This is a genomic window from Sphingobium sp. KKT206 (assembly GCF_055640555.1).
Window position 1 is genome coordinate 57,672 of record NZ_CM145764.1, and the last position, 115,343, is coordinate 173,014.

The following is a 115,343-nucleotide window of genomic DNA, read 5'->3' on the forward strand; positions in this document are numbered from 1 at the left end:
GGTGACTTTCCAGCTCTGGATCGCTGGGGTGGTAGCATCGTTCATCCTCCCGCCTTTAGAGCAGGAGGGGAGGGAGGGGAAGCGTTTGGCAGCCGATGCCTCAGCATCGGCGTCATCCTGACGAAAGTCAGGATCCATTGGCTCTATTTATGCGCCTGCCATGAATGGAGCGCGCATGGATGCTGACTTTCGTCATCCTGACGAACCAACATGGAGTGTCAGGCGACCTGCCGTCCAAAGTCGGTCGAGGCGTGGCGCAGGCTGGCGAGCTTGCCCTCGACGCTGACGAAGCCGCGTTCGAGCTGGTCGATCTCCGACGCGACGACTTCGGTGTCCTGGCGGATCGCCGAGATGGTGGTCGACATGGAATCGGCGGCCAGCGCGGTTTCATCGACGGCGGCGGTGATCATGGTGACGGTCTGCGCCTGCGCGTCCATGGCATGGCGGATGCGTTCGGCGCTGGCCTGCACTTCGCCCACCGTGTCGCGGATGCGCTCATTGGTTTCCACCGACTGGCGGGTCGAGGCCTGGATGTCGGCGATCTTCCCCGCAATCTCGTCGGTCGCCCGCGCGGTCTGGTTGGCCAGGCTTTTGACTTCCTGCGCCACCACAGCAAAGCCGCGCCCGGCGTCGCCCGCACGGGCGGCTTCGATCGTGGCGTTGAGCGCCAGCAAATTGGTTTGCCCGGCAATGTCGCGGATGAGGCCCAGGATCGATTCGATCGACTTGGCATGGTCCGACAGGGTGGCGGACATGGTGACGGCATCACCCGATTGCTTGGCGGCGCGCTGGGCCACGTCGGCTGCGCCCTCGACTTCGGTGCGGGCATCGTCGATCGCGCGGATCAGGCCAGCGGAGGTGCGGGCGGCTTCGCGCATCGCGAGCGCAGACTGTTCGGCGGCAGCGGCGACTTCCGACGCCTTGCCCAGCATGCCCCGCGTGGCGGCGGACGCATCCTTGGCCTGTTCGCGCAGCGATTCGCCCAGCCGCGTGGCACCATCCAGTTCGCCCATGATCCGCTGTTCGAACAGGGTGCCATAGCGCTGCCGTTCGGCGCGCTGAACTTCGGCCTGATCGGACGATAGCACATTGCTCATGAAGCCGGCATCGAACATGCCGATTTCCAGGATCGTGGCCATCAACCGGCGCAGGCGTGCATCATCGTCACGGCACCGTTCCCACAGCAAATTCATGATCGTGTCGTTGGCCTTGCCGACCGCAACCAGCACGGCGCGCACCGGCACGCCATGTTTGCGGGCATGGCGCACGCAGTCGGCGGCAGAGCGCGTCCAGCGCGCCTCCCGGAAATGCATCAGCTTATGGGCGGCATAGACACGCGATTCGGCCCGGATCTTGTCGATCACCGACTGAGCCAGCCGATCGATCAACCCGGTTTCGCGCATATAGCTGTCGAAAAATGCCGCCGCGACCTGATCGATGTCCGGCTCGATCAACAGGCCGATTTCTTTTGCGTTACGGGCAATCGTGCCGTCGGGGTCAATGCCCGCCACATAGTCGGAGGCGGTTTCGGCGGGAGAAACGAAGGACGACATGGCTGGACGGCCCCTGTTGGTGGGATGAGCGATAATCTAAGCCTGTCCTAGCGCGCTTTGGTTAATCACTTCTTATGATCAAGCGCGGTCCAGCCCGGCACGGACATTGGGGCACCCATGCCCGGCGCGGCTTGCCCTCCTGTGCGTTCGCTCCTAAGGGAACGGGATCAAGGAATATAGCAGGGACAAGGGTAGATATGGCGCGATCCAACAGCCGGCCGCTCTCGCCGCATTTGACCATCTGGAAATGGGGACCGGCCATGACCGTCTCCATCATCCATCGCGTGACCGGCAACGGTCTTGCGACGGCCGGTGCGCTGGGCCTCATCTGGTGGCTGATGGCCGCCGCGACCGGGCCGGAAGCCTATGCGACCTTCGTCGCCTGCGCCACCTCGCCGATCGGCTATCTGGTGATGATCGGCCTCAGCTGGTTCTTCTTCCAGCATCTTTTCTCCGGTCTGCGCCATTTCGTGCTGGATCTGGGCGCGGGATATGAACTGCGCAGCAACAAGAGCTGGTCGATCGCGACCTTCGCGGCGTCGCTGGCCGTGACCGCCCTGCTGTGGCTCTATATCTTCGGAAAGGGTTTCTGATGGGCAACGGAACGGGTATCGGCCGCGTTCGCGGGCTGGGTTCGGCCAGGCACGGCGCGCATCACTGGCTGGCGCAGCGCTACACCGCCGTCGGCAACCTGCTGCTGGTTTTGTGGCTGATCTTCAGCCTGATCAGCCTGCCCGGCCTCGATTATGAGAGCGTCGTGCTGTGGATCGCCAACCCGCTGGTCGCGGTGCCGATGATGCTGATGATCGTCAGCATCTTCTGGCATCTGCGCCTCGGCATGCAGGTGATGCTGGAAGATTATGTCCACGACAAGGGCATGGCTTTCTTCTCGATGCTGCTGCTCAATTTCTATGCCTTTGGCGGCGCGGCCGCAGGCGTCTTCGCGATCGCCAAGATCGCCTTCACAGGGGTCGTCGAATAATGACGCAAGCCTATAAGATCATCGATCATACCTATGACACCGTGGTCGTGGGCGCGGGCGGTTCGGGTCTGCGCGCGACCATGGGCAGCGCCGAAGCGGGCCTCAAGACCGCGTGCATCACCAAGCTGTTCCCGACGCGCAGCCACACGGTTGCGGCGCAGGGCGGCATCGCTGCCAGCCTTGGCAATAATTCGCCCGATCACTGGACCTGGCACATGTACGACACCGTCAAGGGGTCCGACTGGCTGGGCGACCAGGACGCGATCGAATATATGGTGCGTGAAGCGCCTGCCGCTGTCATCGAGCTGGAACATGCCGGCGTGCCGTTCAGCCGCAACGAGGATGGGACGATCTACCAGCGTCCCTTCGGCGGCCACATGCAGAATATGGGTGCCGGCCCGCCGGTGCAGCGCACCTGCGCCGCCGCCGACCGTACCGGCCACGCCATGCTCCACGCGCTCTATCAGCAGTCGCTGAAATATGACGCGGACTTCTACATCGAATATTTCGCCATCGACCTGATCATGGAAAATGGCGAATGTCGCGGCGTGATCGCCCTGTGCATGGAAGATGGCTCGATCCATCGCTTCCGCGCCCATGCGGTCGTGCTGGCGACGGGCGGCTATGGCCGCGCCTATTTCTCCGCGACCTCGGCGCATAGCTGCACCGGCGACGGCGGCGGCATGGTGCTGCGTGCTGGCCTGCCGCTCCAGGATCTGGAATTCGTGCAGTTCCACCCGACCGGCATCTATGGCGCTGGCGTGCTGATCACCGAAGGCGCGCGCGGCGAGGGTGGCTATCTCACCAACTCCGAAGGCGAGCGCTTCATGGAGCGCTACGCCCCGTCGGCCAAGGATCTGGCGTCGCGCGATGTCGTATCGCGATCGATGGCGATGGAAATGCGCGAAGGACGCGGCGTTGGTCCGAACAAGGATCATATCTTCCTGCACCTTGATCATATCGATCCCAAGGTGCTGGCCGAGCGCCTGCCGGGCATCACCGAAAGCGGCAAGATTTTTGCCGGTGTCGACCTGACCCGCCAGCCGCTGCCCGTCACGCCGACGGTCCATTATAATATGGGCGGCATTCCCTGTAACTATCATGGCCAGGTGCTGACCAAGAAGGATGGCGATCCCGAAGTCGTGGTCCCCGGCCTGTTCGCGGTCGGCGAAGCGGCCTGCGTATCGGTCCATGGCGCCAACCGCCTCGGCTCGAACTCGCTGATCGATCTGGTCGTGTTCGGCCGGGCGACGGGTCTGTTCCTCAAAGATAATCTCAAGCCCAATGGCAGCCACAAGCCGCTGGCGTCGGACGCTGCCGACCTGGCGCTCAGCCGCCTCGACAAATATCGCAACGCGACCGGCGGCACGCCGACTGCGAAGCTGCGCCTCGAAATGCAGCACACGATGCAGAAGCACGCTGCCGTGTTCCGCGACAGCGCGCTGCTGGCCGAGGGCGTCGACAAGATGCACAATGTCTATGCGGGCATGCAGGATGTCGGCGTGTCGGATCGTTCGCTGATCTGGAACACCGACCTTGTCGAGACGCTGGAACTGGACAATCTCATGTCCCAGGCCGTCTGCACCATGGTCAGCGCGGAAAACCGCAAGGAAAGCCGTGGCGCGCACGCGCATGAGGATTTCCCGAACCGCGACGACGAAAACTGGATGAAGCACACGATCAGCTGGTTCGACGGCTGGGGTGGCTCGGGCGGCGAAGTGAAGCTCGATTATCGCCCGGTCCATGATTACACGCTGACCGACGAAGCGGAATATGTGCAGCCCAAGGCGCGGGTCTATTGATCCGCGATTCATGGATGACGTTGAAGAGGGCGGGCCGAAAGGTCCGCCTTTTTTCATTCCAGATGGTTCAGATGATCCGCGCGCTGATGCAGGATGCGGACGATATCAATGCGTTCGTTTCCATGCAGATAAAAGATCGCATGCGAACCAGAATTGAATTTTCGTAATCCGCCCGCCAGATGCGCGCAGTCAGTGCCTATGAACGGGCTGGTAGCAATGAATCGTATGGCCGCGCGGATGTCGCCAACATAGGCGTCCGCCTGATCCATGTCCCATTGCTCGGCGCTATAATCCCAAATTTTGTCGATATCATCCTGCGCTTGCGGCCGAAGGACTATTTGACGCATCACCGAGCGGATCTTTTTGCGGCCAAAAATGCATCAAAGTCAAACTCTTGCCCAGGCCCGCTATCCAGCCCTTCCTGAATCGCCGCCCGTAGCGCTTCCAGTTTCTGCTCTTCCGACTCCAGCATCCGTAATCCCGCGCGGATCACTTCGCTGGTCGATCCGTAGCGGCCTTCGCTGACCTTGCGTTCGGCGAACTCGCGGAAATGGTCGCCCAAGGCGACGGAGGTGGTCTTGCTGCTCATGCCACCATCTTACCAAATATTGGTAGTCACTTCAACCGAATGGCAGCAACGCCTCATAGACGTCCAGCCCTGGTTTCCCCGCCACCGCCACCCCCTGTCGCAACAGAAAGGCATGGCGCACGATCTCGGCCTGCTGCTCGATACCATAGCGCGCAAAGGGCTTCCCCGGCAGAACCGCATAGTCATAGCGGCAAAAGGGGTGGCGCATCAGCGGCAACCACCACCGCCCGGACCGCTGCGCCTGCCACACATGGGTCATTTCGTGGACAAAATGTGCCTGGATATGGAGCGGACTTTCGCAGAAATCGGCGCAGAACAGGCCACCTTTCGGCGGGAACCATAGATGGCCATCGGGCGCCATCGTCACCCGGCTCGGCTGAAACGGCCACCATTTGCGGTTATGCACCCGCACCCGATCATAGGCGATCGCCCGCCCGAACATGGCGCGGGCAAGCACGATTTCATCGGGCGTCAGGCTACGGCTGCTCAATGGCCCTCATGCGCGGCGGGTTTGGCGGCCGCCGTGCCCGCCGCCTCCGGCTTGCGAATCACAGCGTCCACCAGCAGGCGTTTGCCATCGCTCATCAGGAAGGTCAGTTCCATCTTGCCCTGGTTGATTGCGGCATCGTTGATCCCCCACAGCATCAGATGCTTGCCGCCAGGCGCAAAGGCGACCTCGCCCTTGGCGGGCACGTCCACGCTGTCGATCGGCTTCATCGTCATGACGCCCTTGTCCATCACGCTTTCATGCATTTCGACGCGGACGGCATAGGCGGTCAGCACGCCGCGTATCTGCACCCCCGCATCGCCGCCATGCGCGACGAAATAGCCCGCCGAGGGCGATTCCTTGTTCGGCGACAGCCGCACCCAGGCCTGGTCGATGTAGCTGGGCGCAGGGTCGCCGCACGCGCTGAGCGCCAGCGGGGCCGCGAGGGCGATAAGGGCGAAGGGCGCGCGCATTGGTCACTCCATGACTGTCTCGTTTCCGGTCGATGACATAGCTAATGGCCGCTGCTTCTTGTGCCAAGCAAAAGCACGCCTATATCGCCCATGCAGACCGGCCTTGCCTTGGCGCTTTCGTGGGGTATGGGGCCGTCAACCGCTGAATGAAATTTGGGGTTCAAAGAGGACACAATGGCAAAAGTAATCGGTATCGATCTTGGCACCACCAACAGCTGCGTCGCCGTCATGGACGGTGGCAAGCCCAAGGTTATTGAAAATGCGGAAGGCGCGCGCACCACGCCGTCCATCGTCGCCTTCGCCAAGGATGGCGAGCGCCTGATCGGCCAGCCAGCCAAGCGCCAGGCAGTCACCAACGGCGACAACACGATCTTCGCGGTCAAGCGCCTGATCGGCCGCCGCTTCGACGACCCCATGACCAAGAAGGACATGGAACTCGTCCCCTATGACATCGCCAAGGGTCCGAACGGCGACGCCTGGGTCCGTGCCGGTGGGCAGGATTACAGCCCCGCGCAGATTTCCGCCTTCACCCTGCAGAAGATGAAGGAAACCGCCGAGAGCTATCTGGGCGAAACGGTTACGCAGGCAGTCATCACCGTTCCAGCCTATTTCAACGACGCCCAGCGTCAGGCGACCAAGGATGCAGGCCAGATCGCAGGCCTCGAAGTGCTGCGCATCATCAACGAGCCGACGGCGGCTGCGCTGGCCTATGGCCTCGACAAGCAGGACGGTAAGACGATCGCGGTCTATGACCTTGGCGGTGGCACGTTCGACATTTCCATCCTGGAAATCGGCGATGGCGTGTTCGAAGTGAAGTCGACCAATGGCGACACGTTCCTGGGCGGTGAAGATTTCGACGCCAAGCTGGTGCAGTTCCTGGCCGACGACTTCAAGAAGACCGAGAGCATCGACCTCACCAAGGACAAGCTGGCCCTCCAGCGTCTGAAGGAAGCGGCCGAAAAGGCGAAGATCGAACTATCCTCGGCCCAGTCGACCGAAGTCAACCTGCCCTTCATCACCGCCGATCAGAACGGCCCTAAGCATCTGGTTAAGACCATCACCCGGTCGGATCTGGAGCGCCTGGTCGCCGACCTCATCAAGCGCACGATGGAGCCTTGCAAGAAGGCGATGGCGGACGCGGGCGTTTCGGCCGCCGACATCAGCGAAGTCGTTCTGGTCGGCGGCATGACCCGCATGCCCAAGGTGCGCGAAGCCGTGAAGGAATTTTTCGGCAAGGAACCGCATACCGGCGTGAACCCTGATGAAGTGGTGGCCATGGGTGCCGCCATTCAGGCGGGCGTGCTGCAGGGCGACGTCAAGGACGTGCTGCTGCTCGACGTGACGCCGCTGTCGCTGGGCATCGAAACGCTGGGTGGCGTGTTCACCCGCATGATCGATCGCAACACGACCATCCCGGCGAAGAAGAGCCAGGTCTATTCGACCGCCGACGACAATCAGCAGGCGGTCACCATCCGCGTGTTCCAGGGCGAGCGCGAAATGGCCGCGGACAACAAGATCCTCGGCCAGTTCGACCTCGTCGGCATCCCGCCAGCGCCGCGCGGTGTGCCGCAGATCGAAGTCACGTTCGACATCGATGCCAACGGTCTGGTCAATGTGTCGGCCAAGGACAAGGGCACCGGCAAGGAACAGCAGATCCGCATCCAGGCGTCGGGTGGCCTGAGCGATTCCGACATCGACCAGATGGTCAAGGATGCCGAACGCTTCGCCGAAGAGGACAAGAAGCGCCGTGAGGCGGCCGAGGCGAAGAACAACACGGAAAGCCTGGTCCACACCACCGAAGCCCAGCTGGCCGAACATGGCGACAAGGTCGATGCGGCGCTGAAGGGTGAGATCGAAACCGCGATCGCCGCGACCAAGTCGGCGATCGAAGGCGGCGATGCTGAAGCGATGAAGAGCAAGGCGCAGGAACTCGCGACGATCGCGATGAAGCTGGGCCAGGCCATTTACGAGAAGGAGCAGGCTTCGGCCGCGGCTCCGGGTGCGGATGCGCCCAAGGCCGATGACGATGTCGTCGACGCCGAATTCTCCGAAGTGGATGACAACAAGGCGTAAGCCGATGCCCCATATCCCTCACCCCGGCCATGGTCGGGGTGAGGGAAGAGGTGGGCGGGGGTCCGAATGACGACCGAAATCGATTATTATACGCTGCTCGAAATCGAGCGCACCGCCGATGGTGCGCAGATCAAGAGCGCCTATCGCAAGCTCGCGATGAAATATCACCCCGACAAGACGGGGGGATGTGCCGAAAGCGAAGCCAAGTTCAAGGCGGTGTCGCAGGCCTATGAGTGCCTGAAAGACCCGCAAAAGCGCGCGGCTTACGATCGCTTCGGCCATGCCGCCTACACCCAGCATGAGCAGGGCGGCGGCGGTGGCCACCGCGCCAATCCAGGCGGATTTTCCGACCTTGGCGATATTTTCGAAACCATCTTCGGCCAGTCCGGCTTTGGCGGTGGCGGCGGCGGTCGTCAGCAGCAAAGGCGCGGTGCCGACCTGCGCTACGACCTCGAAATCAGCCTCGATGAAGCCTATCATGGCAAGCAGACGCAGATCGAAATCGAAGTGTCCGCCGCCTGCGACACCTGCGAAGGGTCGGGCGCGCAGCCCGGCACCGGGGTCAAGACCTGCGGCACCTGCAAGGGCCATGGCCAGGTGCGGGCGCAGCAGGGCTTCTTCATGGTCGAACGCACCTGCCCATCCTGCCATGGTGCAGGACAGGTGATCGAAAGCCCCTGCCGCGCCTGTCGCGGCGAAGGCCGGGTGGACAAGCCTAAGTCGCTGTCGGTCAACATCCCGGCGGGCGTGGACGAAGGCACGCGCATCCGCCTGACTGGCGAAGGCGAAGCGGGCGCGCGCGGGGCGCCTGCGGGCGACCTCTATATCTTCCTGCATGTGCAGCGGCACAGCTTGTTCGAGCGCGAGGGCACGACGCTCTTCTGTCGCTGTCCGGTCAGCTTCACCACGGCGTCGCTGGGCGGATCGATCGAAGTGCCGGGCCTTGATGGCGTGCGGCACGAGATTAAGATCCCGGCCGGCATCCAGTCGGGCAAGCAGATCCGCCAGCGTGGCGCGGGCATGCCGGTGCTGAACGGGCGCGGGCAGGGCGATCTGGTCGTGCAGATCGACGTCGAAACGCCGACCCGGCTGACCGCTCGGCAGAAGGAATTGCTCGAAGCCTTCCGCGAAACCGAAACCGGCGAAGAATGTCCGGCCTCGACTGGTTTCTTCGGCAAGATCAAGGATTTGTGGGGCGATTGACGCCTGACATTATCCCGACCTTCGTCCTGTCCGAAAGCACCAACGCCTGACCGCTGGAACCAATAAGATTGCCAGACCGTTTCTCCCTCCACAACGACATGAGGAGGGTTTTACATGGTTGACGTTCGTAATGATGGATATGACGATCGCCGGGTTATCGTGGAAAAGAAGGGGCCAGGCCGCACAATCGCGATTGTGCTGATCGCCATTCTTGCGATCGTCGGCATCCTGTTCGCCACCGGCTTCTGGAAGGCCGACGTGAGCGGCGGCGACATGCCCGAAGTCAGCGTCGATGGCGGCGCACTGCCCAATGTCGATGTCGATTCGAAGGAAGTCGTTGTCGGCACCGAGGAAAAGACCGTCGAAGTGCCTACGGTTGGCGTCAAGGATAATGGCGAAGACTAATGTCTGAACTGCGCTGACGAGATCCACGGACCTGTTCCCCGGCGAAAGCTGGGGTCCAGTTCCAAGCTCTGATCTGGGCCCCGGCCTTCGCCGGGTAACATGAACAGTCGCTACGGATCAGCGCACACAGCTATCAGTGTTTGTTCGGCAGATAAAAAAAGGGGCTCCGTGACAGGTCACGGAGCCCCTTTTTCGTGTCCCGCCTCAGGCCGCCAGGAACATGTCCGGGTCGAGCGCCATCAGCGCGTCGGCACCGCCCTCGATCTTGCGGCGGAGCGATCCTGCGTCGGGCATGATCCGCTCGGCAAAGAAGCGCGCCGTGACCAGCTTGGCTTCCAGGAACTTGGCATCGCCTTCGCCCGCTGCCAGCAGCGTCGCCGCTGCCTTGCTCATCCGCAGCCACATCAGGCCGGTCGCGACAATGCCCAGGATGTGCATATAATGATGCGCGCCGGCCCCGGCATTGTTCGGGTTCTTCATGGCATTCTGCATCAGCCACATGGTCGCCGCGCCCAGTTGCGCGCTCGCCTTCTCCAGCGATTCGGCAAAGGGGGCGAGCTTCTCATGCCCCTTGGCCTCGGCCACCTCGTCGGCCACGACCTTGAGGAAAGCCTGCAGCGCGCGGCCGCCATTCATGGCCAGTTTGCGGCCGACCAGATCCATCGCCTGCACGCCATTGGTGCCTTCGTAAATCTGAGCGATGCGCGCGTCGCGCACATACTGCTCGACGCCATTTTCCCAGATATAGCCATGGCCGCCAAACACCTGCTGGCAGGCGACGGCGATGTCGAAGCCGCGGTCGGTGCCATAGCCCTTGATCACCGGGGTCAGCAGCGACAGCATGTCGTCGGCCGCCTGCCGTTCTTCGGGGGTTTCGGCGTGATGCGACAGGTCGGCCTGGAGCGCGCCCCACAGGATGAGCGCGCGCAGCCCTTCGGTCATCGCCTTGGCTTCCATCAGCATGCGGCGCACGTCGGGATGGACGAACAGCGTGTCGGCCTTCTCTTCCGGCTCCTTGGGGCCGGTCAGCGCGCGGCCCTGCCGCCGGTCGCGGGCATAATGGACAGCATTCTGGAAGGCGATTTCCGCCTGACCCAAGCCTTGCAGGCCAACGCCCAGCCGCGCCGCGTTCATCATGATGAACATGGCGGCGAGGCCCTTATTCTCCTCGCCCACCATCCATCCGGTCGCGCCGTCATAATTCATGACGCAGGTCGCGTTACCGTGAATGCCCATCTTATGTTCGATCGACCCGCACGACACGGCGTTGCGATCGCCCAGCGATCCATCGTCATGCACCATCATCTTGGGCACGACGAACAGCGAAATGCCCTTGCTGCCTTCCGGCGCGTCCGGCGTCTTGGCGAGGACGAGGTGGATGATATTGTCCGACAGGTCATGCTCGCCCGCCGAAATGAAGATTTTGGTGCCGGTGATCGCATAGCTGCCATCGGCATTGGACACCGCCTTGGTCTTGATGAGGCCGAGGTCCGTGCCGCAATGCGGTTCGGTCAGGTTCATCGTGCCGGTCCATTCGCCCGACACCATCTTGGGAATGTAGCGCTGCTGCAATTCGTCGCTGCCCTTGGCGATCAGCGCGGCGACCGCACCGGCGGTCAGGCCGTGATACATTTCGAACGACTGGTTGGCCGACAGGACATATTCGTCCACCGCCGTCGCCAATACGCTGGGCAGGCCCTGGCCGCCAAATTCGACCGGGCCGTGGATGGTGGTCCAGCCGCCAGCGACGAACTGGTCGAACGCCGCTTTGAAGCCGGTCGGCGTGGTCACGCTGCCATCGGGGTGACGGGTGCAGCCTTCCTTGTCGCCCACGGCGTTGAGCGGGAACAGGACTTCGGCGGCCATCTTGCCGCCTTCGGTCAGGATCGCGTCGACGAGGTCAGGGGTGGCGTTCTCAAAGCCGGGCAGATTGGCATAGCGCTCCAGCCCGACCACATGGTCCAGCACGAAACGGGTGTCGCGAACGGGGGCGGTATAACTGGGCATGATCTTCTCCTGCGAATTTTTTATGAGAGGCGGTTGTTATTCAGTGGGCAATGGTGGCGACGAAGGCATCCAGTTCAGCGATGGCGGCGTCGATATCGTCCTTCTGCCGGTTGAGCAGGTCGATGCGCGCCATGCACTTGGCGACTGTCACGCGGCGCTGTTCCTCATGGGCTTCGTCGGCGTCGTAGAGGTCGATCATCTCGCGGATTTCGGTGAGGCTGAACCCCACCCGCTTGCCGCGCAAGATCCAGGCTAGCCGCGCCCGGTCGCGCCGCGAATAGATGCGCGACAGACCCTGCCGCTCCGGCGAGATCAACCCTTCATCCTCATAGAAGCGCAGCGCGCGCGCCGTGACGCCGAATTCTTCCGACAGGTCGGTGATGCTGTAGCTCTGCCGGTCGCTATGGTCGGGCAATTCGATGCCCGCGATGCTGCTGCGATTGTCCATGGAGGTAGAGATAATAGCACTTTACGTTTACGTCAAGGTGAGTGGGTGGGCTGGGACAATTTGTGTCGGTGACAGGTCGCCGATCATCGGTTAAGCGCGCAACGTGACCATGGGGGCAATCAGACGATCGGAGGGTGCGCGCGGCCTGCTGGCGGCGTTGGCGCTGCTCGTCCTCGCTATCCAGATGATCGTGCCGCCCGGCTTCATGCCTGTGCGCACGGCGCAAGGCGTCGTCGTGACGCTTTGTACCGGGCAAGGCGCGATCAATGTCGTGGTCGATCGCGACCAGGCACCGGGGCAGGGCGACCATCAACCCGATGACGCCATGGGCAGCCAGCAACATTGCCCCTTCGCCGCATCGGTTCAGCCGATCGTCCCGCCGCTGATCCTCGCCGATCTGGCGCTGCCCGCCTGGACGCTGGCTTTCGGTCCGATCGCCTTCGCGCTCAAGACCGGCCTGATCGCCCGCCTCGCCGCGCCACCCCCGCCTTCTTCCGGGCCTCCTACGACTTTCTGAATCCCGATTACCGGCTGCGCCTTTTTGTGCGCGGCCTTTTTGCGTCCTGTTCAGAAAGTCTATCCATGCGCCATCATTCCGGCCTGCGCAGCATATCGCTGTGCGCCCTCGCTTTGTGGTCCGCTCCTGCCTTTGCCGAAGAGGCGGACCAGAGCCGCATCATCGTCACTGCCAGCCCTATGATTGAAGCCGCGACCGCCCGCGTCCAGCGCACCCCAGGCGGCACCGATGTCGTCGCGGCCGACGCCTTCGAGGATAAGGTCGCCGTCTCGCTGCGCGATGCGCTTACCTTTTCGCCCGGCGTCTATACCCAACCCCGTTTCGGGCAGGAGGTCCGCATCTCGATCCGTGGATCGGGTCTGTCGCGTGGCTTCCACATGCGCGGCCTGACCCTGTTGCAGGACGGCATTCCACTCAACCTCGCCGATGATAATGGCGATTTTCAGGAACTTGATCCACAAGTCTTCCAGCATATTGAGGTCTATCGCGGCGGCAATGCGCTGCGCTTTGGCGGATCGACGCTGGGCGGCGCGATCAACGCCGTGACGCCGACGGGCCGCAGCGCGCCGGGCGTAGACCTGCGCGTCGACGGCGGCAGCTTCGACACGATCCGCACAAAGGCCGCCTATGGCTATGCCGACGAACGGGGCGACGCCTGGGCCGCGATCACCACGGATCGGTCGGATGGCGACCGCGACCATGGCAAGCGTCGATCCTATCGCTTCAACGGCAATGTCGGGGTCAAGATCAGCGAAAATGTCGAAACCCGCTTCTACGCCAGCGCCCAGAATATTCGTCAGAAGCTGTCCGGGTCGCTGTCCGAAAAATCAGTGCTGACTGATCCGACCAGGGGCAATTTCGTCGGCGATCAGGCGCGCGACATCGATTCGATCCGCCTGCAAAACCGCACCACCATCGCCCTTGCCAATGGCGCGCTCGCCTTCGGCCTCTTCTTCAACGCCAAGGATCTCTACCACCCGATCTTCCAGGTGATCGACCAGAAATCCGAGGATCGCGGGGCGTTCGCCAGTCTCGATCTGGCGGGCGATCTAGGCGGGATGCCGGTGGAAGTGACGCTCGGCAGCCAGGCGCGCTTCGGCAAGGTGACCGCGCGCCAGTTCGTCAATATCGCAGGGGATCGCGGTGCCCCAACTGCTTTGGTCCAGCAGCGCGCGCAGACGATCAACAGCTATGGCGAAGCGCGCATTGCCCCGACGCCGGGCCTGTGGCTGATCGGCGGCGGCCTCTACACCCATGGCGAGCGCCGCATCGACAACCGCTTCGCCCCGGCGCGCAGCGGCGACGCCAGCTTCGACGCCTTCGCCCCCAAGATCGGCCTGCTCTACGAGCCGAGCGAGACCGTGCAATTCTATGCCAATTACAGCCGCTCGGTCGAACTGCCGGGCTTTAGCGAACTCAGCCAAACGCCCGCAGGCGGTGCGCCCGGTTTCACGCCCGTCCGCGCGCAAAAGGCCTGGACGGCGGAGATCGGCACGCGCGGCCGGATCGGCATCGCGGCTTGGGACATCAGCCTCTACCGCGCCGACATCAGGGGGGAGATGCTGCAATATAGCGTGATCGCGGGCGTCATCCCTGCCGCCACTTTCAACGCCGACAAGACCCGGCATCAGGGTGTCGAGGCGGGCCTGCAACTGGCCTTTACCCCCTGGGCATCGCTGCGGCAGGTCTATCAATATAGCGATTTCCGCTTCCGCGACGATGCCGTCTATGGCGACAATCGCCTGCCGGTGGTCCCGCGCCATTTCTATCGCGCCGAATTGCGGCTGGGCACTGAGCGGATCAGCGTGTCGCCCTCGGTCGAATGGCTGCCGCAGGGGGCGTGGGTGGATTATGTCAACAGCAAGCGGGTCGGCCGCTATGCGCTGCTCAACCTCGGCGCGCAGGCGCAACTGCGCGACGGCGTGACCCTGTTCCTCGACGCGCGCAACCTGACGCAGAAGCGCGCCGTCGGCGACATCAGCGCGCTCGTCCGCTACGCCGCCGACAATATCGCCACCGCAGCGGATGAAGGCAGCGTCGCTTTCTATCCGCTCGAACGCCGCGCCATCTATGGCGGCGTGCGCGCGCGTTTCTAAAGCTCAGGGGGAGGACAGGATGATGACAGACGGTGCCTTCTATCGGGCGATGATGCGCTGGCATTTCTATGCCGGGATCATCGTCCTGCCGATCCTCGCGCTGATGGCGGTGACGGGCGCGCTCTATCTCTACAAGCCGGAGGTGGAGGCATTTCTCTATCCGGTCGAGATCGCCGCCAGGCCGGGCGTGCCTACGCTGACCCCCGCCCGCCTGATCGCTGCGGTCGAACAGGCCAGCGGCGAACAGGCGACCCAGATCACCCATCCCGCCAGCGCCACCCAAAGCTGGCGGGTGACGACCAAGGGTGCCGATGGCGTAGCCACCGTCCATTTCGTCGATCCGCATGACGGCCGCCTGCTGGGGGTCATGCAGGGCGGCGGTGTCATGAAGACGGTCAAGGATCTGCACAGCCTGGCGCTGACCGGTCCGGTCGGCAACCGGCTGGTCGAGGTGGTGGCGGGATGGGCGATCCTCCTGTGCATCACGGGCCTTTATCTGCGCTGGCCCCGGCGCGGCCAGCCTGCCATCGCCATAAGGGGCGGGGCGAAGGGGCGGCTCTTCTGGCGCGACCTGCATGGGACGCTGGGCTTCCTGTCGGCGGGCGTCATCCTGTTCCTGGCCATCACCGGCATGCCCTGGACGGATGTGTGGGGTGGGGGCCTGCGCGCCGTCGTCGCGGCGAATGACTGGGGTCGTCCGAAAATGGCGGTCATTCCCTGGACGGCGCCGGCCAAGGATGCAATCCCCTGGACCCTGCGCGAAGGTGGCGCGGCACAGGGCGCGGCGGGTGACATCGGGGTCGATGCGGTCGCGAGAATCGCGGCGAAGCGCGGGCTGGCAGGTGGCTATCAGCTCATCCTGCCTGCGTCCTCCGGCGCGCCCTATCTGGTGGCCAGCCTCGTCACGCGCGCCGACGACTCCCGTGCCATCACCATCGATGCGGCCAGCGGCGCGGTGGTGCAGGATATGGACTGGCGCATGTTCGGCCCCGGCGCAAAGGCGGTCGAATGGGGCATCGCCACCCATCAGGGCCAGCAATATGGCGAGGTCAACCGGCTGCTGATGCTGGCGGGCTGCCTGTGCCTGCTCGCCTTGTGCCTGACCGCGCCCGTCCTGTGGTGGAAGCGGCGCAAACAAGGACGGCTGACCGCACCGCCGCGCGCGACCGGCCAGTCGGAACGGGTCGTCGCCGCCACGATGCTGCTGCTGGGGGCGCTCTTCCCGCTGACCGGCCTCAGCATGGTCGTGGCACTGGCGGGCGAATGGCTGTTCGGGAAAATGCGCCCCGCCTGACGCCGCTTCCGTTTGGGGCACAGAGCGACTATGGGCAGCGGATGATCCGCCTTTCCGGCCTGAAACTGCCCCTCGACCATCCTGCCGAGGCGATGCCGCCTGCGATATGCGCGCGCCTTGGCCTGCAACCCGAAGAGCTGCGCGGGCATAGCCTCGTGCGGCGCGGCAATGATGCGCGGCGGCGCAGCGCGATCCAGCTCGTCTACACGCTCGACGTCGATGTCGCCGACGAAGCGGCCGTGCTGGCGCGCTTCGCCCATGACCATGATGTGCGGCCGACGCCCGACACAAGCTATGATTTCGTGACCCATGCGCCCGATGGCTGGCAGGGCAAGCGGCCGGTCGTGATCGGGGCGGGGCCATGCGGCCTGTTCGCCGGGCTGCTGCTGGCGCAGATGGGGTTCCGCCCGATCATCGTCGATCTGGGTAAGGTCGTGCGCGAGCGGACCAAGGATACCTGGGGCCTGTGGCGGCGCGGCGAGTTGAACCCCGACAGCAATGTCCAGTTCGGCGAAGGCGGGGCGGGCACCTTTTCCGACGGCAAACTTTATTGCCGGGTGAAAGATCCGCGTTTCCTGGGCCGCAAAGTGCTGGCGGAGTTCGTCGCGGCGGGCGCGCCTGACGATATATTGTGGGAAGCGCACCCCCATATCGGCACCTTCCGCCTCGTCACCATGGTCGAATCCATGCGCCGCCAGATCGAGGCGCTGGGCGGCGAATATCGCTGGCAGACGCGCGTCGATGATCTGGTGCTGGAGCGGCGGAGCGACGGCACGCAGCAATTGCGCGGTATCGTCCTTCAGGATGGCAGCGTGATCGAGAGCGATCATGTCGTGCTGGCAGTGGGGCATAGCGCGCGGCCGACCTTCACCATGCTCCATGGCCGGGGCGTGCATATCGAACCCAAGCCCTTTTCCATCGGCGTGCGCATCGAACATCCGCAAAGCTGGGTGGACAAGGCCCGCTATGGCAGTTGCGCGGGCCACCCGGACCTGGGCGCGGCGGCCTATAGCCTGGCGCATCATTGCGCCAATGGCCGCACCGTCTACAGCTTCTGTATGTGTCCGGGCGGCCGCGTCGTCGCCGCCACGTCGGAGGAAGGGCGCGTCGTCACCAATGGCATGAGCCAATATAGCCGCGCTGAGTTCAACGCCAATTCCGGGCTGGTCGTGGGCATCGACCCGGCGCGGGACTATCCGGACGGACCACTCGCTGGGATCGATTTTCAGCGCCATTGGGAATCGCAGGCCTATGTGGCGGGCGGCTCCACCTATTGGGCGCCGGGGCAGACCATCGGCGATTTCCTCGCCGGGCGTCCATCCACCTCCCTCGGATCGGTCACGCCGTCCTACAAGCCGGGCGTCACCCCGACCGACCTCTCGCACTGCCTGCCCGATTTCGTGGTCGAGGCGTTTCGCGAGGCGCTGCCCATATTCGGGCGGCAACTGGCGCAGTATGACCATCCCGACGCGGTGATGACGGGCGTCGAAACCCGCACATCATCGCCCATCCGCATCACCCGCGACAAGGATTTTCAAAGCCTCTCCGTCGCCGGCCTTTATCCGGCGGGCGAAGGCGCGGGCTATGCTGGCGGCATATTGTCCGCCGCGATTGACGGGATCAAGGTCGCCGAAGCGGTGGCGAAGGCGATCGTCGCCGCCTGACTTGGATCGGTCATCGCACCGTCATATCGCCGCCGCCTGACCGTCGCATCATCGTCATCGCCCGGTCGCCACCCTGTCATCGCAGGCGGCTAGATAGGGTGTCATGCTGACCCATATCGACCGCTGCATCCGCATTTCCCCGGCCGACAAGGCCCGGTTGCGCCTGCTCTTCCTCGCCAAACATGCCCGCGCATCCGGCCAGTCCGATGCGGTCGATGGCAACCACGCCCTCTATCATCATGAGATGCGATCGACGCTGGAGGCGATCGGCCTGCATGTTCGCGTCGCCGACAGCTATGAAGCGCTGTTCGACCGGCCCGATGTCGATTTCGTGGTCACCCTGCTCAATCGCGGCGGCTTCCAGAATAGCGAGATGCTCGCGCCCTTGTTGCTCAGCTGGCGCGCCATGCCGCATATGGGCGCAAGCCCCATATTGCGCGGCGTGTCCGACGACAAATATCTCTCCAAGCTGATCGCGCAGGCGCATGGCGTGCCGACCATGGCGGCGCAGGTCTTTCGGCGCGGCGGCCTGCCCGCGCAGCCCGGCTTTGCGGCCGAACGGCTGGTGGTCAAGCCCAACGCTTCCTCCGCCTCCTGGGGGCTGGCGATGGTCGATAGCTGGGACGAGGCGCTCGCCCATGTCGATCATCTCCAGGCCTTGGGCCATGACGCGCTGGTCGAAGCCTGGGCACCCTTGCTTGACATCGCCGTCCCGGTGGTGGGCGGCAGCGGCGGCCAGCCATGGATATTGCCGCCGATGATGTATGTACCCACCGACCCCCATCGCGCGCGCAGCCATGAAGAAAAGCGCGGCCTGATCGACGCGGGCGATGATCCGCTGGTGCTGGTCGAGGATCGCGACCTGCTCGCCCGGCTCGACGACCTGACCCGCCGCCTGCTGCCCGAATTATGGCCGTTCGACTATGGCCGGTTCGAGTTCCGCTATGATCCGGCGACCGGCGCGGTGCAGTTCATGGAAGTGAATCTGTCCTGCAACCTCTGGTCGAAAAAGACCATTTCGCGCTCGGCTGCGTCGATCGGCGTCGATCATCAGACGCTGGTGGAAACCATCATCGGCCATAGCCTCGAACGGCAGGGTCTGCTGACCGAAGTGCCGATGCGGGTCGCGGCCTGATGGGCGGGCGCACCACCGCGCTGGTGCTGGCGGGCAAGCGCGACGGCGCGACCGATCCGCTCGCGCTGGAAGCGGGCGTCACCCATAAATGCCTGGTGCCGGTGCTGGATCAGCCGATGCTGGTCCATGTCATCGACGCGCTGGCGGCGAGTGAGCGGATCGGCGAAATCCGTGTCGCGATCGAGGAACCGGACGTGCTGGCGGGTCTGCCGCAACTGCGCGGTCTGATCGCCAGCGGACGGCTGGTGGCGATCGGCGCGCGGCCCAATCTGGTGGATTCGGTGCTGGCGGCGGCCGACGGCGCGCGCTTTCCGCTGCTCATCACCACCGCCGACAATGTGCTGCTGACCCCGCCCGCCATCGCCGAAATGCTGGATGGCTGCGTGGCCGAGGGCGCAGATGCCGCCGTTGCCTTCGCCCGGCGCGCATCGGTGCTGGCCGCCCACCCGGAGGGGCAGCGCAAATTCTACGCCTTTGCCGATGACAGCTATTCCAACTGCAACAGCTATTGGCTCAAGGACAAAGCCGCACTGGCCGCCGCCGAAACCTTCCGGTCGGGCGGCCAGTTCGTCAAGCATCCGCTGCGCATCATCGGGGCTTTCGGTCTGCTCAACCTCCTGCGTTTCCGCTTCGGTATCGGTACGCTGGCGGCGACCTTTGCCCGCTTTTCGCGCCGCTTCCGCCTGACCATCGCGCCGGTGATCCTGTCCGATGGCGCGGTCGCGATCGACGTCGACAACGCCCGCACGCGCGGGGTCGCGAGCGAGGTGCTTGGTCGCCGCGTCACCATCGCCCAGGCTGCGGAATAGAATTTGCCCACGCTGCGCGCGTTGCCCGGTCGGGGCGACAATGACCTGCTTACCGCCTATCGCGCGGGGCTGACCCGGCACTGGCCGATGCGTCGGCACCTGCTGGCGCGCTTGCTCGCGGGGGCCGGGCAGGGCGGCTGGACCCCGGCCGAGCGGCATCTCCTCTCTGATGCGGTGCGGCAGCGGGGGCTCAGCATGCGCGACCGCAAGGGGCTGCACCGGCTGCTCAATCCGGGGGCCTTTCCCTTCACCACCAATCCGCTGAAGAACAAGCAGCTCTTCGCGCAGGTCGCACAGGCGGCGGGGCTGACGATCGCGCCCGCCTGCAATCCCGATAGCGACGATCTGGCCGCCTGGTTGGCAGCCGAGCGCGACATTATCGCCAAGCCCAGTTTCCGTTCGAAGGGCCAGGGGGTCGAGCGTTTCTGGCGGGGCGAGACCTGGCGTGGCTGTGATGGCCCGATCGGCGACGACCTGCTGCGGGCGCGGCTGCTGCGGGTCTGGCGCGAGGGCGGCGTGATCCAGCGCCGCCTGCCGACCCATGCGGCGCTTGTCGATCTGTCGCCCGGCGCGCTGCCGACCTTGCGCGTGATGACATGCCTTGATGAGGATGGCGTGCCCGAAGCCTGCGGCCTCGCGCTGCGGCTGTCGGCCGGGGGCATCCGTCCGGTCGATAATTTCAACGCAGGCAATCTCGTGTTGGGCGTCGATGCCGCCGGGCGCTGCGGTCCCGCCTGGCTTGGCGGCGGTGCAGGTGCGCCCAGCGTCCATGTGCACCACCCCAAGACAGGCGCGCCGATCGAGGGCTTTATCCTACCCGACCTGCCTGCCGCGATCGCGCTGGCGCTGGACGCGCATCACGTCTTTCGCACCGGCTTCACGGTGATCGGCTGGGATGTCGGCCTGACCGACGCCGGGCCTATGCTGGTGGAGGGCAATTGGAACCCCGGCACCGACATCCTGCAACTGGTGGAGGGACGCGGGGTCGCGGACATGCGGCTGGGCGCGCTCTATCGCCATCATCTCGACCGACTGCCCGCGCAAGCCTGGTGCGCCGCCCGCGCGATAGAATGGGACCGGCGGCGGGCGTGATCTGCGTCTATGTCCACGCGCTGGTCGCGACCGGCGTGGTCCGCAACGCCCGGCTGATCGCCGCCGATCTCGCCGCGCAGGGGCACGAGGTGCAACTGGTCACCGCGCTACCGGGCGGGGAAGGGGTGCCGGGCGCCGTCCATCACGCCCTGCTGCCTCGCGCAGGCCGATCGCGCCTGTGGGAAAAGCTGCGCGCCGCTTGGGCCTTGCGCGGCTATCTGCGTGCCACCCGCCCGGCGCTGCTGATCTCGGCGGGCAATCACGGCCATGGCACCGTCTGGGCGGGCAGTCGCGGCGCGCGGGGCGTGGAGCGCGTCTATCGCATCAGCAACGACATCATGCGCGCCATCCCCGGCGCGCCATCGGGCGGCATCAGGCGCTGGGGCCGCGCCGCCATGGCGCGGTTGATCGCTGCCGATGTCGCGCATCTGGTGCTGGTATCGCCGACGCTGGCCGACACCCCGGCCTTTCACGCAGCAGCGCGCGCAGGGCGCGTGACGGTGATCGCCAACGGGATCGATGCCGCCGCCGCGCGCCAACATATTGGTGACACGGCTCCGCACCCCTGGTTTGGTGGCCCTGTGCCGGTGATCCTCGCCATCGGCCGCCTCGCCTCGCAAAAGAATTTCGCGACCCTGCTCGCCGCCTTTGCCGATCTGCGCGCGACCCGGCCTGCGCGCCTCATCATCCTGGGCGAAAGCCGCGACGATGCCTGCACGCGGTTGCGCGCCCAAGCCACGGCGCTCGGCATTGCCGACGATCTGGCGCTGCCCGGCACGGTCGCCAATGTCTTTCCCTGGCTGGCGCGCTGCGACGCCTTCGTGCTGCCCTCCTGGTGGGAAGGCTCGGCCAATGTGCTGCTGGAGGCGATGGCGGTGAATGCGCCCTGCGTCGCGTCGCGCAGCGCGGGCAATGCGGCGCATTTGCTCGACGGTGGAAACGACGGCCTGCTGGTCGATCCGGCCGATCCGCCCGCCATGGCCGATGCGCTGGCGCGTCAGATCGACCCGGCGACACGCCTCCGCCCCGGCGACCGGATCAAGGCTTTTGGTCTGGAGGCGGTATCCAAAGGGTGGCGTGATCTCGTCAATCACCTGCTCGCCGGGCGATCCTGACCGCCCGGCGACAGCGCAATCAGGCGGCGTCCTGCGCCAGTGCCGCAATATGCCCCAGCACCATCTCCGCATGTTCCTGCCGACAGATGAGCAGGTCGGGCAGATAGACGTCGCGCTGATTATACACCAGCGGACTGCCATCGATGCGGCTGGCATGCAGCCCATGCGCCAGCGCGACGGCGGCAGGGGCCATGCTGTCCCACTCATATTGGCCGCCCGAATGGAGATAGATGTCGGCCTGACCCAATATGATCGCCATCGCCTTCGCCCCGGCCGATCCCATCGGCACCAGTTCCGCCTCCAGCGTCTGCGCGATCGCCACCGCTTCGGCGGCAGGCCGCGTGCGCGACACCACCATGCGCAGCTTTTCCGGCGCAGACGGCACGGTGCGCGGTTCATCCGTCCGCAGCACGACGCCGCCCTCATACCCCGGCAATGCCACCGCACCGATCACCGGCGCGCCGTCGATCGCCAGCCCGACATGCACCGCCCAGTCGGCCCGCGCCTCGCCATATTCGCGCGTGCCATCGACCGGATCGACGATCCAGACACGCGACTGGGCGAGCCGGTCGTCATTGTCCTTCTCTTCTTCGGACAGCAAACCATCCTCGCCCCGCACTTCGCGCAGCGCGTGGCACAGAAACTGGTTGGCGGTCTGGTCGCCCGCCTTGCCCAGTGCCTTGGCACCGAACACCCCGGACTCGCGGACCTCGACCAGGATGCGCCCAGCCACTTCTGCCAGATGGGCGGCCAGCGCCGCGTCGCTCATCCCGGTCATGGGATCAGCCGCGCGACGATGGCATCGGCCGCTTCTTCCGCTGTCATGGTCAGCGTGTCGATATGGATTTCGGGGTCCACCGGCGCTTCATAGGGGCTGTCGATCCCGGTGAAATTCTTGAGATCCCCGGCCCGCGCCTTCTTGTACAGGCCCTTGACGTCGCGCTTCTCCGCTTCGGCGAGCGACGTGTCGATATGGACCTCGAAAAACTCGCCCGGCTGCATCATCTGCCGCACCATGTCGCGTTCCGATCGGAAGGGTGAGATGAAGGCGGTGATGACGATCAACCCCGCGTCGGTCATCAGCTTGGCGACTTCGCCCACGCGGCGGATATTTTCCACCCGGTCGGCGTCGGTAAAGCCCAGATCCTTGTTAAGGCCATGCCGCACATTGTCGCCATCCAGCAAATAAGTGTGCCGGTTCATCCGCGCCAGCCGCTTTTCGACCAGATTGGCGATGGTCGACTTGCCCGCGCCTGAAAGCCCGGTGAACCACAGCACGGCGGGCTTCTGGTTCTTGAGGTTCGCATGGAAATCGCGCGACACGTCGGTCGATTGCCAATGGACATTCTGTGCCCGGCGCAGCGAGAAATGCAGCATGCCCGCTGCGACGGTGGCATTGCTGATCTTGTCGATCAGGATGAAGCCGCCCAGCGTCCGGTTCTGTTCATAGGGCTCGAACACGATCTGCTTGTCGGTCGACAAGTTGGCGACACCGATGGCGTTCAATTCCAGCGTCTTGGCCGCCAGATGTTCCATCGTGTTGACGTTGACCTGATATTTGGGCTGCTGGACGGTCGCGGTGACCATCTGCGTGCCGATCTTGAGCCAGTAGGATCGGCCTGGCAGCATTTCCTCGTCCGCCATCCACACGATGGTCGCTTCGAACTGGTCGGCGGCCTGGGGCGGATTGTCAGCGAGCGCAATGACGTCGCCGCGCGAACAGTCGATCTCGTCGGCGAAGCAGAGCGTGACCGACTGGCCCGCGACGGCTTCGTCGAGGTCGCCGTCCAGCGTGACGATGCGGCTGATGGTCGACGTCTTGCCCGATGGCAGAACGCGGATCGCGTCGCCCGGCTTGACCGTGCCGGTCGCAATCAGGCCGGAAAAGCCACGGAAGTCGAGATTGGGGCGGTTGACCCACTGTACCGGCATGCGGAACGGCTTTTCCGCGTCGGTCGCGCTGTTGACCTCGACCGTCTCCAGATGCTCGATCAGTGCCGGGCCAGTATACCAGGGCGTATTTTCCGACGGGCCGGTGATATTGTCGCCCTTGAACCCGGAAATCGGCATCGGCGTGAACGCCGTGATGCCGATCGACTTGGCAAACTCGATATAGTCAGCGACGATCGTGTCGAACACGCTCTGGTCATAGCCGACCAGATCCATCTTGTTCACGGCCAGCACGATGTTGCGGATGCCGATCAGGTGGGCGAGATAGCTGTGGCGGCGCGTCTGGGTCAGGATGCCCTTGCGCGCGTCGATCAGGATGACGGCGAGGTCGGCGGTGGACGCACCCGTCACCATGTTGCGGGTATATTGTTCGTGGCCGGGCGTGTCGGCGACAATGAACTTGCGCTTTTCGGTGGCGAAGAAGCGATAGGCGACGTCGATCGTGATACCCTGTTCGCGCTCGGCGGCGAGGCCATCGACCAGGAGGGCGAAGTCGATCTCCTGCCCCTGCGTCCCCATCTTCTTGCTGTCGGCGGTCAGCGCTTCGAGCTGATCCTCGAAGATCATCTTGCTGTCATAGAGCAGGCGGCCGATCAGCGTCGACTTGCCGTCATCCACCGATCCGCAGGTGATGAAGCGCAGCATCGTCTTATGCTCATGCACCTTGAGATAGGCGTCGATATCCTCGGCAATGAGGGCGTCGGTCTTGTAGATGGGGTCTGTGAGGGTGTCGGTCATATCGCTACCTCGTCATCCCAGCGAAGGCTGGGATCTCGTTGATCTTGGTGAAGAATAAGGTGGCCTGAGGCCCCAGCTTTCGCTGGGGTTGACGCTTCGGAACGCTGCGCATTCCGTGGCGCGTCAAAAGTACCCTTCCTGCTTCTTCTTCTCCATGCCGGCCCCGCCCGCATCCTTGTCGATCGCGCGGCCCTGGCGTTCGGACGTGGTGGTCAGCAGCATTTCCTGGATCACCTCCGGCAAGGTCGCCGCCTCGCTCTCCACCGCGCCGGTCAGCGGGTAGCAGCCCAGCGTCCGGAAGCGGATCGAGCGGTCGACCGGCACTTCGCCGGGTTCGAGCGGGAAGCGATCGTCATCGACCATCAGCAACATGCCGTCGCGCTCCACCGTCGGGCGCTTGGCCGCGAAATAGAGCGGCACGATCGGCACATCGTTCAGATGGATATATTGCCAGATGTCCAGCTCGGTCCAGTTGCTGATCGGGAATATGCGGATGCTCTCGCCCTTATTCTTGCGCGCATTATAGAGGTTCCACAATTCGGGCCGCTGGTTTTTCGGATCCCAACCATGGCTGGCGGTGCGGAAGGAGAAGATGCGCTCCTTGGCGCGGCTCTTTTCCTCGTCGCGCCGCGCGCCGCCAAATGCCGCATCGAAACCATAGAGGTTGAGCGCCTGCTTCAATCCTTCGGTCTTCCACATGTCGGTGTGCAGCGCGCCATGATCGAACGGGTTGATGCCGCGATCCATGGCTTCCTGATTGCGATAGACCAGCAGTTCCATGCCGCTTTCCTGCGCCATCCGGTCACGCAGCTTGTACATTTCCTGGAATTTCCAGGTGGTATCGACATGCAGCAGCGGGAAGGGCGGGGGCGATGGGTAGAAGGCCTTGCGCGCGAGATGCAGCATCACCGCGCTGTCCTTGCCGACGGAATAGAGCATCACCGGCTTCTCCGCCTCCGACACCACTTCCCGCAGGATGTGGATGCTCTCGGCTTCGAGTCGCTCCAAATGGGTCAGGGTTTTTGCGTCCACCATGCAATCCTCGCAATCTTTGTGCGTCATCCTATGGCAGGACGCACGAATCGATGGACCTCCCAAATGGGAGGGTATAGCAATGGCCGATGCGATTGGACGATAGTGGCCTGCTGACGGCTCTGCATGAAGGGATGTTCCAGCAACCCTTGTGGCAGGATTTCCTTGAACGGCTGCGCCAGCGAACGGGCGCGGTCTACACCACCTTGGTCTTCCGCCCCATCGACGAGGATGCGATCGTCGAGCTGCACGCCGGGCCGCCGCCGCCCGCGCATATCCATAATCTGTTCGTGGAAAAATATAGGCGCGACCCCTTTCCCTATCGCCATATGCGCGAGGGGCGGGTCTATGCGCTGGCCGAACTGATCGAGGCGGATAATGTCGTCCATCAATCCTTCCTGACCGACCTGATGGTGCCGCAGGGGATGAGCGACATGCGTTCCGTCCGCGTGACCGAGCCGAGCGGTGTCGATGCCTGGCTCAGCTGTGCGGGCGGGCGCTCAATCGGCCCGGCGGTCGGCGCTCTGCTGACCGCACTCGCGCCGCATCTGCGCATTGCGTTGCGGGCTTTCGTCGCGCTGGAGCGCGAGAAATTGCGATCGACCCTGACATCCGAAGCGTTCGGCCGCCTGAATTTCGGCTGGCTGACGCTGGACGCGCGCTGCCGCATCGTCGACATGACGGCCCATGTCGAACAATTGTTCCAGCGCACCAGCCTGTTGCGGCGCGGCCGCTACGACCGGCTGACCCCGGCGTCGCCCGCGCTGGATCGCGAACTGACCGCCCTCATCAAGCATTTCGCCGCTGATCCCGACGCCCGGCCCAAGGCGCTGAACCTGAGCCGTGACCCCTGGATGGACATGCTGGTCGCGCCGATGCGGGGTGGGTCGGTCGCGACCGGATCGACTCCTGTCGCCATCGCCTATCTCAGCGGCGATCGCTGGTCGCAGGCCGACCGCTGCGATCAGCTGGTCGATCTGTTCGGCCTGCTGCCCAGTGAAGCGCGGCTCGCCTGGGTCATCGCGCAAGGCATCCCGATCAGCGACGCGGCGGAGACGCTCGGCCTGACGGTGGAAACCGCGCGCAACTATTCCAAGCGCATCTACGCCAAGACGGGTGCGCGGGGGCAGGCGGAATTGGTGCGGATCGTCCTGACCAGCGTGCTGGCTATCGCCTAGGCGATCAGACGCCAGCCCGCGATGATCAACACGATCGCCAGCAGCGGCTGCAGCACTTTTTCAGGCACTTTGGACGCCAGCATCGATCCGATGATGATGCCGGGGATCGACCCGATCAGCAGGTTGAGCAGCAGCATCCCGTTGAAATTGCCGATCCACAAATGGCCGATGCCCGCGACCAGCGTTAGTGGCACGGCATGGACGATATCGGTCGCGATCAGCTTCTGCAGCCGCATCCGCAACGGATAGAGCAGCAGCAGCAAAGTCGCCCCCAGCGCACCCGCTCCGACCGAGGTCAGCGTGACCATGATGCCGAGCGCGGCCCCCGCCACGACGGTCAGCCCCGCCTGATAGCGCAGGAAACGGCTGGCAGTGTCAGTCCGGGCATGGACCGCCCAATGGTGGAACCGACCGCGGAACAGGGTGGCGATGGCGGTAAAGATCAACACGATGCCCAGGGCCGTCATGATGAAGCCGCTCTTCACCTGATGCGTATCGACCTGCGACAACAGCAATAATACGATGACCGCGGCAGGCAGGCTGCCGATGCACAGGCGGCGGATGACCTCATAGTCGGGGCCACCTTCCGCCCCGCCATGGCGATGATGGACGACCCCGCCCACCGCTTTGGTGATCGCTGCGAACCAAAGGTCCGTGCCGACGGCGGTGACCGGGGCGACGCCGAACAGCAGGATCAGGATCGGTGCCATCAGCGACCCGCCACCCACGCCGGTCATGCCCACCATGACACCAACGAACAGCCCGGCGACCGCGTGCAACCAATCCATTCCATTCCCCCGACATGGCAGCCGCGATGTTTTCACGCCCCATCGCCAAAGCCATATCCATAGGCGAAGGCCGCGAACAGCCTTTTTTGCGGGAAGCAGGTTGCGCCTTGGCACCGATGTTCCATCGGCACCGCCAGAAAGCGCGTGTCACAGACCTTTAAGATGCCCGATGTCGATTTGCGCGCCTCTATTCACGAGATGAGGCGGGCGTCATCATCACAGGGTAGCAAGAAGAGCCGAACAGGGCGTGTCGATCCGCAATTGGCTGTCTGCATCTATCAGCCAGCAATCGACCTCTGCCCATGGCGCGCCATCGATCGTCCCGCTTCCGCCCAGCGGCGTGAACCATATGCGGGACGCGTCGGGAAGGATTACCGCCGCCCCGGCCTGCCAGTGGCGCAATTCCAGCTGGAAAGGGGCATCGGACGGTGAGATACGCCCCGCATTCTGGCCCAGAGGCGCATGAATGACTTGTCGATCATAGGGAAGGAGATGGCTGACGGCCTCTCCCTCATCCAAATGCAATTCGCGCGGCCGACCATAGTCATACAGGCGATAGGTCACATCGACATTCTGCTGAACTTCGGCCAGCACAATTCCCGCCCCGATGGCATGGACGGTGCCTGCCGGAATGAAATAACAGTCGCCCGGTTTGACGGGCTTCCAGTCGATCAGCTGCTCGATCGAGCCATCAAGCGCCGCGGCACGAAACGCCGCCGGGCTGATCGGCCGCTTCAGGCCAATGCCCAGCCGTGCATCCGGTTCGCAATCCAATATGTACCAGATTTCTTCCTTGCCGCCCGGCAGTCCGACAGCCGTCGCTGCGGCATCGTCGGGGTGAACCTGGATAGACAACCGCTCGCTGGTGAAGATATGCTTGACGAGCAGGGGCAGATCGCCGTTGCTAACCTCATCCTCATACCAAATTTCACCGATCGGATCTGGTCCCGGCGGGCCAAACGCGACCGGCAAGTCCACCCGGCCCCATGGCTTCGCCACGCGCCGAGGTCGCAATTTGCGAGCGGCTTTTGTCAATTCCATCATGATCTAAGCTACGGTCGTTCGATTACCGGGTGATCGCATTGTCGATGGCCACGATCGGCAGTGCCGTAGAGGCAATCAGGCCGATGACCCGCTGAAATTCAGCGACGGGGTTGGTGGAGACATAGAGCACATCGCGATCATGAATGGCGAAATTCTGCATGGCGAAATAGGTGGCCGGATCGCGCATGTCGACGCGATAGACGACCGGAATGCGCCCGTCCGAACGGGGTGACACGGTGGCATTGCGATTGACGACCATCGCCGGATCTTCCCAGCGGAACACGAAGACCCCCTTGGGATCGGCGCGCCCCTCTGCCAGGCCGCCGACACGGCCCATGGCCTGCGCAAGCGACAGGCCGGTTGCCTCGAAAGGCACTTCCTGGTTTTGGCCCGCAGCGCCAAGCATGGTGAAGCTATAGGGACGGAACAGCGCGGTCACGACGTCGCCTGTCTTCAGGACGATATTCTGGCGCGGATCGTTGATCACGGCGGAAAAGGGCATGGAATAGACCTGCCCGCCGCGACTGACCTGGATCGTCATCTTGTCCGATTGCTGTTTGGTTCCACCCGCTGCTGCGATGGCATCCAATATGGTTTCCCCCTTGGGAGTCAGGGGCATGCGGGTGCTGTTGGCCACTTCACCCACCACGGACACGTTGGCGCTCAGGTTGCGCAGCAAGCGAACGGCGACCTGCGGCAAATGGGCCTTGCCGCGCAGTCGCGTGATGATGTCCTGCTCTATTTGGGGCAAGGTCCGCCCGGCCGCCTGAACCAGGCCGGCAAAGGGTATGGAAATTCGGCCAGAGGGACCGACGAGAAATTCCGGCAGCGCCGTTACGCCACTGGTCTGAACCGACATGCCGGTTGGGGCACTGGTACCGAACAATACAGCAGGTGGCGCTTCCCAGATGGTGACGTTGAGGACGTCACCCGATCCCACGGTCTCGCCAACCGCATCGGAATAGCCAAGCCCGGTTGCGAAATCAGGGGTGGTGACGCGAGGCAGTTCGACCAGCGATCGTTCGTCCAGATTGATGACCTGTATGCCCTTGATTGCGGCATCTTGGTCCTTGCCGACATTGACGACCCGCCCCGTTCCTGGCCCGATTGAGGTGCAGGCGGTCGTGGCAAGCAGCGCAGCAAGTAGGCAGAGGCGGGGAAGGCGAGCGCCGTTCCGAAGATGCGACAAGCAGTTCATGAATTCTCCAAATGCCCTTCGGCTCGACCCGACACTCCTGGCACAGACCTTGGAGATGCCGTCAATTCTAACAATGGCTCACGGCCGAATGAACGCTACATATCGCTCGATCGCCCGTCTGTCACCTGATCCCCAACGCACCCACAGACGTTGTCGCTATGCCGAAGCAAGATGCTCGAACGCCTAACTCAGTCAACGCACATGAACCTGTGATGGATGCGGCAGCTAATGAGAAACAGTGCAGTCGACACGTCCTTGGGCGTTCCGTACCTAACGCCACAGGTGCGGCTTCTCAGCTCGCCGCGCCGACGCGCGCAAGCGTAAAGCCAGCCTCGGTGACTTCTGCGAGCGGATAGATGTTGCGCAGGTCGACGAGCGCATTGCCGTTCATCGCACTGGCGAGGCGCTTCATGTCGAGCGCACGGAAAATATCCCATTCGGTGACCAGCACCAGCACATCGGCCCCCTCGGCCGCTTCATAGGCGTCCTTGGCCATGGTTACGCTGGGCATCATGGGTGCGGCCACGTCCATGCCTTCGGGATCATAAGCGACGATCTTCGCGCCCGCATCCTCCAGCGCCTGGACGATGGCGAGGCTCGGCGCATCGCGCATGTCGTCGGTGTTGGGCTTGAAGGTCAGACCCAGCAGCGCGACTGTCTTGCCGCGCGCGTCGCCGCCCAGCGCCTTGACGATCTTGCGGCCCATGGCGCGCTTGCGCAGGTCGTTGACCTGCACCACCGTCTCGACGATGCGGATCGGCGTGTCATGATCCTGACCCGTCTTGACCAGCGCCAGCGTATCCTTGGGGAAGCACGACCCGCCATAGCCCGGCCCCGCGTGGAGAAATTTGGAACCGATACGGTTGTCGAGGCCAATGCCGCGCGACACGTCCTGCACGTCCGCGCCGACCGCTTCGCACAGGTCCGCCATCTCGTTGATGAAGGTGATCTTGGTCGCCAGAAAGGCATTGGCGGCATATTTGATGAGTTCGGCAGTCCGCCGCCCGGTGAACATCAACGGCGCCTGATTGAGGTTGAGCGGGCGATAGACCTGGCTCATCACCGCGATGGCGCGTTCCGAGCCGGTGGTGCCGACGACGACGCGGTCGGGCCGCTTGAAGTCGCCGATCGCCGCGCCTTCGCGCAGGAATTCGGGGTTCGACACGACCTGGATGTCGAGGTCGGGCTTCAATTCCCGCGCGATTCGCTCGACCTCGTCGCCAGTGCCCACGGGCACGGTCGACTTGGTGACGATGACCGCCGGACCATCGAGCGCAGCGACGATTTCCCGCGCTGCAGCATAGACATAGGAGAGATCGGCATGGCCGTCGCCGCGCCGCGAAGGCGTGCCGACCGCGATGAAGATTGCGTCCGCGCCCTTGACGCCTGCGGCCAGATCGGTGGTGAAGGTCAGGCGACCCGATCCGGCATTGTCGCCGACCAGCTTGTCCAGCCCCGGCTCGAAGATCGGCATCTGCCCCGCTTCGATCGCCGCGATCTTGCCCGCATCCTTATCGACACAGACCACATCATGGCCAAAATCCGCAAAACAGGCCCCTGACACAAGGCCCACATACCCCGTGCCGATCATCGTGATTTTCATAGTTTGAAACGGTCCCCGTTGTATGACAACGCTTCGCCCTAGCATGAGATTTAGACATTATAAAGGGACGCCATGATACGGCATTCCGGCCGTCGCAAGCCGCAGTACCGTGGTTTCAATCCGCTGGACTTTGAGAAACGCACCTCCTAACACGAGGGCGAACCATAGGCATGCCGGGTACCGATGATCAAAATTCCTGAACGTATCGGCAAATTGCCGACTCTCTTCGTCGCGGCGGTACTTGTACCCACGATGATTTCTGCTGTTTATTTCACAATGAGTTCCGACGTCTATATGTCGGAATCGCGTTTTGTCGTTCGGAGCCCGGAAAAGAGCAATAATACCGGTCTAGGCGCTTTATTCCGGGCCGGCGGGATGTCGAACGACGCCAACGAAGGCTATGCGACGAAGGATTACATGGTTTCGCGCGACGCCCTCGCGGCGCTAAATCGCGACAATCTCGTTTCAAATGCCTATGGCAACGAAAATGTGTCCATTCTCAACCGCTTCAATCCGTTCAACCGGGGGGGCGTGAAAGAAAAGCTCTATAAATATTATACCAAGAAAGTGGAGGTAACCCATGATGTTGCCTCTTCGATCACGGTTCTGAGCGTGCGGGCCTTTACGCCTGAAGACGCGCATGAGATCAACAGACGACTGCTTGTTCAGGCAGAAGCGCTGGTCAACAAGCTAAATGGCCGCGCCCGTTCCGACTTGATCAATTATGCCAATGACGAGCTGGACGAAGCGAAGGCCCTGGCACGGACAGCCGCTCTGGCATTGTCTGATTATCGCAACCGCGAAGGGGTGGTCGATCCCGAAAAGCAGGCGACTGTCCAACTGCAGATGATCTCCAAATTGCAGGACGAGATGATCGCGACGCAAACGCAGTTGATTCAATTGCGCGCCTTCACGCCGCAAAACCCCCAGATCCCTGTGTTGCAGAATCGCGTGCAGTCTTTGAGCCGTGAAATTGACAAGCAAACCGGCCTGGTCGCGGGTAACCAGAAATCGCTGGCCGCTACGGCGGCGCAGTTCCAGCGCCTGCAACTCGAAAGCCAATTGGCGGACCGTCAGCTTGGTGCAGCGATCAGTTCGCTTCAGGAAGCGCGGAACGAAGCGCGTCGCAAGCGGGCTTATGTCGAACGGATCGTGGAACCCAGCAAGCCCGACTATCCTGTCGAGCCGCGCCGTTTACGCGGCATATTGAGCACGTTCGTCGTTGGGTTGGTGATTTGGGCCGTGCTTTCGATGCTTGTGAGCGGCGTCAAGGAACATCGCGACTGATGACGCAGATGCAGGAACCAAGCCCGACCAGTTTCCTGCGGTCCTGGGCAATCCAGCAGCGGGTGATAGGCGCATTGTTGATGCGCGAAGTGATCACCCGCTATGGCAGGCATAATATCGGCTTTCTCTGGCTGTTCGTGGAACCGATGGTTTTTACCATCGGCGTCACGTTGATCTGGACAGCTACCAAAGCGGTTCACGGGTCCGACCTCCCCATCTCGGCTTTTGCCTTGACGGGCTATTCCAGCGTGCTGGTCTGGCGCAATATGCCGTCGCGACTTGTCGGCTCGATTGAGCCGAACTTATCGCTGATGTACCATCGCAACGTCAAGATAATCGATATATTCGCTGCCCGACTTTTGCTTGAAGCCGTTGGCGTTGGCATCTCTTTTTTCATCCTCACCTTGTTTTTCGCTGCGGTTGGTTGGCTTCAATTGCCTGAAGACCCGCTCAAGGTCGTGATGGGTTGGGTGATGTTGGTGTGGTTCGGCTCGTCTTTGGGCATGTTCCTGGGCGCCCTGTCCAACCGCAGCGAACTGATCGATAAATTTTGGCACCCGGCGGCCTATCTTCTCTTCCCTCTTTCGGGCGCTGCCTTTCTCGTAGAGTCCTTGCCTGCCGAATTTCGAGAATGGATTTTATATCTGCCCATGGTTCATGGGGTCGAATGCGTGCGCGACGGCTTCTTCGGATCGCATTTCACCCCCTATTATGACCTGGGGTATATGGCCCTATGCAATCTTGGCCTTTCCCTATTCGCTTTGGCGGAGATACGACGTGCAAGCCGTAATCTGGTGCCAGCATGATCCAGCTACAGAATATCGGAAAAGCCTATGAAACCCGTCGCGGTCCTCGCTGGGTTTTCCGTAATGTCGATCTGACTATCGGGCGGGGCGAGAAGATCGGGATATTGGGGCGCAATGGCGCTGGAAAATCGACCCTCATCCGCATGATCAGCGGCATTGAGATGTTGAACGAAGGCCGGATCGTCACGGATATGTCGATCAGCTGGCCGCTGGCCTTTTCCGGTGCGTTTCAGCAATCGCTGACCGGGGCCGACAATGTGCGCTTCATTTGTCGCGTTTATGGCAAGAATGTCGATGATGTCATCGCTCTTGTTGATGATTTCGCCGAACTGGGCGCATATATGAACGAGCCAATCAAAAGCTATTCTGCGGGGATGCGCGCCCGGCTGGGTTTCGGCGTATCCCTGGCGGTAGATTTTGATTGCTTCCTCATCGATGAAATCGTCGCTGTGGGTGACGCGCGTTTTCAGCAAAAATGTCATGATGAACTGTTCGTCAAGCGACGTGACCGCTCCATGATCATCGTGTCGCACAATGACGGCTATATCCGCGAACATTGCGATCGGGCGGGTGTGCTGGCGCAACAGACGCTGACCAATTTCGCCGACATGGATGAAGCTTACGCCTTTTATAAGGCGCATGAACGGGAATGAACTGGATAGCCGGGTTGCTCGATCGGTTGATCCTTTCGAAGGCCCAGCGGACGGACGAGGTTCCTGCCGCCCCTCGTCGCTTGCTGGTCGATATGTCCACCATCGCCCAACAGGATGCCGGCACAGGCATCCAACGGGTCGTGCGCGCCATATGGCTGCACTTGATGGACCTGGACCTGGACGATATCGCCGTCCTGCCAATCGCCGCGACCGCAAAGCGGGGCTATGCCATTGCAGAGGTTGATCCCACAGACGGCCGTTTGTCGCTACCACCCCCCAATGCACCACTGATCCATGCCAGCGCCGGGGACATATTCCTGGGGCTGGACCTGGCCGCGCATCGTTTGTCGCGGCATCAGCGGCAACTGGCACGCTGGCGTCGCTCCGGCGCGTCGATCAATATCGTCATCTATGATCTGCTGCCGCTCCAGCACCCGCACTGGTTTCCCCGCAGCACAGGACGAAATTTCGCAAAATGGATAGGCGTGGTCAGCCGCCTGGCGGATCGGGCCATTTGCATCTCGCACCAGGTCGCATCGGACCTCGACACTTGGCTTACCACCAACAAGGTCGCGCGGCGCGATGCCATTGAGGTGACCGTCATGCCGCTGAGCGGTGCCGTCGATGCGACCAACCCCAGCCGCGGTATCGGCGACAAGGGGCGTGCAGCGATCGCGCGCGCGCAAAATACCCGTACCCTGTTGATGGTCGGCACCATCGAACCGCGCAAAGGCCATGATTGCGTCCTCGATGCCATGGAGCATCTGTGGCAGACGCAGCCCGCCGACGCGCCGCACGTCCTGATCGTGGGGCGGCCGGGCTGGCGCACCGAAGCGATGCAGGCTCGTCTCGCGGCGTTGGAGGCGCGGGCCGACCATCGGTTGACCTGGCTCAGCCAAGCCTCCGACGAACTGCTCGCCGCGCTCTATGCCCGCGCGGCCCTCGTCGTCATGCCCTCCCGCGGCGAAGGCTTCGGCCTGCCGATCGTTGAAGCGCTGCGCCAGGGGCGCAAGGTGCTGGCACGCGATCTTCCGGTCTTCCGGGAACTGGCGCGGCCGGGGCTCTTTTATTTCAGCGATGACAGTCCAGCAGCGCTTGCCGACAGCATCCTCGCCACATTGCAGGAAGCTGATCCGCCGATGCCGGTCGGCGAAGAATGGGACGACAGCGTCGCCATCCTGCTGCGGGCGCTGGGCCTGGACCAGAAAAAAGCCCCGGCCTGACCGACCGGGGCTTTTTGCCTTCAACCCTGTTCTTTGATCTGCGCCATCATGACGCGCAGATTGTCGCGCCAATGCGGCGTCGGTCCGCCCAGCGCTTCGAAGGTCGATGCCTTGTCCAGCACCGAATAATGCGGCCGCGTGGCGGGCGTCGGATAAGCGCTGGTCGGGATCGGAATGACCGTCGCCTTCTGCGTCAGCAGGCCGATCGCCAGCGCTTCCTCCTGGATCGCGACGGCAAAATCATACCAGCTTGCCGCCCCGGCATCGGTATAATGATGCAGGCCGGTCACGCCCGCGCCCGCCATCGTCCACAGCGCTGCGGCAAGACCCGGCGCATAGGTCGGCGTCCCGATCTGGTCAGCGACCACGCGCACTTCCGGGCGCTCGGCCATCAGGCGCAACATGGTGCGCACGAAATTGCCGCCCGTCGGCGCATAGACCCACGCCGTCCGCACGATCAGCGCATCCGGGCCGGCCAGCTGCTCGCCGACCAGCTTGGTGCGGCCATAGGCGCTCAACGGGGCCGTGGGCGCATCGGGCGCATAGGGCACACCCGCCAGCCCATCGAACACGAAGTCGGTCGAGACATGGACGAACCGCGCACCAACGGCCCGCGCGGCATCGGCCAGCGTGCCGACCGCCGTCCCATTGATCGCCAAGGCCAGTGCTTCGTCCTGTTCGGCCTTGTCCACCGCCGTATAGGCAGCGGCGTTCAGCAACAGGTCCGGCTTTTCCTGCGCCAGATAGGCCTCCACCGCGTCAGCCTGGGTGATGTCGAGTTCATCGACGTCGACACAGCTCAGCACCGCTCCGGCGGGCGCCGTCGCCTGCAGACCGCGTCCCAGCTGGCCCTTGGCCCCGACGATCACCGCCTTCATGCGAAGGCCTCGATCTCGCCTAGTGCCTGACCCTGCGCATCCTTGCCCGACAGGATCGGCTCGATCCCTTCCAACGGCCATTCAATGCCCACCGCCGGGTCGTTCCACATCAGCGAATGTTCGGCCGACGGATCATAGGTGGCAGTGCATTTGTAGAGAAATTCGGTGCCATCCTCCAGGCTGATGAAGCCATGCGCAAAGCCCGGCGGCACCCAGAACATCTTCTTGTTCGCGGCGGACAGTTCCAGCCCGACCCATTTGCCGAAATGCGGGCTGGACTTGCGGATATCCACCGCCACGTCCCACACCCGCCCAGCGACCACGCGGACGAGCTTGCCCTGCGGATTGGGGTTCTGGAAATGCAGCCCGCGCAGCACGCCGCGCGCCGACTTGCTGTGATTGTCCTGCACGAAGTCGAGGTCCAGCCCCGCCGCCTTGAAGGCGTCCGCATTCCAGCTTTCGTAAAAGAAGCCGCGATCGTCGCCGAACACGCGCGGTTCGATGATCAAGGGGCCGGGAATGGCGGTTTCCACGATGTTCATGCGATCGCACCCTTGCCTTTGAGAAGGTCCATCAGATAATTGCCATAGCCGCTCTTGCGCAGCGGCGATGCCACTTCTTCCAACTGGGCATCATCGATAAAGCCCTGCCGCCAGGCAATTTCTTCGGGGCAGCAGATCTTCAATCCCTGCCGGTCTTCGGTGACCCGCACATAGAGCGCTGCGTCGAGCAGCGACCCGTGCGTCCCAGTGTCGAGCCAAGCATAGCCGCGGCCCATGATCTCGACCGACAGCGAACCTTCCTCCAGATAGAGGCGGTTGAGATCGGTGATTTCCAACTCGCCACGCGGCGAGGGGGCCAAGTCACGGGCCATGTCCACCGCACGGCCATCATAGAAATAGAGGCCGGTGACGGCATAGTTGGACTTGGGCTCTTCGGGCTTTTCCTCGATCGTCTCGGCGCGGCCGTTCGCATCGAAGGACACGACGCCATAGGCTTTGGGATCGCTGACATAATAGCCAAAGACCGTGGCACCAGTTTCACGCTCGCCGGCCCGTTTCAGTAGATCAACCAAGCCATGGCCGTAAAAGATATTGTCGCCCAGGACGAGCGTCGACGGATCGCTGCCGACGAAGTCCGCGCCGATATGATAGGCCTGCGCCAGACCCTTGGGCTCCGGCTGGACCGCATAGGTCAGGTTGATGCCCAATTCCTTGCCATCGCCGAGTAATGCCTGGAAAGACGGTGCATCATGGGGCGTCGTGATGATCATGATATCGCGAATCCCCGACAACATCAGCGTCGAGAGCGGATAATAGATCATCGGCTTGTCATAAACGGGCATCAATTGCTTTGAGACACCCTTGGTCAGTGGATATAGTCTTGTGCCGGAACCACCCGCCAATATTATTCCCTTGCGCACGTATCACTCCCCATGAAAGGCGAATGCGGGTGTAAATTGCGTCGGTTACGATTGCAAGGCGATGTTGCGATGCGGCATATGTCCCAATAGGATAGGAAATCGCCGTGGGCAGAAGGCATCTTGCAGGCTGTTGCGCTCATGTCCGGGCACAAATCGCCATGCTCTGGGTGCGAGGCTTCGGACAGGCTGGCGGGTGGGCGTTTGGCATTGACATAAAAAGTGTAGCGGTCAGAGATATGATGACCAGGGCAATCAGGGGTAGGCTTTAGGTGAACGATACGGTTTCGACTAAGGATGCGGACGCAACAGGTAAAGCACCGCGTGGCCGCGCCGTTGCTGCAACGCCGCAGCCTGCTCCATCAAAGACAACGGTCGCGAAAAGGACCGCAGTTTTGGTCGTGGCGATGCATCGCTCCGGCACCAGCGCCCTGTCTCGCACGCTCAATTTGCTTGGCTGTGAATCATCGCCCAACCTCATGGGTGCGGACGAATATAATGAATCGGGCTATTGGGAATCCCGCCCCATCTATGAGTTGAACGAGAAGATATTGAGTTCCGGCGGCGGGGGCTGGGCCGAATGGATGGAATTCAACCCCAATTGGTTCCGTTCTTCGGCGATGGACCGTTTTCGCGAGCGCGCAGTCGCTTGTATCGAAGCGGAATTTGGCAAGTCCAACCTGTTCGTGATCAAGGATCCGCGGCTCAGCCTGCTTATGCCTTTCTGGCGTAGCGTCTTTGAATCGATGGACATCGAACCGGTCGTGATTCACACGCTGCGCAACCCTATCGAGGTCGCGCAATCGCTGGAACGGCGTAACAAGTTCCTGCAGCCCAAGGGTTTGTTGCTGTGGCTGCGCTATACGTTGGAGGGCGAACGCGGAACACGCGGCCTGCGCCGATTCTTCACCACCTATGATGATTTGATGGACGATTATGTCGGCTTTATCGATCGGTCGCAGGAGACGTTAGGCCTGTTCTGGCCACGAAATTCCGAAAAGCTGCGCCGCGAACTGGCGGGCTTCCTGACGTCCAATCTGCGCCATCACCGTGTTGACGGTAAATCGCTGCGGACGCTGGACTATGCGGCGAAGTGGGTTGAAACCACCTATGAAGTCCTGCGCGGCTTTGCCGAACATGGCGAGGATGCGGCCGGATGCGCGGCGCTTGATGCGGTCCATGCCGAGTTTACGGCAGCGGGTAACGCCATGGGGGCCATCGCCAAGGATAATGACGAGCGCTACGCCCAATTGACGAAATTGCATGCGGAGCGGGACGAGATCGCGGCCAAGCAAATCGAGGCCGAACGGGAAGCCGCTGCTGCAAAGGCCGAACTGGATAAGCTGCGCCAGGCCAAGGTCGAATTGGAACAGCGCACGGCCACGCAGGCCAGCGATGTCGAGCGCGTCAAAAGCGCTAAGGCGGAGATCGAGCAGCGCCAGCGCGCGGGCCAGGGTCAGCGGGAAACGCTGCTGGCGGAGAAAAAGGCGCTGGAAGCAGCCGTTGCCGAGGCGCGCCGCAAGAGCGAGGAATTTGAACGGAACGCGGTAGACCTGAAAACGCGAATCACCAGCGCCGCGAAGGCAAGGGATGATGCAACGGCCACGGTCACCGCGCTGCAGAAGCAGTTGCAGGCCGCGACACAGGAACGCGACGCCCTCCTCGACCAGGGCGAGGCAATGACCGCGACCCTTGCGCAACTCAGCGCTGATCGCGATGCGCTCGAAACCAAACTTGCTGAAATCCACACCGATCGCGATGCGCTTGAGGCGCGCCAGTCGGAGATCGAGGCCAAGGCTGTCGCTGCGTTGGAACGCGCGGAGTCGATCCAGCGGGCAAAGACAGCGTTGGAAGAGCGGCATCTCGCGACCCAGAAGGAACGGGACGCCTTAAGGGACGTGCGCGCCCGGCTGGAAGCGGAACAGGCCGAAGCGGCAAAGCAGAATGAGGCGCTCGCCGCAGAGAAGCACGCGCTGGAGCAGGCCGTCGCGCAAGCGCATGAGAAGCAGGCCGAATTGACGTTCAGTCGTGCCGAACTGGAAACCCGACTTGCCGCTGCTCAACAGCAGGCCAGTGGGATCGAGAAGGCAAAGCTGGCCTTGGAAGAGCGTCATCTCGCTACGCAAAAGGATCGCGATGGTCTGAGGGAAATACGCGCCCGGCTGGAAGCGCAACTCGCTACCGCCCGGCAGCAGACCCAGGCAGTTCAGCAAGAAAAACGCGTTCTGGAAGAACAGCATCTTGTAACGCAAACCGAGCGCGATTCACTGCGCAACGAGCGCGCAATGCTGGCAACGGATAAGGCGGCAGCGCTGAAGGAAGTTGCGGCGTTGGAGGCGCAAGCCTTGGCGCTGGAACAGGCGATGACCGAAGCGCGGCAGCAGCGCGAGGCTTTGAGCGCCGCCAATAGCGCGCTCGAAGCGAATTTGGGAGCGGAGGCCAAGCGAGCCGACGCACTGGAGCACGCCCAGGCCGCGCTGGAAAATGACTATCAGGTCGCCCGGCAGGATAGGGACGCCATTCGCGCGGCTCTTGCCGAACGCAACCAGACAATCGATTCCCTGCATCGGCAATTGGCGGAAAAGGATGATGCGATTGCAAGCCGCGATCGCGATCTGGCTGGCTTGACTCAAGCGTTGGCGGCGACAGAGCAAGCCGTCGCCGACGGGCAGATGAAGCTCAATCAGACCGAGCAGATCGCCCGCGAATGGGAGGACAAGTCCCGTCAACAGGACGAACAGCTCAAAGCGTTGCGCGCTGCGAGTGAAGCCGACATCGCGGAGTTGCAGAACAGGCTGGCGCAAACCGAAAGCGCTCTGCGCCAGCGTCAGCTCGAAACGGAACAAGCCGCAGAAGCTCTGCTTGCCGCCAGCAAACAGGCGCATGAGGATCGCGCTGATTGGAACAAGCGCCAGACTGCCCTTCAAAATCAGCTCGCCGAAGCAGGACGAAAGGCGGCTGAACTGGATCGGCGCCGCGCCGAGACAGAGGCCGCGCTTCAGACTCGTTTCGGTGAAATCGCGCTCATCAGCCAACAACTGGCGTTGCGCGAAAGCGATCTGTCGGCCGCGAAGTTTGCCCTGGACGATCATGCGCGCGCGCTGGAAGCGATCAGCCGGACGGCCCATGAACGACAGGCGCGTATCCTCGATCTGGAAACAACCGTCGCGGGTCAGGCCACGGAGTTGGACGCGGTAAGAGCCTCGCTCGAACATGACCGCAAAATGCTGGACGAATTGCGCGCCACCGTTGGCAACCGCGATGCGAAAGTCATGGAACTGGAGGAGCATATCCGTGCGCGCGAGGCGGCATTGTCAGCGGCGGTCGAGGACCATGCGCGCGCGCTGGAGACGATCAGTCAGACGGCCGATGAACGCCAGGCACGCATCCTGGATCTGGAGGTAACGGTCGCGGGTCAGTCCACGGAACTGGACGCTGTGAAGGTCTCGCTGGAACGCGATCGCAAAGCGCTTGAGGACATGCGCGCTGCGGTTGGTGATCGGGACGCTCACGTCGCCGAATTGGAAACAGTGTTGGAGGAGCGGCGCGCCAAGTTGGCGGCGGCCGAGGACGAATTGGATAGGCAGCGTCAGGCGCTCGATCAGATGGAGCGAGTGGCAAGCGAGCGTGGCGCGCAAGTCGAGGATCTCAGCACAGAATTGCAACAGCACAGCGCGAAGCTGGCCGATGCGGCGCAAGATCTTGATGTGGTGCGCCAGGCGCTTGAAACGGAGCGGGCTTTGGCGGAGCAAAATGGCGCACGCGTCAAACAACTGTCCGCCATAATCAATGATAATCAGAATGAAGCCAACAAACGCTATCTACAAATGTCGCGATTGCAGGATGGTTTGGCAGAGCATCAACGTCTGATTGCGCAAGAACAGGCCGAGAAGGCCAAATTGCGTACCGAGTTGGACGACGCCACGGAGCAACTTGCCAAGCGGCGCGAACAGATGGATCAGGCGCAAGAGACTTTGCAGGATCGAAATCAACGGCTGATGAAAGCCGAAGCGGCCCATCAAGCTCTATTAGCCAATCTTGAAAAGGCGAGAGAGGAGGCGGGCCGGCAAAAGGAGATGTTGCGCGCCACAATGCTCGCCAATCGGGCGCAATTGAGTGAGCGGGATCGAAAGATCGATGAGGCCTGCGCCGCCAGCCTGCATGTCTACCATCAAATGTCGAAGACGCTCCAAACTATGCTGGCGCAGGCGAAGCTGCCCTTCCCGGCGCTGACCGGTAAGAGGACCGAGCAACGCCAGCGCCGCATAGTGGAAGATTATGCACAGTTTGATCCGGACTGGTATCTGGCCCATTATACGGACGTGTCAGAGGTCGGCATGGACCCTGTGCTGCACTTCATTCACCATGGCCTTGCCGAAGGCCGTTCGCCCAACGCCGCGACAGAAGCACTGCGTCAGGCTGCATTGGGGCAGTAAAAACAGTATCTATGTGCTTATCGAAGGCATGTCGATGCCACCTTGGTGGCATCGACATGCCTGATCCCCATCGGTAGCCGAAAAATAGCGAAACCCGGCCGGGTTAAGCTGGCTGTTTCCCTTGTCTCCGGGCTATCCGCGCCAATGCTGCATCGACGATCCTGCATAGCAGGGCAGGGTCTGCCGTAAAATCGGCGTTGCCCAATTGGGAAGGGTCTGCACTATCACCGAAAAGGAAGGAGAAAGTCTGGTCTCGGATGCCTGCCATATCCCAAAAGAAAAATTCATGCCCATGATCGGGGCTGAGCGCCACGACCTCGCAATGTTCGGGGGCCCATAGGATATTGGCCATCGTTGCATCCGTCGTGCCCACGACCATTTCGGCCTCGGCAAACAGGGCGACCTGCTCATCGATACTCATCGACTGCGGCGCAACGATAGTGAAATTACGCTTCGTCAATTGGCTCACAATATCCGGCTCGTTCAGCAGCCTGCGCTTGGTAGCGCCGTCTCGGCTGATGTAGAGGCGGCGATGCGCCTTGCCATGCGGCACCTTTGCCCGCGCCTGGGCCGATACATGGCGCAAGCCGGTAAAATCATGCGTATGGCTATGGATAGAGTTGACCGTGATAAAATGCAGTAGGTCAAAGCGCGTCGGCTCTGAACCAAGCCAAAGTATCTCATCATCCCGTACGCCCAGCCATTCCAGCGTACGTTGGCGCATGGGGCGCATGTCAGCTGGCGAAGCAGGTACGGCAAATTGTATCGCCTGTTGGGGAAACATCGCCCGAAACTCTCGCACCCGCGGCAGAAGTTCGGCGAGCCAATGGGCAAAATCACTGTCGCCTGCCTTACGCAGCAGCGCCGTCGGTCGCGGCTCATGACGAACCACCCGATCTTCCTGAGGAGGGGTGACGTCGCGTGCGCCTACGATTGTTTCCTGGACGACGATACCTTGTTCCGACCGCACAAAGCCATTCTGGAAAACAACCGCATTGCGCATCGTCGCCAGGAACGCAGACGGCAGCCGCGCAATATCGCGCTTGAGGACAGCTTCGGTTCGGCTTAGCCAATGCCCTTTAAGTTGTTCGACATTGGCGAATTGCGGCATCATGCTTGGATATGTCTGCACGCGCGCGATTGGACGAAGCGTCGCTCCACACGTCGCGGCATCTTCTGTTTTGAAAATCTGATTATCCGTCATCTGCTAGGGATTATTATAATTTTACCATTTTCGAAAGCGGATCGCGCATCATGACATCAAAATATTCAATATTAGAGCGTCATACTGAGAAAGGGTCTGTTGCAGGCCGAACGACTGCAAGGCACTTCTCTTAATTGCATCGCGTTTTGACCGGTTAGACTTTGTCTGTTTGAGCGCAGTTTCCAGCGCTTCCGTCCATGCACCTACATCATTGTTGACAAGCGTCAGGCTCTCGATCTGTGCGTCCATATTTTGGAAGGATGCCACGTTTGATGCCAAGACCGGCAGGCCGAGTGCCGTGCCTTCCATGGCTTTGAGTCCGCTCTTGTGTTGATTAAATTTGGTGTCGATCAACGGTGCTATCGCAAAGTCAAAGTTTTTCGCCTGTTCCCTCAACCATGGCACGAAGTAACCATAATTCTCCGTACCAATCGGCACAGCTATCCGTTCCGCCCACTCCGGCATCGGGTCATTGTGCACACCCACCACGGCCAAACGAAAATTCGGATATCGAGCAAAGATTGCTTCGATTGCAGGTTCGATCATTGATAAATCTTCGCCGTGCGTCAGACTGCCGAAATAGAGGGCGCGTATGACGGTGTCAGGGCTTCGTGCTTCACTATAGCCTCGCCAAAGTGGATCACTTAGGCGGTTGGGTAACAGATGAATTTGCGTATTTATCTCTGCCAAATGAGTCATCAACTGGGGCGTGGATACAGTTATTCCACCAGCTTCTGCCAATAAACGGCGAAGGTATGGTGCGTAAGCCTGATAGCTACCGGTGGGATCTTTGTCTGTTGGGACATCTAACAAATTATCGTCCAGATCTACCATATAGCCCACTCCAGAGGCTTGGAACGCTGCTATGAGCGGGTCTACCATAGTTGCGGGAATAACGTTGCGCTGGATAATAGCCCCGTCGATCGACTTGGCGTGCAGATTAGCGAGCAGGCTGTCGGGCGTCATCCGTACGAAAATGGCATCGCGTTCGAATCCATTGCGGGTGCGCTCCCACAGACGGATATCGGTGGACGCATTGCCTCGTTGCAACCGCCGGTTTGATGGGGCGGTGACTGCTATGATCGGAGCGCGTTTCATCCCACGCGCTTGACGGTAGACGTTTAGATAGCGGCCACCCATCAGTTGCGTAGTTTCGCCTGACCCAGTTGAATCTTGCCATGCGGCGATTGCGGAATCCACGCGATCTTGTTCGATCGGATCGAAGGCCAGCGCTAATATCTGCATGTAAAGGTCTTGGATATTCTCGTGGTGTAGCACCCATCCAGCGCCGCTTTTGCGCACACGGGTCGCGACCGTCGGGAAATCGAATACCAGCGGCGGAATGCCAACCGACCATAATTCGGTCAATGTATGGCAATAGGTCTCGTCCCATACAGAGAACACCGCGCCGAGATGGATGTTCAGCGCCTTTACGCGTTGCGCAAACTCATCCCGCTTATAGGTGCCGTGGACGATGAGCCGTGGGTGGGTAATCCCCTGCGTGCTGTCGATCTTGCCGAGTACATGGAATTCTATCAGGCCTGCTCGATCTTCAATCAACAGATCCCGTATGACGCCCAGCCCTTTGGCCATGCTGATATTGCCCGGAACAAGAATACGCAGCGGTTCACCATGGCGTGGGCGTTTGCGTAAGAACGACAGTTCGGCAAAATTGCGACCATGTGGGATCACATGAAAACGCTCGGACGCAATGCCGGGTAGATGCGTTAAAATCGTATCGCGGGCGCTATCTGATGTCGTCACAAAGGCATCGCATGGCGCAAGTGCATTCTCAAAGCGCATTCGCCAATAGCTGATCCATTGGGCGTCGACGGGTGGCATGCTTTCTACTGGCCACAATTCTGGAAGGGCAAGGCCATCAAGCTTTTCAAGGTCGCCGCCGTAAAATGTCCCATCCGCACGTAGTAGCTTGATCGACGGGCAAAGTGCGTAAAAGTCGTGGAATGAAAATACCACCGTGCAGCCCTGCGCCTTGGCAACGCGTGGTAAGTTCAAGCTATGCCAGGCCAGATGCCGAATATGCACGAGTTCAAAATCGTAGCAACGAAGCCACTCAGCGACAACCGCATCATATTCCGATGAGATATGCCGGATCGGCTCCAATCTTTCTTGAAGTTCATGCCGCGCGACTTCCTCGAAACTGTCTCCTTCGCGGCGCATCAGGAATATATGTTTACTGTCACACCGCATCAACCAAGAGTCAAAGCCGTCGGCAATGGCCCCCATGAGGTCTAGGTTGGTCTGAGGAGTTCCGCCGGTCTGTGTGGCAACAACGAACAATAGCCTGGGCTGCGTTTCGCGCGGGGCGGCGCAGTCACGCTGAGCCATGCGACCTTGGATGCGAGCAAGCGCTATATCTGCCCCGCTTGAGAAAATTCGGATCGCGGTCTTATATTCTGGATATCGCGCATCAATGACCGCGCGCCCTGCCTTCATCAGGTCGGTCTTGGCCTCACCAAAACTCTTTGACCGATCATGATACACATAAGTGCGATCATCGATCAGATTGGCCCATCCAGCCCGACCCGCTCGCATGCAGAAGTCATTTTCCTCGCCATAACCGCGGGGGAAGGCGACTTCGTCCAGGCCGCCAATCTCGTCAATGCAGGCGCGATTGACGAACATGCAAAAGCCGTTGCCAGTTGGCACAATGGGATAGAGGCCCATGCTCCGACGTCGGAAAGCCCGCGCATAGGTTATTTCATCGACGCCTGGCGGCAATTCATTGTCGTTGCCTATATTGGGCGCAGAAAAGGCACCTGCGCGATCCGACATGGCCGTTACCGTCGCGACACGGGGCCGGGAACTGGCGGCCGTCAACATGCCTTCTAGCCAGCCGGGCGTCACGCGCGCATCGCTGTTCAACAGGATCGCATGCTTCTTCCCAACTTCGGCAAGGCCGCGATTCACCGTCCGGGTAAAGCCCATATTGGTTTCGTTACGCAGCACGCGCATGTTGGCATGAGTCTTAGCATGCTCCATCAACGCGCCTATCCGATCATCGGGGGACGCATCGTCGATGAACAGGATCTCGACGTCATCGGGCGTGAACGCGGCCAGCCTGTTTATGCAATTTTCGACATCATCATACGCATTGTAGACCGGAACGACGATCGCGGTATCGGATGGGCTAATGAATGAGGTATAGTTGTGGCGACGGTTCTGGCGCTTCTCACCCTCGATCGTTATATCCTGTGCCTGTATCTTTCCGTCGGGCAGGCGCATCGCGATGTTATATGTTCCCGCGCCCAGTTCTGTGAGTGGAAGAGGCGCACGAATGCCACCGATACCGTCCGACAAGCCCGCACGTAGCAGGTCATTACGACGATATTCATTCCGAATAGTGCTGAAAAAGATGCCATCGATCAAAATGTCGACAGGAAAACAATCCTTCTGATTGCGCGTATTGACAGCCCAACCGCGCAATTCTGTCTTGGATATGCTCTCGATCCGGGCCTTGCAGGAATAGGCGGGCTGCGGCTTAACCGGCGCGGAGGCTATGATGGAAGGAGCAGCCTCCATGGGTGCCGCTTTGCTATGCACGGCGCTTGGCGGGATTTCAGGTGCCGCCTCAATGGCTACCGCTTCGCTCTGCGCGTCGGTTGCCGTCTCGCCCGCCGTGGGGGCCACCATCCCGCTCAACGCGGGCGTCCTATCGGACGTCAGAACAACTTCCACCAGAACCGGCATGCCCTCTTCCAGCGTCAACCCATCGGGCAGGTCGTTCGCCAATGTTCCGACAAATCCGCAATGGGCTTGGGGAAAGCCGGCGTCGACGACATCCTGTCGCTCGACATTCGCTGACACATTGGTGGCGACGGGCATCCCTTCGATCAGAATGTCGATCGTCAGTGGATCGTCAATCCCTTCCGCCTTTACCCAACCGATGACGGTGCCGCCCCTGATCTCATCAATATGTCCGATGAAAGTCCGCATTTGGGTCGCCTCGTCGGAAGGAGGGGCGCTCTGGGTCAGGATATCGTTCATACATCCACTCTGTTTGTCGTCACGCAAGCAAATCACTTGCCAAACGGGAAGGGAGATTTGCATCCCCTTGATATATAAATGCGGTCAACCGTCTAGTCTGCTCTGGCCAGAATTTTGGCGCAGTGCAGCAAGATATGCAGATCATTGCGCTAAACGGTCAATGTGTCATTGGCGCGGCAGCGGCAATGACGTCCTGATTTTCCCGTAGGATGCTATAGGGCAGTCTCTTCGCATCTGCGTTGATCTTCCGGCCGGTCCGGGTTATCCTTTCGCCTTGATAACAATGCGTGTCTTTTCGCTATGGAAAGAGCGAAGCCGGGCGGGTTGCATAGGGGAGCGTGCCGGTTGGCGTTTCGATGCCGGTGAATCGATTTGGATTGTACGGGGGAAATTAGGTGAGTCAGATCAGTGTAGCGACCGCTGTGTCCGCGCAGGATGTTGCGCGGATTAAGGATTCGGGCCTGTTTGACGAGGAATGGTATGTTCGGACCTATCCCGATGTCGCCATTCTTAACATGGACCCGGTCGAACATTATCTTTGGCTTGGCGCGCGGCTGAACCGCGATCCCTCGCCCCATTTCAGCACGAGCGGCTATTTCGAGGTCAATCCCGACGTCCGCGACGCCGGCGCGAATCCGCTGGCTCACTATGTCAAGAACGGCCAGCGCGAAGGCCGCAAGACCGCGCCGCGCCGCCGCGCGGCCGACCCCGCCGCCTGGCGTCAGGGCGCGATCGATGTCATCGAAGATGCGCCCTCGGTGCTGCTGTGCGCGCATGAAGTGAATCCGCAGATGTTCGGCGGCGAACGCAGCTTCATCGACATGCTCGACGCGCTCGCGCAGATGAAGCTCAACGTCTATGTCGCCGTCCCGCGCGAAGGCAATCCCGACTATATCGACCTGCTGCGGCAAAAGAGCTGCGGCCTCTATTCCTTCCCCTATTTCCAATGGACGAAGAATCGCGGACCCGACGAAACCTCGATCGATGATTTCATCCACATCATCGAGCAGCGCAACATCGCCCTCGTTTATTGCAACACCATCGTCCTGGTCGATCCGCTGATCGCTGCGCGCCGCGCCGGCCGCTTGACCGCCATCCATGCGCGCGAACTGATCGACCATGACGAGCATCTGTGCGACCGCATGGGCATGGATGCGGCCGGGATCATCAAGCGCATCCTGCACCAGACCGACTATGTCATCGCCAATTCGGCCGCGACGCAAAAGCTGTTCGCGCACAGCCGTCGCAGCTTCCATGTCCCCAATGTCGCCAAGGTCGATTCGCTCGACATGCCCAATGTCGTGGGCGAACATGTGGTGTTCGGCATCGTCAGCTCGAACATTCCCAAAAAGGGCATCGCCGATTTCGTGGAGGTCGCGCGCCGGGCGGAGGAATTGGTGCCCAACGCCCGCTTCCGCGTCATCGGCCCGGAAAATGCCTATGTCGAGGAACTGAAAGAAGCCGGACTGCCCGGCAATCTGGAATTTGCGGGCTATGCCGACAGCCCGGCCGAGGCGATGGCGCAGCTCAACGTCGTGATGGCGCTGTCCCACTTCGCGGAATCCTTCGGCCGCACCGTGGCCGAGGCGCAGGCCGCGCGCCGTCCGGTGATCGGCTATCGCTGGGGCGCGGTGCCCGAACTGATCGATGATGGCCAGACCGGCTTCCTGGTCGGTTACAAGGATGTCGAGGCGGTGGTCGCGCGCGTCAATACGCTGTGCAAGGATCCTGGCCTGATCGCGACCATGGGCACTGCCGGGCGTGAAAAGATCATCCGCCAATTCTCGCCCGTCGTGCTGCGCAACAATCTGCGCCACGCCCTCTCGGCTATTCTTGCGGAAGACGTCCCATTACGGGACGATGAGACCCGCCGCCTCACCATCATCGTGCCGGTTTATAACGCGCCCGAAGCGGTCGAGCGCTGCCTGACCTCGGTGCTGGCGAAAACCGATCTCACCCGTGATCGCGTGCTGATGATCAATGATGGCAGCAGCAACGAACTGGTGCAGCCGCTGCTGGATCGCTTCGCCCGCCATCCCGGCTTCCACCTGCTCGTGAACCCGCAGAATATGGGCTATACCCGCACCATCAATCGCGGCATCCGCTGGGCCGAGGGTGACGATATCCTGCTGCTCAACAGCGACACGATCGTCCATGACGGCTGGATCGACGGCATGCGCAAGGTCGCCTTCGGCACGCCCAAGGCGGGCACGGTGACGGCGATGGGCGACAATTCGGGCAGCTTCTCCTTCCCGGTCGCCAATATCGTCAATGCCAAGCCCGACGATATGAGCCATGACGACTGGGCCAAGCGGATCATCGCCTTCACCCAAGTCTCCGAACCGATCGACGTGCCGACCGGCAATGGCTTTTGCCTCTATATCCGTCGTGATCTGATGGATCATATCGGTCTGTTCGACGAAGAGACTTTCCCGCGCGGCTATGGCGAGGAAAATGATTTCTGCATGCGCACGATGAAGGCCGGGTGGAAGAATTTCATCACCCCCCATGCCTATGTCTTCCACCAGCGCACCGCCAGCTTCGGCGGCGAAAAGGATGGCCTCATCAAGACGGCGATGGAAATCGTCCACCAACGCTATCCCGACTATGCCCGCCGGGTAAAATCCGCCTTCGGGTCGGGCCGGATGAAGGCGCTGCGCGCGCTTTCGGCCAAGGCGTTCGAGGGCGCACCCGTGCCCACGCAGCCTGCGTGGCACAACGCGCCGGTCGGCGAACCGACCGATCGCCCCGGCTATCGCGCCGGACCGGAAAAGCGCTTCCTCTCGCTCAACAAGATGGTGATCGACTGGCACACGATCCGCGGGCAGGCGCCACAGCGCGACCCCGATCTCGTCTCGATCATCGTGTGCGTCTTCAACCAATATTCGCTGACCAATAAATGCCTCAACGCGCTCGCGCGCCATTGCGGCCGGGCGAAGGTCGAATTCATCATGGTCAATAATGGCAGTGATGAAGAAACGTCGGGCCTGCTCGACAGCTGGGCGGAGCGGGACGGGCGCGTCACCGTCATCCACAATTTCGACAATCTCAACTTCTCGCTCGGCAATAATATCGGATTTGCCGCCTCGCAGGGCGCGCGCGTGGTCTTCCTCAACAATGATACCGAAGTGAAGGCCGGCTGGATGGAGCCGCTGCTCGCGCCGCTGGCCGACCCGGACGTCAAGGGCACGCAACCCAAACTGCTCTACCCCGACGGTCGCCTCCAGTGCATGGGCGTGGTCTTTTCCGGCAAGACGCCGCTCGGCTACCCCATCTATGTCGATGAGGCCGCCGACTCCCCGCTGGTGACGCAAAACCGTCGCTTCCGTGCCATCACCGGCGCCTGCTTCGCGATGCGCGCCACCGACTTCGCGGCAGTCGGCGGCTTCGACCCGGTGTTCATCAACGGACAGGAAGATATCGACCTCTGCTATCGCGTCGGCCATGGTGCCAATGTGTTCGAATATGTCGCCGCGTCCACCGTCACCCATCATGAAGGCCGCACCAAGGGCCGCGGCCGCTTCATCACCCACAACCGCTACAGCTATGCCGCACGCTGGAATGATGTGTTTCCGGGCGACGATGCCGATCATTATGCGAAGGACGGGTTCATCGTCGCCGAATATCAGATCGACCGCCCGGAACTGGATGGAAAAAGCATTGCATGCTGGCGCGCGAAGATTGAGGCTAAGAGCGAACTGATCGCCGAAGCGGGTTGAAGCAGGCTAAGGGTCGATAACAGGAGAGAGCCGTCGCTGCGCTCCTGTTATCGACGCTGCCTTAATTGGCGATCATTCCTGCAAGGGACTCAGTGGTCCAGTAATTCTTCGTTGCCCGCTCTATCGCCGACTTTTTGTCCGGTTCCATCTCGACCAGTTTGTTGAGGGCACGTAGCCCTTTGTCCATGTCACCGTCTTTCAGCGCCGGATTGAAAGCGGGCACCAGCATCTTCAAATTGTGAACATAGGCCGGTTTGACTTCGGTCAATATGCTGGAAATTCGGGACCAGTCTGTATTTGCTGGTGGCAGGTCTTCCGGTGTCGGGCGGGGACAGCGCATCGCGAAACCATGCCGTTTGTTCAGTCGCTCGACAATATCGGCGTTGTTGTTTCCCACCAGCGCAGCGGCGGGGGGCGAAAGAACGGCCTTGGTCCCAACCATGCCGGATTCGTTCATCATCGCAAAAAAATCGATCAGTCGGGTACTGGGCGGTATCATCTTTCCGTCGCTATCCCGGCAGAACTGCGCGCGATAATCCTGCAACACGACCATTTGCTCGGTCGAAAGCGAACTATTCTCATTGATATGTTCGAGCCCAAGATCCTTGCCGGTCAGGCTCTTCACCACATGTTCAAAGTCCGCGACGGCGTTCCCACCGACCAGGCTATTGCGATCGAACATGCGAACAGTCACGCTGCTGATCATGGGAAAACTGTTCCAGTTATCAAGCATCCGATCTAGCGACCGAACGTAGGTATCCGGCCGGGGAAAGCGGTGACTGGATTTGATGAGTTGCTGGGCCATCGACAGATACATGCCCAACGGGTTGCGAACATAAGCAATCACGTCGATCCGCTCAATGTCGAGCGTGATGAATTGCAGAATCTCGACGACTTCTTCCGGGTCCAGCGTTAAAAAGGCTTCGGACGATATGATGATGTAATCGCTGTGATCCAACTGCGATTGCAACGTCTTGATAGCTTGGAGCGCAAAACCCCGCTGCTGTTCGGCGTTGCCGCGCGTATTTTTGCCGAGCAGCGTACCGAAACAAAAATTGCCGCTGGTCCGATGGTGTGAAGCGTAGGCCAAACCCATTTCGCGCAAGCGGTCGCGCGCGTCGAACAGGGCCGCTTGCATCGACGAACTGCCGCACTTGCCGTCACCAATATGAACGATGAACTTCGCCAAGCACCTAATCTCCTTTATGGGGCATGAATCGCGCGGAGAAGGGTCAGGCGATATGCCATAGGTCTAGCGATTACCTTCCAGCGGACGCGGTTTGCTATCGGCGACGCGATTATTTATCAAGAAAGATGTGCGAAGAACTCGGTCAACCAAAGTCGGCCGAAGTCATCGTTCATATGGTTGAGATCGACGCTGGGATGCAGCGCATCGTCATGGGCGTCGCCAATCGCTAGCCGTTTTGATCCTTGGGCAAAGGGCATCGCCGTACCATTGCCGTTGATGATCGTCGTCGCCGGCTGGGGTAGCAGGGTGGCGCCTACGGCTGCATATTTTCTGGCATTCAATAGCGCGATGCCGCGTTCATATGGCCCGACATCCTGTGGTCCCTCGTTACGCCTTGCGCCCCGCATGGGATTGTGGCCGATATAAATAGGCTTGTCCGTAATGGTCCGCAGTTTTTGGAGCGTATTGTAGGACAGGCTGCCCTCCACGACGTCATCGACTGCACGATCAAGCACGGCGCTCGAATAATAGCGATCTTCGGCGATGAAAAAGGGTCGTGCCTCCATGCCATAGAGGAGGAAGGCGTCATAACCGTCCGTATCGATTCTCCGTTCGCCGCCCGATGTGAAGGCGATCGCATCGGCGGTGCCTTCGTCGCTCGGCACAAGACTGCTGTCCTCGACCGTCAGGCTTTTCAACCCATCGCCGCGCGCGCCGAAGAAGCAGAGATCGTACAAGACCTCCTTTGCCTTCATCATATCCATGCCGCGCTTGAGCGAGCCAATATGGCTATTGCCGATGACCGCTATTTTCATCCCTTTTTGGCGTCGCCGAATGCGCCCAGCAATTCCTCTTCGCATACTTCATCCAGTTTTTTGGAGGGAGCAGATGCCTTGCGCGTCTGCGCTGTAAAATAATCGCCGAATGTGCGGACCAACCCCTGGAAGAAATGGTCCATCACGAAATCGACGCCGCGTTTATTTACGCCGCGCATGTTCGGTTCGAAGAAGGTGCCCTTGAAGACGGCGCTATTGATGATTTCGTAGGACGGGAAGTAATCGACCATCTTGTGATGCATGGCGATTTGCCCGGCCACGGCGCGCAGCACCGATTTTGAATACATCGTCGCCACCAGCACATGCTGCGGCGATTTGGTAGCCGTCAATGGCACCGGCGAGACCGTCAGGATGAACTGCAGTTTTGGATTGGCGGCGCGCATCATGCGGATCGAGTCCATCAGCGCCGATCGCACATCCTCAAAGGCCTGATTGCGGAACTGATGCTTCTCGGCGTCGAATTCCCCTGCGACCGTGCCGGGGCACATGGGATATTCATATCCATGCTCTTGGTTGAACCAACTTTCGGTCAGTCCCAACGTGAAGACGAAGAAGTGCGAGTCCGTGATGCAGGTGCGAAAGGCCTTGATCGTCTCTTCGCGCGACAGCAGCATCTCTTCCAGGCTGGCAAAACCATTGGGCTCGATCGCCGGGCGGAAGGGGTCGTAGAAACGCCCGTTCTTCTCCCAATATTCCTCCGGCGGGCTGCTATGCCCCAATGCCCAACTGGTCCATTGCCGCAATAGGGACGTGGTATAGATATTGGCCGTGCGCGCCGAAAAAATGTTATAATTGAACAGCTTTGCGCTTTCCTCCCTCATCCCGACGGGTGGCGTTTCAGCGATCATCCAATTGAATTTGCGATTTTTCAGGGCGTTGCCGATATGCTGCGCAAAGCAGGAGCCAAAGGTCGCCACCGGGGCGCGCGGCGGAATGCGAAATTTGGGTGACCATAATTCGTCAATGTCGAACATCGATCGTTCAGCGATGGCGGGCCGCCAAAAGGCTTTCTTGGGCAGATCTTCATAAGGATTGGTCGAACCGACGCCGTCCGCTGTCTGTGCTTTCTTTGCCATCGCCGGTTCACCTACCTTATCGTGTGCTGCAACAGGAAAAAGAAACGAAGATCACCAACACTGTTTGTTGCACTGCACAGGAGCATATCGGATCGCCTTGGGAATGAAAAGGCGGTTCATCACAGGTGCAACATGATGGCGTTAAGACGTTTCATGGATCGCGCTTGCACATGGCACGTTATGATATTCGCGTGTGCAACATAGGGAAGGATGATGATAGGATGGCGCATCGGATGACAATCTTGCGCTGGTCGCTGCTCGCGGCAGGCTTCGGCACCGCGATGGGCGTATCCGCCGAACCCCAACGCCGTCTGTCGGTCGATTTCGACCAGGGCCAGCATATGAAGGCCAAGGGTTCTAACGCCATCGTCGATCCGCGCAGCAAGCTGACCTTCAACGCCACCACCGACAAGGGTACCAAGGCTGCGGACCGGCCGCAGGTCGTGTCCAAGGGGTGCTTCACCCCTCCCAGTTGCCTGCGCATCTCGATGGACCCCAGCGCCCAGGGCGCGGCCAAGAACAAGATCATGTACAGCTTCTGGTCGCATTACAAACCGCTACCCGGCGGCGAACAGGGGGGGATGCAGATTGGCGACAAGGGGACCACGCGGATCAGCTTCGCGATGAAGCTGGACCAGCGCTATGACACGCCGCCGCACCAGATGATCCATTTCCAGGTCTTTCAGCCCAAGATGGCTGGCCGTCCGTCCAAGGTGAAGAATGCCAATCCGGGCGGTCCCATCTTGTCGCTACGCACCGTCCCGCTATCGCGCCGCAAGGACAAGTCGCCCGACGTGCAGGAATTCATCATCGCCGTGCGCAATCCGCAGGCCGAAAACCTCTATTATTTCGACCAGCGCGACAAGGGCGTCCTCTACCGCGGCAAGGTGCGCAAGGGCGAATGGAACCGCTTTTCCTTCGTGCTGCAATCCGCCGACCAGCGCGGCGCCATGCAGGGCCGCATAGGCTTTTGGCAGGACGGGCAAAAGCAGTTCGACCGCCCGGTGCAATGGGGCTTCAACCCCGCCACCTATGCCGTCAGCCCGAAACTGGGCGTCGAACTCGGCAGCTACCGCTCAGCCGATGCCAAGGGGCACCAGACCGTCTATTTCGACGATGTGACCATCGACCGCTAACCGGGCAGGGCAGGGGATCACCAGCCCTGCCACACCTCACAAAAAAGCCCGCCGCAGCGTCAAACGCTGCGGCGGGCTTTTTTGTGGGCGCTCAAGGCACCGTCAGCGCTGGAGCCACAGCCTGAACGACATGTGGCCCCTGCACCCTATCGGATCACTCCGCGTCCTGCGTGGTGAAGTCTTCACCCTGCACGGCGCCCAGTGGATCGTCGCCGATCGCCGCTTCCGGCCCCTGGCGCAATTCGGCGGCATGTTCGGCCGCCGCCGTCTTGGGCGCGATCAGGTCGATCTGGCTGGCGGCCCGCAGCGAGGCGCGCATCGCCGCATCACGCGACGAAGCGGCAACCCGCATCCGGTTCATGCCAGCACCCGTACCCGCCGGGATCAGGCGGCCGACGATGACATTTTCCTTGAGGCCAATGAGCGTGTCCTTCTTCCCCTGAACCGCCGCCTCGGTGAGGACGCGGGTGGTTTCCTGGAACGACGCAGCCGAGATGAACGAACGGGTCTGCAACGAAGCCTTGGTAATGCCGAGCAGCACGGGCTTGCCAGCGGCGGGCAGGAAGCCCGGTGCCAGCTTGCTGTTGATCTCGTCCATTTCCTCGCGGTCGACCTGTTCGCCCACCAGCAAGGTGGTGTCGCCGGACTCGATGATCTCGACCTTCTGCAGCATCTGACGAACGATCGTCTCGATATGCTTGTCGTTGATCTTCACGCCCTGCAGACGATAGACTTCCTGGATTTCGGCGACCAGATATTCTGCCAGCGGCTCGATGCCGAGCACTTCGAGAATATCATGCGGATCGGGCGAACCGCCGATCAGATTATCGCCGCGCTTGACGAAATCGCCTTCCTGGACGTCGATCACCTTGCTCTTGGGGATCAGATATTCGACCGGCTCGCCGCCATCCTCTGGATTGATGGCGATCTTGCGCTTCGCCTTGTAATCCTTGAGGAACTGGACGCGGCCCGACACCTTGGCGATGATGGCGTTGTCCTTGGGCTTGCGTGCTTCGAACAGCTCCGCCACGCGTGGCAGACCGCCCGTGATGTCGCGGGTCTTGGCCGCTTCGCGGCTGACACGCGCCAGCACGTCACCGGCCGACACCGTGGCACCATCCTCGACCGACAGGGTCGCGCCGACCGCCAGCATATAGCGGGCCGCTTCGCCCGAACCATCGTCCAGCAGGGTCAGGCGCGGACGCAGATCTTCCTTGGTGCGCGCGGCACCACGATGTTCGGTGACGACGCGCTGGGCGATGCCCGTCGCTTCGTCGGTCTGTTCGGCCAGCGTCTTGCCGTCGATCAGATCGACATATTTGACGATACCCGGACGCTCGGTGATCACCGGCATGGTGAAGGGATCCCACTCCGCAAAGCGGTCGCCCTTCTTGATCGTGTCGCCATCGGCAAACAGGATGGTGGCACCATAAGGCAGGCGATGGGTTTCGCGTTCGCGCCCTTCGCTGTCGATGATCGCGATCTCGCCGTTGCGGGCGAGGCTCAGGCGACGGCCCTGCTTGTCGGTGATGGTCGGCATGTCACGCAGTTCGATCGTGCCGTCCGCCATCGATTCCAGGTTCGACGTTTCGTTGAAGTTCGCCGCGCCGCCAATGTGGAAGGTCCGCATCGTGAGCTGCGTACCCGGTTCGCCGATGGACTGCGCCGCGATGACGCCGACCGCTTCGCCGATATTGACCGGGGTGCCGCGGGCAAGGTCACGGCCATAGCATTTGCCGCAGACGCCCATCTTGCTCTCGCAGATCAGCGGCGAGCGGATCTTGACCGCCTGCGTGCCGATCGCCTCGATCTGCACGATCAGCGCTTCGTCGAGCAGCGTGCCGATCGGTACGATGACCGAACCATCCTTGGTGTCGATGATGTCCTCGGCAGTGGTGCGGCCTAGGATACGTTCGCCAAGCGATGCGATGACCGAACCGCCCTGGACGATCGCCTTCATCTCCAGCGCCTTTTCGGTGCCGCAATCTTCCTCGACGATCGTGCAATCCTGGCTGACATCGACCAGACGGCGGGTCAGGTAACCTGAGTTCGCCGTCTTGAGCGCGGTGTCGGCCAGACCCTTACGGGCGCCATGGGTGGAGTTGAAATATTCAAGGACGGTCAGACCTTCCTTGAAGTTCGAGATGATCGGCGTTTCGATGATCTCGCCCGACGGCTTGGCCATCAGGCCGCGCATACCGGCCAACTGCTTCATCTGCGCCTGGCTACCACGGGCGCCGGAGTGCGCCATCATGTAGATCGAGTTGATCTGCGCCAGACGGCCCGTCTTGGGGTCCTTGGGCTGGGCACGGATCTCGTCCATCATGGCGTTCGCCACCTTGTCGCCGCACTGCGACCAGGCATCGATCACCTTGTTGTACTTTTCCTGCTGGGTGATCAGACCGTCCTGATATTGCTGCTCATAGTCGGCCACCAGCGCCTTGGTTTCGGCGACGGTGCCTTCCTTCGAGTCCGGAATGACCATGTCGTCCTTGCCGAACGAAATGCCCGCCTGGAATGCGTGCTTGAAGCCTAGCGCCATGATGGCGTCGGCGAACAGCACCGTGTCCTTCTGGCCGGTGTGACGATAAACTTCGTCGATCACGTCGCCCACATCCTTCTTGGTGAGCAGGCGGTTGACGACGTCGAAGGGCACTTTGTGCGCCTTGGGCAGACATTCGCCCAGCAACATGCGGCCCGGCGTCGTCTCATAACGCTTGAGGTAGCTATTGCCCGCCTCGTCGGTCTGCGGCACGCGGCTGATGATCTTGCTGTGCAGGGTCACTGCCTTGGCAAACAGCGCCTGATGCACTTCCTGCATGTCGGCGAGCAGCATGCCTTCGCCTGGCTCGCCTTCGCGCTCCATCGACAGATAATAGATGCCCAGCACCATGTCCTGCGACGGCACGATGATCGGCTTGCCGTTCGCGGGCGACAGGATGTTGTTGGTCGACATCATCAGCACGCGCGCTTCCAACTGGGCTTCGAGGCTCAGTGGAACGTGGACGGCCATCTGATCGCCATCGAAGTCGGCGTTGAAGGCGGAGCAGACCAGCGGGTGAAGCTGGATCGCCTTGCCTTCGATCAGCACGGGTTCGAACGCCTGGATACCCAGACGGTGAAGCGTCGGCGCGCGGTTCAGCATGACCGGATGCTCGCGGATCACTTCGTCCAGGATGTCCCAGACTTCCTTGCGCTCCTTCTCGACCCACTTCTTGGCCTGCTTCAGAGTCATGGACAGACCCTTGGCATCCAGACGCGCGTAGATGAACGGCTTGAACAGTTCGAGCGCCATCTTCTTGGGCAGGCCGCACTGATGCAGCTTCAACTCAGGACCGGTCACGATGACCGAACGACCCGAATAGTCGACGCGCTTACCGAGCAGGTTCTGGCGGAAGCGACCCTGCTTGCCCTTGAGCATGTCGGACAGCGACTTGAGCGGACGCTTGTTGGCACCGGTGATGACACGGCCGCGACGGCCATTGTCGAACAGGGCGTCGACGGCTTCCTGCAACATGCGCTTTTCGTTGCGGACGATGATGTCCGGCGCGCGCAGTTCCATCAGCCGCTTCAAGCGGTTGTTACGGTTGATGACGCGGCGATAGAGATCGTTGAGATCCGACGTCGCGAAACGACCACCGTCCAGCGGCACCAGCGGGCGCAGTTCTGGCGGGATCACAGGAACGACGTCCAGAATCATCCATTCAGGCCGGTTGCCCGATTCCAGGAAGCTCTCGACGACCTTCAGGCGCTTGATGATCTTCTTGGGCTTCAGCTCCGACTTGGTCGTCGCCAGCTCTTCAAGCAGGATCTTCTTCTCGCCCTCAAGGTCGAGATCCATCAACATGATCTTGACCGCTTCCGCGCCGATCCCGGCCGTGAAAGCGTCCTCGCCATATTGATCCTGCGCGTCGAGCAACTCGTCTTCGTTGAGAAGCTGATATTTCTCCAGCGGGGTCAGGCCCGGCTCGGTGACGATATAGCTTTCGAAATAGAGCACGCGCTCCAGCTGCTTCAACTGCATGTCGAGCAGCAGGCCGATGCGCGACGGCAGCGATTTCAGGAACCAGATATGCGCAACCGGCGCGGCCAGTTCGATATGACCCATGCGCTCGCGGCGCACCTTGCTCACGGTAACTTCGACACCGCACTTCTCGCAGACGATGCCCTTATACTTCATGCGCTTATACTTGCCGCACAGGCATTCATAATCCTTGATCGGACCAAAGATGCGCGCGCAGAACAGGCCATCGCGTTCGGGCTTGAACGTGCGATAGTTGATGGTTTCGGGCTTCTTGATCTCGCCGAAGGACCAGGACCGGATGCGCTCTGGCGAGGCAAGGCCGATCTGGATCTGGTCGAACGTCTCGGTCTTGGCGACCGGATTGGCGAAGTTGGTCAGTTCATTCATTTTTCAATTCCCTCCGGGGAAAAATCCTGAGCGGCTCTGCGTTGCTGGATCATCTGCCGAAGCAGTCCGATCTGTAGCAGCAGCAAAGCCGCATAGATTGCGTACCTGCTAGGCGTTCCAGTCATCCCCGTCCGCTCAACGTCAAAGACGAGAGCGATCCAGACGGCCAGAATGCCGAGCTTGATCCACATTCAGTCCTACTCCGCCGCCGCCGCGAAGCCGTCGTCCTCGTCGGCGATCGCGTCCATCGTCGCGAGTTCGACGTTGAGGCCCAGCGAGCGCATTTCCTTGACCAGCACGTTGAAGCTTTCGGGGATGCCGGCCTCGAACGTGTCGTCACCCTTGACGATCGCCTCATAGACCTTGGTGCGACCGACCACGTCATCGGACTTCACCGTCAGCATTTCCTGCAGCGTATAGGCGGCACCATAGGCCTGGAGTGCCCAGACCTCCATTTCCCCGAAGCGCTGACCACCGAACTGCGCCTTACCACCCAGCGGCTGCTGCGTGACGAGCGAGTAGGGGCCGATCGAACGGGCATGGATCTTGTCGTCGACAAGGTGATGGAGCTTCAACATGTAGATGATGCCCACCGTGACCTTACGGTCGAACTTGTCGCCGGTGCGGCCGTCATACAGGTCGCTCTGACCCGATGTGTTCAGCCCCGCCAGTTCCAGCATCGCCGACACGTCCGCTTCGCGGGCGCCGTCGAACACCGGCGTTGCCATCGGCACGCCGCGCTGGAGATGTTCGGCCAGGTCGACGATCTGCTCGGCCGTGCGGGCGTTGATCTCGTCGGCATATTGCGGACCATAAGCGGTCAGCAACCGATCCCGCACCGCGTCGGGCATAACGCCCGGTTCAGGGTTGGGATTGGCCTCACGCCAGTCTTCCAGCGCATGCTTGAGCTGCTGGCCGATGCCACGGGCAGCCCAGCCCAGATGCGTTTCGAAGATCTGCCCGACATTCATGCGCGACGGCACGCCCAACGGGTTGAGCACGATGTCGACATGGGTGCCGTCTTCCAGGAACGGCATGTCCTCCACGGGAAGGATGCGCGAAATAACACCCTTGTTCCCGTGACGACCGGCCATCTTGTCGCCCGGCTGCAGCTTGCGCTTCACCGCCACGAACACCTTGACCATCTTGAGCACGCCCGGCGGCAGTTCGTCGCCACGCTGCAGCTTGTCGACGCGATCCTCGAACTTGTCGACGATCGACTTCACCGCTTCGTCATATTGCGCCTTGACGGCTTCGATGCCGGCCTGACGAATGTCGTCCGCAACCGCGAACTTCCACCATTCATGCCGCTCGACTTCGCTCAGCAGGGCTTCGTCGATTTCGACGCCCTTCTTCACGCCCTTGGGCGCAGCCGTTGCCACCTGGCCCGTCAGCATTTCCTGCAGACGGTTGAAGGTCGCGCGGTTCAGAATCGCGCGTTCGTCCTCGCGATCCTTGGCGAGGCGGTCGATTTCCTCCCGCTCGATCGCCATGGCGCGCTCGTCCTTGTCGATGCCGTGACGGTTGAACACGCGCACTTCGACGACCGTGCCCGCAACGCCCGGCGGCAGACGCAGCGAGGTGTCGCGCACGTCGCTCGCCTTTTCACCGAAGATCGCGCGCAGCAGCTTTTCTTCCGGCGTCATCGGCGATTCACCCTTGGGGGTGATCTTGCCGCACAGGATGTCGCCCGGCTCCACTTCGGCGCCGATATAGACGATGCCCGCTTCGTCGAGGTTGCGCAGTGCTTCCTCGCCGACGTTCGGGATGTCGCGGGTGATGTCCTCTGGCCCCAGCTTCGTATCGCGCGCCATGACCTCAAACTCCTCGATATGGATCGAGGTGAAGACGTCATCCTTCACGATACGTTCGGAAATGAGGATACTATCCTCATAGTTATAGCCGTTCCAGGGCATGAACGCGACGAGCGTGTTGCGGCCCAGCGCCAGCTCGCCAAACTCGGTCGACGGGCCATCGGCGATCACGTCGCCGCCTTCGATCAGGTCGCCGACATTCACCAGCGGACGCTGGTTGATGCAGGTATCCTGGTTCGACCGCTGGAACTTCTGCAGCGTGTAGATGTCGACGCCCGACTGGCCGGGTTCGATGTCGCCGGTCGCACGGATGACGATACGGGTCGCATCGACTTGGTCGACGATGCCCGGACGCTTGGCGGCGATGGCCGCGCCCGAATCGCGCGCAACCGTGCCTTCCATGCCGGTGCCCACGAACGGGGCCTCGGCACTGACGAGCGGCACCGCCTGGCGCTGCATGTTCGATCCCATGAGTGCGCGGTTGGCGTCATCATTTTCCAGGAACGGAATGAGCGAGGCCGCAACCGACACCAACTGCTTGGGACTGACGTCCATCAGCGTGATGTGATCCTTGGGCGCCATCAGGAACTCGCCCGCTTCACGCGCCGAGATCAGGTCTTCGGCCAGCGTGTTGTCGGGGTTCAGCTCCGCGTTTGCCTGCGCGATCGTGTGCTTGGCCTCTTCCATCGCCGACAGATAGACGACGTCATCGGTCACCACGCCGTCGATCACCTTGCGGTAGGGCGTTTCGATGAAGCCATATTTGTTGACCCGGCTGAACGTCGCGAGGCTGTTGATCAGACCGATGTTCGGGCCTTCTGGCGTTTCAATCGGGCAGATACGGCCATAATGGGTCGGGTGAACGTCACGGACTTCAAAGCCCGCACGTTCGCGCGTCAGACCGCCCGGCCCAAGCGCCGACACGCGGCGCTTGTGGGTGACTTCCGACAGCGGGTTGGTCTGATCCATGAACTGCGACAGCTGCGAGCTGCCGAAGAATTCACGCACGGCGGCCACGGCGGGCTTGGCGTTGATCAGGTCGTTCGGCATCACCGTCGACACGTCCACGCTCGACATACGCTCCTTGACGGCGCGCTCCATGCGCAGCAGCCCGACGCGATACTGGTTTTCCAGCAGCTCGCCGACCGAGCGCACGCGACGGTTACCGAGGTTGTCGATATCGTCGATTTCGCCCTTGCCGTCCTTGAGGTTCACCAGTTCCTTGACGACGGCGAGGATGTCCTCGACGCGCAGGGTGGTGACCGTGTCTTCGGCGTCCAGCTCAAGCCGCATGTTGAGCTTCACGCGGCCCACGGCCGACAGGTCGTAGCGTTCGGGATCGAAGAACAGACCGGCGAACAGCGCTTCGGCGGTTTCCTTCGTCGGTGGCTCGCCGGGGCGCATGACGCGATAGATATCGCTCAGGGCCTGGTCGCGCTCTTCGGCCTTGTCGGCTTTCAGCGTATTGCGGATCCACGGACCGGTGGTGACATGGTCGATGTCGAGCAGTTCGAGACGGTCGATGCCCGCCTGGTCCAGCTTTTCCAGATTTTCCGGGCTGATTTCGTCACCGGCTTCGACATAGATTTCGCCGGTCGCGTCATTGACCAGATCATAGGCGCTGTAGCGGCCATAGACTTCCTCGGTCGGGATCAGCAACTGGGTCAGGCCGTCCTTCTCCGCCTTGTTGGCGGCGCGGGGCGAAATTTTGGTGCCCAGCGGGAAGATGACTTCGCCGGACTTGGCATCCACGATGTCGAAGGACGGCTTCTGCCCACGCCATGCTTCGGGCGTATAGGGAATCTGCCAGCCGCCTTCGCCACGGACGAAGGTCACCTTGTTGTAGAAATGCCCAAGAATTTCTTCCGCGTTTAGGCCAAGCGCGAACAGCAGCGCCGTGACCGGCAGCTTGCGCTTGCGGTCGATACGGACGTTGACGATGTCCTTGGCGTCGAACTCGAAGTCCAGCCACGAGCCACGATAGGGAATGACGCGCGCGGCGAACAGATATTTGCCCGACGAATGGGTCTTGCCGCGGTCATGATCGAACAGGACGCCCGGCGAGCGGTGCATCTGGCTGACGATCACGCGCTCGGTGCCGTTGACGATGAAGGTGCCGTTGCCCGTCATCAGAGGCATGTCGCCCATGTAAACGTCCTGCTCCTTGATATCGAGCACGGAGCGGGTTTCGGTGTCCTGATCGACTTCGAACACGATGAGGCGAAGGGTAACGCGCATCGGCGCTGCATAGGTGATGCCGCGCTGACGGCATTCCTCGACGTCATATTTCGGGTCTTCCAGCTCGTAATGGACAAAGTCCATTTCGGCGGTGCCCGCGAAATCGCGGATCGGGAAAACGCTGCGCAGCGTCTTTTCCAGGCCCGATACATAACCGATCGAGTGGTCCGAACGGAGGAACTGTTCATAGCTCTCCCGCTGCACTTCGATCAGGTTCGGCATCTGCACCACTTCGTGGATGTCGCCGAACACCTTGCGGATGCGCTTCTTCGCGCCGGTGTTACTGATCGGGGGGAGAGCTTTGGTCGCCATGCTTGGTCCTTGCCTTCATTCGTCGCGTTTTTCCGCATCGCAGCGAAAATTCAGTCGAAGCGCGATGGACAAAGGGGTGATTCGCACCGCTTCCGTCCACGCAAAAAAGTGCGGGTCGGGACTGTCCGATCCGCACTGTCAGCACCTGATGACTCGCCGTTTTCGTTCAATACTGCCCTTGGCCACGCGCTAACCGGCCCCGGTCCCCGAACGATACGGGAGACGGCCGACCCACTGCCAAGACTGGCGACGGGACGACCGGATTGCTGCCCATATAGTCTGCTTGTCCGGCTTTGGGAAGGGGGGTGTCAGGCAAACAGCCCGCGCTCCGCCCGGATCGCCGCCACCAGCCGGTCAAGTTCAGCGCTCGTGTTGAACAGGGCAGGGGTCACGCGCAGCACCGGCCCCGATGCCAGCCCCGCTTTCGCCACCACCAGCAGCCCATATTTTTTAAGGAACAGCGCTGCCGCCTTCTTCGCATCGTCCGGCCCGCCCATGCCCGGCAAACGGAACGCCGCCACCGCGCCGTGCCGCCCCGGCAGTTCGGGCAATAGGATCTGCACGCCCGGCACATCGCGGACCCGATCAATCCAGTAATCGCGCAGCGCCAGAAGGTGGCGATGCTTCGCTGGCAGGCCGATCGCCTCCTGCACCGCGATCGCATAGGGCACCGTCAATCGCGCGGCGAAATCCACCGTGCCCGTGGGAATCCGGGCGCGAATATCGTCCGCCCCATGGATGCGGTTGCCAAGCCATGGCGCTATGTCCTGCAATCGATCCTTACGGATATAGATGCCCCCGGTCCCCAAGGGCGCGGCCAGCCATTTATGCAGCGAAAAGCCGATGAAATCCGCGCCTGTCTCTTCGACCGTGAAGGGCAGGTGGCCGACCGCCTGCGCACTGTCGAGGATCACATCGACCCCGCGCGCCTTGGCCATGGCAACGATCGCCTTGACCGGCGGCACCAGCCCGTTGCGGTTGGACAGATGCGTGAGCAGCAGCAGTTTTGCGCGCGGCGTATCCTTCAAAACCCGCTCATAGGCGGCGAGGATATTCGCCTCCGTATGCGGTTCGGGCAGGTCGAAGCGGACGATGCGCGCGCCCCGGCTCTGCTCCAGATAATCGCAGGCAAACTGCATCTCGTCATAATCGACATCGGCATAGATCACCGCATCGCCCGCCTTGAGCCGCGCATAATTGGCGATCAAAGCGTACAGCGCCTCGGTCCCGCCGCCCGCCAGCGCGATCTCTTCGACCGACGCGCCCAGCATCCTCGCCACCGCCGCACGCGACTTGTCCAGTTCGACATCGCGCGGATGACCCGGCGCGCCATTGCGCAGGAACAGCGCATGATTGCGGTTGACCCAGTGGGACCGCGCCGCATAGGCCGCCTGTACGGGCAGGGTCATCGCCCCATAATAGGCCGCATCGAACGTCGCGACATCGCGATTGACGGCATAGAGCTTCGCCAGCGCAGCCTGCGCCGCGTCGAAATCGGCCATGTCGCCGCTAAAGTGAAACGGCGCTTCGTCAGGCCATTTCATATCCGTAACGATATCCTGCGCCCGCGCTGTTCCGCCACCCACAGCCAGCCCCATCGCGCCGCCAACCGCGATCCCGCCGCTGCCCAAAAATGCCCGCCGCGTCACCATAAACTGCCCTCACATCATTATGTAACAGCATATCATAACGAACGGACGCGGCGATGCCACTATGCGTTTAGTTTGTCCGGGTCGCTATACTAGTCGCTGACCCCAGCGGCGCGATCTTCACCGTCTCGAACCGCTCCTTGCGCCGCACCCCGGCCAGCGCCGCATCGGCCGACGGGGCAGGGGCGGCGGTCGGCACCCGCTGGCGCATACATTCCGCGTTGCTGCTGCGCGGTGTCTGCGCACAGTTCCACAGCGCCCGCTGCAACCCGCTCGCGCTATTGTGGATATAGGCAAAGCTCATCGTTTCAAGTTGCCCGTCGCTCAAGGGGATCTTGGTCGGAGCAGCCCCCGCCCTCCACGCCATGATCCGGCACTCGGGCCGCCCCGCGCAAAAGGTCTTGGCAAGCTCCGGCCATTGGTCGGGCGCGCCACCGCGCGGCAATTCGACCAGGAAGCTGGTGCCATCCGGCCCCAGCACCGCCAGCCGCACACCCGCGATCGTCCGCCCCAACATCGCCTCGCCGATCGCCTGCTTCGGCTGGGCCGCCAGCGCACTGGCGGCAATCCCCTCGACCGGCGCAACACTTCCGTCAGGCAGCACATCCTCGCCCCCCTGATGCGCCAGCGACAATTTGGCGATCCGCCCGATCAGCGGCTCGCCGCCCGCGCTCCCCCGGCGAAAGGCAGGCGGCGTGCCCCACCATCCGCGCCAGCGGAAGAAGAGATGCGTGCCCACCGCGCCGATCTTGTCGAGGCTCCCGCTCCAATAAGGCACCACCCAATTGGTATGATAATGGGTCGCATGCCCGACCGGCGCGAACACCTGCCCCGCCAGCGCCGCCCGCGCGATCGCCCGCGCCCGCTCCCACGCCGCCTGCGACGGCGTCCGCGTCAGCGCCCCATCGCAGGAGAAGGTGAACTGGCACCCGGTCCGCCGTTCCTGCCCTTGAAACACGACGCCGCACACCGTCTTGGGGAAGGCGGGATGGCGCGCGCGGTTCAGCACCACCTGCGCCACCGCCTGCTCGCCAACGGCATCGTCGCCCGCCTCATAGAGTTCCGCCGCCGCCAGGCAATCGACCGCCCGCGCCAGATCCGTCTCGGACCCCGAAAACAGGAAAGGCCGCGCCGGTGGATTGGCAAGGCGGGAGAAGGGAATGGCGGCATTCACTGCCCGCGCCCGGTCGGCATCCAGCGCATAGACCGCCACCGGCTCGACCGGCGGCGGCGGGCTGGGCGGCCGCACCGCGCGCCCTCCTGCCCCCGCCGCAAAGCCTGATGGATCAGCCTGCACGCCTTGTCGACTGTCCCAGCCAGCCACCCCCATGGGCAGGCCGACGAACATCAGCGCCCAGAACAGCATCGCCAAAGGGTGAGGCGTATCGCTCTTCTTCACGAGTGTCGTAACGACCGCTTATTCCGGCAGGAAATCGGGCACCGACAAATAACGCTCGCCGGTATCATAGTTGAAGCCCAGCACCCGGCTCCCAGAAGGCAGGTCAGGCAATTTCTGCGCAATCGCCGCCAACGTCGCCCCCGAAGAAATGCCGACCAGCATCCCTTCCTCGCGCGCCGCGCGCCGGGCATAGTCCTTGGCGTCGGCCGGATCGACCTGGATCACGCCGTCGAGCAATTGGGTATGCAAATTGGCCGGAATGAAGCCCGCACCAATGCCCTGGATCGGATGCGGACCCGGCTGGCCGCCGCTGATGACATGCGACAAAGTCGGCTCGACCGCATAGATTTTGATGCCCGGCCAGACCGCCTTCAACACCTCCGCCGTGCCGGTGATATGCCCGCCAGTGCCGACCCCGGTGATCAGCGCATCAATCGGCGTTTCGGCGAAGTCCGCCAATATCTCTTGCGCCGTGGTCCGCGCATGAACCGCGATATTGGCGGGGTTCTCGAACTGCTGCGGCATCCAGGAACCCGGCGTCTGCGCCACCAATTCCAGCGCGCGCTCGATCGCGCCCTTCATCCCCTTTTCGCGCGGCGTCAGGTCAAAACTGGCACCATAGGCCAGCATCAGCCGCCGCCGTTCGATCGACATGCTTTCGGGCATGACGAGAACCAGCTTATAGCCCTTGACCGCCGCCACCATGGCCAGGCCCACGCCGGTATTGCCCGACGTCGGCTCGATGATCGTGCCGCCCGGCTGCAACTCGCCCGACGCCTCGGCCGCTTCGATCATGGCCAGCGCGATGCGGTCCTTGATCGACCCGCCGGGATTGGAGCGTTCCGACTTGATCCACACTTCGCTGCCTTCAGGCGCGTCGCTGAACAGGCGCGCCATGCGGATATGCGGCGTGTGACCGATCGTTTCGAGTATCGAGGTGACTTTCATGGGGCCTTCTCCTGGCTATGGTCCGCCTCCCTTATGTCGGGTGGGTCGAAGGTGCGTGCAAGGCGCAATTCGGGAAAGAGCCGCGCCCAGAACAGGGTGATGACGATAGCACCAATGCCCCCGCCAATGACAGCGACAACCGGCCCGACCAGCGCGGCAAGGAAACCTGACTCGGCTTCGCCCAGTTCGTTCGATGCCGATATGGTCAGCTGCGACAGGCTCGACACCCGTCCGCGCATGGCATCGGGGGTATGGAGCTGGACCAGCGACTGGCGCACGAACACCGACACCATGTCGGCCGCGCCCAGCACCACCAGCGCGCCAAGCCCGACCTCCATCGCAAAGCTGCGCGGCAGGAAGGCGGTGCAGCCAAAGACGATGGTGGCCAGGCCGAATATCATGACGGCGGCCAGCATCTTGAGGCCGACCTCGCGCTTCATCGGCCGGATCGAAAACCACAGCGCCACCAGCCCCGCGCCGATGCCAGGCGCAGCGGCCAGATGGCCAAGGCCCGTCGATCCGACCTGCAATATGTCGCGCGCATAGACCGGCAGCAGCGCGGTCGCGCCCGCCAGCAGCACCGCGAACAGGTCGAGCGTGATCGTCGCCAGCACCAGGCGATTGGTCCGCACATAATGTAGCCCGTCGATCATCTGGCGGATCGGGTGGCGGGTCCGGTCGCGCGGCGGCTGCGGCACCGGGCCGATCAGCATCATCGCCCCGAACGCCACGGCATAGAGCAGGGCGGCCAGCGCATAGGCACCCCAGGGCGTCGCCGCATAGGCATAGCCGCCCAGCGCCGGCCCCACGATCGACCCAGCCTGCCACACCACTGCCGATATGGCGATGGCATTGGGCAGCACGGCAGGCGGCACCAGATTGGGCGCGAGCGCGCCATAGGCCGGACCATTGAAGGCCCGCGCAATCCCCACGACCACGGCAATGCCAAAGATCAGCGGCAGGCTGACCCAGTCCTCATAGGTGGCAAAGGCCAGCAGTCCCGCCGCCAGCGTCAGCGCCGCCAGCGTCGTGCGCGAAATCATCCGCCGGTCATAATGGTCCGCGACCCAGCCGGTGATCGGCGTCAGAAAGAAGAGCGGCAGAAACTGCGCCAGCCCGATCAACCCCAACTGCGCCGCCGCGCCCGACGTGGTCATCGTCTCCCGCGCGATATTATAGGCCTGCCAGCCCAGCACGATCATCATGCCATATTGCGCCAACACCGCCGCACACCGCCCGACGAGATAGGCCCGGAAATTGGGAAAATGCAGCGGATGCCGAGGCGGGGAAGGGGCGGTCATGGCCAGCGCTTTAGCCGCCTGCACAACCAATAGGCAATCGCGCTAACGAGGGGGCGGCGGAGCATTTCTTCACCGCCCGATGATCGGGCTTCGCGCCTCTACTGACGCAAGAGTATTCCGGTGACCGACCCGTTGCGTATCGAGCAGATGAAGGGAATGGTTCCACCATCGGTCAAGCCGATCTGGCCCTCGACCTCCCATCCGGTCGACATGCTGCTCGTCACTGGCCGCCCGACCAGCGCGGCGTTCGATCCGGCCTGCTGCCGGGCTTTGGCGGCACAAGCCTCACCCGCCGCTTTCGCCGACGCGATTGGGCCATAGCCAGGCGTGGCATAGGGCTGACGCTTAGCCTCGCGTTCCGCCTGTCGATCCTTCGCGATGTCGCTGACGATGGCCGCGCCGATCACGTCGCGCGGTGGAATGACCGTTTGGGCATGAATAGGGGCCGCCATCAAAAGGCCTGCCATCATGATGGGTGTCACGCTTGCCTTCACGTCCATCTCCTCCCTGTTTGCATCCGATGATAGGCTATTTGAAAAGCCCGCCCAATATCCCCCGCATCAATCTACCGGCTATCCCGCCGCCCGATGCCTTGCGTCGGCTTGACCCGAACACGGCCTTGCCCAGTTCGTTGGCCACCTGCCGCCCTACCGAAGACGCTGCCGACCGGGCGGCGGATTGGACCGCCTTGTCGATGGCGGATGGCTTGGCCGCTTCGCGCGCCGCCGCCTCGCGCTGTTTCGCCTCCACCTTGGCCTGCGCGGCGGCGGCCTTGTCGGCCTCGGCCTGCGCCTTGCTGGCTAGCGCAGCGGCGGCCGCAGCCTCGCCCCGTGCCGCCAATATCTCTTCGGCCGACTCCCGATCGACGGCGGCGTCATATTTCCCGTCGCACGGCGAAATCGATTGGATGATCGCGCGCTCCTTCGCGCTTATCGGGCCAAGCCGCGACCGGGGCGGGGCGATCAGTGTGCGCTGGACGATGCCCGGCGATCCATCCTCCTGCAACAGCGACACCAGCGCCTCGCCGACCTTCAATTCGGTGATCGCTGTCTCGACATCCAGGTCGGGATTGATACGGAACGTCTCGGCCGCCGCGCGGATCGCGCGCTGGTCGCGCGGGGTGAAAGCGCGCAGCGCATGTTGCACCCGGTTGCCCAACTGTCCCGCCACTTCCTCCGGTATGTCGATCGGGTTCTGCGTCACAAAATAGACGCCCACGCCCTTGGACCGGATCAGCCGCACGACCTGTTCGATCTTGTCGGTCAGCGCCTTGGGCGCATCATCGAACAGCAGATGCGCCTCGTCGAAGAAGAAGACCAGCACCGGCTTGTCCGGGTCGCCGACCTCCGGCAGCGTCTCGAACAGTTCGGACAACAGCCACAACAGGAAAGTCGCATAGAGTTTCGGGCTCTGCATCAGCCGGTCGGCGGCCAATATGTTGATATAGCCGCGCCCCTGCTGATCCACCCGCAGCATGTCGTTGATGTCGAGCGCAGGCTCGCCGAAGAAATGGTCGCCGCCTTGCGCTTCAAGTTGCAGTAATTGCCGCTGGATCGCGCCGACGCTCGCCTTGGTCACATTCCCATAGCGAGCCGACAGCGTCGCGGCATTCTCCGCGCAATAGGCCAGCATCGCCTGCAAATCGCCAAGGTCGAGCAGCAGCAGCCCTTCCTCGTCGGCGTAGCGGAAGGTGATGGTCAGCACGCCTTCCTGCGTCTCGTTCAGCCCCATCAACCGCGCCAGCAGCAGCGGCCCCATCTCGCTGACGGTGGTGCGAACGGGATGACCCTGTTCTCCATAGAGATCCCAGAAGATCGCCGGATTGTCGCTATAGCTATAGTCGGTCCGCCCGATCTCGGCCGCCCGCGCCACCAGCTTGTCGGCGTTTTTGAACGTCGGCGAACCCGCCATGGCAATGCCCGACAGGTCGCCTTTCACATCGGACAGGAACACCGGGACGCCCAGCGCCGAAAAACTCTCGGCTATCCCCTGCAACGTGACCGTCTTGCCGGTGCCTGTCGCCCCCGCGATCAGCCCATGGCGATTGGCGCGACGCAGGTTCAGCAACTGGCGCACGCCGCCGTCCTTGTCCGGCGCACCCAGCCCGATGAAAATGCCGTCGCTCATGTGCCGCTGCCCCCAAAAAAAAACGTCACCCCCACAGGCGCGGGGGTGACGAAAATTAGGCAGAGTTTGGCACCTTCCGCAAGCGCGGAAGCGGCTTACTTGTCGCGCAGGCGCACTGGCAGGAAGATCGGCGGCTGACCGCGACGCAGCACCTGCAGCAGGATCGCGTTGCGATTCTGACCCGCCACGGCCTTCACCTGCGCATCGAGTTCCGCCTGGCTCGCCACCGGACGATTATTGGCGGTGATGATCACATCGCCACGGCGCAGACCCTTGGTGCCCGCATCGGTCGACGGATCGACGCCAGTGATGACGACGCCGCGCGTATCGGCGGCGATGCCCAACTGGCGGATGATGCCCGGCGTCAAGGGAATCGCGGAGATGCCCAGCGACTGCTGTGCCGCCTGACCCGGATTTTGTTGCTGCTGGCTGAAATCCTCATCCTGCTGCGGCGCGAAGTTGGTCAGTTCGTCCTCGCTCGGACGCTCGCCCACCACGGCATTGACCGTCTGGCGCTGGCCATTGCGGATCAGCACGATCGGCACGCGCGAGCCGATGGGCTGCGACGCGACGATGGACGAGAGATTCTGTTCCGGGCTGACTTCCTGGCCCGCAACGCTGACGATCACATCGCCTGCCTTGATCCCGGCTTTCTCCGCACCCTTGCCGGGCTCGACACCCTGCACGAACTCACCGCGATTCTTGGCAAGACCCAGCGATTCGGCCAGATCCTCACCCAGCGGGCTGATCTGCACGCCCAGATAGCCGCGACGCACGGTCTCGCCCTTGCGCAGCGTTTCCACGATCGGGGCCGCCTGTTCCGACGGGATAGCAAAGCCGATGCCGACATTGCCGCCCGACGGCGACAATATCTGGCTGTTGATGCCGATCACATTGCCACGCATGTCGAACATCGGGCCACCGGAATTGCCCTGGTTGATCGACGCGTCGGTCTGGATAAACTTCTCATACCCGCCGCCGGTATTGCGGTGGACGGCGGAGATGATCCCGGCGGTCACAGTGCCTGAAAGGGCAAAGGGATTGCCGATCGCGACCACCCAGTCGCCGACCCGCGCCTTGGTGCTGTCGCCGAATTTGACGAAGGGCAGGGGCTTGGGCGAATCGATCTTCAATACGGCCAGATCAGTCGCGGGATCACGACCCACCAGCTTGGCGGTATATTCCGTCTTGTTGGTCAGCGTGACGGTGATCGAGTCCACCGAAGCGCCCTCGGCACCGGCCGACACCACATGGTTATTGGTGACGATATAGCCGTCCGCCGAAATCAGGAAGCCCGACCCCAGCGACTGTGCCTGTCGGGTCTGCGGCTGTGCGCCGCCCCCCTGGCCAAACAACTGGCCAAAGGGCGTGCCCGCGAAGGGATTTTGCACCTGGACCCGCTGCTTGGTCGAAATATTGACCACGGCGGGCTGCAATTTCTCGACCATGTCAGCCAGGCTTGCCGGCGCGCCCTGCGGGGCCGCGGCGGTCAGGCCTTCATTCTGTGCGGTCTGGGCGCCGACATTGGAACTGGTGGTAACGGCAATGGCGGTGCCGCCCAGCAACAGGGCGCCGGTGATGGCATAAGCGTAACGCACTCGTGACGGTCCTCTCATGAACTGCGAAGGAATTGGAAGGCGGGACTTTGACGAAGCCCTGAAATGCGCCGCCTTCCCTTAACCCTCATTGAATGACGCTGGTTCCGTAATGATCGGGAGAGAAACAGGGCGCGGCTCAACGCCGCCCCTGAAACTGCTGCAGGAACTCATTATTGGGCGAAAGGATGATGTTGGTCTCCCCCGCCCGGTCTGGCGAGAAGGTGTAGCGATAACTCTGCATCGCCCGATAGAAATCATAGAAGGACGGGTCTTTGCCATAGCTCGCCGCATAGATGCGCGCGGCATTGGCATCGGCTTCGGCCCGAATGATCTGCGCCTGCTTCGCGCCCTGCGCCCGGATAGTCAGCGCTTCCTGTTCGCGCGCTGTCCGCATGCGGGTGAAGGCGCTGTCGAGCGGCGTGCCATCGGGCAAGTCGGCGCGCTTTATCCGCACATCGACGATCTCCGCCCCATATTGGCGCGCGACGCGATCCAGGCCCGCCTCGATATTCTGCATCACCTGGCCCCGCTCCGGGCTGAGCAGCGCGGCGAAGGGCCGCTTGCCCAGTTCGTTGCGCAGCGCCGAACCCAAGATCGGACGCAACGCTTCCGACACCCGTTCCTCGCTACCGGCGGCGATATACATGCGCAGCGGATCAACGATGCGATAGCGCGCAAAGGCATCGACCTGTAGCCTTAGCTGGTCGGTAGACAGCACCTGCTGGCGCTCCATTTCGACCGACAGCACGCGCTTGTCGATCCACACGACCTGGTCCACGAAGGGCCAGCGCATGATGATGCCAGCGCCCGTATTGCCGAAGGTTTCATTCTGGCGATAGCGGTTGATGATCGCCTTGGGATCACCGAAGCGGACGATCACGCCCTGCTTGGTTTCGGGCACGATGGCGATGGTGCTGCCCAGCAGAATGAGCAGCGCCAGCACGAACAGCGCCAGGGCTACGGGGTTGCGCAGGAATGCGGGCATCACTGACCCTCCGTGCTGGAGACGGCGGGCGCCGCAGGGGCGGCCTGCGCGGCACGCCGCTTGATTTCGGGCAGCGGCAGATAGGGTGTCACATTCGTCCCTTCGACGATGGTCTTGTCGACATTGGCCAACACGCCCTCCATCGTTTCATAATACATGCGGCGGCGGGTCACGTCCGGGGCCAGGCGATATTGTTCATACACCTTGTCGAAGGAGGCTGCCTCGCCCTGCGCCTTGGCCGTTACCTGCTGGGCGGCGGCGCGCGCTTCGTTGAGGTAGGTCTGCGCGGTCTGCTGCGCGGCCGACACAGCCTTGAACGCATCATTGACCGCGGCTGGCGGATCGGCCTGCTTGATCGCAATACCCTGGATGCGGATGCCGGAACGGTAACCGTCCAGTATCTCCTGCATCCGCTGTTCGACCTGCTGTTCGATCGCGGTACGGCCCGCGCCCAATGCGTCGTCCAGGCTGACGCTGGCCAGCACGGCGCGCATCGCGCTTTCGGCGACTTCGCGCACGGCGGCATCGGGGTTGGACAGTTGGAACAGGTACAGTTCGGGATTGCGGATGTTCCAGCGCACCGAATAGGCAAGGTCGATGATATTCTGGTCGCCGGTCAGCACCAGATTCTCATTCTCCGCCGTGGTCGATCCCACGTCGATGGTGCGGATTTCCTCGACATCGACGATCGTCACCGCCGCGAAGGGGGCGGGGAGGGTCAGGCTGATACCGGGGGTCAGGGTGCGGCTGTAACTGCCGAGATAAGTGACGACGCCGCGTTCCTGCGGGCCGACACGGTGGAAACTGGTCAGCACCAGCCATAGGATGACCAGGATGGCGATCCCGATCGGCCATAGCGCCTTGCCATTGGGACGTTGGGGCAGGCCGCCAAAGCCGCCGCCATTGCCGCCACCTTGGCCAAAGCTGTCACGGCCACGCCGCAACATTTCCTCGATCGCGGACGGACCTTTCTGCCCAACCGGCCGACCTGGTTGGGTCCAGGGATTGCGCGGGCCGCCATCGCCGCCCGCACCCTTTCCGCCCGAACCGTCATTACTCTCCGGCCCGTCGCTTTTGCCGCCCCAGGGGCCTTGCGCCATGCTCACGATGCCGGGCATCCACCCGAATAATCTTTTCATGTCACCTTCTATAGGAAGGCTGGCCCGCGAAAAACAGTGCCCTTAGGAGCGATTATTTCCTACAGGGCGTCGTCATGACCGATATTGCCGATTTTACCGCCCGCCTGACCGCTCTGACCGATGGCCGTGCCAGCACGCCGCGCGTCAAGGACGGGATCATGACGATCGCCCTCGATGTCGGCGGCCTGTCGCCTGACCGGCGCGACGGCCTTGTTGCCGCAATCCGCGAGGGCGGCCTGACTGTGCCGGGCGTCACCGATGTCCGCATCGCCCAGACGGCGGAACGCAAATCACTGCGCATCATCGCCGTGGCGTCGGGCAAGGGCGGCGTCGGCAAGTCCACTTTGTCGGCCAACCTCGCCGTCGCGCTGCATCGCCTCGGCCGCCGGGTCGGTTTGGTCGATGCCGACATTTATGGCCCGTCGCAGGCGCGGCTAATGGGTAGCGAGGATCAGAAACCCCAGGCCCGCGACAAGAAGATGATCCCCGTCACCGGCACGCTCGGCATTCCGATGCTGTCGATGGCGCATCTGGTCGAACCCGGCAAGGCGCTCGCGTGGCGCGGGCCGATGGTCGGCAACGCCCTGTCGCAACTGATCGACGCCGATTGGGGCGAGACCGACTTGCTGGTGGTCGACATGCCGCCGGGCACCGGCGACATTCAATTGACGATGGTGCAGAAACATAAGCCTGTCGGCGCAGTGATCGTCTCGACGCCGCAGGATCTGGCCTTGATCGATGCGACCCGTGCGGTCAGCCTGTTCACCCAGGCGGGCGTGCCGATGATCGGCCTTGTCGAAAATATGGCGGGCTATGCCTGTCCGCATTGTGGCGAAATCTCCGACCCGTTCGGGACCGGCGGCGCGGAGACGGCGGCAGGCGACATGGGGATGCCCTTCCTTGGCCGCATTCCGCTCGCCATCGATATCCGTCGCCAGTCCGACGCGGGCGATCCACCCGCCGCTGGCGAGGGCGTCCACGCCGACGCCTTCCGGGCCATCGCGCAGAAGGTGGCGGCGTGGCTCGATGGTGCGGCTTGACTGTCCTTTGACTGTCCTACAGCGGGGCGCCAGGCTATGATCGGACGTCCGCGCACCGTGACTTTGCGATAGGATCAGGGACGCGCAAGATTATGTCGCAATCAGCGGGAAATGTGCGAAGTTAAGCGATCCGTCTCCATCATCGGGAACGTCCCGGTCCTTGGCTCGTCCTAGCTGCATAAGGAGAATTTCCATGCCGCTGACCGCCCCGCAGGACATCGCCACCCTGCTCACCGAAACCCGCACCATCGCGCTGGTCGGCATCTCCGATCGGCCGGAACGGGCCAGCTATCGCGTCATGGCTGTCCTTCAGGACCATGGCTATCGTGTCCTGCCGGTCAATCCGCAGATTGCGGGCGAGCATGTCCATGGCGAATTTGTCTGGGGTCGGCTGTCCGACATCGGCGAACCCATCGACATGGTGGATATCTTCCGGCGCAGCGAAGCCGCCGGAGAGGCCGTAGACGACGCCATCGCCGCCGGCGCCAAGGCGGTGTGGATGCAACTCGGCGTCATCGATGAAGCCGCCGCCGCCCGCGCCGAAGCGGCTGGCCTCAAAGTGGTGATGGACCGCTGCCCGGCAATCGAAATACCCCGTCTGGGCATCGCGCCGGTCAGCGCCGATTAACGCTTTCCACCCGGCCATCGCGCCCCTATCAGTCGGGCCATGGCTCGCCCCCCGCGCACAATATCGGACAGCCGCAAGGGCATCGACCGGCGCACCCTACTGGTCGGCGGCGGTGCGGCGGCGGGGTTGCTCATCGCTTGGGGCGTTTGGCCGCGTGAGTACCAGCCCAATCTCAATGCCGGTCCCGGCGAAACGATCGTCAACGCCTTCCTCAAGATCGACCGGTCTGGGCAGGTGATCGTCATCGTGCCGCAAACCGAAACGGGCCAGGGGGTGACCACGGTCCTGCCGCAGATATTGGCCGACGAACTGGGCGCGGATTGGCGCACGGTCGCTGTCCAAAGCGCACCGATCAGCCCGCTCTACGCCAACACGCTGCTGGCGCGCGAATGGTTGGCGAGCGATTGGACGCGCTTGCTGGGCGACGCTGGCGATTGGGCGATCGGCCAATATGCGACGCGCAGCGGCCTGATGCTGACGGGCGGCGGCACATCAGTCCCGATGTTCCACGACGCCTATCGCGATGCCGGTGCGGCGGCGCGCATCCTGCTGTGCAAGGCGGCGGCGGCGCGCTGGTCGGTGCCGTGGGAAAGCTGCGATATCATAGAAGGACTGGTCTCCGACGGCAGCGAACGGCGGCTGAAGATCGGCGAGCTGGTCGAGGAAGCGGCACAGTTCGACCTCCCCGCCATCCTGCCCTTGCGGCAAGGGCAGGATGGGCGGCTGGCGGGGCAGGACGTCGCCCGGCTCGACACCCCCTCGAAAATCGACGGCAGCCATAATTTCGCCGCTGACATTCGTTTGCCCGACATGGTCCATGCCTCGATCCGGCAAGGACCGGTCGGCGACGCGATCCTCGCCGGGCTGGACGAGCGATCGGCAAGCAATGTCACGGGCTTCCTCAAACTGGTCCGCACCGAACGCTGGGTCGCTGCCGTCGCGACCAACTGGTGGGCGGCAAATAAGGCACTCGACCTCGCCGATCCTGTCTTCACCCTGCGCGGCAAGCCGGTCGACAGCGCGTCGATTGACGCAGCGCTGGAAGCGGCCTTTTCCGGCTCGGCGGGTCGTCGCCTCTATGCCCAAGGCGACCTGCTGCCGGTGTTCGAAGGCGCGACGTTATTGGCCAGCGAATATCGGGTCGAAGCCGGGCTGCACCTCGCGCTCGAACCGCTCTGCGCCACGGCGCGGGTCGGGCAGGATGGCGCGGAAGTCTGGATGGCGACTCAGGCACCGGGCTTGGCGCGTGCCGCCATTGCCGATGCCCTGGGCTTCTCCGAAACGGCCGTAGCCCTTTATCCGCTGCACGCGGGCGGTTCCTTCGGGCGCAAGATGGACTGGGACGTCGGCGTCCAGGCCGCGTTGATCGCGCGCGATGTGGGCCGCCCGGTGCAACTGCTCTGGTCCAGGCTGGAGGATGTGGTGCAGGACCGGCCCAGCGCGCCCGCGCAAGCGCGCATGGCCGCGAAAATCGGGCGTAACGGCGCGATCGAGGGCTGGCTGGCCAAAGTCGCGGCACCCTGCGCCATGACCCAGACCTGGGCACGCATATCGGATGGCGCGCTGCCCCATGAGGCGGCGGTGCAGACGGCGGACAAGGCATCCCGGCTGGCGGTCGCGGGGATGGCCCCGCCCTATGCGATCCCCAATTGGGCGGTGGATCATTATCCCGCCGATGTCGGCCTGGCACTCGGTTTCACGCGGGGCAACGCGCATCTGCATGGCGCATTCTTCACCGAAAGTTTCGTCGATGAACTGGCGCACCTCGCGGGGATGGAAGCGATGTCCTTCCGTATCCAGATGCTGGGCGGCAATCCGCGTTTGGCCCATTGCCTGTCCACTGCAGCGGCGATGGGCGGCTGGCAGGGCGGCATAGCGGGCAGCGGGCAGGGGCTTGCCGCGCACGTCATGCAAGGCGGCTATGCGGCGGTGATGGTCGAAGCATCGATGCGCGGCGACCGGCTGAGCGTCAACCGCATGATCGCGGCGGTCGATGTCGGTGATCAGGTCCACCCCGACATTGCCCGACAGCAGGTCGAGGGCGGCCTCATCTACGGCCTCGCTTTCGCGATGGGGGCGTCCGTCCCTTATGCGCGGGGCCTGCCGACCCGCGCGATTTTGGGCCGGATGAATTTGCCACGCCTCGCCGATATCGGCGAAGTGACGGTCGAACTGATCCGCAGCACCGCGTCCCCCGTCGGCGTTAGCGATCTCGCCGCGCCGCTGGTCGCGCCTGCTATCGCCAATGCATTGTACACATGGACAGGTCAGCGTTTGCGCAACCTGCCGCTATTGGCCACGATATGACCCTGCCCCCCAACCATCCCGCCATTCCGACCCCCAAAGTCGGCGTCCTCCTCATCAACCTCGGCACGCCCGATGCGCCCGACGCCGGATCGGTGCGGCGCTATCTCGGCGAATTCCTGTCCGACCGCCGCGTGGTCGAACTGCCGCCGATCCTGTGGCAGCCGATTTTGCGCGGCATCATCCTGACCACCCGGCCCAAGAAATCGGCCCATGCCTATCAACAGGTGTGGACCGACCAGGGATCGCCGCTCGCCTTCCATACCCGCGACACGGCACTGGCACTTCAACAGGCGATGGGGCCGGGCGTCACCGTCGATTGGGCCATGCGCTATGGCAATCCGTCGATCGCTTCGCGCCTGTCGGCAATGAAGAAAGCGGGCTGTGATCGCATCCTGCTCGCGCCGCTCTATCCGCAATATAGCGGCGCGACCACAGCGACGGCCAATGACGCAGCCTTCGCGGCGCTCAAGGCGATGCGCTGGCAGCCCGCCATCCGCACTCTGCCGCCCTATCATGATGACCCGGCCTATATCGCGGCGCTCAAGACCGCGATCGACACGCATGTCGCCGCGCTCGATTTCGCCCCGGACGCCATTCTCGCGAGCTTCCATGGCATGCCCGAACGCACCTTGCATCTGGGGGATCCCTATCATTGCCAGTCGGTCAAGACCGTCCGCCTGCTGCGCGAAGCACTGACGCTGCCGGTCCATATGAGTTTCCAGTCGCGCTTTGGCCGGGCAAAATGGCTGGAGCCGGAGACCGAAGCAACCCTTGCCGGATTGGTGCGCGATGGTGTCCGTAATATTGCTGTCATAACACCCGGATTTTCCGCAGATTGTCTGGAGACGCTGGAAGAAATCGCATTGCGGGCAAAAGAAGCCTTTTGGTCTGCAGGCGGCGAAAAATTTGCCTATTTACCCTGTTTAAATGCAACGCCCGACGCTATCACTTTGTACCAGAGGCTGATCGGCCGAGAGCTTTCGGGCTGGATCGACCAGCCCGCTTAGGTAAGAAGAGGATGCGCATATGGCGAGAGTAGCGATCGTGACCGGCGGTACGCGGGGCATTGGCGAGGCGATCAGCCTGGCGTTGCGGGACATGGGCTATACCGTTGCGGCCAATTATGGCGGCAATGACGAAAAGGCGAAGGCCTTTACCGAGCGCACCGGCATCGCCGCCTTCAAATGGGATGTGGGCGATCATCAGGCTTGCCTCGATGGTTGCGCTGCCGTCGCCGCACAGCTCGGCCCGGTGGACATCGTCGTCAATAATGCGGGCATCACCCGCGACGGCGTGCTGGCCAAGATGAGCTTCGACGACTGGAACGAAGTCATGCGCATCAACCTCGGCGGCTGCTTCAACATGGCCAAGGCGACCTTTGGTGGCATGCGCGAGCGCGGCTGGGGCCGGATCGTCAATATCGGGTCGATCAACGGGCAGGCAGGCCAATATGGCCAGGTCAACTATGCCGCCGCCAAGTCGGGCATCCATGGCTTCACCAAGGCACTGGCGCAGGAAGGCGCCAAGGCGGGCGTCACCGTCAATGCCATCGCGCCGGGCTATATCGACACCGACATGGTCGCCGCCGTGCCCCCGGCCGTGCTGGAAAAAATCGTTGCCAAGATCCCGGTCGGCCGCCTTGGCCAGGCCAGTGAAATTGCGCGCGGTGTCGCCTTTCTTTGCAGCGAGGATGCGGGCTTTGTGACTGGCACGACCTTGTCGCTCAACGGCGGGCAGCATATGTATTGATGGACATTGGCGACCCTGTTGATGGCCCGGAAGGGCCAATGGGGTCGCCCTTTGCCCCTCCGGTCAAACGGAGCGTGACGATCGCCGGCCATCAGACCGCGATCAGCCTGGAACCCATTTTCTGGGATGCGCTGCGAGATGCGGCGAAGCGGGCGAACCTGCCCATCAACGCCCTCATTGCGCAGATCGACGTGATGCGGATGAAGGCCGCCGATCCGCCCAATCTCGCCAGTGCGATACGCTGCTGGATTTTCGCCGCCGCCCTGCAGCAGCGAAGCGACGCGGTCAGCGAAGCGGACACTGGTCCGGGGTGCGCCGACAGCGTGTGAGGGTGGCCTCTGCTTGATCTCGGTGGGAACGCGTGGGGCGACCGGCTGATGGGATTCGGCGCGGCGTTGAGTCCGGTCGGTATGGGCTTTCAGGCATACAAGACGCGCCATGAGGGTCACGCCGCGAAGTTCACACCGTCGTCGGGCCATTGCACAGCAATTTGCGTCAATCGTATCGCCGAAGCGGTCGCGACGTGCCACCTGTGTATCATCGACGCGACGGTGACGCGACACACACGCGTCCCCTACGCGTCGGCGACGCGACGTGTCTGGGGAGCGGATAGGGGGACTGGAAGGGGCCGTGGGCGTCATCCATCAGGATAGACCAGAGAAAATCCTACATTGGAAGGGGTGTGGGGTTGAAGCGGGGCACCGATGTTCGGACATGTGTGTAATGAGGCGGCGTATCGGCCGGTTATGATATACGGATGGACTTTGCTTCGATAGGCTGTAGCGATGCACCGCTTCACGACAGTCCTATGTCTCTTTGTGCTGACAAATTGCGGTTCGTCGGAGCAGCAAAGGCGCGCTTATATCATGGACAGAATTGAGGCGACTGCCAAACTGCCCGAAGGATGGGAGGGTGTATCTAATTACTACAGATACTATGCCTACAGCATGTCCGAACAAGGCCAGAAGTTGGTTGAGGCGCAATTTGTCCAAAGTGAACGGCCTGGGCGTGAATGGGTGGAATATCATGATCTTCCTCAGGGAATGGACGCGGGGTGCGGCGTAATATCCGTGACATTCGACGTGGTCGGTGATCGTGTCGTGTCGGCATTATGTAACGGATTGCCCTAAGCTGCCTGACGGCAAATCACTCAATGCCGCAAATCGCCCGCGACTACCCCTTGCTCGCGAACGCGCTGTATCGCTCTCGCCAAGCCGCCACTTCTTCCTTCAAGTAACCCGGCGCGGGGTCGCCTGACAGGACGAGGCTGGCGACGTTATCGTCGGGGTGCATCAGCATCTTTCTGGACCCGTCGCTGAACCAGACGGGTATCAGTTGATCGCACAGGGCGTCGAGGATGGTGGCGGCCATGCCATTGGTGATCGCGGCGCTGCCCGGCTCCATGCGGACCATGATCGAGACGCCTTCGAAGCAGTTGCGCGGTTCGCGGACGAAATCGAGCGATACCAATATGCCGGATCGGTCCGGGCGGGCCGCATCGGGCAGGCTCGCGATCCTGCGCCAGGCGCAAAACCATGTCCGGCAGATGTGCGGGCGTTCGGCATGAATGCTGCACCCCTGCGCAGCGAGGTGAATACAGGGGATGTCGGCCGACTTCTGGAAATCGGGCGTATCCACGGTGAGGATGGTGCAGCAGGCCGTGCAATCGCCGCAGGTCCGATTGGGCAGGACTGGCCCCAGCAGGGTGGTTTCCAGATCAGTCTCTGTGTGCATCCCCGGCGGGTGCCCCGGCCGTGTCAGGAATGCAAGAGGAAGGCGGTTATGGGGAGCAATGGCGGGAGGCTACGCCCCCTCACCCAGCTTCCACTAGGCAGCAAGCTGCCAAGTCTGCGCAGCCCTCTCCCCCACGGGGGAGAGGGATAATCGACTAGCCCCAGGCGATGTGGTGCGGCTCCCCTTGTCACTCCAGCATCGCCGCCAATTTCGGCGTCATATATTCCTGCGCGCCGGTGTCGGTGCGCAGGATCAGGCGGGCGGGGAGGGCGTGGCGGGTGGCGAGCGCCATGCCGTTTACGGGGCCGAGGATGGTGATGGCGGTAGCCCAGGCGTCGGCCTGCATCGCGCTGTCGTGTAGGACGGTGACCGAGGCGACGCCGGTTGCGATGGGGGTGCCGGTGGCCGGGTCGATGCTGTGGGAGAGGCGGCGGCCATCTTCCAGGCGGTAGCGGCGATAGTCGCCGGAGGTCGCGACCGACAGGCCGGACAGGGCGACGCGCAGGACTGGGATAGTCAGGTCCGGGGGCGATTCGACATCGACCCACCAGGGCTGGATGTCGGGCTTGATACCTTCGCCGCGCAATTCGCCGCCGATTTCGATGAGGAAGTTGGCGAGGCCCATGGCGCGCAGGCGCGCGGCGACGGCATCGACGGTGAATCCCTTGGCGATGCCGGAGAAATCGAGCGCGACCGGGGCGCAGCGGCGAGCCTGATCGCCATCAATCTCGATCGCCTGCCAGGGCGTCGTCGTCGGCGCAGCGTCCGGGCGGAGGAGGATGGCGGGGCCAAAGCCCCATTGGTCGACCGGGTGGCCGATGGCGGGATCGAACGCGCCGTCCGACAGCCGTGCCATGTCCAGCCCTGCGCGCAGGACGGTCAGCATGTCGGCGGGCAGCGGCATCCATGTGCCGATAGGGGCGCGGTTGAAGCGGCTGATGGCCGAGTCCGGCTCCCAATTGCTCATCTGCGCGATGATGCGGGCCAGCACCGCCGCGATTTCCGCCGTGCAGCCAGCGGGCGGATCGACGATATGCGCCGACCAGCTGGTGCCCATGGTGGGGCCGCCGAGTGTCATGACGCGGCCCGTCCGCTGTCGCCCGACGAACAGGTCGGGCGACAGGCCGGGCGGGATGGCGATGCGGATGCCGACCGTCAGGGGGCCAGCACTTCCAGCGTCGAGACATAGGCGGCGCGGCGCTGGGGTGGGCCAGCGGGACGTGCCGGGGGCGTGGGCGCTGCGCCGGGCGCACCTGCGCCGGGGCCACCCATGCCGCCGGGACCGCCGGGGCCGCCGGGGCCGCCTTCGCGCCCGCCGCCGATGCTGGCATTCATCCAATACATGCCGGGTTCCGGCCAGGTGACGACGACCTTGCCATCCTTGTCGGCGGTCAGGTCCATCTGGCCCAGCGCGTCGCGATAGCGGATGCCGCCGGGGATGACGGTGACCTTGAGGTCGGCCGCAGGCTTGCCGTCGAGCAGGAACTGGAAGGTCGCCGCTTCGCCCGACACCAGATCATTGGGATGGGTGACGGGGACCATTTCGATGCCGGTGCCGGTGGGTTTGAAGATGGTCGTGGTCGGCGCGCCCAATGTCACGAAAATCTCGTTGCGGTTGGACATTTCGGCGGTCTGCACATCGGTTGCGCCTGCTGGGATGACGCTGGCCAGCTTGTCCTTGGTCGTGCCGCGCGGCAGCCGTTCCTGCTTGCCGTTGAGCATATAGCTGCCCATCACCCCGGTCGACACATTGGCGATGCGATAGGTGCCGGGCTTGGTCAGATGCACGTCGAAGGTCGAGCGATAGCGGCCCTTGGCGGCGTTTTCGATTGTGCCGGTGCTGCCGTCCGGTTCGGTCACGGCGATGCCGTCGGTCGCCATCGGGAAATGTTCGAAGTAGAAAACGTCATTGGAGATGGCAGCGTCCACCGTCACCCAGCTCTCGTCGCCCGACAGGGTTGTGGACGATGGCAGCATCCATTGGCGATGGGCCTGCGCGGTGGCGGGCAGCATCAGGGCGGCAAGCGCGCCCGCGATCAGATATGTGGCTTTCATGGTCCAATCCCCTTTATTTGCCGAAGGTGAGGGCGACGGCGCCCAGTTCAGTGCTGCCCTGCGCCTTGACGGTCGCGCCGGGCTTTGGCGGCCAGGCGAAGGGCAGGCGGACGACTTCGCGGCCACCGACTTCGCGCGCGGCCTCGATGAAGAGCGTGTAGTTGCCGGGGCCAAGCGCGCCCAGCGGGCCTTTGCCTGCGGTGAAGCTGAGCTTATGGTCGCCGGGTGCCTTGGTTGCGCCGGTGACGCCATCGGCGGGCAGCTTGAGCGCGCGGCCGGAGGCGCGCCACCATTGGCGCACGTCGCGCAGCCATTTGGTGCCCTCGCCATTCTTCATGTCATAATCATACCAGACCGACAAGCTGCGCGGGGTTGCGCCCTCTTTTTCGATCCAGATCGCGACATAGGGGCGATGATATTCGGCGACCGAGAGGCGCGGGATGGCGACGGACAGGTTCAGCGTCTGTGCGGTGGCGGGTGCGGCGAGCGTGCCCACCGCGCCGAGCGCAGCCGTGCCGGTCAGGGCCAGGCGGTAGCGGATCTGCATGGATAGTCCCCCTTAATGGATGAAGATGATGGCGAGGATGGCGGGCAGAGCGAGGCCTGCGGCGACCAGCGGCCAGGTGGAAGGCCGCTTCTTGGCATGAAGCTGGAGCAGGACGAGGCCGGTCAAGGCGAAGAGGAAGCAGGCGACCGAGAAAATGTCGATAAAGTATTTCCACACCGTTCCGGCATTGCGCCCCTTGTGCAGATCATTGAGATAGCTGATCCAGCCGCGGCTGGTCGCTTCGCTGGTGACCGTGCCGTCGGTGCGGTCGATCGAGACCCAGCCGTCGCCGCCGGGCCGGGGCAAGGCGAGGTAGATTTCGTCGGCGGACCATTCGGCCTCGCCGGTGCCGCGCTGGCCCACAGCCTGTTCGATCCAGGCGGCGACGGGGGCGGGCAGGGGCTTCTTGGTGTCGGGTTGGTCATCGGGGGCGATCTGGGCGCGCAGGTTGGCGGGCAGGGTCGCCGCTTTTTCGACGGTTTGCGGTGATCCTTCGATATCGGCGGCATGGTTGAGCGTGATGCCGGTGAAGGCGAAGAGCAGCAGGCCGATGAGGCTGATCGCCGAGCTGACCCAGTGCCAGGTGTGCAATTGCTTGAGCCAGAACGCCTTGGCGCTCTTTTTCTTTTGCGAAGAGATGCGGGCGGTTCCGTGCATCGGGATGGGGACTGGTCCTGCTGAAGTGAGGAGGATCGCATATCGCGAACGACTCTCAATTGCAAACGAGTCGCAGGAAGAAAAATGTAATAAAGTGTGATGAAGGGGATGATCGCCGCGACCGGTTGCAGATCGAGACTATTGACCGCAGGCGACGCTGGCCCTAGCCGCAAGAGGGACGGCATACGGGCGAGCGATCACCGAGACGTCAAGGCATCGGGTCGGCCCTGCTCATGGGAGAGGGGGGCGCGTGCCGCTATCAGGATAAAATTATGCTGCTGTCGGGCGTTGCCGCAGGAATGATGTTGATCGGGACGCAGGCCGGGGCTGCGCCGCAATTGCCGGTCGAGCCGGTGGTGGAAACGACACCGGCCGCGCCGCCCGTGCAGGCGGAGGATGAGGTCCAGGACATCGTGGTGACCGGCGACCGCGCGCCGCCCAAGGGCGATCCGCTGGAAGAGATCAACGCCCAGAGTTTCGAGGCCGTGCAGGCGGTGGACAAGAATGTCGTCGGGCCAATGGCCAAGGCCTATAATAAGGGCCTGCCGCGTCCGGCGCGCAAGGGATTGCGCAACTTCTTCTCCAATCTGCAGGAGCCGGTGGTGTTTGCGGCCTATCTGCTGCAGCTCAAGCCAGGCAAGGCGGCGGAGACGGCGGGGCGGTTCGCGATCAATTCGACGCTGGGCTTTGTCGGCCTGTTCGACGTGGCCAAGCGCAAGCCCTTCCATCTGCCCTATCGGCCCAATGGCCTCGCTAATACGCTGGGCTTTTACGGGGTCGGGCCGGGGCCGTATATGTATCTGCCGGTGATCGGGCCGACGACGCTGCGCGATCTCGTCGGCTATGGCGTCGATGGCATCGTGACGCCCTTCGTTTTGGGTAAGCCGTTCAACCAGCCGACCTATGTCATTCCCGCCAACATCCTGCGTCAATTGGGGGAACGGGCCGCGTTCGACGAGCGGATTACCGATATCCGCGCGCAGGAAGACCCCTATGGCACCTATCGCGACCTGTATCTCAAGCAGCGCAAGGCGGAGATCGAGGCGTTGCATGGGCGCGTGAGCGATGAGCCGGTGGTGCCGATGTACGGGCCGGGCCTGGGCGTACCGGGCAAGGCCAAGGATGCCAGTGCGGTGCCTGACAGTGCGCCGCTGCCGGAAACCGCGCCGGAATGATTTACAGGGTCATGGCCGACTTGTGGCCATGACCCGGTTATCAGTTCAGCGTCCCAGCAGGCCGCGGGCCTGGCCCGCAATCTCCGCGAGCATCGCGACATTGGGGCTGGCGGCGGCCTTAGCGCGCTGGACCAGGGTGCGGAATTGACGCACGCGGTCGCCCTTCTTCTGTAGCCAGTTTTCGACATGGGCGGCGACGTCGCTGGCGTCGCAATTCGCGGTGCATTGCGCCAGGAAGTCGAGCCGGACCTGCTGCATGTCACGGGCGACGCCGGAGATGAGCAGCCGTTCCCACGGATCGGTCGGTTCCATCCGCGCGGCGGCGGACTGGACCCAGTCGATGCCGACCGCTTCGCCCAGATGGGTGAAGGCACGGGTCAGTTCGACTTCATCGACGCCCATCCGTCCGGCCAAGGCCGCGATGCCGACAGCACCGTCCAGTTTGAACAGGCCAGCGGCGCGATGGGCCAGGGCTTCGGGCGCGCCGAGGCCCAGCAGGCGATCGGTCACGGCATTGGTGCGACGCTGGGCTTCGCTGGTGAGCAGGTCGTCGACCTGCACGGCCAGCGTGCCGACGCCCTTTGCCAACAGGTCGTGCCCGGCCGCGGGCAGGGTGCCTGCGGGCACGCTGCGCAAGATGTCGGCGATCTGGGCGCGCATGCCATTGGCGATGTCGCCGAACAGGGCAAGGCGGGCATCCTCCGACATATGGGCCGCGTCGATATCCGCCCATAGCGCGCGGATGTCGTAGAGCCGCTCGGCGATCAGGAAGGCGCTGGCGAGGTCGGCGAGCGAGCAGCCTTCTTCTTCCGCCAGTTCGAACGGGTGGATGATGCCAAGGCGATTGATGATGCGGTTGGCGACCTTGGTGGCGATGATCTCCTTGCGCAGGGCATGGGCGGCGATGGCGTCCGCTTCCTTGTCCTGCATTGCGGCGGGGAAGGCGGCCATAAGTTCGGCCCCCATGCTGGGATCGGTGGCGAGCTCACCATGTTCGATCGCATCCTGCAGCGCGAGCTTTGCGGTGGAGAGCAGGACCGCGAGTTCGGGGCGGGTGAAGCCCTGGCCATCCTGTCCGCGCCGCAGCAACTGGTCGTTGGCGGCCAGCCCCTCGACGGCGCGGTCGAGCCGTCCCGATTCCTCGAAGGTTTCGATCAGCCGGACATAGCTGGCGAGGTCGGCCGCGCCGCCGCTTTCGGCGATCGACAGGCCAAGCGCCTGCAGGCGGTTATCCTCCAGCACCAGGTCGCCGACCGCATCGGTCATGCTTTCGAGCAAGCTGTTGCGCGCGTCGAAGGACAGGCGGCCTTCGGCCATTTCCTTGTTCAGCGCGATCTTGATATTAACCTCATTATCCGAACAATCGACGCCGGCGCTATTGTCGATGAAGTCGGTATTGATGCGGCCGCCATGGAGCGAGAAGGCAATGCGGCCCGCCTGGGTGATGCCAAGGTTCGCGCCTTCGCCCAACACTTTGACGCGCAATTGTTCGGCATTGACGCGCAAGCGGTCATTGGCCGGGTCGCCGACGTCGCCATGGCTTTGCGCCGCGGATTTGACATAGGTGCCGATGCCCCCGAACCAGAGCAGGTCGGCGGGGGCCTTGAGAATGGCGGAGATGAGTGCGCCCGGCTCCATTTCCGTTTCGGTCACGCCCAAAATCTGCTGGATTTCAGGGGTCAGCGGGATGCGCTTGAGCGCGCGGGAGAAGACGCCGCCGCCAGGCGAAATGAGCGCCTTGTCATAATCCTCCCAGCTCGACCGGGGCAGCTGGAACATGCGGTTGCGCTCTTCCCAGCTTTTGGCGGGATCGGGCGTGGGGTCGAAGAAGACGTGGCGATGGTCGAAGGCGGCGACCAGCTTGATCGCCTTGGACAGCAGCATCCCGTTGCCGAACACGTCGCCCGACATGTCGCCGCAGCCGACGACGGTGACGGACTCGCTCTGCACATCGACGCCCATTTCGGCGAAGTGGCGCTGGACCGAGAGCCATGCGCCGCGCGCGGTGATGCCCATCGCCTTATGGTCATAGCCGTTGGAGCCGCCGCTGGCGAAAGCATCGCCCAGCCAGAATTTGCGGTCGAGCGCGATGGCGTTGGCGACGTCGGAGAAGGTGGCCGTGCCCTTGTCGGCGGCGACGACGAAATAGGGATCGTCGCCATCGCGCACGACCACCTTGGCCGGGTGGCGCACATGGCCATTGACGATATTGTCGGTGACCGACAGCAGCGCGCGGATGAAGATGCGGTAGCTTTCGGTGCCTTCGGCGAGCCAGGCGTCGCGATCGACCTGCGGGTTGGGCAGATGCTTGGGATAGAAGCCACCCTTCGCACCCGTTGGCACGATGACGGCATTTTTGACGCGCTGCGCCTTCATCAGGCCCAATATTTCGGTGCGGAAATCGTCGCGCCGGTCGGACCAGCGCAGCCCGCCGCGCGCGACCGGACCCGCGCGCAGATGGATGCCCTCGACGCGCGGCGAATAGACCCAGATTTCGCGCCAGGGGAGCGGGGCGGGGAGGCCCGGAATCTGGGCGCTGTCGAGCTTGAACGCCAGCGCTTCGGTGGCGGCGTCGCTGTAGAAATTGGTGCGCAGCGTCGCGTTGATGACGGCGCGCAGCAGGCGCAGAACGCGATCCTCGTCGATCGCGGTGACGGCTTCGAGACCGGCGTCGATCTCCGCCTGGGCCGCGGCGATCCGTTCTTCCGCGCCTTCGCGGCCGACCGGATCGTGCAGCGCCTGGAACAGGCTGGCGAGGCTGGCGGTGACGCCCTGAGCGCGGCGCAGCGTTTCGGCGAAGGTCGCCATGCCATAGGCCATGCCGGTCTGGCGCAGATAGCGGAACAGCGCGCGGAACAGGACGACCGAGCGCGGGGCAAGCGCGGCGGTGACGATCAGTTCGTTGAACCGGTCATTTTCCGCGCGCCCTTCCAGCACCTGGGCAATGGCTTCGGTAACGATGGTGGCGCGGTCCACGACGGCCTGCGCATCGCCGCCCGCGGGCAGTTCCAGCACGAAGCGCTGGACATTGCCCAGCCTGCCGCCGTCCAATGCGGTCGTCATTTCCTCGATCACGCGGAATCCGAAATTCTCGAACGCGGGCACGACTTCGGACAGCGCAATGCCATGGAGGCTGTAGAGTTTGAGCCGCAGCCGTTCGGCGCAATCTTCGGGATTGCGGTAGATGCGGATCGACTTGTCGCCCGGCCCGGACAGGCCGTGGATCAGGCGGATGTCGATCGCCGCCTCGTCCGGCCCTGCGCCGTTGCGATAGACCATCGGGAAGCCACCGGCATAGCGCTGCGCCAGCGCCGCGGCGCGGCCGGCATCCTCGGTCTTGGCCAGCGCTTCTTCGACGGCGGGTGCCCAACCGCGCACCATCTGCTTCAACTGGCGGTCGAGCAGGACGTCGTCGGGAATGATGCCGCCTTCGCGCAGGTCGAGCGTGATGCGCAGCAAGGCGAGGCCGCCTTCCTCCAGTGCGATCGACCAGCTCAGCACTGGCGCGTTGGCGGCCATGGACAGCATTTCCTGCACCGAGAAGCGGCGCGCGGTCGATACTTCGTCGCGCGGCAGCCAGACGAACGCATAGAGATGGCGGGCGAGCGGGCTGCTCGCCAGCGCGAGCTTGGGCCGTGGCCGGTCGGTCAGCGACATGAAGGTCAGCGCTAGCCGCTCCAGCGTATCGCGATCGAAACCGATGAGGATGTCGTGGGGCAGGGTGGCCAGGGCATGGACCAGCGTCTTGCCGGCATGACCCTGTGGATCGAAATCGAACTTGTCCATCAGCGCGGACAGCGCCGAGCGCAGCACCGGCACCTTGTCCGGCGTCGCCGTCAGGCCCGAACTGGTCCACATGCCGGCATGGATGGAGAGCGCCTTGACCTCCTTGCCCTCGCGCACCGGCACGATGACGAGATCGAGCAGCACCAGGCGATGCACGCGCGACAGGCGGTTGGACTTGATGATGAGCGGGTTGCGCTTGCCTTCCTCGAACCAGGCGAAGGCGGCGTCGAGCGAGGCGGGGGCGATCAGCGGCTTGTCATGCCGGGTGCAGATGCCGAGCGAGGCATGGCTGCTGCCGTCGCGATGGATGATTTCGTGACCCGTCAGGGTGAAATGGCGCGCGAGGAACCAGCGCAGCAGCGCCGCACCTTCCTCATCGGGGACGGCGTCGGCATCGGCCTGCATCGCGGCCTGCATCGGCGCCCAGTCGGCGACGGCGGCGCGCACGTCAGCCAGCGTTTCGGCCAGCGCCTTTTCGAGCGCGCGGCGTGCCTTCGCGTCGGCCCGGTCCGCCTCGATATAGATCATCGATTCGCGGCGGGCACCGGGCGCATCATCGTCCAGGATCGCGGCGAGCGCGCCTTCGCTGTTGCGGGTGATCGACAGGACGGGATGGAGCAACCGGTGAATGGTGATATCGGCGGCGGCCAGCGCATTGGCGATCGAATCGACCAGGAAGGGCATGTCGTCGTTGATCAGCGCGATCCGCATGAAGCGGCCATTGGCGCCTTCGCCGAGCGTTTCGATGGCGATGGCGGGTTGTCCCGCCTGACGGCCATTGGCGGTGCGGCCCACGAACAGCGCGGCGGCGGCCAGCGCCGCTTCGTCAAACCCTTCCCGCTCGCCCGGCAGCGCGCCACGCGCCAGCGCCGTTTCCAGCGCCTCACGGATGCCCGTATCAACTTCCTTGGTCTTCGCGTCAGCCAGCGTCGTCATTCGCCTACCTCTCACCAGCGGGTACATTCCCGCTTTCATGGAACGGAGGAGAGGCTGGACGCCGCCATGCGACTCCCCGGCTTAGGATCGCCTTTATGCCTCCGCCTCAACGGAGGCTCAACCCAGGCTGTGGAATAAAGTTTCTGAAAATTGAAATAATATGATGATGCACCATAACTGCTTCGGATGGCGACTATCGGCCCGGCCCGATGGCATGTCGAGCGGGTTTACGGGATATTTTCCAGTATTTTGCTGCGCGTTGCGGGCGATGGGTGCGCGGCCGTGCCGTCGGATCAGCGGGCGGCGGCGAGGATCACCTTCTGCCCCAGGTCCGAATCCTGCGGCAGCGCCGCGACGAGGGCGAGCGATCCGTCCGCTTCGCGCCGGGCGATGACGACGGCCAGGCCATCGGCGTCGGTGGCGATGGCATCCGGCGCGAGCGCGCTGGCCGCCTGCATCGCAGTGCGCGCCTTATGGCGGCGGTCGGGGCGGGGCGGGGCTTCGGCGCGGCGCAGCGCGCGTTCGTCGCGGACCAGTGCCTTGAGGCCGCCTGTGTAGCTGGCGAGATAGTCGGCGAGCGACCCGACGCCCAGGCCCGTCGCCCAGCCATGGTCGAGCGCGGTCGCATATTCGGTGATCCGCGTCTTATCATAGGTGCCGCCGAAGACGAGCTTGATGATCGCGGTCATCGGGCTGCGCGCTTGCACCTTGAGGCCGTGGTCGACCAGCAAGGTGGCATAATCGTCGGGGCGGGCCTTTGCCACCAAGGCGAAGTCATAAGCGAGGCCGATGGCGCGATAGAGGGCGGAACGGGTGCGCGCCTCGCTGACGCGCACCCGTTCCGCGCCGTCGCGGGCGATCGCCAGCCAGTCGGCGAGCGGGGCTGCTTCGTCGGGCGCTTCCATGCCGGACAGGTCGAGAATTTCGTCGTCATCCTGTGCGTGCGCGGGGGCGGGCGTTTCCGACTGGGCGGGACCATCGGCCCAGATTGCGGTCGTCGGGCCGGGTAGCGGCGCGGTGCGCAAGGCGTCGCCCACTTCCGCCTCCAGCGCGGCGCGCATCGGGGCGTTGGCCAATTCCTTCCAGTTGATCACGCCGAACACGAAATCGATCGTTTCATCGTCGGACGAGAAGGGCATCAAGATGCCGCGATAGAGAATGTCCGACCCGCGCTGGTTGACGAATTCGGCCTCGAAGCCGATCGGCGCGGCATTGGCGATGATCTGGAGATAATGGTCGGTCAGCCGCGAGACGAGCGATCGGGCGGGCACGTCATCGATATAGGTGATCGATCCTTCGATCTCGCATTCCTGGCGCAACGCAGTGCCCAGATACACGACCGAGGGGTTTTCGAGACCGGTGCTGAAATCGAGCAGGATGCTGTAGGGGCCGAAATCGTCCAGTTCTTCGGGCGCCAGATCCTCGATCGAGGGCAAGGCGCGGTCGCCCAGCAGCGAGGCCCAATAATTATATGCGCGCACCTGCATCCGCCGTTCGTCGGACACCACCATCAGCGGCGCGTCGATCGCGGCGTCTTCGCTATGGTCGACGTCGTCCCGGTCGTTGGCGACATCGAGTCCCCATAGAGTGTCCATTCGGCCTGTCCCTAAAACAGATAAAAGCGCTTCATCTGGGACTCGACAGTGGCAGCGGATGGTAAATTTGGGGTGAACAGGGGCGCGGATGTGCGCTTTCGTTGAAAAGCCCGCTTGTCCTGCACCCCAACCGCTGTTATCTGCCCGCCGCAAGCCGCTTTAGCTCAGTTGGTAGAGCATCGCATTCGTAATGCGGGGGTCACAGGTTCGAGTCCTGTAAGCGGCACCAGCGCCTGCAAAGGCAAATTCCTGAAATCAAAGCGAAAACGCCTTCTGGCTTAGGGCCGGTGGGTTGCCTTGTTTATGGGGCTTTGAACTTGATTTCGGGGCGTCCCAGTGGGTGGAGCGTGGGGTAGGAATGGGTTGCATCAACCTCATTCTATGTCAACTTATGGTGCGTATGCAGCGCTGGAGGGCATGATGGGGGTGATGAAGCGGGACGAGTGGCTGAAGCTGAGCCCAACCGAGAAGGTGGCTCATCGAATGCAAAGGGCCATTGATCGAATTGACGATGTGCAAGCCCAATACGATCGCATGCGCGCGGACGGGACGATTGCGGAACCAATCCCGTTTCTAGAACGCGATTGATCCCGCAGACGTTGGCATCAGCGCTGACAGGGTTGAGGTAAAATGTTAGTCGCTAGCTGTTGACTTTGGCAGTAGGCACGAGGGAATTACGTCAATGTTCAATCGTGCCGCAGCCTATTTTGCCTATGTCGTTTTGACGCTTGCAGCATTTTTTGCTGCGGACACTTGGCCATCTGAACTCACGAAGGCTCTTCCTCCCAATCTTTTGTCCGGCCTGCTAGTAGTCTTTCTGGTTGATAGCCTCATCCGGCTCGCAGAAGATCGTCGCTTACGCCCGATGCAAGTTATCGCACTAAAAAACAACATGGTTGCTCGGGCACGACTAAAATCAGTCGCGCGAACGATACGTGAGGCCGGTCAAATCGCGGACCTCGCCGTGATAAGCGTGAACGAACTAAATGCAGCGGTAGAAGTGCCGATAGGATTGGCAGTTACCGCATCTCAACTCCCTCTAAATCAACCGATCGGAAGTTCAAATTTTATAACGCGGCTTTGGCACGATGTACGTTCGACCCTTGATACATTGGATAAATCTCTTGGTCAGTACGGGCCATTTCAAGACCCAGAAACTGCATCCTTGATGGCCAATATCAACCATTCGCATCTCTTCTCAGTTATAGATCAAATGCATCGATCAGGTATCGCCGTTGCAGAAATCGGATTGCCGGTGGAAATGTGGCAAGATGTGCTTGCATGGCATAATCAGTTAGCCAACCGTTTACACCGTGAGGCCCTGCGGCTAGGCCATCCTCCCGCATCTTCATAGCATGGTGCCATTCTGACCGCGCAAATTCCCCCATCTTATATGAACAGGGCGCAGCAAACGCCTATTGCGAAGCTGCTCTAACCCCGCCAAACACGCTTTGCCCTTCGTGAAAGCCGGAGGGTGGGGCGTAGGAACCCCAGCCACTAGAACTCGGTCGCCAGATTTTGGAGGCCGGGTGGCATGCGCGCATGTCCAGTCGGTTCGCCGATAAAGGCGCATGCGCCTGCTCTAGTGGCTAGGTTCCTAACATCCGGCTTCGGCCGTCGCTCCGAGAGGTACATAGGGCGACGCGAGGTTGAAGCCGAAGGTCGCTCTCCAGGCGCGAGGGGGCGAGCAGTGATTCAGATTCCGCAATAGCGATGCTGCCTGTTCAGCCGTGCCCAGCCGGGTTGCGGTTCATCACCTCATGCAAATGGAATAACCCATGAAGAAGATCATACCCTTGCTGTGTCTGGCGGTCCTGTCCGCCTGCACCACGCCTGCAGACGTCTCCAAGCCCTTGGCGGCTGGCGGCGATAAGAATGCCAAGTTCACCATCAAGGATACCGCGAGAGGCTTCACCGTCGATCTTCGTTATTCCCGCTACCAGTTCGTGCCGGAAGCCGATGCCTTGCTGGTGGCCTGCCGATCGATCGCTACCACGCGCGCCTATGAGGAAGCCAAGAACCGGGGCCGGGAAATCCAGCCGATCAACGAACAGACCCTTCGCGTGTCGGTCGGCCGCAACATCATCAATGCCCGAACTGCTTGCCGCGCCTTCGTCGAAGCGGTGTGGAAATGAAGAGGAACGAGCCCATGCACAAGCTATCCATAGTCGCGGCATTGGTGCTGCTGTCGGCGTGCGGTGAAGCGCCAATATCCCAACCGATCGGAGACGGTCTGCCGCAAATCACGGACATCCCCGCCTCTGCCAAAACGCCAGAAAAGCCAATCGCCCTTGGCGAAACAGGCAAGGGCAAGGGGGTGGACTTCACCATAACCAAAGTGACGATGACCAATCAGATTGGACCGGCGGGTAGTGGCCCGAAGGCTGAACCGACCGAAACCTTCGTCGTCGTCCACTATACGATAAAGAATACGTCGGGTGCGGCGCTGTCGGCCATGGACCGTCCCGCGATCAGTCTCGTCGATGCCAAAGGCCAGAGTTATGTCACTGACGATATGGCGGGCATCATGGTTGGCGTACTAATGGACGACGCGTCCGGTATGAGCGCCGATCTCAATCCCGGCGTTTCCGCAAAAACCGGGACTGCCTGGAAAGTCGCTAAAGATGGCTTCGACAAGGCAACGTGGCGCATCGTCGTGGAGACGGACCCGGCATTAACTTTTGCGCTGGAAGCGGGAGACGCGAATGGGAAAGCGAACTAGCAAGCCTAGCCTGTTAGGGTCGCTGTTCTCGTTCGACACGTTCAACGTCTTCTCCGGTGCCTTGTTCGCCACCGGCGAGGCGCTCAGATTTGCGAAACGGCAGTGCGCGCTGCAGGAGCAAATCGGCGCGCTCCTCGACGAAAACATGGCGGGCGTGACACCTGAGAAGCACAAAGAAAACACCGAAAAGATACAAGCGCTTCTGGTGAAGCTCAAGCAATGAGGGATGTCACGGCCCGTCTCGCCTACATGCTGTATCTGTCACTCGTGATAGCGCTGGTCGTCGTTTTCAACATGGCGGCCTTCTGGCTTCTGATCGAGTTCGGCCCTGACGTAATCGACTACCTGCTAAGCTGACGTCTTATCACCATCAACCTCTCAAGCCCCTGCGGAGCAATCCGTGGGGGCTTTTTTATTGGAGCCTATTCTATGCACATCATTCGAACGTGGGAGCAACTGGCCGACTGGCTTGAACGCCCGACCAATCCCGACATTGCCGCTCTGTTGAAACTTCGCCGCGACCAGTTGATCGACTGTGGTGACCTGACTGAGATTGGCACTTTCGTCATCGTTGAGCCGGGCGATGCGCTGGCCGACTTAGAACTGGCGCTGGGCTTTCCCATCACCACCGACGGTTCGCCGACGTGGGAGTGGGTCATGCGGCATGGCTCGATCTTCGAAGCGCCAATCATCCTATCTGACTCCGGCTGGGGCCATGTCCTGATCGTGCCTGACGTGGAAGGCATTCATCCAAGGCTGCTGGCGCTCTGTCGCGCCCACGTCTGAGTCGACCACCACCACCAATCGCAAGCAGCGTCCTTCGGGGCGCTATTTTTTCGCCTGGAGAATATCTCATGCTCTCACTTCCCGATCGCGCCGCCATGGATAATGCCCCCACGCTTCCGCTGCGCGCCGACATCAAGGCCATCTTGCAAGAGCGCATCTCGCAGGTGATTGCCGACGGCCTGGATGGTCTCACGCACATCGTCGTCCTGGGACCGGGCGACACCGAAGCCATGCTGAAAGACGAAGTCCTATTTTCACCGCTGGAATGGGAAGGGCGTCGCTATGGACAGCCCGGCTTCGATCCATGGTGGGATTGGCTGCACGACCATGGCGGCTGGTTCGAACTGATCTATTGCGTGGGCAACAGCGGTTTCGCTTTCCTCCTGTTTTTGGAAGATAGCGACGATCCCGCCTTAGCTGATCTGCTTGATATGTGCCGTAGTGCCTGCCGCCAATGATCCGGCGTGCGTGACAAGCCGTTAGGCCAACGAAGGGGCGGGTGGATGTGACTCGAGCCAACTTCGCGAATCATTCCTTTCGCTTGGCCGGTGATTCGGGGCCGACCGCTTCCAAGGTGGGGTCCAAACAAAATGCGCGTGAGGTAAAATAAGGGCTTGACGCTTGTTTAAGTGCCTTAGTCTTTGATCCGAAAAATTTGCCTTCCTTCCGGCCGGAAGAGATTAAAAATAAATCGCAAGCTTTGCTTTGTGCCTCTCATAGGAAAATTTGAAAATCCGCAGGTCTGGCAGCCGGGAGGGGCTGTTGACGGCTGCAATTTCTCTCATGAAGTGGATGTCGCTCCGAATAATTCGGGGTGATCGCATCATCAAGGAGGCGATCAAACACGGAATGTTAGAGTAGGAAATGTTATATTGACCAACGATCAAGACCATACTGACTACGAACACAAAATGCCGGGCGTTGGTGGGCTGAAGCTCTATCGCCGATCCGCTGCCGAGCCGCTCGATACTGGCGGCGCAATCACCGCCGACCTGCATCTCAATGGGGGTGAAGAGGGGGCCGGGGGCAATTTACCCCCTTTGCCTCCATCCAACGCCGAGTTTGTGGCCGCTGTCATCGGTGACGTCGCGGAGGGCGCGCGGGCCGCGATCTGCTCGATTTCGGGTGAACCGGCTAATAACTGGCCAGCGCAGGTTGCGGATGACATCGCTCAGCAGTGCCCTCCTGGCCGAAACAACTATCTGAACTGTTCCAGCTTCACTCTTAACGAGGAAGGCGCGGTTCGGGCGAAATTGGAACGGTTTTCCGCTCTGCACTTCATCATGCTGGATGATGTTGGCACCAAGGTCGATGAAGCCAGATTGGACGGCTTCGACCCGACATGGAAAATCGAGACAAGCCCCGGCAACTTTCAGATGGGCATAAAGCTGTCCGAACCATTGCGCGATCGCAGGCAGGGTGAAAGGTTGCTGGATGCTATCATGGCGGCAGGCTTGTCCGATACCGGAGCTGGAGGGTTGGCCCGCTGGGCGCGGTTGCCGAATGCAATCAATGGAAAGGTAAAGCACCAGGACGAGGATCGTGTACCATTCCGTTGCCGGTTGGCGGCGCTGAATGCTGATGTCTCCTATACGATAGAAGAGTTGGCCAATGTGCTGTCCCTCGACATGACACCCCCTTTGCCTTCTTCTAACCGTCCCGCGCGACAAGAACACGGCCAGTTGCCGGGGGATGACGTGTTCACGCCGCGCCCCACTCAAAATCCCGTGCTATCTGCCTTGAAAGCGCGAGGTCTATACAAGCATCCGATATCGGAAGGCCGACACGATATCACTTGCCCATGGGCGGAGGATCATACCGATGGGCTGGATACGGGCGCAGCGTATTTCGAGCCGAGCGTTCAATATCCCAAGGGCGGCTTCAAATGCCAACATTCGCATGGCGATGAATATGGCGTGGGCAAACTGCTGAGCTTTCTGGACGTCGATCATGCCGCAGCGGAGGGCAAGCCGAAGATCAGGATGGTGAATGGTGCGATCGGACGAGTCGTTCGATCTGCTGAAAAGGTTCTGGCCATGTCGGGAGACTTTTACCAGTCTGGCGGAATGATCCTGGCAGTGCGCAAAGATGCGCGTTCGGGTGGTATCAGCACAGAAGTCGTTAATGAGCAGGCGCTGACGACAATCCTGTCCGACGCCGCCATCTGGGAACGGCTTGACGGCCGATCCAAAGGCTGGGTTTTGTCCGATCCCAGCCAGCGTGTTGTTCAAATGCTGATGAAGGGCGGCGTCTACCAGCATTTGCCGGTCCTGAACGGCATCGCGCGGCAGCCTTTCTTTCGCGAGGAGGATTTGGTGCTGGTGACCGAGCCGGGCTATGATCCAGTATCCGGGATTTACGCAGACTTTGTCCCTACCGACTATGACTTCCCCGAACCGACTAGGGAGGCGGCGTTAAAAGCGAAGCAGGAACTCAATCATCTCCTGCGCGAGTTCGAGTTTGCCACTGACGCGGATCGATCGGCGGCGCTCTCCGCAATGCTGACCGCAACTGTTCGTCCTACCCTGCCGCTGGCACCCGCCTATAACATCACGGCGTCAGCGCCCGGCAGCGGCAAAAGCTATCTTGCCAAAACCATCGTGCCCTTCGCAACGCCTGCGGATGCCCTGACCACGGGCTATCCGACCACCGCCGAAGAAGCATCAAAGGCGATGCTGGCAAGCCTGTTGCAAGCCCCGCCGGTCATCATATTCGACGATATGCAGACGGACTGGAAACCATTTGCGGCGATCAATCGGGCGCTGACGGCCGAAACTATTACCGAAAGGATATTGGGCGTCAGCCGCACGGCCTCTGTCAGCACCCGCACGCTTATCATGGGCAGCGGCAATAATGTCGGTCCGGTAGGCGACATGACCCGCCGCGTCGCCACCATCCGGCTATATGCCCGAACGGAAAATCCTGCGATGCGCAGCTTCAGCGATCGACCGGTCGATGTTCTAAAAGCGGGTCGGGGGCGATTTGTGTCCCATGCGCTCACCATCATGCGCGCTTGGATAGCGGCGGGACGGCCGAAAGCGGATGTGCCCGACATTGCCAGCTATGACGGGCTGTGGAACGATCTGTGTCGTCAGCCTCTGATATGGCTGGACGAACTGGACCCGGCGACGAGCCTGATCGAACAGGTGCAGGACGATCCATACCTCGATCCGCTTAGCGACTTGTTGACCGCATGGTATGCCTGCTTTGGCGAACAAACGGTGACAGTGCGCAAGGTCATAACGGCGGCTAGCGATCATCCTGATCTGGAAGAAGCACTCGCAGATCTGCCTTGGACAAATAACGGTGTGATCGACCGCAACAGGTTCGGCCACTACCTCAAAAAGAACGTGCAGCGGATCGTTGGGGGGCTGGAAATCCGCCACGGCGACTCCTCGGAACGCAAGTCATGGCGCGTCGTGAAGGTGCCGCTGGAAGGTGGAAAAGGGGGTAATCCGCCCTCTCTGCCCCCTCTGGATGGCTGATCGCGACGGTTGACGGTCTGACCGACAATGGCGTGCCCGGTGGCTCATCCTGCCGGGCACCTCCAGCCCGACCCTTGGTAAAATCCGGTTCCGCCCAAGGCAGCAGGCGCAATCTGCCCGTCCGGCTCCCGACCCCCTCGACTCCACCCGGCGACGCCTGTCATCGGTCGTGCAATTCTCCGCAAAAGTGGGCTCTCCCGCAATTTCGGTGCAGGCGTCGGGAACGAACCATGAATCTGGTAGATTCATGGAGGCTCCATAGAGGGAGCCTGTCGAGCCATGCCCAAGCGTATCTTGCCGCTTATTCCACGCCAGCTGATCGTGGAGGAGGTCATTGTCGAAACCGAGCGCATCGTGATCAATTGCCGGTCGCGGTTGTCTGCGCCCCGCTGTCCCAGCTGCCGACGCGTGTCGTCGCGGATGCACAGCAGATACAAGCGACGCATCGCCGATCTCCCATGGCAGGGGTGCCCGGTAGTACTCTGTATTCACGTTCGTCGGTTGCGGTGTGCCAACCGGAGTTGTGAGCAGCGTATCTTCGCCGAACGCGCTGAGGACGTTGCCGCCCGTCACGCTCGTCGCACGCTGCGCGTGCGTGATGTCCAGCGTTCCGTCGGCCTAGCCCTTGGCGGCGAAGCGGGTGCTCGTCTCATTGAGCGGCTTGGCATGCGCGTCAGTGCTGACACGATGCTTCGGATCGTTCGCGCTGATCGGCAGGTCCACCAGGGTGCGCCGCGTGTCCTGGGCGTTGACGATTGGGCATGGCGAAAGGGGCAGCGGTACGGCACCGTGCTGGTGGATCTCGAGGCCCACCAAGTCGTTGACTTGCTGCCGGATAGGGAGAGCGAGACCCTTGCCGACTGGCTGAAGTCCCACCCCGGCGCAGAGATTATCGCACGCGATCGGGCCGGCAGCTATGCCAAGGGCGCGCGCGAAGGTGCCCCTTTGGCTCGGCAGGTTGCTGATCGCTGGCACATGCTGCGCAATTGTTCGGATGCAATGCTCTCCGTCGTGGAAAGGCGATATAAGCTCGTTCGCGAAGTTGGACGCTCGCTGGCGAATGATGATGCTCAGGATCCACCGCCAGAACGACCAGCAACCCAGGGAATGTCCGGCAACGCGCTCGATCATCAAAGGCGAAGCCGAGCGCGGCGGAACAAGATGTTCGATGCGGTCGTCAGCCTGCGCGACAAAGGCTGGACCATTTCGGCAATCGCGCACGAAACCGGCCGAGATCGCAAGACGATCCGCCAGTGGCTTCTCGACAAACATCCTGGAACCTGGGAACGCGGATCGCGTCACCCCGCGAACGCCTTCGAAACATATCTCGTCTCGCGCTGGGAGGAAGGCTGCCGCAATGCCACTCAGCTTTACCGCGAGGTGTGCGGGCTCGGCTATCGTGGCGAAGCGCGCAGCTTTCGTCGCTGGATCAAGGCTCGGTTACGCGATGGCCTGTCGCCGTCTACAGCGCCATCCACCAGACACCCACGCTGGAAAGCACCATCCTCGCGACAGACGGTCAGGCTTCTCACCACGTCCAGCGATACACTCTGCCAGGACGATGCGCGGTTCGTCGATGCCGTGCGCGCCGCCTCGCCCATAATCGCGGAATGTGCCGACCTCGCGCGGCGTTTCCACGCAATACTGGTCGGACGCGACCCCGTAGAGTTCGAGCCATGGCTCGCCCAGGCACTTGGAAGCGCCATTGCTTCGTTCGCGCGCGGCCTCCGGCGCGATATCGATGCGGTGCGCGCCGCATTGATTTTACCGTGGAGCACTGGACCGGTCGAAGGCAAGATCAACAAGCTGAAGCTCATCAAGCGTTCCATGTACGGACGGGCTGGCCTCGACCTACTCCGGGCGCGTATCATGGTATGACACCTGCACCGAAATTGCGGGAGAGCCCAAAAGTGGGCTTTGAAAATTCCCTAGTTGGTGGCCCCTTCATCTCATTCTGCCGGGGCTAGCCCCGGCAGAATGAGATGAGCCGACATTGTCTGAGAACGGCGGAGCAATATTCGACCACGGTAGCGGCGGGATAGTCCTGCTGCGGGCGGCGTAAAAGTCGTCCACCTTGAAGCCTTTCTGCCGAGTCAGGGAGGTGTGGGGATCTACAGCGTGGAACTTTATCTTCAGGTCCGTCTGGCTTGCGCGGATGGCATGAGCCAACGGGCGGCGGCGAAGCGTTTCAATGTGTCGCGCGAAACGGTACGCAAGATGCTGTCGTTTTCATCGCCGCCGGGTTACCGGCGCCAGTCCGTACCGCAGCGCCCGAAGCTGGACGGGTTTGTGGCGATCATTGATGGATGGCTTGAGGGTGACCGCAGTGTCCCGCGCAAGCAACGCCATACGGCGAAGCGGGTATTCGACCGTTTGCGCACCGAGCATGGTTTCACCGGCGGCTATACGATCATCAAGGATTACATCCGGGAGCGCGAACAGCGCAGCCGGGAGATGTTCGTGCCGCTGGCGCACCCTGCGGGAGATGCGCAGGCCGATTTCGGGGAAGCGCTGGTGGAGATCGGCGGGGTGGAGCAGAAGGCCTACTTCTTCGCGCTCGATCTGCCGCACAGTGATGCCTGCTATGTGCGGGCCTATCCGGCGGCGGTGGCGGAGGCCTGGGTGGACGGACACGTGCATGCCTTCGCGTTTTTCGGCGCGGTACCGCGCTCGATCGTCTATGACAACGATCGCTGCCTTGTGACGAAGATCCTGCCCGACGGCACGCGGCAGCGTGCCACGCTGTTCAGCGCTTTCCTGTCACATTACGTGATCCGCGACCGCTATGCTCGCCCGGGCAAGGGGAACGAGAAAGGCAATGTGGAGGGGCTGGTAGGCTATTGCCGGCGCAACTTCATGGTGCCGATCCCGAAGTTCCCGACCTGGGAGGCGTTCAACCTGTGGCTGGAGGAGCAATGCCGCAAGCGCCAGCAGGACAAGGTGCGCGGGCAGAGCGAGACGATCGGTGAGCGGCTGCAGCGCGATCTCGCGGCCATGCAGCCTCTGCCCGCTACACCCTTCGAGGCCTGCGATCAGAAAGGCGGGCGGGTCTCCTCGCAATCCCTGGTGCGCTACAGGACCAACGATTATTCGGTTCCGGTGGCCTGGGGCCATCAGGAGGTCTGGATCAGGGCCTATGTCGATGAGGTGGTGATCGGCTGCCGCAGCGAAGTCATCGCCCGTCATCCTCGTTGCTATGCCCGCGAGGAGGTTGTCTTCGACCCGCTCCATTATCTCCCGCTGATCGAGCAGAAGATCAACGCATTCGACCAGGCTGCGCCTTTGCAGGGCTGGGACCTGCCCGAAGCGTTCACGACACTGCAGCGGTTGATGGAAGGGCGCATGCACAAACATGGCAGGCGCGAATATGTGCAGGTACTGCGCCTGCTGGAAACGTTCACCCTCGCCGATCTCCAGGCGGCGGTCGAACAGGCCATCGATCTTGGCGCCATCGGCTTCGATGCCGTCAAGCACCTCGTCCTGTGCCGGATCGAACGCGTACCGCCCAGGCTGGACCTGGACGTCTATCCCTTCCTGCCACGCACCACGGTCGAGAAGACCTTTGCCAGAGCCTATCTGAGCCTGCTCTCCGACCGGCAGGAGGCCGCATGAGCGATCAGGCCCCGGAGATCCTTCTCGCTCACCATCTCAAAGCGCTCAAGCTGCCTACGTGCCTGCGTGAGCATCACAAGCTCGCGCGGCAATGTGCCGCTGAAGGCGTCGATCATATCCGCTTCCTCGCCCGCCTCGTCGAGATGGAAATGATCGACAGGGAGCGTCGCATGGTCGAGCGGCGCATCAAGGCCGCGCGCTTCCCCGCCGTCAAAAGCCTCGACAGCTTCGACTTCGCCGCCATCCCCAGGCTCAACAAGATGCAGGTGCTCGAGATGGCGCGCTGCGAGTGGATCGAGCGGCGTGAGAACGCCATCGCTCTGGGGCCATCAGGCACCGGAAAGACGCACGTAGCGTTGGGGCTCGGACTGGCAGCATGCCAGAAAGGACTGTCGGTGGGCTTCACCACCGCGGCAGCGCTGGTCAGCGAAATGATGGAGGCCCGCGACGAGCGCCGTCTTCTGCGCTTCCAGAAGCAGATGGCCGGATACAAGCTGCTCATCATCGACGAACTGGGCTTTGTGCCGCTCTCCAAGACCGGCGCCGAACTGTTGTTCGAGCTGATCTCCCAGCGTTACGAACGCGGCTCCACCTTCATCACCAGCAACCTGCCCTTCGACGAATGGACCGAAACCTTCGGATCTGAGCGTCTCACAGGCGCGCTCCTCGATCGCCTGACCCATCACGTCAGCATCCTCGAGATGAACGGCGAAAGCTATCGCCTCGCGCACAGCCGGGCCCGCAAGGCCAAAACCAGACCCTGAAAATTACACCAATGCCGGGGGGAGTGGCCCTCGGGCTACGCCCTCACGCCACTCCCCCCGGCATGTAACACGATGGCCTGGTTTTACGCCGCCGAATGGCCGACTTTTGCTCCGCCGTTGACAGTTCCCGATGCAAGGGTTTGCTCGCAGTCTCTGGCGAGACGTAGGTTCCAATTGGTTCGTGCCGTCGTGCTTTCAACAACCCATCGGCGTTGTAGCACTTCGAATGATGTAGCTGTATCTGACCGCTTGATGATTTCGACGGTCCATTTCCCTGTTCGCCTCAGGGCCTCCCTGAGTTTGTCACCAGGATAGCCGACATCGGCGAAGACGTGCCGCATCCGGGTATAGCGCAGGTCGGATTTGAAATCGCTTCCTACCAAAGTGCCGTTAAAAGGAAACCGCGCAAACCGGACTTCTTCTGCGTTTGGGTCTGGCGTGGGTTAAACGGAAAATGCCGCCCCCATTCACCGAAAAACGGCAGAAAACCTCAACCCTCTTGCAAAGCGTCAAAGGCCTTCGTAATGCGGGGGTCACAGGTTCGAGTCCTGTAAGCGGCACCAGTCCTTTGGCCTTGCGGGCCGGGATATCCCCTGTGGAAGCGCGTCAACATCGTCCCGCGTGGGTTCTTCCAGGCGGGTGGGCTTTTGGGTGCAAGCCAGGGACGCTTGCTGGATTTCCGCCAGACGGCTTGCCGCATCGCGACATTGACAGGATTAAGACGAATTTATGCGAGGATATAGAGAACCCGGTTTTCAGGACAGGGTCGCCGCGGCCAAGGATGCCAAGACGAAGGCGCTGGAAAAGCTGAAGGCCAAGCCGCCGGTCGATGAAGCCGAGCAGGCCGAAAAGCTGGCGAATCGCCTGGCCAAGGAAGCGGCCGCGCGCGAACGGCGTGAAGCCAAGCTGCGCGAGAGGGAAGAAGCGGAGGCGGCGCGCAAGGCCGAGCGTGAGGCGGCGGCCGAGGCTGCGCTGCCGCCGCCAGCCATGACGGAAGCTGAACGCAAGGCGGCGCGCGATGCCCGCTATGCGGCGCGCAAGGCCCGCAAGTAAGATAAGGCGCAGGGCGGCTGTCGGGCTACATGGCCGCCCGCCCCGCGCCGTTGGCGGCCGCATTTGAAGGATGATTTCTGGACCAGTTGCACAGTGCCCATGCGCCGATCTATCGCGCTGACCCCGTCCTGCCTTTCCATGCCGACCCTTATGCGGCGGACTCTTCCCATCCGATCGAAGTCATCGATATCGCCGAGATTCCCGGCGGCGGACAGTTGCGGCTGCTGAAAAGCGGCGCTGATTTTTCGATCCAGTTCGGGTCGGAAGAATTGATGGGCAGTTGCGACCATGTGTCGGAAGAGGCGCTGGCACGGCTGACGTGCGAGCGGCTGGCCGATAATGATGGGCAAGTGCTGATCGGGGGGCTAGGCATGGGCTTTACGCTGGGCGCGGCGCTCGATGCCTGGTCACCGCGCGCGGCCATTATCGTGGCGGAACTGGTGCCCAAGATCGTGGAGTGGGCCAGGGGACCGTTGGCGCATGTCTTTGCCGATCGTCTGTCCGACCCGCGCGTCACGATCGACGTCGCCGACGTGCATGACGTGATTGCGGCGGCCAGCGACCGGTTCGATGCGATCCTGCTGGATGTCGACAATGGGCCTGACGGATTGATCCAGGCGGAAAATGAGCGGTTGTATTGCAATTGGGGCTTGCGCTCCGCTTATGGCGCACTGCGATCCGGGGGCGTGCTGGCGATCTGGTCGGCCTATCCGGCGCGGGGCTTTGACCGCAGGCTGGAACGAGCCGGGTTCGATGTCGAGGCCGTGCGGGTGCCCGCTTATGCCGGTAGCATCGACGATTGCCATCATATCTGGTTTGCGAGGAAGGTGGCCTAAATTGCGTGCAAAAGAGCTGTCGTTGGCCATTGTTGACGGCATCGACCGAACATGCTGATACCAAAAGCACATGAACGCGGCATAGGGGGAGAGTGATCATCTGGTTCGCAGACAAACCGGGCGTCAGAGGATTGATCGGCCGCGACAACTGGCTCTTCCTATGCGGTGATGGCAATGATGTGGTAAGCCAGCTCACGGGGCGGCAAGCCATATCCGAGGCACAGCTTGCGCAATATCAGCAGGTTTTCATGCGCCGCGCTGAAACGTTCGAGCAACTGGGAATACCCCATTTCTTCTTTATCGCTCCGACCAAGGAGGTGGTTTATCAGGACTGCCTTCCTATTGGCTATGACGTCGATATCACGCAGTCGCCCGCGGGTCGGATCATGGCAGCCGTCGAGGGTTGCGGTGTTCAAACGGTCTATCTCAAAGACCCGCTGATTGCTGCCCGGCAAAGCTATGGTCAGGTGTTTTGCAAGACCGATACGCATTGGAACGTCTGTGGCGGATACGCTGCCTATCGGGCGATCCATCAGCATATTTCCGCGCGGTTCGCACTTACCCCGCCGGTTCAGTGGCACCAATTGGCGACGCGCAATATCGAAGGATATCAGGGCGATCTCGCCAATAAACCCAAAGCCGTATTGGCTTCGGTCGATCCATTGCAATTTATCGACGTCGCTGACGATGATGTCCCGCCGGACATAAATTTCGAGACGATCATGGCCCTTCGGGGAAATATACCGTTCCAGAAAATGCCGGTGGATGACCATCTGCTGGTGTCCACCACCAGGGAAGCGATCGTCCATGAGATACCGGATTCGACCCTGCCGCGCGCAGTCGTGTTTCGGGATTCCTTCGCAATGGCGGTCATGCCTTTTCTGTCCCGGCATTTTTCCCGTATTGCCTATGTCTGGAAACCGGAGCCTAATTTCGATATCATCCGCAAGGAACGGCCCGATATTGTGATCAATCTCAATCTGGATCGGTTTTTGCGGGCCGTGCCCAAACAGTGATGGTTGAGTGGGCGGCAGCGATATCGACGCCCGCTGTGTAGGAAAGCGGGTTCACTCTTCCGCAAGGACCGCCAAGGCCGCTATGGTGGGGACATGATCGATCCTGCTACGCTTTCCGACGCCGATGCTGCCAACCGTTTGATGCGCCTGGCGCGCGAGGTGGCGAAGCATAATCGGCTTTATCATGACGACGACGCGCCGGAGATTACGGATGCGGCCTATGATGCGCTGATTGCAGAGAATAACGCGCTTGAAGCGGCGTTTCCGCATCTGGTGCGGGCCGATTCGCCCAATGCGCAGGTCGGGGCAGCGCCGACGTCGGCGCTCAAGAAAGTCGCGCATGCGCAGCGGATGATGAGCCTCGACAATGGCTTTGCCGATGCGGATATCAGCGAATTTATCGCGCGGGTTCGGCGTTTTCTGGCGTTGCCGGAGGATGCGCCGGTGGCGCTGACGGCCGAGCCGAAAATCGATGGCCTGTCCTGTTCGCTGCGCTACGAGAAGGGCGAATTGGTGCTGGCCGCGACGCGGGGGGACGGGGCGACGGGCGAGGATGTGACCGCCAATGTCCGCACCATCGCTGATATTCCCGATCGCCTGACGGGCGAAGCCGTGCCCGACCTGTTCGAGGTGCGGGGCGAGGTCTATATGGCGAAGGCAGATTTTACCGCGCTCAACGCCCGGCTGATGGCTGAGGCGGACGAGCCGGAGAAGGCGCGGCAATTTGCCAATCCGCGCAATGCCGCCGCCGGATCGCTGCGGCAGAAGGATGCGGGCGTGACCGCCAGCCGTCCCTTGCGCTTTCTGGCGCATGGCTGGGGCGCGCATAGCGATTTGCCTGCCGATACGCAGCTTGGCGTGATGCAGGCGATTGCGGCCTGGGGATTGCCCGTGTCCGACATGCTGGTGCGGGTCGAGACGCTTGAGGCGCTGCTGGCCCATTATCGCGGGATTGAGCGGGCGCGGGCTGACCTGCCGTTCGATATCGATGGGGTGGTGTATAAGGTCGACCGGCTTGATTGGCAGGGGCGGCTGGGCTTCGTCGCGAAAGCGCCGCGCTGGGCGATCGCGCATAAATTTCCGGCAGAACGGGCGCAGACGACGCTGGAGGCGATCGACATTCAGGTCGGGCGCACCGGCAAGCTGACGCCGGTAGGGCGGCTGACCCCGGTGACGGTCGGCGGGGTGGTGGTGTCCAATGTGACGCTGCACAATGCCGATGAGATTGCGCGGCTGGGCGTGCGGCCGGGCGACCGGGTCGTGGTGCAGCGGGCGGGTGACGTCATCCCGCAGGTGGTCGAGAATCTGAGCCGCGACGAGGATCGTGCGCCCTATGTCTTTCTGGCGCAATGCCCGATCTGCCAGAGCGAGGCGGTGCGCGAGGAGGGCGAGGTCGATTATCGCTGCACCGGCGGGCTGATCTGCCCGGCGCAACGGTTCGAGCGGTTGCGCCATTTCGTCAGTCGCGTCGCGCTGGACATTGAAGGGCTGGGCGAGAAATCGATTCAGGAGTTTCTGGATCTGGGCTGGATCTCCGAACCGGCCGATATTTTTCGCCTGAAACGCCATCGCGCCGAACTGGTCGGGCGCGAGGGGTGGAAGGAAAAGTCGGTCGACAATCTGCTCGCCGCGATCGAGGCGAAGCGCGCGCCCGATGCCGCGCGGCTGCTGTTCGGGCTGGGCATCCGCCATGTCGGCGCGGTGACGGCGCGGGATCTGTTGAAGCGCTACACGACGCTGGAAGCGGTGCGCGCGCTGGCCCAGGAGATCATGGCGCTGCGCGCGGCGGCACCGGAGGGCGAGACCCAGGCCAAGCGCGACAAGGCGATCGCCGAGCATATCGGGGTGGAGAATGTCGGCGCGGCGGTGGGCCATGCGCTCGCCGATTTCTTCCATGAGCCGCATAATGTGACGGCGTGGGACGATCTGCTGAGCGAAGTATCGCCGCCGCCTTATGTGGTGGAAACCACCGCCAGCGCGGTGACGGGGAAGACGATCGTGTTCACCGGCAAGCTGGAGACGATGAGCCGCGACGAGGCCAAGGCGCAGGCGGAGCGGCTGGGGGCCAAGGCGGCGGGATCGGTCAGTGCCAAGACGGACCTGGTGGTCGCGGGGCCGGGGGCGGGGAGCAAGCTCAAGCAGGCGAGCGCGCTGGGGATCGAGGTGATCAGCGAGGAGGCCTGGGCGGAGATTGTCAGGGCGGCGGGTTAGGCAAGAATAGCCCGTTCGTGCTGAGTAGAGACTGAGCTTGTCGAAGGCTCATATCGAAGCATCAAGCGATGCGCCTGATCCTTCGATATGCCATTTCGACTTCGCTCAATGGCTACTCAGGACGAACGGAGTTTGTTGGCGGCAACCAAGCTCAGAATACCGGCATGTTGGCCGGGTCTTCCGGGTCGACCACAGGGATAGGCGTGACGGGCGAGTGGATGCCGCATTCGACCTTGTCCCAGCCGCGCCAGCGGCCTGCGCGCGGGTCTTCGCCGGGCAGTACTTTCGACGTGCAGGGTTCGCAGCCGATCGAGAGATAGCCTTGCGCCTCCAGCGGGTGGCGGGGCAGGGCGTGGTCGGCGAAATAGACCTCCAGATCATCCTTGGTCCAGTCGCCCAGCGGGTTGATCTTGAGCCGCCCGTCCTCGACCTCGAAACGGGGCAGGTTCTGCCGGGTGACCGACTGGAACGCCTTGCGCCCGGAAATCCAGGCGTCGAGGCCATCCTTGGCGCGCTTCAATGGTTCGACCTTGCGGATTTCGCAGCAGCCGTCGGGATCATAGGACCAGCGCAGGCCGGTTTCATCCTTCTTTGCGATCACCTCGGCGATCGGCGTCACGGTGCGGCTGTCGGTGAAGCCGAAGGCGTCCATCAGCGTGTCGCGATAGGTCAGCGTTTCGGCGAACATCTTGAGCGTATCGACGAAGATCACCGGCACGGTCGGGTCCGCCTGCGCCACCAGATGCAGCAGCACGGCGCTTTCAGTGCCGAAGGAGGAGACGACCGCGACATTCCCGGCCAGTCCTTCGGCAAAGACGGTCTTGAGCATGTCCAGCGTGCCCACACCCTCGAACCGCGCGTTGAGAGCGTCCGCGTCCGCCTGAACGAAGGCGGGGCGGGTGTCGATGATGTCGAGCGTGCGGGCGGCTTCAGCCATTTTCTGTCTCCGGGTGCCGCTTGGCCCAAATGGGTGCGCGGCCATCGATCGTCTTTTGATAGACGTCTGCATAGCGGGTGAGCGCGCGGTCAACGGCGGCATCGTCAAGCGCCTTGGCCGGGTGGAAGCTATCGAAGCCGCAGCGGCGCATCGCAACGATCTGGTCCACCAGCACGTCGCCCACGGCGCGCAACTCGCCCTGATAGCCCGCCTCGCGCAGGATGCGCGCCGCCGAATAGCCGCGCCCGTCGCCAAAGCCGGGGAAGTTCACTTCGACCAGCGAGATGCGATCGAGGTGCGGCAGCAATTCGCGGGCGTCTTCACCAGGTTCGATGCGGACGGCGGTGGCGTTGGACTGGCCGGTGAAGGCCTCGACCGTCACGGCGGGTTCCTGCGTGGATTCGCCATCGCGGAAGGAGAGAAATTCAACCATGACGAAAATCTCCGTTCGTTTCGAGCGCAGTCGAGAAACGAGAAGCGCGCCCTAGCCGTGTCTCGACTTCGCTCGACACGAACGGCTGTGGGATGAAGGGGGCCTTACCCATAAATCGCCTCCTTGAAGGGCGTCATGCCGATGCGGCGATAGGTGTCGAGGAAGCGTTCGCCATCGGTGCGTTCCGCAAGATAGATGTCGGTGACCTTCTCGATCGCATCGACCACGCCATCTTCGGAGAAACCGGGGCCCGTGATCTGGCCGAGCGAGGCATCTTCCGCACCGGAACCGCCGAGCAGCAGCTGGAAATTCTCAACGCCGCGCCGGTCCACGCCCAATATGCCGATATGCCCGGCATGGTGATGGCCGCAGGCGTTGATGCAGCCCGAAATTTTGAGCTTCAATTCGCCCAAGTCCGCCTGCCGCTCCGCATCGGCGAAGCGCGCCGCGATCTTCTGCGCCAGGGGGATCGAGCGGGCATTGGCCAACGCGCAATAGTCGAGGCCTGGGCAGGCGATGATGTCGGTGATGAGGTCGAGATTGGCTTCGGCCAGCCCCGCCGCCGCCAGCTTCTGCCAGATGGCGTAAAGGTCCGCCTTCTTCACATGCGGCAGGACGAGGTTCTGCGCATGGGTGACGCGCAGTTCGTCGAAGGAATAGGTCTCGGCCAGGTCCGCCACCAGCGCCATCTGCTCGGCCGATGCATCGCCGGGGATGCCGTCGATCGGCTTCAGGCTGATGTTGACGATCGCATAGCCGGGCACCTTATGCGCCGCGACCTGCCGGTCGAGCCAGAGCGCGAACGCCCGGTCGCTGCGGTCGATCGTGTCGGACAGGCCGCTTTCATAGGCAGGCGGCGCGAAGAAGGCACGGATGCGGGCCAGTTCCTCGACCGGCGGGTTGAGGCCAAGCGTCCGCATATGGGCGAACTCTTCCTCGACCTGGCGCTTATATTCCTCGACGCCGATCTCATGGACCAGGATCTTGATCCGGGCTTTGTATTTGTTGTCGCGGCGGCCGTAGCGATTGTAAACGCGCAGGCAGGCTTCGAGATAGGAAATGATCTCATCCTCGGCCACGAAGTCGCGGATCAGCGGCGCGACCATCGGGGTGCGGCCCATGCCGCCACCGGCATAGACTTCCGCCCCGACGACACCGTCACGTTCCACCAGTTTGAGGCCGATGTCATGCAGGCGCATCGCCGCGCGATCATCGTCGGACGCGATCACCGCAATCTTGAACTTGCGCGGCAGATAGGTGAATTCGGGGTGGAAGCTCGACCATTGGCGCAGCAATTCGGCCCAGGGGCGGGGGTCCGCCACCTCGTCCGCGCTGACGCCGGCATATTGGTCGGAGCTGATGTTGCGGATGCAATTGCCCGATGTCTGGATGGCGTGCATCTCGACCGTCGCCAGTTCAGCGAGGATATCGGGCGCGTCGGCCAGCTTGATCCAATTATATTGCAGGTTCTGGCGGGTGGTGAAGTGGGCATAGCCCTTGTCATATTTGCCTGCAATCTCGCCCAGCTTGCGCATCTGCTTGCCCGACAGCGTGCCGTAGGGGATGGCGACGCGCAGCATATAGGCGTGGAGTTGCAGATAGAGGCCGTTCATCAGCCGCAGCGGCTTGAACTGGTCCTCGGTCAGCGCGCCGGCGAGGCGGCGCTGGGTCTGGTCGCGAAATTCCTCGACGCGGGCATCGACGATCGACTGGTCGTAGCTGTCATAACGATACATGGTTCAGATCACCCAGTTGCCGGCATCGGCATCGTTCGGTTTCAGGGTCAGGTCGGGGCGCACGGTCGGCCCCAGCGCGCGGATGCGGTCCTTGATATGGGCGGGGCGCACGCCGTCGTCGGTGATGGTCGCATCGATGACATAGGCACCCACGACGCGCAGCGCCGCTTCTTCGGCGCGGGCGAGATCGTCACCCTGCGCGCCGACATCGGCGGCATCGCCCACCTGGCGCGACCAGCCGTCGCCCGCCCACCAGATGACATCGCCGGACGCCAGATCATTACCCGTCAAAACCTTCACGAACGCATCTCCGCCCCATTACTCTGTCTTTGTGCCCAGCCGACCAGCACATCTTGCGCCAGCGCATGGCTCGCTACCTCGCCGACCACGATCAGCGCTGGGCTGATCACGGCTTCGCGTTCCACCATGTCACCCAAGTCGGCGAGCAGGGTGCGCAACGTCCGCATATCGGCGCGGGTGCCATTTTCCAGCACCGCGACCGGCAGATCGGGCGATACGCCATCGGCGATCAGCTTGTCGGCAATCTGCGCGGCGGTCGCCACGCCCATATAGATGACGAGCGTGCGGCCCTTGCCCGCGAGGCCCGACCAGTCCTGATCGGTCAACCCCTTGCACTGGCCCGCGACGAAGGTGACGGCGCTTGACGCATCGCGGTGGGTCAGTGGCAATTGCGCCTGTGCGGCGGCACCGATGGCGGCGCTGATGCCGGGCACGACCTCGACCGGCACGCCCGCCGCGCGGCAGGCATCGACTTCCTCGCCGCCGCGACCGAAGATGAAGGGATCGCCGCCCTTCAGCCGCACCACGGCTTCGCCTGCCAGCGCGCAGCGGACCAGCAGCGCGTTGATCGCGTCCTGCGGCATCGAATGGCGGCTGCGCTGCTTGGCGACGGAAATCAGTTCGGCGTCGGGCGAGGCGAGCGCGAGAATTTCGTCCGACACCAACCCGTCATGCACGATCAACCGCGCATCGCGGATCAGGCGCACGGCCTTGATCGTCAGCAGTTCCGGGTCGCCCGGACCCGCGCCCACCAGGTGGACGGTAGCAGGTGGAGTGTCAGCCATGCTTGCCATGTGGCCAAAGCGCGGGGCGAGTTCAATTCAGAATGCATATGGGCGGGGGTAGGAAATGTTTTGGCGGGGGACGGATCAGTCGCCCATGGCGCTGACGTCGATGTCCTTGAGGCCCACGCCGATCGCGGCGCGGGGCGTTTCTATTTCCGCCGACACGACCGGGTAGGCGCAATAGTCGGCGGCGTAATATGCGGTGGGCCTATGGTTGCCCGAAATGCCGACGCCGCCGAACGGCGCGGCGGAGGAGGCGCCGTTGGTCGGGCGGTTCCAGTTGATGACGCCCGCGCGGACATTGGCCCAGAATTGATTATATTGGTCGGGCGATCCGCCGATCAGCGAAGCGGACAGTCCATAGCGGCTGCTATTGGCCTGCGCGATCGCATCGCTGAACTCGGCGACGCGGACGACCTGGAGCAGCGGGCCGAACAGTTCGACATCGGGCGGTTCGGCCATGGCGGTCACGTCGATGATGGCGGGGCTCAGGAAGGGCAGGCCCTTTTTGGGGCGGACCATATGTTTGATCGGCTTGCCGCCATTGCTCATCAGCCAGAGGAAGCTTTCGGTCAGTCCGTCGGCGGTCGCATTGTCGATGACTGGCCCCATATAGGGCGTGGGGGTAGCATGGGGGTGATCGACGATCAGCCGGTCAGCCAGTTTCTTGACCTCCGCGATGAACCTATCGGCGATACTGTCCTTGACGATCAGGCGGCTGGCGGCGGTGCAACGCTGGCCACTGCTGAGGAAGGCGGACTGGACGACCAGCACGGCGGCGGCGTTGATTTCGGGCGTATCCCACACGACGATGGGGTTGTTGCCGCCCATTTCCAGCGCCAGGATCTTCGATGGCTGGGCTGCAAACTGGCGGTTGATCGCGATGCCGGTCTGGGCCGACCCGGTGAACAGGATGCCGCCGACATCGGGATGGGCGGCGAGCGCCTTGCCCGTGTCCTGTCCGCCGAGCAGCAGGCGCAGCGCGTCGAACGGGACGCCCGCCTCATGATAGAGTTTGACCAGCATCTCGCCGACCGCCGGGGTCTTTTCCGACGGCTTGAAGACGACCGCATTGCCCGCCAGCAGCGCGGGGATGATATGGCCATTGGGCAAATGGGCGGGAAGATTATAGGGGCCTAGCACCGCCATCACGCCATGCGGCTTATGCCGCACCGACTGCCGCGCGCCCAAGGCCGCTTCGAGCCGCTTCTGTCCGGTGCGTTCCGAATAGGCGGCGACCGAGATGTCGACCTTGGCCATTACCGCAGCCACTTCGGCATGGGCGTCCCATAAGGGCTTGCCGGTTTCGCGCGCGATGAGGTCCGCCAGCGCATCCTCGTTCCGGCGCACGACATTGACGAAGCGGCGCAGCGTTTCGATGCGCACAGCGA

The 115,343-nt window shown here is 62.4% G+C and carries 91 protein-coding genes, 1 tRNA gene and 1 pseudogene (2 of these 93 cut by a window edge); 44 read left to right on the plus strand and 49 right to left on the minus strand.

Annotated elements, in window-relative coordinates; genetic code table 11:
• Positions 1-45 carry the start of a 50S ribosomal protein L11 methyltransferase gene (locus ACZ2HM_RS00330; RefSeq protein ID WP_470425900.1) on the minus strand. Its footprint begins 954 nt before the window's first position, so 45 of the gene's 999 nt are visible here — the first part of the coding sequence; it begins with the start codon at positions 43-45; its stop codon lies off the left edge, out of view.
• 173 nt (positions 46-218) lie between these two features.
• Positions 219-1,553, minus strand: coding sequence for a methyl-accepting chemotaxis protein (locus tag ACZ2HM_RS00335; protein WP_470425901.1), 1,335 nt, complete (start codon positions 1,551-1,553; stop codon positions 219-221).
• Positions 1,554-1,750: 197 nt separating this feature from the next.
• On the opposite strand from ACZ2HM_RS00335, the gene sdhC reads away from it, so the two are divergent.
• Genes sdhC through sdhA form a run of 3 tightly spaced genes read left to right on the plus strand, consistent with a single transcriptional unit; the run spans position 1,751 to position 4,337 of the window.
• Entirely contained in the window at positions 1,751-2,146 is a 396-nt protein-coding gene (sdhC, locus tag ACZ2HM_RS00340) for a succinate dehydrogenase, cytochrome b556 subunit (RefSeq protein WP_037476149.1), read from the plus strand.
• Positions 2,146-2,535: a succinate dehydrogenase, hydrophobic membrane anchor protein gene (gene sdhD / locus ACZ2HM_RS00345; RefSeq protein ID WP_037476151.1), complete on the plus strand. Its 390-nt coding sequence runs from the start codon at positions 2,146-2,148 to the stop codon at positions 2,533-2,535. The genes sdhC and sdhD overlap by 1 nt, the downstream gene beginning before the upstream one ends.
• Positions 2,535-4,337: a succinate dehydrogenase flavoprotein subunit gene (gene sdhA, locus ACZ2HM_RS00350; RefSeq protein WP_043151571.1), complete on the plus strand. Its 1,803-nt coding sequence runs from the start codon at positions 2,535-2,537 to the stop codon at positions 4,335-4,337. Before sdhD ends, sdhA begins: the two co-directional genes overlap by 1 nt.
• Positions 4,338-4,390: 53 nt before the next feature.
• Here sdhA and ACZ2HM_RS00355 read toward each other — a convergent pair whose 3' ends face one another.
• Genes ACZ2HM_RS00355 through ACZ2HM_RS00370 form a run of 4 tightly spaced genes read right to left on the minus strand, consistent with a single transcriptional unit; the run spans position 4,391 to position 5,886 of the window.
• The gene (locus tag ACZ2HM_RS00355; protein WP_470425902.1) at positions 4,391-4,684 is read right to left on the minus strand and encodes a type II toxin-antitoxin system RelE/ParE family toxin; all 294 of its coding nucleotides are present in this window, start codon (positions 4,682-4,684) and stop codon (positions 4,391-4,393) included.
• A complete protein-coding gene (locus ACZ2HM_RS00360) occupies positions 4,684-4,926 on the minus strand; it encodes a type II toxin-antitoxin system ParD family antitoxin (protein WP_069065127.1) in 243 nt (80 codons plus the stop codon). The genes ACZ2HM_RS00355 and ACZ2HM_RS00360 overlap by 1 nt, the downstream gene beginning before the upstream one ends.
• Before the next feature lie 31 nt (positions 4,927-4,957).
• Positions 4,958-5,416, minus strand: a complete 459-nt coding sequence (locus ACZ2HM_RS00365) for a vgr related protein (RefSeq protein ID WP_470425903.1) — start codon at positions 5,414-5,416, stop codon at positions 4,958-4,960.
• Entirely contained in the window at positions 5,413-5,886 is a 474-nt protein-coding gene (locus tag ACZ2HM_RS00370) for a copper chaperone PCu(A)C (RefSeq protein ID WP_470425904.1), read from the minus strand. Before ACZ2HM_RS00370 ends, ACZ2HM_RS00365 begins: the two co-directional genes overlap by 4 nt.
• 174 nt (positions 5,887-6,060) lie before the next feature.
• On the opposite strand from ACZ2HM_RS00370, the gene dnaK reads away from it, so the two are divergent.
• The 3 genes from dnaK to ACZ2HM_RS00385 all read left to right on the plus strand — a co-directional run bounded on the left by dnaK (position 6,061) and on the right by ACZ2HM_RS00385 (position 9,567).
• Entirely contained in the window at positions 6,061-7,959 is a 1,899-nt protein-coding gene (dnaK, locus tag ACZ2HM_RS00375; protein WP_470425905.1) for a molecular chaperone DnaK, read from the plus strand.
• A 66-nt stretch (positions 7,960-8,025) separates the two neighbouring features.
• The gene (gene dnaJ / locus ACZ2HM_RS00380; protein WP_037475467.1) at positions 8,026-9,162 is read left to right on the plus strand and encodes a molecular chaperone DnaJ; all 1,137 of its coding nucleotides are present in this window, start codon (positions 8,026-8,028) and stop codon (positions 9,160-9,162) included.
• A 114-nt stretch (positions 9,163-9,276) separates the two neighbouring features.
• On the plus strand, positions 9,277-9,567 hold the full coding sequence (locus ACZ2HM_RS00385; protein WP_037475469.1) for a hypothetical protein: 291 nt from the start codon (positions 9,277-9,279) through the stop codon (positions 9,565-9,567).
• 204 nt (positions 9,568-9,771) lie between these two features.
• Here the strand turns inward: ACZ2HM_RS00385 and ACZ2HM_RS00390 are convergent, their stop codons facing one another.
• Together ACZ2HM_RS00390 and ACZ2HM_RS00395 are read right to left on the minus strand one after the other, a co-directional pair.
• Entirely contained in the window at positions 9,772-11,574 is a 1,803-nt protein-coding gene (locus tag ACZ2HM_RS00390) for an acyl-CoA dehydrogenase C-terminal domain-containing protein (protein WP_470425906.1), read from the minus strand.
• A gap of 40 nt (positions 11,575-11,614) precedes the next feature.
• Positions 11,615-12,022 (minus strand): MerR family transcriptional regulator, encoded by a 408-nt coding sequence (locus ACZ2HM_RS00395; protein WP_470425907.1) that lies wholly within the window; start codon positions 12,020-12,022, stop codon positions 11,615-11,617.
• Between the two features lie 109 nt (positions 12,023-12,131).
• Here ACZ2HM_RS00395 and ACZ2HM_RS00400 point away from each other — a divergent pair, with 109 nt between their 5' ends.
• From ACZ2HM_RS00400 to ACZ2HM_RS00435, 8 genes are all read left to right on the plus strand, one after another.
• Positions 12,132-12,539 carry a DUF2946 family protein gene (locus ACZ2HM_RS00400; RefSeq protein WP_470426887.1) on the plus strand — a complete coding sequence of 136 codons (408 nt, stop codon included), beginning with the start codon at positions 12,132-12,134 and terminating at the stop codon, positions 12,537-12,539.
• A gap of 65 nt (positions 12,540-12,604) precedes the next feature.
• Entirely contained in the window at positions 12,605-14,635 is a 2,031-nt protein-coding gene (locus ACZ2HM_RS00405; RefSeq protein ID WP_470425908.1) for a TonB-dependent receptor family protein, read from the plus strand.
• A 22-nt stretch (positions 14,636-14,657) separates the two neighbouring features.
• The gene (locus ACZ2HM_RS00410) at positions 14,658-15,929 is read left to right on the plus strand and encodes a PepSY-associated TM helix domain-containing protein (RefSeq protein ID WP_470426888.1); all 1,272 of its coding nucleotides are present in this window, start codon (positions 14,658-14,660) and stop codon (positions 15,927-15,929) included.
• 41 nt (positions 15,930-15,970) lie between these two features.
• Positions 15,971-17,593, plus strand: coding sequence for an NAD(P)/FAD-dependent oxidoreductase (locus tag ACZ2HM_RS00415; RefSeq protein ID WP_470425909.1), 1,623 nt, complete (start codon positions 15,971-15,973; stop codon positions 17,591-17,593).
• Positions 17,594-17,696: 103 nt separating this feature from the next.
• Entirely contained in the window at positions 17,697-18,728 is a 1,032-nt protein-coding gene (locus ACZ2HM_RS00420) for a D-alanine--D-alanine ligase family protein (RefSeq protein WP_037476640.1), read from the plus strand.
• A complete protein-coding gene (locus tag ACZ2HM_RS00425; RefSeq protein ID WP_313924657.1) occupies positions 18,728-19,537 on the plus strand; it encodes an NTP transferase domain-containing protein in 810 nt (269 codons plus the stop codon). The genes ACZ2HM_RS00420 and ACZ2HM_RS00425 overlap by 1 nt, the downstream gene beginning before the upstream one ends.
• A gap of 3 nt (positions 19,538-19,540) precedes the next feature.
• On the plus strand, positions 19,541-20,629 hold the full coding sequence (locus ACZ2HM_RS00430) for a sugar-transfer associated ATP-grasp domain-containing protein (protein WP_470425910.1): 1,089 nt from the start codon (positions 19,541-19,543) through the stop codon (positions 20,627-20,629).
• Positions 20,626-21,744, plus strand: a complete 1,119-nt coding sequence (locus ACZ2HM_RS00435) for a glycosyltransferase (protein WP_470425911.1) — start codon at positions 20,626-20,628, stop codon at positions 21,742-21,744. The genes ACZ2HM_RS00430 and ACZ2HM_RS00435 overlap by 4 nt, the downstream gene beginning before the upstream one ends.
• Positions 21,745-21,763: 19 nt before the next feature.
• Here ACZ2HM_RS00435 and ACZ2HM_RS00440 read toward each other — a convergent pair whose 3' ends face one another.
• The 3 genes from ACZ2HM_RS00440 to cysD form a co-directional block, all read right to left on the minus strand.
• On the minus strand, positions 21,764-22,513 hold the full coding sequence (locus tag ACZ2HM_RS00440) for a 3'(2'),5'-bisphosphate nucleotidase CysQ (RefSeq protein ID WP_470426889.1): 750 nt from the start codon (positions 22,511-22,513) through the stop codon (positions 21,764-21,766).
• 5 nt (positions 22,514-22,518) lie between these two features.
• Positions 22,519-24,432, minus strand: coding sequence for a sulfate adenylyltransferase subunit CysN (gene cysN / locus ACZ2HM_RS00445; protein WP_470425912.1), 1,914 nt, complete (start codon positions 24,430-24,432; stop codon positions 22,519-22,521).
• 123 nt (positions 24,433-24,555) lie between these two features.
• Complete coding sequence (cysD, locus tag ACZ2HM_RS00450; RefSeq protein ID WP_037478815.1) at positions 24,556-25,467, minus strand: sulfate adenylyltransferase subunit CysD; 912 nt, start codon at positions 25,465-25,467, stop codon at positions 24,556-24,558.
• A gap of 86 nt (positions 25,468-25,553) precedes the next feature.
• Here cysD and ACZ2HM_RS00455 point away from each other — a divergent pair, with 86 nt between their 5' ends.
• A complete protein-coding gene (locus ACZ2HM_RS00455; RefSeq protein ID WP_037476645.1) occupies positions 25,554-26,642 on the plus strand; it encodes a helix-turn-helix transcriptional regulator in 1,089 nt (362 codons plus the stop codon).
• On the opposite strand, the gene ACZ2HM_RS00460 is transcribed toward ACZ2HM_RS00455, so the two are convergent.
• From ACZ2HM_RS00460 to ACZ2HM_RS00475, 4 genes are all read right to left on the minus strand, one after another.
• Positions 26,639-27,430, minus strand: a complete 792-nt coding sequence (locus tag ACZ2HM_RS00460) for a sulfite exporter TauE/SafE family protein (RefSeq protein ID WP_069065113.1) — start codon at positions 27,428-27,430, stop codon at positions 26,639-26,641. The two genes, ACZ2HM_RS00455 and ACZ2HM_RS00460, sit on opposite strands and share 4 nt — an antisense overlap.
• Positions 27,431-27,646: 216 nt before the next feature.
• Complete coding sequence (locus ACZ2HM_RS00465) at positions 27,647-28,471, minus strand: class I mannose-6-phosphate isomerase (protein WP_470426890.1); 825 nt, start codon at positions 28,469-28,471, stop codon at positions 27,647-27,649.
• Positions 28,472-28,496: 25 nt separating this feature from the next.
• Positions 28,497-29,672, minus strand: a complete 1,176-nt coding sequence (locus ACZ2HM_RS00470) for a polysaccharide biosynthesis/export family protein (RefSeq protein ID WP_313924651.1) — start codon at positions 29,670-29,672, stop codon at positions 28,497-28,499.
• Between the two features lie 292 nt (positions 29,673-29,964).
• On the minus strand, positions 29,965-31,275 hold the full coding sequence (locus ACZ2HM_RS00475) for a UDP-glucose dehydrogenase family protein (RefSeq protein ID WP_470425913.1): 1,311 nt from the start codon (positions 31,273-31,275) through the stop codon (positions 29,965-29,967).
• Positions 31,276-31,458: 183 nt separating this feature from the next.
• Here ACZ2HM_RS00475 and ACZ2HM_RS00480 point away from each other — a divergent pair, with 183 nt between their 5' ends.
• The 4 genes from ACZ2HM_RS00480 to ACZ2HM_RS00495 are packed head-to-tail and all read left to right on the plus strand — an operon-like array spanning position 31,459 to position 35,244.
• The gene (locus tag ACZ2HM_RS00480) at positions 31,459-32,562 is read left to right on the plus strand and encodes a KpsE/RkpR family capsule polysaccharide export protein (RefSeq protein ID WP_470425914.1); all 1,104 of its coding nucleotides are present in this window, start codon (positions 31,459-31,461) and stop codon (positions 32,560-32,562) included.
• Complete coding sequence (locus tag ACZ2HM_RS00485; RefSeq protein WP_470425915.1) at positions 32,562-33,368, plus strand: ABC transporter permease; 807 nt, start codon at positions 32,562-32,564, stop codon at positions 33,366-33,368. The genes ACZ2HM_RS00480 and ACZ2HM_RS00485 overlap by 1 nt, the downstream gene beginning before the upstream one ends.
• A complete protein-coding gene (locus ACZ2HM_RS00490; RefSeq protein ID WP_037473724.1) occupies positions 33,365-34,021 on the plus strand; it encodes an ABC transporter ATP-binding protein in 657 nt (218 codons plus the stop codon). The genes ACZ2HM_RS00485 and ACZ2HM_RS00490 overlap by 4 nt, the downstream gene beginning before the upstream one ends.
• Complete coding sequence (locus ACZ2HM_RS00495; protein WP_470425916.1) at positions 34,018-35,244, plus strand: glycosyltransferase; 1,227 nt, start codon at positions 34,018-34,020, stop codon at positions 35,242-35,244. The genes ACZ2HM_RS00490 and ACZ2HM_RS00495 overlap by 4 nt, the downstream gene beginning before the upstream one ends.
• A 20-nt stretch (positions 35,245-35,264) precedes the next feature.
• On the opposite strand, the gene rfbD is transcribed toward ACZ2HM_RS00495, so the two are convergent.
• Genes rfbD through rfbA form a run of 3 tightly spaced genes read right to left on the minus strand, consistent with a single transcriptional unit; the run spans position 35,265 to position 37,545 of the window.
• A complete protein-coding gene (gene rfbD / locus ACZ2HM_RS00500) occupies positions 35,265-36,122 on the minus strand; it encodes a dTDP-4-dehydrorhamnose reductase (RefSeq protein ID WP_470425917.1) in 858 nt (285 codons plus the stop codon).
• On the minus strand, positions 36,119-36,664 hold the full coding sequence (rfbC, locus tag ACZ2HM_RS00505; protein WP_069065107.1) for a dTDP-4-dehydrorhamnose 3,5-epimerase: 546 nt from the start codon (positions 36,662-36,664) through the stop codon (positions 36,119-36,121). The genes rfbD and rfbC overlap by 4 nt, the downstream gene beginning before the upstream one ends.
• Positions 36,661-37,545: a glucose-1-phosphate thymidylyltransferase RfbA gene (rfbA, locus tag ACZ2HM_RS00510; protein WP_470425918.1), complete on the minus strand. Its 885-nt coding sequence runs from the start codon at positions 37,543-37,545 to the stop codon at positions 36,661-36,663. Before rfbA ends, rfbC begins: the two co-directional genes overlap by 4 nt.
• A gap of 398 nt (positions 37,546-37,943) precedes the next feature.
• Between rfbA and ACZ2HM_RS00515 the strand changes: the two genes are divergently transcribed.
• Positions 37,944-41,978 (plus strand): hypothetical protein, encoded by a 4,035-nt coding sequence (locus ACZ2HM_RS00515; RefSeq protein ID WP_470425919.1) that lies wholly within the window; start codon positions 37,944-37,946, stop codon positions 41,976-41,978.
• A gap of 103 nt (positions 41,979-42,081) precedes the next feature.
• Here the strand turns inward: ACZ2HM_RS00515 and ACZ2HM_RS00520 are convergent, their stop codons facing one another.
• Together ACZ2HM_RS00520 and ACZ2HM_RS00525 are read right to left on the minus strand one after the other, a co-directional pair.
• Positions 42,082-43,182: a glycosyltransferase family 61 protein gene (locus ACZ2HM_RS00520; protein ID WP_470425920.1), complete on the minus strand. Its 1,101-nt coding sequence runs from the start codon at positions 43,180-43,182 to the stop codon at positions 42,082-42,084.
• Positions 43,183-43,230: 48 nt separating this feature from the next.
• Positions 43,231-47,190 carry a glycosyltransferase gene (locus ACZ2HM_RS00525; RefSeq protein WP_470425921.1) on the minus strand — a complete coding sequence of 1,320 codons (3,960 nt, stop codon included), beginning with the start codon at positions 47,188-47,190 and terminating at the stop codon, positions 43,231-43,233.
• A 395-nt stretch (positions 47,191-47,585) separates the two neighbouring features.
• Here ACZ2HM_RS00525 and ACZ2HM_RS00530 point away from each other — a divergent pair, with 395 nt between their 5' ends.
• A complete protein-coding gene (locus ACZ2HM_RS00530) occupies positions 47,586-50,909 on the plus strand; it encodes a glycosyltransferase (RefSeq protein ID WP_470425922.1) in 3,324 nt (1,107 codons plus the stop codon).
• A 61-nt stretch (positions 50,910-50,970) separates the two neighbouring features.
• On the opposite strand, the gene ACZ2HM_RS00535 is transcribed toward ACZ2HM_RS00530, so the two are convergent.
• The 3 genes from ACZ2HM_RS00535 to ACZ2HM_RS00545 all read right to left on the minus strand — a co-directional run bounded on the left by ACZ2HM_RS00535 (position 50,971) and on the right by ACZ2HM_RS00545 (position 54,010).
• The gene (locus tag ACZ2HM_RS00535) at positions 50,971-52,098 is read right to left on the minus strand and encodes a hypothetical protein (RefSeq protein ID WP_470425923.1); all 1,128 of its coding nucleotides are present in this window, start codon (positions 52,096-52,098) and stop codon (positions 50,971-50,973) included.
• A 116-nt stretch (positions 52,099-52,214) separates the two neighbouring features.
• The gene (locus tag ACZ2HM_RS00540; protein ID WP_470425924.1) at positions 52,215-52,913 is read right to left on the minus strand and encodes a hypothetical protein; all 699 of its coding nucleotides are present in this window, start codon (positions 52,911-52,913) and stop codon (positions 52,215-52,217) included.
• Entirely contained in the window at positions 52,910-54,010 is a 1,101-nt protein-coding gene (locus ACZ2HM_RS00545; protein WP_052027560.1) for a GSCFA domain-containing protein, read from the minus strand. The genes ACZ2HM_RS00540 and ACZ2HM_RS00545 overlap by 4 nt, the downstream gene beginning before the upstream one ends.
• Before the next feature lie 233 nt (positions 54,011-54,243).
• Here ACZ2HM_RS00545 and ACZ2HM_RS00550 point away from each other — a divergent pair, with 233 nt between their 5' ends.
• Positions 54,244-55,146, plus strand: a complete 903-nt coding sequence (locus ACZ2HM_RS00550; RefSeq protein ID WP_470425925.1) for a hypothetical protein — start codon at positions 54,244-54,246, stop codon at positions 55,144-55,146.
• A gap of 154 nt (positions 55,147-55,300) precedes the next feature.
• Here the strand turns inward: ACZ2HM_RS00550 and rpoC are convergent, their stop codons facing one another.
• The 12 genes from rpoC to hflK form a co-directional block, all read right to left on the minus strand.
• A complete protein-coding gene (gene rpoC, locus ACZ2HM_RS00555; RefSeq protein WP_310225157.1) occupies positions 55,301-59,557 on the minus strand; it encodes a DNA-directed RNA polymerase subunit beta' in 4,257 nt (1,418 codons plus the stop codon).
• Positions 59,554-59,748: a hypothetical protein gene (locus ACZ2HM_RS00560; RefSeq protein ID WP_037473705.1), complete on the minus strand. Its 195-nt coding sequence runs from the start codon at positions 59,746-59,748 to the stop codon at positions 59,554-59,556. Before ACZ2HM_RS00560 ends, rpoC begins: the two co-directional genes overlap by 4 nt.
• Before the next feature lie 6 nt (positions 59,749-59,754).
• The gene (gene rpoB / locus ACZ2HM_RS00565; RefSeq protein WP_470425926.1) at positions 59,755-63,921 is read right to left on the minus strand and encodes a DNA-directed RNA polymerase subunit beta; all 4,167 of its coding nucleotides are present in this window, start codon (positions 63,919-63,921) and stop codon (positions 59,755-59,757) included.
• Positions 63,922-64,229: 308 nt separating this feature from the next.
• Positions 64,230-65,519: an aminotransferase class V-fold PLP-dependent enzyme gene (locus ACZ2HM_RS00570; protein WP_470426891.1), complete on the minus strand. Its 1,290-nt coding sequence runs from the start codon at positions 65,517-65,519 to the stop codon at positions 64,230-64,232.
• Positions 65,520-65,640: 121 nt separating this feature from the next.
• A complete protein-coding gene (locus ACZ2HM_RS00575) occupies positions 65,641-66,936 on the minus strand; it encodes a cell wall hydrolase (RefSeq protein ID WP_470426892.1) in 1,296 nt (431 codons plus the stop codon).
• Between the two features lie 51 nt (positions 66,937-66,987).
• Entirely contained in the window at positions 66,988-67,917 is a 930-nt protein-coding gene (gene cysK, locus ACZ2HM_RS00580) for a cysteine synthase A (RefSeq protein WP_470425927.1), read from the minus strand.
• Positions 67,914-69,218, minus strand: coding sequence for an MFS transporter (locus ACZ2HM_RS00585; protein ID WP_470425928.1), 1,305 nt, complete (start codon positions 69,216-69,218; stop codon positions 67,914-67,916). Before ACZ2HM_RS00585 ends, cysK begins: the two co-directional genes overlap by 4 nt.
• Before the next feature lie 98 nt (positions 69,219-69,316).
• Positions 69,317-69,712 (minus strand): hypothetical protein, encoded by a 396-nt coding sequence (locus tag ACZ2HM_RS00590; protein WP_470425929.1) that lies wholly within the window; start codon positions 69,710-69,712, stop codon positions 69,317-69,319.
• Positions 69,713-69,746: 34 nt separating this feature from the next.
• A complete protein-coding gene (locus ACZ2HM_RS00595; protein WP_470425930.1) occupies positions 69,747-71,345 on the minus strand; it encodes a helicase HerA-like domain-containing protein in 1,599 nt (532 codons plus the stop codon).
• 95 nt (positions 71,346-71,440) lie between these two features.
• A complete protein-coding gene (locus ACZ2HM_RS00600; RefSeq protein WP_470425931.1) occupies positions 71,441-72,943 on the minus strand; it encodes a Do family serine endopeptidase in 1,503 nt (500 codons plus the stop codon).
• 136 nt (positions 72,944-73,079) lie between these two features.
• Positions 73,080-73,928 (minus strand): protease modulator HflC, encoded by an 849-nt coding sequence (locus ACZ2HM_RS00605; protein WP_333971410.1) that lies wholly within the window; start codon positions 73,926-73,928, stop codon positions 73,080-73,082.
• Positions 73,928-75,067, minus strand: a complete 1,140-nt coding sequence (gene hflK / locus ACZ2HM_RS00610; protein ID WP_333971408.1) for an FtsH protease activity modulator HflK — start codon at positions 75,065-75,067, stop codon at positions 73,928-73,930. The genes ACZ2HM_RS00605 and hflK overlap by 1 nt, the downstream gene beginning before the upstream one ends.
• A 74-nt stretch (positions 75,068-75,141) precedes the next feature.
• Between hflK and ACZ2HM_RS00615 the strand changes: the two genes are divergently transcribed.
• The 6 genes from ACZ2HM_RS00615 to ACZ2HM_RS00640 all read left to right on the plus strand — a co-directional run bounded on the left by ACZ2HM_RS00615 (position 75,142) and on the right by ACZ2HM_RS00640 (position 81,120).
• Entirely contained in the window at positions 75,142-76,107 is a 966-nt protein-coding gene (locus tag ACZ2HM_RS00615; protein WP_470425932.1) for an Mrp/NBP35 family ATP-binding protein, read from the plus strand.
• Positions 76,108-76,300: 193 nt separating this feature from the next.
• Positions 76,301-76,735 (plus strand): CoA-binding protein, encoded by a 435-nt coding sequence (locus ACZ2HM_RS00620; protein ID WP_069065086.1) that lies wholly within the window; start codon positions 76,301-76,303, stop codon positions 76,733-76,735.
• Positions 76,736-76,774: 39 nt separating this feature from the next.
• Positions 76,775-79,042, plus strand: a complete 2,268-nt coding sequence (locus tag ACZ2HM_RS00625) for a molybdopterin cofactor-binding domain-containing protein (RefSeq protein WP_470425933.1) — start codon at positions 76,775-76,777, stop codon at positions 79,040-79,042.
• Positions 79,039-80,049, plus strand: coding sequence for a ferrochelatase (gene hemH, locus ACZ2HM_RS00630; RefSeq protein WP_037476870.1), 1,011 nt, complete (start codon positions 79,039-79,041; stop codon positions 80,047-80,049). Before ACZ2HM_RS00625 ends, hemH begins: the two co-directional genes overlap by 4 nt.
• Before the next feature lie 19 nt (positions 80,050-80,068).
• A complete protein-coding gene (phbB, locus tag ACZ2HM_RS00635; RefSeq protein WP_470425934.1) occupies positions 80,069-80,791 on the plus strand; it encodes an acetoacetyl-CoA reductase in 723 nt (240 codons plus the stop codon).
• Positions 80,791-81,120, plus strand: a complete 330-nt coding sequence (locus ACZ2HM_RS00640; protein WP_052027729.1) for a ribbon-helix-helix domain-containing protein — start codon at positions 80,791-80,793, stop codon at positions 81,118-81,120. The genes phbB and ACZ2HM_RS00640 overlap by 1 nt, the downstream gene beginning before the upstream one ends.
• Positions 81,121-81,964: 844 nt before the next feature.
• On the opposite strand, the gene ACZ2HM_RS00645 is transcribed toward ACZ2HM_RS00640, so the two are convergent.
• From ACZ2HM_RS00645 to ACZ2HM_RS00665, 5 genes are all read right to left on the minus strand, one after another.
• Entirely contained in the window at positions 81,965-82,525 is a 561-nt protein-coding gene (locus ACZ2HM_RS00645; protein ID WP_037476868.1) for a YkgJ family cysteine cluster protein, read from the minus strand.
• A gap of 187 nt (positions 82,526-82,712) precedes the next feature.
• On the minus strand, positions 82,713-83,582 hold the full coding sequence (locus tag ACZ2HM_RS00650) for an FAD:protein FMN transferase (RefSeq protein WP_470426893.1): 870 nt from the start codon (positions 83,580-83,582) through the stop codon (positions 82,713-82,715).
• A gap of 98 nt (positions 83,583-83,680) precedes the next feature.
• The gene (locus ACZ2HM_RS00655) at positions 83,681-84,580 is read right to left on the minus strand and encodes a DUF4198 domain-containing protein (RefSeq protein WP_470425935.1); all 900 of its coding nucleotides are present in this window, start codon (positions 84,578-84,580) and stop codon (positions 83,681-83,683) included.
• Between the two features lie 13 nt (positions 84,581-84,593).
• On the minus strand, positions 84,594-85,127 hold the full coding sequence (locus ACZ2HM_RS00660) for a DUF2271 domain-containing protein (protein WP_037476865.1): 534 nt from the start codon (positions 85,125-85,127) through the stop codon (positions 84,594-84,596).
• 12 nt (positions 85,128-85,139) lie between these two features.
• Entirely contained in the window at positions 85,140-85,784 is a 645-nt protein-coding gene (locus ACZ2HM_RS00665; protein ID WP_470425936.1) for a PepSY-associated TM helix domain-containing protein, read from the minus strand.
• Between the two features lie 272 nt (positions 85,785-86,056).
• Between ACZ2HM_RS00665 and ACZ2HM_RS00670 the strand changes: the two genes are divergently transcribed.
• The gene (locus tag ACZ2HM_RS00670; protein WP_470425937.1) at positions 86,057-86,959 is read left to right on the plus strand and encodes an MlaA family lipoprotein; all 903 of its coding nucleotides are present in this window, start codon (positions 86,057-86,059) and stop codon (positions 86,957-86,959) included.
• A gap of 45 nt (positions 86,960-87,004) precedes the next feature.
• Here ACZ2HM_RS00670 and ACZ2HM_RS00675 read toward each other — a convergent pair whose 3' ends face one another.
• Together ACZ2HM_RS00675 and ACZ2HM_RS00680 are read right to left on the minus strand one after the other, a co-directional pair.
• Positions 87,005-91,681: an NAD-glutamate dehydrogenase gene (locus ACZ2HM_RS00675; RefSeq protein WP_470425938.1), complete on the minus strand. Its 4,677-nt coding sequence runs from the start codon at positions 91,679-91,681 to the stop codon at positions 87,005-87,007.
• Positions 91,682-91,974: 293 nt separating this feature from the next.
• Complete coding sequence (locus ACZ2HM_RS00680; RefSeq protein ID WP_470425939.1) at positions 91,975-93,276, minus strand: PAS domain-containing protein; 1,302 nt, start codon at positions 93,274-93,276, stop codon at positions 91,975-91,977.
• A gap of 153 nt (positions 93,277-93,429) precedes the next feature.
• Between ACZ2HM_RS00680 and ACZ2HM_RS00685 the strand changes: the two genes are divergently transcribed.
• From ACZ2HM_RS00685 to istB, 11 genes are all read left to right on the plus strand, one after another.
• A tRNA-Thr gene (locus tag ACZ2HM_RS00685) sits at positions 93,430-93,505 on the plus strand.
• A gap of 453 nt (positions 93,506-93,958) precedes the next feature.
• A complete protein-coding gene (locus tag ACZ2HM_RS00690; protein ID WP_470425940.1) occupies positions 93,959-94,630 on the plus strand; it encodes a hypothetical protein in 672 nt (223 codons plus the stop codon).
• A 424-nt stretch (positions 94,631-95,054) separates the two neighbouring features.
• Positions 95,055-95,411, plus strand: a complete 357-nt coding sequence (locus tag ACZ2HM_RS00695) for a hypothetical protein (protein WP_470425941.1) — start codon at positions 95,055-95,057, stop codon at positions 95,409-95,411.
• A gap of 14 nt (positions 95,412-95,425) precedes the next feature.
• On the plus strand, positions 95,426-95,998 hold the full coding sequence (locus ACZ2HM_RS00700; protein ID WP_470425942.1) for a DUF4352 domain-containing protein: 573 nt from the start codon (positions 95,426-95,428) through the stop codon (positions 95,996-95,998).
• On the plus strand, positions 95,982-96,221 hold the full coding sequence (locus ACZ2HM_RS00705; protein ID WP_470425943.1) for a hypothetical protein: 240 nt from the start codon (positions 95,982-95,984) through the stop codon (positions 96,219-96,221). The genes ACZ2HM_RS00700 and ACZ2HM_RS00705 overlap by 17 nt, the downstream gene beginning before the upstream one ends.
• Before the next feature lie 206 nt (positions 96,222-96,427).
• Positions 96,428-96,784, plus strand: a complete 357-nt coding sequence (locus ACZ2HM_RS00710; protein ID WP_470425944.1) for a hypothetical protein — start codon at positions 96,428-96,430, stop codon at positions 96,782-96,784.
• Between the two features lie 68 nt (positions 96,785-96,852).
• On the plus strand, positions 96,853-97,242 hold the full coding sequence (locus ACZ2HM_RS00715; RefSeq protein WP_470425945.1) for a hypothetical protein: 390 nt from the start codon (positions 96,853-96,855) through the stop codon (positions 97,240-97,242).
• A 414-nt stretch (positions 97,243-97,656) separates the two neighbouring features.
• A complete protein-coding gene (locus tag ACZ2HM_RS00720) occupies positions 97,657-100,269 on the plus strand; it encodes a DNA-primase RepB domain-containing protein (RefSeq protein ID WP_470425946.1) in 2,613 nt (870 codons plus the stop codon).
• 279 nt (positions 100,270-100,548) lie between these two features.
• Complete coding sequence (locus ACZ2HM_RS00725) at positions 100,549-102,147, plus strand: ISL3 family transposase (protein ID WP_470425395.1); 1,599 nt, start codon at positions 100,549-100,551, stop codon at positions 102,145-102,147.
• 240 nt (positions 102,148-102,387) lie between these two features.
• Positions 102,388-103,881: an IS21 family transposase gene (gene istA / locus ACZ2HM_RS00730; RefSeq protein WP_011950768.1), complete on the plus strand. Its 1,494-nt coding sequence runs from the start codon at positions 102,388-102,390 to the stop codon at positions 103,879-103,881.
• Positions 103,878-104,645: an IS21-like element ISSsp5 family helper ATPase IstB gene (istB, locus tag ACZ2HM_RS00735; RefSeq protein WP_007686288.1), complete on the plus strand. Its 768-nt coding sequence runs from the start codon at positions 103,878-103,880 to the stop codon at positions 104,643-104,645. The genes istA and istB overlap by 4 nt, the downstream gene beginning before the upstream one ends.
• An 83-nt stretch (positions 104,646-104,728) precedes the next feature.
• Here istB and ACZ2HM_RS00740 read toward each other — a convergent pair.
• Positions 104,729-104,986, minus strand: a pseudogene (locus tag ACZ2HM_RS00740) (transposase); the annotation flags it as partial.
• 388 nt (positions 104,987-105,374) lie between these two features.
• Between ACZ2HM_RS00740 and ACZ2HM_RS00745 the strand changes: the two are divergent.
• The 4 genes from ACZ2HM_RS00745 to ligA all read left to right on the plus strand — a co-directional run bounded on the left by ACZ2HM_RS00745 (position 105,375) and on the right by ligA (position 109,761).
• Positions 105,375-105,698: a DUF6481 family protein gene (locus tag ACZ2HM_RS00745; RefSeq protein ID WP_037476861.1), complete on the plus strand. Its 324-nt coding sequence runs from the start codon at positions 105,375-105,377 to the stop codon at positions 105,696-105,698.
• 128 nt (positions 105,699-105,826) lie between these two features.
• Positions 105,827-106,534, plus strand: a complete 708-nt coding sequence (locus ACZ2HM_RS00750) for a polyamine aminopropyltransferase (protein WP_470426894.1) — start codon at positions 105,827-105,829, stop codon at positions 106,532-106,534.
• A 92-nt stretch (positions 106,535-106,626) separates the two neighbouring features.
• Complete coding sequence (locus ACZ2HM_RS00755) at positions 106,627-107,550, plus strand: alginate O-acetyltransferase AlgX-related protein (RefSeq protein WP_470425947.1); 924 nt, start codon at positions 106,627-106,629, stop codon at positions 107,548-107,550.
• Positions 107,551-107,643: 93 nt separating this feature from the next.
• Positions 107,644-109,761: an NAD-dependent DNA ligase LigA gene (ligA, locus tag ACZ2HM_RS00760; RefSeq protein ID WP_470425948.1), complete on the plus strand. Its 2,118-nt coding sequence runs from the start codon at positions 107,644-107,646 to the stop codon at positions 109,759-109,761.
• 151 nt (positions 109,762-109,912) lie between these two features.
• On the opposite strand, the gene ACZ2HM_RS00765 is transcribed toward ligA, so the two are convergent.
• The 6 genes from ACZ2HM_RS00765 to astD all read right to left on the minus strand — a co-directional run.
• On the minus strand, positions 109,913-110,698 hold the full coding sequence (locus ACZ2HM_RS00765) for a phosphoadenylyl-sulfate reductase (protein WP_037476859.1): 786 nt from the start codon (positions 110,696-110,698) through the stop codon (positions 109,913-109,915).
• The gene (locus tag ACZ2HM_RS00770; RefSeq protein WP_470425949.1) at positions 110,691-111,131 is read right to left on the minus strand and encodes a DUF934 domain-containing protein; all 441 of its coding nucleotides are present in this window, start codon (positions 111,129-111,131) and stop codon (positions 110,691-110,693) included. The genes ACZ2HM_RS00765 and ACZ2HM_RS00770 overlap by 8 nt, the downstream gene beginning before the upstream one ends.
• Positions 111,132-111,235: 104 nt before the next feature.
• Positions 111,236-112,867 carry a nitrite/sulfite reductase gene (locus ACZ2HM_RS00775; RefSeq protein WP_470425950.1) on the minus strand — a complete coding sequence of 544 codons (1,632 nt, stop codon included), beginning with the start codon at positions 112,865-112,867 and terminating at the stop codon, positions 111,236-111,238.
• Between the two features lie 3 nt (positions 112,868-112,870).
• Positions 112,871-113,167 carry a DUF2849 domain-containing protein gene (locus ACZ2HM_RS00780; protein ID WP_470425951.1) on the minus strand — a complete coding sequence of 99 codons (297 nt, stop codon included), beginning with the start codon at positions 113,165-113,167 and terminating at the stop codon, positions 112,871-112,873.
• On the minus strand, positions 113,164-113,952 hold the full coding sequence (cobA, locus tag ACZ2HM_RS00785) for a uroporphyrinogen-III C-methyltransferase (RefSeq protein WP_470425952.1): 789 nt from the start codon (positions 113,950-113,952) through the stop codon (positions 113,164-113,166). Before cobA ends, ACZ2HM_RS00780 begins: the two co-directional genes overlap by 4 nt.
• A gap of 84 nt (positions 113,953-114,036) precedes the next feature.
• Positions 114,037-115,343: the 3' portion of a succinylglutamate-semialdehyde dehydrogenase gene (gene astD / locus ACZ2HM_RS00790; protein ID WP_470425953.1), read on the minus strand. 127 nt of this gene lie beyond the right edge of the window; 1,307 of the gene's 1,434 nt are visible here — the last part of the coding sequence; the start codon falls outside the window, past its right edge; its stop codon occupies positions 114,037-114,039.

Bases quoted from the DNA above. Each gene is read 5' to 3' on its own strand.
- ACZ2HM_RS00335 (WP_470425901.1), bottom strand. From the start codon at position 1,553: ATGTCGTCCTTCGTTTCTCCCGCCGAAACCGCCTCCGACTATGTGGCG.
- sdhC (WP_037476149.1), top strand. From the start codon at position 1,751: ATGGCGCGATCCAACAGCCGGCCGCTCTCGCCGCATTTGACCATCTGG.
- sdhD (WP_037476151.1), top strand. From the start codon at position 2,146: ATGGGCAACGGAACGGGTATCGGCCGCGTTCGCGGGCTGGGTTCGGCC.
- sdhA (WP_043151571.1), top strand. From the start codon at position 2,535: ATGACGCAAGCCTATAAGATCATCGATCATACCTATGACACCGTGGTC.
- ACZ2HM_RS00355 (WP_470425902.1), bottom strand. From the start codon at position 4,684: ATGCGTCAAATAGTCCTTCGGCCGCAAGCGCAGGATGATATCGACAAA.
- ACZ2HM_RS00360 (WP_069065127.1), bottom strand. From the start codon at position 4,926: ATGAGCAGCAAGACCACCTCCGTCGCCTTGGGCGACCATTTCCGCGAG.
- ACZ2HM_RS00370 (WP_470425904.1), bottom strand. From the start codon at position 5,886: ATGCGCGCGCCCTTCGCCCTTATCGCCCTCGCGGCCCCGCTGGCGCTC.
- dnaK (WP_470425905.1), top strand. From the start codon at position 6,061: ATGGCAAAAGTAATCGGTATCGATCTTGGCACCACCAACAGCTGCGTC.
- dnaJ (WP_037475467.1), top strand. From the start codon at position 8,026: ATGACGACCGAAATCGATTATTATACGCTGCTCGAAATCGAGCGCACC.
- ACZ2HM_RS00385 (WP_037475469.1), top strand. From the start codon at position 9,277: ATGGTTGACGTTCGTAATGATGGATATGACGATCGCCGGGTTATCGTG.
- ACZ2HM_RS00390 (WP_470425906.1), bottom strand. From the start codon at position 11,574: ATGCCCAGTTATACCGCCCCCGTTCGCGACACCCGTTTCGTGCTGGAC.
- ACZ2HM_RS00395 (WP_470425907.1), bottom strand. From the start codon at position 12,022: ATGGACAATCGCAGCAGCATCGCGGGCATCGAATTGCCCGACCATAGC.
- ACZ2HM_RS00400 (WP_470426887.1), top strand. From the start codon at position 12,132: ATGGGGGCAATCAGACGATCGGAGGGTGCGCGCGGCCTGCTGGCGGCG.
- ACZ2HM_RS00405 (WP_470425908.1), top strand. From the start codon at position 12,605: ATGCGCCATCATTCCGGCCTGCGCAGCATATCGCTGTGCGCCCTCGCT.
- ACZ2HM_RS00410 (WP_470426888.1), top strand. From the start codon at position 14,658: ATGACAGACGGTGCCTTCTATCGGGCGATGATGCGCTGGCATTTCTAT.
- ACZ2HM_RS00415 (WP_470425909.1), top strand. From the start codon at position 15,971: ATGATCCGCCTTTCCGGCCTGAAACTGCCCCTCGACCATCCTGCCGAG.
- ACZ2HM_RS00420 (WP_037476640.1), top strand. From the start codon at position 17,697: ATGCTGACCCATATCGACCGCTGCATCCGCATTTCCCCGGCCGACAAG.
- ACZ2HM_RS00425 (WP_313924657.1), top strand. From the start codon at position 18,728: ATGGGCGGGCGCACCACCGCGCTGGTGCTGGCGGGCAAGCGCGACGGC.
- ACZ2HM_RS00440 (WP_470426889.1), bottom strand. From the start codon at position 22,513: ATGAGCGACGCGGCGCTGGCCGCCCATCTGGCAGAAGTGGCTGGGCGC.
- cysN (WP_470425912.1), bottom strand. From the start codon at position 24,432: ATGACCGACACCCTCACAGACCCCATCTACAAGACCGACGCCCTCATT.
- cysD (WP_037478815.1), bottom strand. From the start codon at position 25,467: ATGGTGGACGCAAAAACCCTGACCCATTTGGAGCGACTCGAAGCCGAG.
- ACZ2HM_RS00455 (WP_037476645.1), top strand. From the start codon at position 25,554: ATGCGATTGGACGATAGTGGCCTGCTGACGGCTCTGCATGAAGGGATG.
- ACZ2HM_RS00460 (WP_069065113.1), bottom strand. From the start codon at position 27,430: ATGGATTGGTTGCACGCGGTCGCCGGGCTGTTCGTTGGTGTCATGGTG.
- ACZ2HM_RS00465 (WP_470426890.1), bottom strand. From the start codon at position 28,471: ATGGAATTGACAAAAGCCGCTCGCAAATTGCGACCTCGGCGCGTGGCG.
- ACZ2HM_RS00470 (WP_313924651.1), bottom strand. From the start codon at position 29,672: ATGAACTGCTTGTCGCATCTTCGGAACGGCGCTCGCCTTCCCCGCCTC.
- ACZ2HM_RS00475 (WP_470425913.1), bottom strand. From the start codon at position 31,275: ATGAAAATCACGATGATCGGCACGGGGTATGTGGGCCTTGTGTCAGGG.
- ACZ2HM_RS00480 (WP_470425914.1), top strand. From the start codon at position 31,459: ATGATCAAAATTCCTGAACGTATCGGCAAATTGCCGACTCTCTTCGTC.
- ACZ2HM_RS00485 (WP_470425915.1), top strand. From the start codon at position 32,562: ATGACGCAGATGCAGGAACCAAGCCCGACCAGTTTCCTGCGGTCCTGG.
- ACZ2HM_RS00490 (WP_037473724.1), top strand. From the start codon at position 33,365: ATGATCCAGCTACAGAATATCGGAAAAGCCTATGAAACCCGTCGCGGT.
- ACZ2HM_RS00495 (WP_470425916.1), top strand. From the start codon at position 34,018: ATGAACTGGATAGCCGGGTTGCTCGATCGGTTGATCCTTTCGAAGGCC.
- rfbD (WP_470425917.1), bottom strand. From the start codon at position 36,122: ATGAAGGCGGTGATCGTCGGGGCCAAGGGCCAGCTGGGACGCGGTCTG.
- rfbC (WP_069065107.1), bottom strand. From the start codon at position 36,664: ATGAACATCGTGGAAACCGCCATTCCCGGCCCCTTGATCATCGAACCG.
- ACZ2HM_RS00520 (WP_470425920.1), bottom strand. From the start codon at position 43,182: ATGACGGATAATCAGATTTTCAAAACAGAAGATGCCGCGACGTGTGGA.
- ACZ2HM_RS00525 (WP_470425921.1), bottom strand. From the start codon at position 47,190: ATGAACGATATCCTGACCCAGAGCGCCCCTCCTTCCGACGAGGCGACC.
- ACZ2HM_RS00540 (WP_470425924.1), bottom strand. From the start codon at position 52,913: ATGAAAATAGCGGTCATCGGCAATAGCCATATTGGCTCGCTCAAGCGC.
- ACZ2HM_RS00545 (WP_052027560.1), bottom strand. From the start codon at position 54,010: ATGGCAAAGAAAGCACAGACAGCGGACGGCGTCGGTTCGACCAATCCT.
- ACZ2HM_RS00550 (WP_470425925.1), top strand. From the start codon at position 54,244: ATGACAATCTTGCGCTGGTCGCTGCTCGCGGCAGGCTTCGGCACCGCG.
- rpoC (WP_310225157.1), bottom strand. From the start codon at position 59,557: ATGAATGAACTGACCAACTTCGCCAATCCGGTCGCCAAGACCGAGACG.
- ACZ2HM_RS00560 (WP_037473705.1), bottom strand. From the start codon at position 59,748: ATGTGGATCAAGCTCGGCATTCTGGCCGTCTGGATCGCTCTCGTCTTT.
- rpoB (WP_470425926.1), bottom strand. From the start codon at position 63,921: ATGGCGACCAAAGCTCTCCCCCCGATCAGTAACACCGGCGCGAAGAAG.
- ACZ2HM_RS00570 (WP_470426891.1), bottom strand. From the start codon at position 65,519: ATGGGGCTGGCTGTGGGTGGCGGAACAGCGCGGGCGCAGGATATCGTT.
- ACZ2HM_RS00575 (WP_470426892.1), bottom strand. From the start codon at position 66,936: ATGCTGTTCTGGGCGCTGATGTTCGTCGGCCTGCCCATGGGGGTGGCT.
- cysK (WP_470425927.1), bottom strand. From the start codon at position 67,917: ATGAAAGTCACCTCGATACTCGAAACGATCGGTCACACGCCGCATATC.
- ACZ2HM_RS00585 (WP_470425928.1), bottom strand. From the start codon at position 69,218: ATGACCGCCCCTTCCCCGCCTCGGCATCCGCTGCATTTTCCCAATTTC.
- ACZ2HM_RS00595 (WP_470425930.1), bottom strand. From the start codon at position 71,345: ATGAGCGACGGCATTTTCATCGGGCTGGGTGCGCCGGACAAGGACGGC.
- ACZ2HM_RS00605 (WP_333971410.1), bottom strand. From the start codon at position 73,928: ATGCCCGCATTCCTGCGCAACCCCGTAGCCCTGGCGCTGTTCGTGCTG.
- hflK (WP_333971408.1), bottom strand. From the start codon at position 75,067: ATGAAAAGATTATTCGGGTGGATGCCCGGCATCGTGAGCATGGCGCAA.
- ACZ2HM_RS00615 (WP_470425932.1), top strand. From the start codon at position 75,142: ATGACCGATATTGCCGATTTTACCGCCCGCCTGACCGCTCTGACCGAT.
- ACZ2HM_RS00620 (WP_069065086.1), top strand. From the start codon at position 76,301: ATGCCGCTGACCGCCCCGCAGGACATCGCCACCCTGCTCACCGAAACC.
- ACZ2HM_RS00625 (WP_470425933.1), top strand. From the start codon at position 76,775: ATGGCTCGCCCCCCGCGCACAATATCGGACAGCCGCAAGGGCATCGAC.
- hemH (WP_037476870.1), top strand. From the start codon at position 79,039: ATGACCCTGCCCCCCAACCATCCCGCCATTCCGACCCCCAAAGTCGGC.
- phbB (WP_470425934.1), top strand. From the start codon at position 80,069: ATGGCGAGAGTAGCGATCGTGACCGGCGGTACGCGGGGCATTGGCGAG.
- ACZ2HM_RS00640 (WP_052027729.1), top strand. From the start codon at position 80,791: ATGGACATTGGCGACCCTGTTGATGGCCCGGAAGGGCCAATGGGGTCG.
- ACZ2HM_RS00645 (WP_037476868.1), bottom strand. From the start codon at position 82,525: ATGCACACAGAGACTGATCTGGAAACCACCCTGCTGGGGCCAGTCCTG.
- ACZ2HM_RS00650 (WP_470426893.1), bottom strand. From the start codon at position 83,582: ATGGGCACCAGCTGGTCGGCGCATATCGTCGATCCGCCCGCTGGCTGC.
- ACZ2HM_RS00655 (WP_470425935.1), bottom strand. From the start codon at position 84,580: ATGAAAGCCACATATCTGATCGCGGGCGCGCTTGCCGCCCTGATGCTG.
- ACZ2HM_RS00660 (WP_037476865.1), bottom strand. From the start codon at position 85,127: ATGCAGATCCGCTACCGCCTGGCCCTGACCGGCACGGCTGCGCTCGGC.
- ACZ2HM_RS00665 (WP_470425936.1), bottom strand. From the start codon at position 85,784: ATGCACGGAACCGCCCGCATCTCTTCGCAAAAGAAAAAGAGCGCCAAG.
- ACZ2HM_RS00670 (WP_470425937.1), top strand. From the start codon at position 86,057: ATGCTGCTGTCGGGCGTTGCCGCAGGAATGATGTTGATCGGGACGCAG.
- ACZ2HM_RS00675 (WP_470425938.1), bottom strand. From the start codon at position 91,681: ATGACGACGCTGGCTGACGCGAAGACCAAGGAAGTTGATACGGGCATC.
- ACZ2HM_RS00680 (WP_470425939.1), bottom strand. From the start codon at position 93,276: ATGGACACTCTATGGGGACTCGATGTCGCCAACGACCGGGACGACGTC.
- ACZ2HM_RS00690 (WP_470425940.1), top strand. From the start codon at position 93,959: ATGTTCAATCGTGCCGCAGCCTATTTTGCCTATGTCGTTTTGACGCTT.
- ACZ2HM_RS00695 (WP_470425941.1), top strand. From the start codon at position 95,055: ATGAAGAAGATCATACCCTTGCTGTGTCTGGCGGTCCTGTCCGCCTGC.
- ACZ2HM_RS00700 (WP_470425942.1), top strand. From the start codon at position 95,426: ATGCACAAGCTATCCATAGTCGCGGCATTGGTGCTGCTGTCGGCGTGC.
- ACZ2HM_RS00705 (WP_470425943.1), top strand. From the start codon at position 95,982: ATGGGAAAGCGAACTAGCAAGCCTAGCCTGTTAGGGTCGCTGTTCTCG.
- ACZ2HM_RS00710 (WP_470425944.1), top strand. From the start codon at position 96,428: ATGCACATCATTCGAACGTGGGAGCAACTGGCCGACTGGCTTGAACGC.
- ACZ2HM_RS00715 (WP_470425945.1), top strand. From the start codon at position 96,853: ATGCTCTCACTTCCCGATCGCGCCGCCATGGATAATGCCCCCACGCTT.
- ACZ2HM_RS00725 (WP_470425395.1), top strand. From the start codon at position 100,549: ATGCCCAAGCGTATCTTGCCGCTTATTCCACGCCAGCTGATCGTGGAG.
- istB (WP_007686288.1), top strand. From the start codon at position 103,878: ATGAGCGATCAGGCCCCGGAGATCCTTCTCGCTCACCATCTCAAAGCG.
- ACZ2HM_RS00745 (WP_037476861.1), top strand. From the start codon at position 105,375: ATGCGAGGATATAGAGAACCCGGTTTTCAGGACAGGGTCGCCGCGGCC.
- ligA (WP_470425948.1), top strand. From the start codon at position 107,644: ATGATCGATCCTGCTACGCTTTCCGACGCCGATGCTGCCAACCGTTTG.
- ACZ2HM_RS00765 (WP_037476859.1), bottom strand. From the start codon at position 110,698: ATGGCTGAAGCCGCCCGCACGCTCGACATCATCGACACCCGCCCCGCC.
- ACZ2HM_RS00770 (WP_470425949.1), bottom strand. From the start codon at position 111,131: ATGGTTGAATTTCTCTCCTTCCGCGATGGCGAATCCACGCAGGAACCC.
- ACZ2HM_RS00775 (WP_470425950.1), bottom strand. From the start codon at position 112,867: ATGTATCGTTATGACAGCTACGACCAGTCGATCGTCGATGCCCGCGTC.
- cobA (WP_470425952.1), bottom strand. From the start codon at position 113,952: ATGGCTGACACTCCACCTGCTACCGTCCACCTGGTGGGCGCGGGTCCG.